We start from the raw sequence: 115,343 nt of genomic DNA on the forward strand, positions 1-115,343 counted from the left end.
TTGACTGAATCCGTATGGAAGCAGTGCGCGAGCTGTTTACAGGATGAGCTGCCATCTCAGCAGTTTAATACCTGGATCAGACCGTTGCGCGTCAATCCCGTCAGTGCTGAGGGCGAGTTGCGCCTGATCGCACCGAACCGCTTTGTGCTGGACTGGGTTGGCAATAAATTCCTGAACCGCATTCGCGAGTTGGTGCAGCAGTTTGCACCGGGGCGTCCTCTGCAAGTGGCGCTCGAGATCACCGCTCGCCGGCCGGCTCGCTTCCAGCGCGGCCATGTAGCAAGTAATGCCCCTCCGACACCGCTACCGACACCCTCGCCATCGGCGCCAACTCCGCCACAACCGCCGGTACAAACGGCAGTGGCACCGCCACCGGTATCTGTGCCACCAGTAGCTACAACACCAGCTCCTGTGAATACATCGCTGGGCTCTGGGTTTGGTGCCAGCAGGCCGGTGCCGCATCCTGCTATGGCTGAGGAAGTAACTGTCGAACAAATGACAACAGGGGAACTGGCCCTGACAGATCTGCGGCCTCCTGCTTTGAATGGTATGGCTCGTTCTATACCGGAACAGCCGGCCAGGCAGGTTGAGGTGGAAGGGGCGATCAAGCACGGCAGCTCACTCAATCGCAACTTTACTTTCAAATCCTTTGTTGAGGGTAAGTCCAATCAGCTGGGCCTCGCTGCAGCACAACAGATTTCTGACAATCCGGGCGGCGCCTACAATCCCCTCTTTATATATGGGGGCGTGGGTCTCGGGAAAACCCACTTGATGCACGCGGTTGGCAACGCACTGCTGGAGCGCAACCCCAATGCTAAGGTGGTGTATTTGCACTCCGAGCGCTTTGTTGCAGATATGGTGAAAGCGCTACAGCTGAATGCCATCAGCGACTTTAAGCGCTATTACCGGTCTGTTGACGCCCTGTTGATTGATGATATCCAGTTCTTTGCCGGTAAGGAGCGCTCTCAGGAAGAGTTTTTCCATACCTTTAATGCCCTGCTGGAAGGTGGTCAGCAGATTATCCTAACCTGTGACCGCTATCCCAAAGAGATCGACGGCTTGGAAGAGCGTTTGAAATCCCGCTTTGGCTGGGGATTAACGGTGGCTGTAGAGCCTCCGGAGCTCGAGACCCGAGTCGCTATTTTGATGAAGAAGGCCGAGCAGGTGGGTGTGGATTTACCTCACGACTCCGCTTTCTTTATTGCGCAGCGCATTCGCTCCAATGTGCGAGAGCTTGAAGGTGCACTGCGCCGCGTAATTGCCAATTCGCAATTTACCGGTCGCGCTATTGACGATGTCCTTGTGCGCGAAGCACTAAAAGACCTGTTGGCCCTACAGGATCGATTGGTCAGTGTGGATAATATCCAGCGGGTTGTCGCTGAATACTACAAAATTAAGGTGGCGGATTTGCTCTCCAAGCGGCGCAGTCGCTCGGTGGCCCGTCCCCGCCAAGTCGCTATGTCCCTGGCCAAGGAGCTGACCAATCACAGCTTGCCGGAGATCGGCGATGCCTTCGGTGGTCGCGACCACACAACAGTACTGCATGCCTGCCGCAAAATACGTGAGTTGCAGGAGTCCGACGCGGATATTCGCGAGGATGTTAAGTTGCTGACACGGTCGCTGACCACTTAATCGAATAACTGACAAAACAAGGCGAAACTACCGATGAAATTCAATGTGAGCCGGGACGCCCTTCTGAAGCCGTTACAACTGGTGGCCGGTGTTGTTGAGAAACGCCAAACACTGCCAGTCCTGGCCAATGTGTTGATGCAGTTACAGGGCCAGGAACTCTCCCTGACCGGTACTGATCTGGAAGTGGAAATTGTCGGCCGTCTCGGTGTAGACGGTGTAGAAATGGAGGGCGAGGTGACTGTTCCCGCACGCAAGCTGCTGGATATTTGTCGCTCTCTGCCCGATGGTGCTGAACTGAAGTTTGAGCGCGATGGCGAGCGCCTGATACTGCGCAGTGGCCGCAGCCGTTTTCAGCTGTCGACTCTGCCCGCAGCGGACTTCCCGAACCAGGAAGAGGCCAGTGCACAGACCCGTTTCGATATCTCCCAGCGCGAGATCCGCCGCCTGATAGAAGCCACCAGTTTTGCTATGGCTCAGCAGGATGTGCGCTATTACCTGAATGGTTTACTGCTAGAGTGTCGCCCGCAGCAGCTGCGCGCGGTTGCTACTGATGGCCACCGCTTGGCGCTTTGCGATCGCGATGCCCCCGGCCTGGATGTCGCCACGCCTATCCAGGCTATTGTGCCGCGCAAAGGCGTACTTGAGCTGGGTCGTTTGCTTGAAGACAGCGATGCACAGGCACAGGTAGTGCTGGGTAACAACCATATTCGTGTGGTTAGTGGTCAGTTTACTTTCACTTCCAAGCTGGTGGACGGGAAGTTCCCTGACTACGAGCGCGTGTTGCCGCGAGGGGCGGGCAATGTGGTCTATGCCGATCGCCAGGGTTTGCGCCAGGCCTTCTCCCGCGCAGCGATTCTCTCCAACGAGAAATACCGTGGGGTGCGTCTTCAGGTTTCTGAGGGGTTATTGCAGATTGTTGCCAACAACCCGGAGCAGGAAGAGGCGGAAGAGCAGATGATGGTGGATTACGTAGGTGAGCCAATGGAGATTGGCTTTAACGTTTCCTATCTGCTGGACGTCACTGGTGCTATTCACAGTGACCAGATCCGTATCAGTTTGGCGGATGCCAATAGCAGTGCTCTGCTGCAGCAACCTGAAGAAGGTGATGCGCTGTACGTGATTATGCCTATGCGCCTGTAAGGCAGCCCACCCATTGCTCTTTTCTGAATGGATTGAGGCTACCCCCCCGCTCGGTGGGGTAGCCGATAAACAAAGCGATGCTTGTGCATCGCGCTCTTCACTCTGGGGGAGGTGTCTGTGGCGCTGACCCGTCTTCTCTTATCTAATTTTCGAAATATCTGCTCTGCCGATCTCAAACTGGGTCCTGGCGTTAACGTGTTTTGCGGTGCGAATGGCAGTGGCAAGACTTCACTGCTAGAGGCGGTACATATGCTGGCAACCGGTCGTTCCTTTCGCTCTCGCCAGCATAAGTCGGTTATTCAGCATGATACTGGTGGGCTTACGGTTTTTGCCCAGCTCGATACAGGTTTTAACTTGGGGGTAGAGCGCCTCGCAGATGGCTCGGGCCGAATCAGGGTTAACCAGGCTCCAGCGGAATCCAGCTCACAGCTTGCTAGTTGCCTGCCCCTTCAATTGATAAACAGTGAAAGTTTTTCCGCACTTGATGGTGGCCCCGGCATTCGGCGCCGATTATTGGATTGGACAGTGTTCCACGTGGAACATTTATTTGCCCAGGAGTGGAAAAATTATCAAATCGCACTGCGGCAGCGAAATGCTCTCCTGCGTCGTGGTAAAATCGATGAGGCTAGCATCGGCGTATGGGAAGAGCAGTTGGCCCTTAGTGGCGAGCGTGTAAACGATCTGCGATTAGCTCAGTTTTCTCAATTGCAGTCTGCCGTTTCGCAACTTCTCGGTGAGTTACCACAGAGCCTGTTGAGCCGTGTCGATATGAGTTACCGTCGTGGCTGGCGTAAAGAAGTTGACCTGCGTGGCGCTCTATCTGAATCACGGGAATCAGATGTTTCACAGGGGCATACGCGTATTGGTCCCCATAGGGCGGATATTCGTTTTACCGTAGCCGGTGAGTCGGCCCACAATATTCTATCTCGAGGCCAACAGAAGATGTTGGTGTGTGCGGTGCGCACGGCCATGGCGGAGGTAGTCTGTAGGCAGGGGGATATGCCAGTATTCCTGGTAGATGACTTGCCGGCAGAGCTGGATGACAGTAACCAACAGATTTTTGCGCATTGGGTTGGGCGTTGTGCCAGCCAGGTGCTTGTAACCGGAATTGAGGAGGGCACTACAAGCCGCCCTTGGCGGCAACTAGATGCCCCTTGGAATTGCCCGAAAGTGTTCCACGTGGAACATGGGAAGATCAGTGCCGAAGCTTCGGCCGCACAATAAGTTTAATGGAGCGAATAAATGTCAGAGCAGCAAAGCTATGACTCAAGCAGTATCAAGGTATTAAAAGGCCTGGATGCGGTGCGCAAGCGCCCCGGAATGTATATTGGTGATACCGACGATGGCACCGGTCTGCACCACATGGTATTCGAGGTGGTCGACAACTCCATCGATGAAGCGCTGGCCGGCCACTGTGATGAGATCCGTGTAACCATCCACCCGGATGAGTCCATTTCCGTATCGGACAATGGCCGTGGTATCCCGACAGAGATTCACCCGGAAGAGGGGGTTTCTGCAGCAGAAGTGATTATGACCGTCCTTCACGCAGGCGGTAAATTTGATGACAACACCTACAAGGTCTCCGGCGGTTTGCACGGGGTAGGGGTATCGGTGGTAAACGCTTTGTCCAAAGAGCTGAAGCTGACTATCCGTCGCGGTGGCAAGATCCACGAGCAGACCTACCACCACGGAGTGCCCCAGGCACCCCTGGAAGTTGTGGGTGACAGCGATACCACCGGCACTACGGTGCACTTCAAACCGTCTGAGGATACCTTCAGTAATATCGAGTTCCATTTCGATGTGCTGGCCAAGCGCCTGCGCGAGCTGTCCTTCCTGAACTCCGGTGTGCGTATTGTCCTGAAGGATGAGCGCAGTGGTAAGGAAGAGGTCTATGAATACGAGGGTGGTCTGAGTGCCTTTGTGGAGTTCCTCAACCAGAACAAAACTCCGATTAACAAGGTTCTGCACTTCCAGAGCCAGCGCGAAGACGGCATTGCAGTAGAGGTGGCATTACAGTGGAACGATAGCTTCCAGGAAAGCATCTTCTGCTACACCAACAATATTCCCCAGCGCGACGGTGGTACCCACCTGGCGGGCTTCCGTGCAGCCCTGACCCGCGGTCTGAACAGCTATATCGAGCGGGAAGGCCTGGGTAAGAAAGACAAGGTGAACACCACTGGCGATGACGCCAGGGAAGGTCTCACCGCGATTATCTCTGTGAAGGTTCCGGACCCGAAATTCTCCTCCCAGACTAAGGACAAGCTGGTTTCATCCGAAGTGAAACCCGCTGTAGAACAGGAGATGGGTCACCACTTCACAGACTACCTGATGGAGAACCCACAGGAAGCCAAATCTGTCGTCACCAAGATGATCGACGCGGCCAAAGCCCGTGAGGCGGCCCGCAAGGCCCGTGAAATGACTCGCCGCAAGGGAGCGTTGGATATTGCCGGCCTGCCCGGAAAACTGGCAGATTGCCAGCAAAAAGATCCGGCACTATCTGAGATTTACTTAGTGGAGGGTGACTCCGCCGGTGGTTCTGCCAAGCAGGGCCGCGATCGCCGCACCCAGGCGATCCTGCCGCTGAAGGGTAAGATCCTCAATGTGGAAAAAGCGCGCTTTGATAAGATGCTCTCAAGTGCCGAAGTGGGTACCCTGATTACCGCACTGGGCTGTGGTATCGGCAAGAGTGAGTTCAACCCGGATAAGTTGCGTTACCACAGCATCATCATCATGACCGATGCTGACGTGGATGGAGCCCATATCCGTACCCTGTTGCTCACCTTCTTCTTCCGTCAGATGCCGGAGCTGATCGAGCGGGGTCACATCTACATCGCCCAGCCGCCGCTGTATAAGATCTCCAAGGGCAAACAGGAACAGTACCTGAAGGATGAGGGCGCTCTGACCCAGTTCCTCACCAACGCCGCCCTGGAAGGCGCCACGCTGTTTGTGAACCCGGATGCCCCAGGGCTTTCTGGCGCCTCCCTGGAGAGCCTGGTAGGCGAATACCGCAGCGTATTGGCGACAATCGACCGTCTGTCGCGTCTGTACCCTGAGGAAGTGCTGCGCAGCATGATCTACCTGCCCAGCTTGTCTCAGGAAGACTTGCAGTCCCAGGAGAAAGTTGTGGCTTGGAGTGAGAAGCTGCAGGAGAAACTCGGTGACGAAGAGAGTGGTGGAACCCGTCGTCACGAAGTGACGGTTCAGGAGAACACCGAGCGCGGCCTGTTCCTGCCCCATATCCATATCGTGGCCCACGGTGTCGGCAGTGACTACCTGATTAACCACGAGTTCTTCGATTCCGCTGAGTACGCGTCTATATGCGCTCTGGGTGAGAAGATGGTGGGTCTGTTGGAAGAGGGTGCCTTTATCCAGCGCGGCGAGAAGCAGCACGCTGTCAGCAGCTTCCCTGAAGTGATGGACTGGCTGATGGGCGAGAGCCGTAGAGGCTACGGTATCCAGCGCTATAAGGGGCTAGGTGAGATGAACCCGGAGCAGCTTTGGGAAACCACCATGGACCCGGAGAGCCGTCGTATGCTGCAGGTAACCGTTGAAGATGCCATTGCCGCGGACCAGATCTTTACAACTCTGATGGGTGATCAGGTAGAGCCGCGCCGTGACTTTATCGAGACCAACGCTTTGGCGGTGGAGAATCTCGACGTTTAATTGCCATAAGGCTATTTTCTGAAAGTCGCACAGTAATTTCCCTCGGAAGCAAAATGGGGAGTTACTGTGTGTTATTTTTCTCACATAAAATGACTTGCAATAAATTCGATATTTTTATTTTCGCTCTATCGGAAAGTGTTGCACAGATCCGATACCTGCCCTTCCAATAAAGCCTGAAATTACTGACAAGAAATTAAAATAAACAATAAAAACTTTTAGTAAAGCTTAGCCAAGCAATACTTTTGCTGTATTTTTAAAAAGCTCAAAAACTATAGAAATCCTTCTAACTTACCTATTTTTACAAACAAACAAATAAAATTAAACGGACCACAAGACTTATGGGGAACCTCATTTCTTCTATTCTCGGCGATGCTCGCCGTTTTATAGTTGTCGGTGGTGTGATTGCACTAGCTTTATATGGTTGCACTAGCACGCAGAAATTAGTCAACTCTGAATGGTACGAAATCGAAACCGAGCACTTTCGTATCGTTACCAATGATAATCCCAAGCAAGTTGAAAAACTGGCAATAGACTTGGAACGATTTCGGATTTTTGCAAAACGATATATTAAGTATTCAGCAGATCAACAAAAGTTGACCATTTACGCCCTGGATGATCGGCTCAGCTTCAAAGGAGTCAGTGGTAGCGAGTCGTCTAGAACTATCATTGGACAATTCCATAATACTGCTTATGGGAGCTTCGCATTATTAAATCTAAACGGAAATCGTGCCCTTCCAGATAATCCCGCTCGTCAGACATTGTTTCATGAATATACGCATTTCTTAACCTACAGCGGAAGCCAGCACCTCTACCCCTACTGGTTTAGTGAAGGTATTGCTGAAGTATTTTCCACGGTAGATTTTGGTGAAAATAAAAAGTACAGCTTTGGAAAAATACCGGTTGATCGGGCGATTAGTCTTAATCGAGCGAGAGAGTTGCCACTGGATAAGCTCCTTTCAGCCACTCCTGGCTCGCTGAATTCAAGAGATACCGGAGCACTTTATGCCAGTGGATGGATGTTAGCTCACTGGATGATTTTCGATGCGGATAGAAATAAAGCCTTAAATGAATATTTGGAGGCTTATAATGCCGGCGAAGATCCAATTGCGAGCTTACCTGAAGCTCTGGGAATGACTTTTGAAGAGCTCAATGAGCAGTATAAGAACTTGCCGAAAGGTCATTTCATTTATTACGAGGGGGAGTTTTCCAATAATGGTGTAATTAAATCCCCCTCCGTTAACTTGATGGACAGTAGTGCCGCAGTCGCAGAACTGGCCTACTTTATGGCAATTTCGGAGCAGGGATCCGAAGCATTAGAAGAATATATTGTCTATGCAGATAAAAAGCAGGCCTCTAGCCCATCGTTAAATTCCGCACTGGCCATTGCTTTGACTGGTGAAGGAAATTATTCCCGCGCTGAGGAAGTATTGAATTCTATTCCGGCGAAATACCACGGAGAAACCTGGTATCTCGAAGCCCAGGCAAAAAATGATTTATCCGCAGCCTTGGCGGAGGAGGGATACCTCAGTCCCAGAAAGATGAAACGTATTCGGGATAAATATGTTCAATTAGTAAATGCCCAAGGGGAAGTACCAGCCTACTGGTATGAACTGGCGATCACAATGCAAGTTTTGGGGTATCCCCGCCAGAAGTATATGGAAATGCTAGAGCAGGCGTATTTGCGTGCTCCGAGGGAAACGGGAATTGCCTGGTGGTATGTACTGGAGCTTTACCTGGATCGAGATAGAGATCTCTTCTCAAAAGTCTCTCAACCGCTATTAATGCAAATTGCGGAAGAGGATTCGCGGGCACAGTTGCAGTCGATGCTGGATGAGTTGGAGGAGGAAGCGGGTTTGGAGTTCGAGCTTGAGATCAGTGGTTTGGGCCAATTAATGTCAACTTACAGGAAGTACTCTGGCAACAAAGCCCTGGCAATGGCTGTGGACTACCGTGGTGCATTTGTGGCGGGTTTTAGCGAAGACGGCGGCAACCAAGTAGAGGCGAATCGAAGTGCTCTTCGGGCCTGTGAAGAGCAGCGAGAGCAGTACCAGATAAGAGACCGCTGTGAACTCTATGCTGAAGGGGAAATGTTGGTTAACTCGACTAACCGTATGTAATGCTTTCCTGGGTTCAAACTAAGGTGCAAAGTCGGCATTAATAGTGCCCGCTTTGCACCTGCAAAACCCTTTATTACTGATTGTTATTGGGCTACTTTTCTAATAAAAGCCCACATTCCCGATGCTCCTCCCCCTTGGTGGGATCGAAATACACATCGTTATCGGGAAGGTCATTCTCATAAACATACTCTTCCACATCGATTTCCTTCAGGTGGAACATCGGTGCCACTCGAATAGTACCGTGGTTGCCCTGGGTGAAAATATCCAGGTTTTTACGGTGTGCATTCTGGTCGTGACGAATACCGTTTAGCCACACGTCCGGCTGCAACTCCTGCATAGCACGGTTAAATGGCTCCAATTTAACGGTCCTGGAGAAGAAGTCATGCTCAGGCGTATCCAGCTGCGGGATTCCCCCGTACACAGCGTTGTAGTGGGCTGCGGACATCTTCGGTGAGTAGGTGCGCAGGTTCAAATCGAGAGATTTGACCACGTTTTCGATATGGCGATAGGTTTCTGGGGTGTTATATCCGTGATCCACCCAGATTACCGGGATATCCGGTTTGGCGCGGGTAACCAAGTGAAGAAAGGCTATCGCCAATGGGCGGAAATTAGTAAAAACTACCGGGTTCTGAGCGTGCTCCATAGTGAACTGCATAATTTCGCTGGGCTTGGCGCCGGCGAAACGCAGGTTCATGGACCCCAGGTCCGCATCGTGATGAAAGGTGCGTTCTGGAATAGGCTGTAAAGTTTGGCTGGAAGCGTTGCGTCCCATAAAAATTCAGCGCTCAGGAAATTATGATGGGAGGCATGCTACCCGGTTCAAGAGTCGCGTAGAAACAATAAAAAGAAGTGAATCAAGAAGTTAAAGTTATAAGTAGAGTCTTTGTTGCTGTCGATGTGCTTAGTGAAGGCTTAGTCATGTGACATCACGATCATATGTTGACCATATTCGGCCTTATAGTGGCGATCTCTTTCGACAAACCCATGCTTTTGGAGAAAGTAACGTGTGCGCAGGTTTTCCCTGAGGAGTTCAGCTTGGAGGCTAGGAAGCCCCCGGCTCACCTTTGAAATCAACTGGGCACCTATGCCACGGTTTGAGAATAGCGGGCTGACGCAGAGGTAAGCCAATCGACCATCCTTTGTGATGGTAATAAATGCTTCAGCCACTGCTGCGTGACGATCAGTAAACACGATACAGCTTTTGGAGCCCAGGTGGTCCAAGCGGAATTGGTGCCTGCGGTCCAGCCAGAATCGACGGGAAAGGGAGGGGTGGGAATGAGCCGCAGCATGCAACCAGAGCTGCTCAAGTCGATCCAGGTCTGTATCTTTTACGGCTCGAAGCATAACAAGCACCATCCTGAACAATTGGGCAAATCCTAGTCAAGAAGGGCGCCATATCCCAAAAAACCGACTTTTAGGAGTGAGTACTCACATTAGGCTAGAGAAAGTGCGGACCTAGCTGTGGGGCTTCAGTCCGCAGGGGATGGTATGAATTGAAGGTGGGATTAGCCCAGATGGACGAAATGCGCCTTTAAGTAATTGGTCTCTGGGATAGCCGGGTGTACAGGGTGGTCTGCCCCCTGGCCACCGCTGGCCAGAATTGATGCCGGACGCCCCAATCGGTGCGCCGCACCGCGCACGCAGTCGATAAGCTCATCGGATTGTAGATGCATAGAGCAGGAAGCACTTACTAACAGCCCACCCCTCGCCAACAAACGCATTGCGAGTTCATTGATATGGCGATAGGCCGCCAAGCCAGCTTTGTGATCTTTCCTTCGCTTAATAAAAGCGGGAGGGTCTAGCACGATCGCATCAAACTTTTCCCCCTCTGCAACCATGCTCTTAAGGACATCCAGTGCTTTACCCTGGAAGGTTTTGAGCTTGTTGGCGAAATCATTGTGATCCGCATTGAGGGAACACCAATCCAAGGCCTGTTGGGAGGCATCTACGCACACTACTTCGGTGGCTCCACTGGCAAGTGCTTGTATGCCCCAACCACCTGCGTAAGAAAACAGATCTAACACCCTTTTGCCGTTGACCCAGCGATTTAAGAGCCTGCGGTTTTCCCGGTGATCGTAAAACCACCCGGTTTTTTGTCCCTGGTGTACTGGGGCCAAAAGTGGAACGCCGTTCTCTTCGAACGGGACCATCTCGGGTACATCTCCAAAGGCCACGGTGTGTACCAGCGGCATATCTTCAATTGCGCGCCCCTGATGATCATTGCGCAGCAGGATGCCTTTGGGGTTAACCATCTCCACCAACTTATCCACAATCGTTTGTTGGTAGCGCTCCATTCCCCAATTACTGACCTGGACTACTAAATAATCCCCAAACCTATCCACTACCAAGCCCGGAAGCCAGTCAGAGTCACCGTATACCATCCGGTAGCTGGGGTGAGAAAAGTACCGTTGGCGTTGCTCAAAAGCAGTTTGTATGCGCTCACAAACAGTATCTGTGGAAAAGCCAGAATTGCGACTGACTATTCGTCCACAAATAAGTTGGCTCGGATTTACAAAGGCTGTGCCGAGCAGTTTGCCCTGGCTATCGTGAACTTGGCACTGACTACCCGCATCAATTCCTTTTAATGGAGAGCGCTTAGTGTCCACCTCATTGCTGTAAATCCATAGGTGGCCACGCTTGAGTCGGCGCTCTGCGCCTCGATTCAATATTAACTCCACCAAAAGGGGATCTCCGTTGATGTGTACAAATTAGGGGGCAATTGTGCGGACAGCTAAGTGAAGGTCAAGCCTGCAAGCTGATGTATGGCTCGTTCGGAGCTTTAAGAACCAATAGTCACCCAAGGGTACTCATATCCGCCAAAGTTTATACGTCAGTACCGGAGAAAATGACTATCAATTTGGGGTAACAGGGTGTCTAAGCTGGCTATAACTGGCAGAATCTGGCGCCTGGAAGTCATCCTTATCCCCAGCCGTTGTGGAAAACTGCCGAGATGAATGAGCACCAACAAACACAAAATGGAGCTAGGAAAGTCGCCATGGTGGTCTGCCCGGGTGCAACTAGCCTGGATATCACAGGTCCCCTAGAGGTTTTTGCCTTGGCAAATGACCAGTTGCGCAAACAAGGGCGTTCCAACCAGGATTTCTATGATATTCAGTTGGTGGGACTTGAGTCTGGTCCGGTTACGACTTCGACAGGGGTTAAGGTTTTTATAGACCTCCCGTTTCATGAAGTTGAGGGGATTCATACCCTGTTAGTGAGCGGCATGCCACCGGACTCCTGTCAGCGCGCTTGTGCCAATAGTTCTGTTCTGGAGTGGCTGGCTGAGCAGCAGAAAAAAGTTGTTCGTATTGGTTCAATCTGTAGTGGGGCCTTGATGCTCGCCAACGCAGGCATTCTCAATGGACGTCGTGCTACGACGCATTGGGCCGATGTTCCTGAGTTGCAGGGATTCCCCCAGATAGAAGTGGATCCGGATGCCATTTTTGTCCGCGACGGTAATGTTTATACGTCGGCCGGAATTACTGCTGGAATTGATTTGGCACTATCGATGATCGAGGAGGATCATGGGAGAGGCTTGGCACTCAACCTGGCTCGAATTCTTGTTCTCTACTTAAAGAGAGATGGAGGACAGCAGCAATTTAGTGTGCGCCTGGAAAATCAGATAAACAGCGATCGTTTTGCAACTTTGATTGAATGGATGTACCAAAACATTAAGCAACCCATAACAGTGGAGAGGCTGGCTCAGGAGGCGGCGATGAGTCCACGTAATTTTGCTCGAAATTTTGTGCGAGAACTCGGTGTAACGCCGGCTCGTTTTCTTGAGCAAATAAGGGTAGAAAGAGCCTGCCAATTATTTTCAGAACAAAATCAATCACAGGATAAGGTGGCAAAACTCTGTGGGTTTCAATCCCAAGAGCAATTGAGAAGAGCCTTTAAAAAGCACAAGGGCATTTTGCCGAGTGAATACCGAAAGCGTTTCCACTAATAGCCAGTTTAAAAATATGTAGTTCTTTATTACTTGAAGCCAATTATTAATATTTAATTTAGAAAATTTATACTTATCTCAGTGAAAATTAAATGATGCTTAAATCTCACCGCAATAGCATTTACTAATAATTCTTTACCGAAGATTAATTTTCAACTTTAGAGTATATTTTCAAAGGTATTGGTAAGCCTATGAATACCGTAATGACGGTAGAGTTCATATGCATTGCTAATGAGATACTTCTTGATTGGAAAAAAATTAAAAATAAATTTCGATATAGTTCTCTGCTGTGAAAACAATAGAACAGCACAAAATTTTAAACCCACAGCCGACCTTAAATTATGTCGGAAATGGTCGTAAATATGTCTCTAGCGACACAGTCAGTTGTGCCAAGCTTACTTTTACATCGGGCAAAAGACCTAAGAATTTATGAGGAATTGACATGAGACGTAAGATTGTATTAATGGGTGTCTTTACGTTTCTGTGTAGTTTTGCCTATTTGTTGTGGCCAGTTTATCAATTCTATGCCTGGTCGCTAAATGCAGTGCCGTTGAGTCCATTGGGATGGCAGGCTCTACCCACAAAGGCGCCGTCTACGCAAGAACTCTACGATAGCGGATTGCAGCTTGCCGCAGGGCAATCGCTTAAAGCAATTGAAAACCATCGCGAGAAAATCGGTGCCCCGGCAATTTCTGCAGCGGTATCTGCTTGTGGTGCGGTAGTTTGGGCCGGGGCCGCCGGCTGGGCTGATTTAGAGAAACAAGTACCTGTTTCTACAGAGACGCGCTTCCGTATTGGTAGCACATCTAAGGCTTTAACAGGAACTGCACTGGCGCATTTGGTACAGAGGGGCGTTATTGAACTGGATAAACCTATCTCAAATTATCTGGAACCACTACCAAACCCCGATTGGGAGCCAATGACCCCGCGCCAACTGGCTTCCCATATGTCGGGTTTGCCGCATTATAAAAAGAACTCCGATTGGCTGGGGTTGTATCAAACTCTGGCACTGGATGTTCACTACGAGGATATGTATCAGGCTCTGGCAATTTTTGATGCTAGTGAATTACTTTTCGAACCGGGTACCGATTTTTATTACAGCACTTTGGGCACGGTTCTTCTGGGGGCCGTTTTGGCTGGTGCTGAAGGCAAACCTTACCTGGAAGTAATGCAGGATGAGGTATTTACGCCTAGCGGAATGAACAGCACAGAGGTATCGCCGTTAAATGGTGGTATAGAACGCAATATTGCCCGCTTCTATAAAAGCAATGGTTTGTCTGGCAGTGCCCTTCGCCTGCGTGAATGGCGTCCAGTAGATTTAAGTCATCGCCTACCAGGGGGAGGCTTTATTTCTACACCCAGTGACTTGGTAAGACTGGGTGCCCAGTTCCTGAACACTGATTATTTGTCCCCAGAAGTCCGTGAGATTTTTTGGACGCCACAAAAATTGGCCAGTGGTGAAGTGAATGAACAAAACTATGCCTTGGGTTGGCGGGTGACTGAAGTAGAAATCCCTGAGGCGGGATTAACGAGAGTGGCTAACCATGGCGGAGTTAGTCGCGGCAGTCAGAGTTGGTTAATGATAATACCGGAGTATCAGCTTTCTGTTGCTGTGAATATCAATCGAAAAACAACAACGTTTTGGGACTTTGGCCGAGTATCTCTGGAGATAGCGAGCGCCTTTATTCATCAGCAGGATAAACTCAATTGCGAATAAAAAAACCGGCCAAAATCTGGCCGGTTTTAACTCGTTCTTCTTACCACAAATGATCAGAGAGTGAGGCCTATTGAGTATTTACTACTATTTGGGTCTGCGAAAATACTTTTTCACCGTCTCCGTGATTCAAAATACCCAAGTGACGAGTATTGGGAGCAAGATTTATCCACTCTAGGGAAATCACCTCATCTTCGCCAATTTGCGCTTGAGTTGGTGCATTCACCATAGTATTCCCACTGTCCCCATTCAAATTAAAGTTGAATAGACTAAAGTCGGTAGGGCCTGCGGCAGTCGCGTAATCGACAACAACCGCGGCATACTGACCGGGAGAGGGGTTAGCCAGGGAAACTGACTCAGCGGAAGTCGCGCTACCGCTGGTGCCGACTTCAGGGTAGTCTGGAGCAGGGCCGTAAACTTCCAGATCCAGGTCATCACTTCCGCTACCGTCACCTACATCCGCATCAAACATAGCTATATGTGCGAGCTCCGTTCCTTCAGGGACATCAAAGAAAATAACCTGAACATCACCATCATCGATAGTGGTTGAGGTGACTTCACCCTCGGCCAGGCCAGTGACGTCTACCTGGAAATTACCGTTGTAGCCAAAGCCCACAGTGAGATCGAGGCTTCCATCGGTGCCGCTTGCAGTCAGTTGCTGTGGTGCAGCCATTGGAACAGGGCGTATGGCTATGGGACTGCGTACACTAATTTGAGAACCCACTGAACGCCAGGTAAGGTCGCCAAATACCCAGGCGTTCATTTCGGCGGATTCTGTCGCGGTGAAGGTCACCTCAAATTCAGCACTTTCCCCCTCCCTCAGGCGAAGTATCTTCGGATTGATATCTACCTGTATACCGGGCGGTGCGCTAATAGATGCCCAATACCAACGCTGGCCGGGAGCGACACTGGTGACTCGGCGCTTGATGGTCTGGCTGCCGATTAAGTCAGCAACTCCCATAGAAGCGAGGTTCAAGTCGCTGGAATCGATGGAATAACCCAGGGATGTCAAAGCATCGCAGGTTGCACTATCGACCAGCTCGGGCTGGAGTTCAGCGCCGCAAAGAAAAGCCAGGTAATCATTAAAGCCCGCATCATAGACCAGACCTGGCCTAAAGGCGCTGCGAGGTACTATGGCACCAGCACCGATATCAAACGGTGTCGCATCTGCTAATCCGTAAGATTTACGCAGATCGTTGCGGGCAGTGGTCATCAACGCAGACTTGGCCATTGCCGGGCTCCAGTGGGGGTTGGCCTGTTTCAGCAGGGCCATTACACCGGCGACATGGGGGCTGGCCATAGAGGTTCCACTCAGGGCTCCAAATAGTTCTCCTCCGCTTAGTACCGGAGATATTCCCGCGATAATTCCAACCCCAGGTGCACTGATATCCGGCTTGATAATATCCGGAGCTCCGCCATTCTGGCCGCGAGAGGAAAAGTTAGCTACACGGTCTTCTCTGGCGATCAATTGGGAGGGGTCGATAACACCGGAAACCCCGCCACTGGCCGCGAGAGTTTCGCCCTCGTAGTAAGAGATCATCATGCCGGGGATACGGGTATCCGGGGCTGACATGGTGATCGGGTTTATTCGATCGTCTGCAGTACCGTCGTTGTAGACCACTATGGCCACCGCACCGGCATCAGCGGCATTATTATATTTGTCGGTAAAAGAGCAGCTCCCACGCCTTACCAGGGCAATAGCTCCCTCCAAAGCTTCTGCGTTGGTGATCTCGGTGCAGGCTTCCAGTGGTTCACTGAGAACAACACCGGAGGATACTGCTCCGACCTCCTCAAGGCTTACTGTACCGTTGCCTTCACGGCCTTCATAAATGCCGGAAACTGATTCTGGTGAGGAAACCTGCAGGGCTAAACCGAAACTCTGGTCATCTTCTGAAGCGCCCACTGCGGTTATCCAGGGTACTCCCGAAGGCGTTCCCATGGTCTCGGGTCCAGGTCCGTTGTTACCGGCAGATGTGGCGACAAAAACTCCGGCATCGGCGGCAAATAAAAATGCGATGTCATCGGCACCGCTAAAGGTGGTGCTGGCGCCACCTATCGAGAAATTAATGACATCCACACCATCGGCCACGGCTTCATCAATGGCCGCCATGGAGTCAGCCGATGAGCAGCCGCTATCGTCGGGATCTGGAGCATCCCAGCAAACCTTATACACTGCAATACGGGCTCGTGGTGCCATGCCGGTGAGGGTTTTTCCATCAGGAGTAATTACGCCATAGTTACCGGCGGCTGTGGTAGCAGTGTGTGTGCCGTGCCCGTCGGCGTCCCTGGCTGACAGGAATTCGTAATCTGCCAATTCATTGTTGGCCAGGAAGGCATCGGAAAATGACTTGGCTTTAATCAGCTTATTGTTACAGGTAAATGCGGCATCGCTGGGGTTGTGGTCGCTGTTGCCGAATTCGCAGCCCTCGCCTGTAAAGGACTCGGGAATAGAACCGTAGGGAACATGGGGCCCGAGGTTACCCTGCAACGGTGTAGCAATGTCGGCGACACTCTGGTGTTCAGGGTGGATTCCCGAGTCGATAATGCCCACCACTATATCCTCACCAGTAATACCCCAGAGCCAGGGGCTGGGCATATCTGTGATGCCGAGGAAGTCCGCAGTGGAATCGGTATGGGGCTTTAGTAATTCATCTTCCCAAACACCTTTAACATCGGCACGACCGCGCAGAGCAGCCGCCTCTTTTTCGCTCATTACGGCCGCGAAGCCATTAAAAGCGGTGTCATATTCATGAACTGTGCGTGCGCTGGGAACAGTGGATAGAACTTGTTCACGACGCGACCTAAGGAAATCGGAGTAGTGACGATAGCTGCTGCTTTGGGGGTCGAGTTTGCCACGGCTGGTCGGTTTGGTGGCTGACAAGCCGGGGATGGTACCGCTGTAGGAGGACAGAGGTTCAGCTTCCAGCTGAACGATATAGACTTTTTTTGGTTTTTCCTGACTGGGGGCAAACTTCTCCCCAACTGACTCGGCAAAACTGCTGCCGGATAGCAGCATGCCCGCCGCCAGGGCAGAAAGAATTTTTCTTTTCATTGGAATATCCCTTTTGTTGTTTTGTGCAGGCGGCAACAAAAGGCTTAAAAGAGCTCGTTACTGGGGGCAAACCTCCATTTCCCCCGGCAGAACTACTCAGAGCGCCACTCAAACCCCGCCCATCCATGGCCTGGCACGAATCGCCGATACAACAATGGGCTTGCTCACCCGCCAGTTGCTTTTATAGGAATGTGTCGTGCAACTCAATAACTTGGCGTACCGCTAAACGTGTTATGTCGAATATAGTGCGTCAAGTTTGAAATATGGCGCAAAAATTATTTTTTAAAGAATATTAAAGGGGATCTAATGTGAGAGAAGAAATTTTGAAAAATGCGCCAAGTTATCAAATACTGAGGTGGCGGCCAGGCGGGGCTCGGGCTGATCAATAAGGTGTTGTAATGTCTGCTCACCTGCACCAGTTTTTACCAGAACAGGTTTACAACCCTTTTCCAGGGCCAGGTAAAGGTCTGCGAGTTTGTCCCCGACCAGGTAGCAGTCGTGCAGGCTGGTATCGAATTCCGCTTCGATAGCATCCAGCAGGCCCGCCAGGGGTTTGCGGCAACGGCAGTTATCTTCAGGGCCGTGGGGACAGTAGAAAATCGCGGCGATTTCACCGCCGATATCCTCCACCAGAGTGCGCATTTTGGAATGCATTTCCTCCAGGTCATCCAGATCAAATTGCCCCAGCGCCAGTCCACTCTGGTTAGTGGCAATTACCAGTTGATGGCCGGCCTGGCTGAGCGCTGCCAGCGCTTCAATACTGCCGGGCAGAGGATGCCATTCGTCGGCGGATTTGACGAATTTATCCGGGTTTTCGTTGATCACCCCATCGCGGCCGAGAATGATAATTGCCATATATTTGTATCTCCCTGTTCTGCGAGGCGGGTGGTAATGCCCCGCCTCAGCAAGTCATTACTTGGCAGGAACCAGCAGGGAAATATCGGCAACTTCGAGGAACAGTGCGCGCAGCTGAGCCAATAGGGCCAGACGATTGTTGCGCAGTTGCTCGTCGTCGCTCATCACCATTACATGGTCGAAGAAGTTGTCTACGGTTTCGCGCAGGCCTGCCAGGCCCGCGAGGCCTTCGGCGAAGAGCGCGTCGCTATAGAGCGGCTCAACTTCTGTGCGGGCAACCTGTACGGCGGCGAATAGTGCCTTCTCCGCTTCCTCCTGCAATAGAGCTTCATCGACGTTGCTCGGCACAGCACCGTCTAACTTGGCGAGGATATTGGAAACACGCTTGTTGGCGGCGGCCAAAGCACCGGACTCCGGCAGCTGGCTAAACGCGTTGACCGCGTGCACACGGTTGTCGATATCCAGCGGGCGCGACAGCTTGCGTGCGGCAACGGACATAAATACTTCGGTGGCGATACCCTGGTCTTCGTAGCGGGCACGGAAGCGCTCCAGTACATATTGCAGAGTCTGTTCCACCACCTTGTCATATTTACCCAGGGCGGTGCGCGGATAGTTGTCGCGGGCCAGTTCCAGCAATTCGCGCAGGTCCAGGTCGAGACGCTTCTCTACGAGGATACGGATGATCCCCAGACTGGCGCGGCGCAGAGCGAAGGGGTCGCGAGAGCCGCTGGGGGGTTGGCCTATGCCGAAGATACCGACCAAAGTATCCAGGCGATCTGCCAGGGCGATTACAGTGCCGGTGTCGCTGGCGGGCAGCTCGTCACCGGCAAACTTGGGCATATACTGCTCGTACATGGCCTTGGCCACATCCAACGGCTCGCCGTCATTTTCGGCGTAATAGTAGCCGGCGATGCCCTGCATATCGGCAAACTCGAACACCATCTCGGTAACCAGGTCCGATTTACACAGGCGGCCGGCGCGCTCGGCCCAATCGCCGTCGCTTCCGGTTTTCTCAGCGATGGTGCGCGCCAGGGCAGCTACTCGTTCAGTCTTGTCGTAGACGCTACCCAGGTGCTGCTGGAACACGATTTGGCGCAGTTTCTCGCGGCGCGATTCCAGGCTGGTCTTCTTGTCGGTCTCAAAGAAGAAGGCGGCATCCGCTAGGCGCGGACGAATTACGCGCTCATTGCCGTGGATAACCTGGGCGGCATCCTGACTCTCGATATTGGACACGGTGATAAAGAAAGGCAGCAATTGGCCATCTTCATCTACCACATGGAAATACTTCTGGTGCTCCTTCATGGAGGAGATCAGGGCTTCAGCGGGTACTTCCAGGAAGCGCTCTTCGAAGCGGCCGGTGAGGGCGACAGGCCATTCCACCAATGCAGTCACTTCATCGAGCAGGTCGTCGTCGATGACTGCTTCACCATTAACGTTATTGGCTTCGGCGATCACCTGGGCGCGAATGGCTTCGCGGCGCTCGGCGAAATCTGCCATTACATAGCCGGGTTCGCGCAGAACTTGTGCATAGTCGTGGGCGGAGTGGATCTCCAGCTCGCGATTGCAGTGGAAGCGATGACCACGGCTGGTTTTGCCGGCTTTTAAGCCGAGTACCTCACCATCTACTACCTGGTTGCCAAACAGCATGACGAGCCAGTGCACCGGGCGCACGAACTCCTCGCGGCGCGCACCCCAGCGCATACGCTTGGGAATTGGCAGTTGAGCCAAGGCTTTCTCGACAATGCCCGCTAACAGGGATTCGGTTTCAGCGCCTTTCTGTTCACTGATAAAGGCCAGGCGCTCGCCTTTGTCGGTCTCTTTGCGTCCCAGCTCTTCAACGGTTACGCCGTTGCTGCGGGCGAAACCCTCTGCGGCCTTGCTGGGCTTACCCTCTTTATCGAAAGCGGCTTTGACAGCCGGGCCCAGCTTTTCAATTTGTTTGTCCTGCTGTTTGTCTGCCAAGCCGAATACCGCTACGGCCAGGCGGCGGGGAGCTGCGTAGGCTTTAACTTCGCCAAAAGACAACTCGGCGCCTTTGAGGCCCTGGGTAATACCATCGGCGAAAGCGCTCATCAATTTGTGTAACGCCTTGGGTGGCAGCTCTTCGGTGCCCAGCTCTACCAGAAAATCCTGAGCCATTACTGCTTCTCCTCTTGCTCGATGTCTTCCGCCAAAATATCTGCCCGCAGTGCTTCATCTGCCATGGGGAAGCCTAAGGCGCGGCGCGCATCGTAGTAAGCCTGTGCCACGGCGCGGGCCAGAGTTCGCACGCGCAGGATATAGCGCTGGCGCTCAGTCACTGAGATAGCGTGGCGCGCATCCAGAAGGTTGAAGGCGTGGGAGGCCTTCATAACTTGCTCGTAAGCGGGGAGCGGCAGGCCCAGCTCAATCAGGCGCGTGCTCTCGCGCTCGCAGTGATCGAAGGTCGAGAACAGGAACTCCACATCGGCATGTTCAAAGTTGTAGTGGGACATTTCCACTTCATTCTGATGGAAAACGTCGCCGTAGGTGACGGGGCTGCCATCCGGGTTGCGGGTCCACACTAAATCGTAGATAGACTCGACACCTTGCAGGTACATGGCGATACGCTCAAGACCATAGGTGATCTCGCCGGTAACTGGGTAGCACTCGAGGCCGCCAACCTGCTGGAAGTAGGTGAACTGGGTAACTTCCATACCATTCAGCCAAACTTCCCAGCCGAGGCCCCAGGCGCCCAGGGTTGGGGATTCCCAGTTGTCCTCAACAAAGCGAATATCGTGGACAGAGGGATCTACGCCCATGGCGCGAAGGCTATCGAGGTACAATTCCTGGATATTGTCCGGGGATGGTTTCATTACTACCTGGTATTGGTAGTAGTGCTGAAGGCGGTTGGGGTTCTCGCCGTAGCGGCCATCGGTGGGGCGGCGGCAGGGCTGTACATAGGCCGCATTCCAGTTTTCCGGGCCTATGGCGCGGAGGAAGGTCGCTGGATGAAAGGTGCCGGCGCCCACTTCCATATCCAGAGGCTGTAGAATGACGCACCCTTGGCGCGCCCAATAATCCTGCAGGGCAAAAATGAGTCCCTGAAAGGTACTGAGATCGTATTGCTTGGACACCGCTATCTCCGGATCAGTATCTGCTGTGGGCAAAGGGACGCAATTATAGCGGCAGCGGCTCCTGTGCTTAAAGCGCTATAGCCGCTTCGGAGGTGTCAATGTTCATTCTCGAACTAGATAGCCGTCTCAAAATGGCTTTTGTGGATAGGAAGTAATTCAGTGGATATTAAAGGGCGCCTTGCAGTAGGGGCACTGAAAATCATTGGCAAACTGCCGTTGTCTTGGTCGCGACGCCTCGGTTTACTCGTTGGCAAAATTGCAGTGTGGACGCGCTCCGAGGGGCTGCGTCTGAGCCGTATAAACCTGGAGTTGTGCTATCCGGCCATGGACCCAAAGCAGCGCGAACGGCTCGCCAGAGAGAGCGTGATCAGTACTGCAATGACCGGCTTTGAGATGGCGGCCCTATGGAACACCCCCTGGGCCAAAAGTAAGAATGCGATTGTGGGAGTGCGCAACCAGCACTTGCTCGACGGGAGTGAAGAAGGCAGGACCGGTACAATTGTACTGATGCCGCATACGGGCAATTGGGAAATTTTTGGCTTGCATGTAGGTACCCTGGCTCCCTGCACAGTGCTATACCAGCCTCCCAAAATTGAAGCTTTGGACCCGGTTATTCGCAATGGGCGGGAAGTGACCGGTGGCAAGATGGTTCCCACCAACGTACACGGGGTTCGCTCGCTACTTAAGGCTCTCAAAGCCGGTAATTTTGCCCTGATACTTCCCGATCAGGAGCCGGATATGGGCGGTGATTTTGCTCCTTTCTTTGGGCGCCCCGCATTAACGATGACCTTGGTTCACAATTTGATACAGCGCACTAATTGCCATGTGGTGTTTGGTTTCGGCAAGCGTGTTGAAGGTGGTTTTGAGCTGGTATTTGTCCCTGCGGAAAAGGCTATTTATAGCGATGAGCAGAAAGTTTCCCTGGCGGCGATGAATCGGGGGGTGGAGGCCTGTATTGCCCAGGCACCAGAGCAGTATCAGTGGGAATACAAGCGCTTCAGGAAACAGCCGGAAGGCAAGAGTAAAATTTACCGCAAGAAAAAGTAGGGGCTCTTCATAGAAGCCCCCACATAAAATTATTTAAGTCGCGTGCCGGAAAGCGACCACAACCGGCATGCGTGCCGCGCGCCAGGCTGGGAAGAAGCCGCTGATAAAACCGATCACCAGCGCCAATACGGCGCCCTGCACAAACAGGTCTGGGGACATCTCAAAACTGAACACCACCTGGGTAAAACTGCCTCCAAGAGTTGAGGTGTTGAGACCGTCGAAAAACAGGTAAGCAGCCAGGGAACCCAAAAGCCCCCCGGCAACGGCTAAAACCATAGCCTCAGCAATAGTGCCGCAGAATGCGGAGAAGTTGCTGAATCCCAACGCGCGCAAAGTAGCGATTTCACGAGCCCGGTCCGCTACCGAGGTATACATGGTGTTGAGAGCTCCGGCCAGTGCGCCTAGCGCCATCACAGAGCTGATAATCCAGCCAAAAGTAGCGATATATTGCAGTTGTTTACCCTGGCTGGCGAAGTACTCTTGTTCGGTTTGCGCTTCCAGGTTCAGGCGGGGCTCGCGCTTAATGGTTTCCTGAATGGGCTTGAGATCGCCGTTATTCTCCAATTGCAAACGGATTGACTGGTAGCTGTTACCCCGGTTGTAGTGACTTTGGATAATTTTGATATCTGCCCACAGCTCGCTCTCAAATATATTACCCCCTGTGGAAAAGACCCCAACAACTGTCCACAGGTTTTTGCCAAAGCGCACTTCTTTACCGATTTCGAAACCATTAAATTCACGCAATACCCCTTCACCAACAATCATTTCGTTAGTGCCGGGAGTAAACATACGCCCCTCCACCATACGCATATTATTGCGCATGGCCATGCCGGTTTCATTGAGACCGCGCAGGGGGATATTGGCTTCGGTGCCGGTGGATTTCTTCAGGCCATCGACAATAACGTAGAGCTCCGGTGATACCAGCGGGCCGTTCGTATCCCTGGCAACACCGGCCGATTCCGCAATCAGGTTGACCTGGTCCTGCAGGATTACAGAGTTGATTTCACTGGCAGACCCCTCTCGCATCAGGATAGCGATCTGGCTGGAGCCGGCCCCACTCATGGTCGCCTCAAATCCCTTGGCCATAGCGAGAAACGCCAGCAGGATTGCGACGACAACTGCCGAGGCAAATACCATGGCCAGTGACATCCACAGGCGCCGACGCAGGCTGCCCAGATTCATCAGGGTTACCGAAACAATTTGTGCAACAAGAGAACCCATAATTTCTTCTCCTTTAAGGCTTCCCCAGTGAAAACCATTGTGTAGTTTCAGTGGGGCACCAGTTTATTGTTGTCGGTTAAATGCAGTTACTATGTTAAGTCGCAGAGCCTGAAAGGCTGGCATCAGCCCGGTAATCAGGCCCAACAACAACATAAATAGAATGGCTTGCAGGGCGATATCCCCATCCAAAATCAAGTTGGGCAAAAAGCGGGCAAGGAAGGTTTTTACCCCTTCGACCAGCAGCCAGGCTGCGGCCAGGCCGGAAAGGCCACCGACAAAGGCAATTAACAGGGACTCCGACAGCACCATTCGGAAAATACGAGTGCTGGAAAAACCCAGGGTTTTTAATACGGCGATTTCCCCGGTACGCTCGCGAATAGCCAGCGCCATAGTGTTGCCAACCACTACCAATATGGTGAAAAAGGCAGTAAACACCACAGAAAAAATAATTAAGCCAATATTTCCGATTTGTTCAATAAAGGCTTTATTAAAGGCTTTCTCGGTACTGGTATCGGTTTCACTCTGCGAGTTGGCAAAATTATCATCGATAGTTTTTGCGACGTTTTCATTGATGGCGGGATCATCGGTTGTTAGTGCCATCCAGCCAATCCAGTCGCCACCGAAAGTCTGTGTCTCCATGAAATATTTATAATGAAACAATAATTGGCGTGTATCGTACTGTTCCGTATCTCCTTTAAAAATCCCGGAAATTACAAATTCCCAGGTATAGCCACCATCTTTGTGTGAAAAAATATTGGAGGATAAAGGAATCCTATCGCCCACTTTCCAGCCGTAAATCTGCGCGAGTTTTTCCCCAACCAAAGCCCCTTGCCGATTGTTAAACCAGGCCTGCTTTTGTTCCTCGGGAATAACTATTTCTTCATAAACTTTTAAATAGGATTCTGGATCTACAGCCATTGAAACGACCTGTCGGCTGGGTTCCTGAAAATAACCGCCAAACCAGTTGAGATGAGTAACATGTTTCACTCCCTCGACGGTAGCAACCTTTTGCACATAGGCAATGGGTAGTGACTGGGTAAAGTTGATTCTATTGAATACCACCAGGCGATTATCAGCGGATAATTCCACGCTGGAATTTAATGCGGACTTGAGGCTGGTAACCGCACCGAAAATCAAGAAGGCTATAAAAATAGCAAAGCAGGTAAGGAATAGCCGCAAGGGCTTCCTTGTCATATTTTTAAAAACCAAATAGAAATCACTCATGCCACTATTTCCCTCTGCACAAATTGTCCTTTATCCAGGTGCAGGGTGCGCTTGGCGTATCTTGCAGCCGCGGGATCATGGGTAACCATCACGATGGTTTTGCCGTGATCGCGGTTTAACAATTGCAGCATTTCCAGAATTTCATCTGCTGTGGCACGATCCAGGTCACCGGTGGGCTCATCACACAAAATCAATTTTGGATCGGAAACGATGGCGCGGGCGATGGCGACACGCTGTTGTTGCCCGCCGGACATTTCACTGGGCATATGTTTTGCCCGATCACTTAATCCCACCAGGGCCAGTGCGGTTTCCACGCTGTGGCGGCGTTGAGATTTGGAGAGATTTGTCAGCAGTAGCGGCAGCTCTACATTGCGCTGCGCATTGAGCATCGGCATTAAATTGTAAAATTGGAAAATAAAACCAATATTCCTTGCTCGCCAGCGGGTTAGGGCGCCTTCATTGAGGGAGTCAATGCGCTCGCTGTCAAACCATATCTCTCCACCGCTGGGTTGATCGACGCCGCCCAACATATTTAACAGCGTTGTTTTACCGGAGCCCGAAGGCCCCATAATGGCAACAAAATCACCGCGATCAATTTCCATATTCAGGGATTCAAAAATGGAAATGGTCTCTTTGCCCTTGGTAAAACTTTTGCTGATATCCTTCAGCTGAAACAACACTTCCTCTGACATCTCAAATTCCCTCTTATAAATACTGTTGTGTTTTTATTGGTGTTTGCTAGGGAGCTGCGGCCTCGCCTGCGAGGAAGCCCACCTTAACGCCCATATCCGGCAGGATTCGAGCATCTTTGTCGTCGATAGCGATTCGTACCCGGACAGTCGCCTTGGCTCGATCGGCCGTTGGAATGATGGCGATAACGGTAGCTGGAATGTCCCAGTTCGGGTAGGCATCCAGGTTGGCGTTAACTTTCTGTCCCTTGGCGACCCGGCCGATAAAGGCCTCGTTCACATCCACTTCGATTTCGAGTGAATTCATATCCACGATGGTACAGATTCCAGTACGGGTAAAACCTCCGCCGGCAGAGCTGGGGGCAACTATCTCGCCAGGTTGTGCATTTTTTGTCGTGACTACGCCGGCAAAAGGCGCGCGGATAATATGATCTGCCAGGCGTTCTCGCTGCCTCTCAGCTTCAAGAATGGCGACTTGAATATTGGCGCGGGCACTTTTTAAGTCTGCCCGTAACCCCTCTACCGAGGATTCACTTTGGGTGAGCTGCGCTTTGCTGGAATAATTTTTGTCTCGAAGTCCGGCAAAACGCCGATATTGGCGTTCAGCCTCTTTTAACTTCGCGTGAATACTCGCTTCCTTGGCTTGAAGCACTTGAATTTGTGCCTGGGCAAAATCCAGCGCGACCCGCGCTTTGGCATCATCCAAGCGGGCCAGAACCTGCCCCTCCTCGACCTGCATTCCCTCTTCGACATCCACACTACTGATCAGGCCCATTACTTCAGCAGAGACCGTAGCCATGCGCCTCGGTGTGATATAGCCGGAAGCATTAAGAATGGTCTCGTGAAATTTTTCCTCCCTGGGAATCAAGCTGAGAGTCTTGGCTTGAGGTTCGCTACTTTGGGGGAGCACTGGTGTACTGTCTTCTGCAAATAGAGAAGCGCCGGCAAGGCCTATAACTATGCCAGTAACTAGGCCGACAGATGCCGCCAATATAACTTTGCGCGATGGGGAACTGGGTTCGGGCGCTGTTTCCCGATCAATTTTGAGTTGACCGAGCAGCGCGCTGGTATCTCTGCTCATACAGCCTTTTTTATTAGTTACTTCCTGTAAACAGCAACTGTGGCAGAAACTAAAAAATATTGCCACGCGTTAGCGCGGCTATGACATGCTGTGTCGTTAATGGCGCCAAAAAGCTGGGGTAAGTAGTACTAACAGAGTAAAAATTTCCAGGCGTCCCATCAGCATCGCGAGAATCAGGAACCATTTGGCGACTTCATTAACCGCGCCATAGTGGGCAGAGGCTTCGCCCAGGGCGGGACCGATATTACTCAGGCAGGAGGCGACGGTGGTAACGGAAGTGACAAAGTCCTCGCCAGTGGCAATCACGATAATGGCGAGGATAAAGAAGGACGATACATAGACCGCAAAAAAACCCCAAACTGCATCGGTAACCCGGTCGGGAACGATTTTTCGATTGATCTTGATAGGAATTACCGCATTGGGGTGAACCAGGCGATTCAGCTCGCGCATACCGGATTTCATAATCAGCATACCGCGCACCGCTTTAATTCCTCCAGAGGTGGAGCCGGCGCAGGCGCCGAGAATCCCCAGCAGTAAAAGAACGTAGGGCAGGAATACTGGCCAGGCTGAGAAATTTTCCGAGGCGAAACCGGCGGTGGTACTGATCGAGACTACCTGGAAAAACCCATGCAGTAAGCTGTTACCGGGGGAAAAAATATTCAAGATCCACAGGTAACAGCTGACTAACAGGCCGGCACCAAGAATCAACATAACGTAAAAGCGAAATTCTGAATCGCGCCAATAGTGGCTGAGGGTCCTGTTGCGAAATGCAAAGAAGTGCAGGCCGAAGTTGATGGCAGCGGTAAACATAAACACGATACAAATAATCATGATCGCGCGATTGTGGGCATAAAACCCCATGCTGTCATCGTGGGTAGAAAATCCCCCGTTGGCTACGGTGGAAAATGCATGGCCGACGGCATCGAATACCGTCATGCCTGCCCACCAGTAGCCGATACCGCAGAGAATCGTGAGGATCACATAAATAACAATCAGAGCCCGGGCTGTCTCGGCGATACGCGGGGTTAATTTGGTATCTTTTACCGGGCCGGGAATTTCCGCCTTGTACAGCTGCATACCCCCGATGCCCAGCATGGGCAGGATTGCCAATGCGATAACAATTACGCCGATACCGCCGAACCACTGCAGTTGCTGGCGGTAGTAGAGAATGGCTGGTGGTAGCGAGTCCAACCCGGTAATTACCGTAGCGCCAGTGGTGGTAAGCCCGGAGATCGATTCAAAAATAGAGTCGGTAATACTCAAGTCCGGTTGCGGACTGATGATAAAGGGCAGTGCACCGAAGCTGCCCAGTACCAGCCAGAACAGTGATGTCACCACGAAGCCGTCGCGGGTGCGCAGGTCCTCGCGCAGATCGTGCACCGGCAACCACATAAAAAGGCCGGTGATAAGGGTAATTACAAAGGCTGCAACAAATGCGCTGTGGGTGCCATCTTCATACCATAGGGATACGCCGATCGGCGGCAGCAGGGTCAGGCTGAACACCGTCAAGAGAATTCCAAAAACTCGCGCAATTACCGCAATTCGCATTGGCGCCTATCAGCCTATCGTTATTTGTTGCAATGTTATCTGGACGGCGCAGACCGTTGTCGCCGGAAAATGAAATAATTAGTTGATCAGAAAAAGCCAAAACCAACTTGGAACAGCTGTTCAACATGCCGGGTTTGGCGACGGTCTACCAGGAAGACAATCACGTGGTCATCGCTCTGCACGATGACATCATCGTGAGCCATCAATACTTCGCTGCCGTTTTCCGTTTCCCGCACTATGGCGCCTATTGAGGCACCTTCGGGTAAATCGATATCTTCGATCTTGCGGCCCACAACTTTCGACGTGCGTTCATCGCCATGGGCGATAACTTCAATGGCCTCTGCGGCTCCGCGACGCAGGGAGTGGACGTTGACCATATCTCCCCGGCGCACGTGGGTCAGCAGGCTGCCGATCGTATTTTGTTGAGGGGAAATCGCAATATCGATTTCTCCACCCTGCACCAGGTCTACATAGGCACGGTTGTTAATCAGGGTCATTACTTTACGTGCGCCCAAGCGCTTGGCCAACAGGGACGACATGATATTAGCCTCGTCATCATTGGTAAGCGCGAGAAAAACATCGGTATCTTCAATGCTCTCTTCCAGCAGTAGCTCCTGATCTGAAGCGCTGCCGTGCAGGATAATGGTGTGGGACAACTCTTCGGATAAAAATACACAGCGCTCGTGGCTCTGCTCAATAATTTTTACCGAATAGCGATTCTCCAGCCTGGTCGCCAGGCGCAAGCCAATATTGCCGCCTCCGGCGATCACCACCCGTTTATAACCGTGTTCCAGCCGCCGCAGCTCGCTCATCACTGCGCGAATATCCGCTCGCGCGGCGATAAAGAATACCTCATCACCGGCCTCGATCACCGTATCGCCCTGGGGAATAATCGGCCGGTTACGGCGGTAAATCGCAGCTACGCGGGTGTCCACCTTGGGCATATGCTCGCGCAAATAGCGCAGCTGGTGCCCAACAAGAGGCCCGCCCTGAACCGCCAAAACTGTTACCAGCTGTACGCGGCCGCCGGCAAAGTCCAACACCTGCAAGGCACCGGGATGTTCCATCAGGCGGGAGATATACTCTGAAACCAGTTGCTCTGGGCTGATCAGTACATCGATGGGGATAGCCTGGGTATCGAATAATTCCGGGTATTGCAGATAAGAGGAGGCACGTACACGGGCGATTTTGGTGGGCACGCGAAACAGCGAGTGCGCAATCTGGCAGGCCGCCATATTGGTCTCATCGTTGTTAGTCACTGCGACCAGGATATCCGCATCCTCAATTCCGGCCTCCATCAGAATATCCGGGTGAGAGGCGTGGCCCAGTACCACGCCGATATCGATGCGGTCGCGCAGTTCACGCAGGGTTTTCTCGTCGCTGTCCACCAGGACAATATCATTGCGCTCGGAAGCCAATGCCTCCGCCAGAGAGCCGCCCACCTGGCCGGCGCCTAGAATGACAATTTTCATATCGGATGAGACTCGCGGTCTGCGCCGCTGTTATTCGGCTTTGCTCAGCAGAGCGTAGTAGAAACCGTCACCGCCGCCGGTTTGGGGCAGAAGCTGCATACCGGTAACTTGTTTCTCGCCCCAGGGCTTATCGTTTAGCAGTTCGGGAGTATTGTCGCTCGCATCCTCAGTCTCCGCAATGAACGCTGCGACGACTTCACTGTTTTCCGCCGGTAGGCTGGAACAGGTGGCGTAAAGCAACTGCCCGCCCGGTTTAACCAGGGGCCACAGGGCGCGCAGGACCTTGCCCTGCAAAGCGACTAACTCGGCGATGTCTTCTTCCCGGCGCAATAGTTTGATATCCGGGTTGCGGCGAATTACTCCGGTTGCCGAGCAGGGTGCGTCCAGAAGTATCTGGTCGTATTGCTGCCCGTCCCACCACTCATCCGGGGCTGTGGCATCGGCACAGATAAGCTTGGCACTCTGCCCGTTGCGCTCGAGGTTTTCCTCGACCCGCACCAGGCGGTCTTCCTCAATATCCAACGCGCTCAACTGAATGCTGGATTCCTGCTCCAATAAATGGCAACTCTTGCCACCGGGTGCAGCACATGCGTCCAACACCCGGGCATTTTCCTGCGGGTGTAACAGCAGGGCCGCCAATTGCGCGGACTCATCCTGCACACTGACCAAGCCCTCGGCAAAGCCTGGTAGCGCTGTGACTGAAACCGGCTCAACCAGGGTGATACCGACCGGGGAAATAGTACAGGGCTCGGCGGATAGGCCGGTTTCATCGAGCTGTTGTAAATAGTCCGCGCGAGAGATCTTGGCGGTGTTTACCCGCAAGGTCATGGGTGGGTTGGCATTGTTGGCGCGGAAGATATCTGACGCCTTTTCAGGCCAGGCGGCTTTAATCCGCTGCTGTAACCAGGCCGGGTGCATGGAGCTGAACTGTGGATTGCCGGATAGCTTGCGCTGGAGTTGTTCACTGTTGCGCAGGGCATTGCGCAGCACCCCGTTGATCAGCCCGGTTGCTCTGTCCAGACCGAGGCTGCGCGCGGCATTGACGGTTGCAGATATGGCGGCGTGATCGGGGATGCGGGTGTACTCCAGCTGGTAGATGCCCAACAGGATCAGCGCATTGATCTCAATATCTGAGACCTTTTTTCGCAGTAACTTTGAGGCGATTAATTTCAGGCGCGGTGCTGTGCGGGCACAGCCGTAGCAAAGCTCCCGCAACAGAGGGCGGTCGCGCTCCTCCACTTTGTTCTCGGCGGCTGGCAGTAGCCTTGCCAGTGAGCCGCGTTCTTCAAGCAGTGAGGCGATAACTCGGGCGGCCTCGGCGCGTACATCTCTGCTCATAATTATCCCAGTTTGGTGCCCGGGGTAAATTGGTCCCGGTAGCCTTTCAAAATTTCCGCTGCGGGCAGCGCTTTCTTGCCCGGCAGCTGCAGTAATTGCAGGCGCAGGGCCTCGCGGCCGCAGGCCACTAAAATACCTTCGTCGTCACTGGAGAGAATGGTACCGGGCTGATCACTGTGGCAGCCCTGTTCGATGGCGGCGCTATAGATACGCAGGCGCTGCTCACTTTTCCTGTCCTGGTAAGTGGTCCAACATACCGGGAAGGGATTAAAAGCGCGTATCAATCGATGCAGTTCAGCAGCGGGGCGCTGCCAGTCGATCTGCGCTTCTTCCTTGGTGATTTTGTTGGCGTAATTCGCTTGCGCATGGTTCTGTACCTGGGGGTTGGCACTGTCGCTTTCCAGTAGAGTCAGGGCCTGGAGAAGGGAGGGACCGCCGAGTTCCGCCAGTTTGTCGTGTAAGCTGCCACCGGTATCGGACCCGGTAATTGTGCAGCGGCTTTCCACCAAAACCGGGCCGGTATCCAGGCCCGCTTCCATTTGCATAATGGCGACACCGCTTTCATTGTCACCAGCTTCCACCGCACGTTGGATCGGCGCTGCGCCACGCCAGCGCGGCAACAGTGAGGCATGCACATTGATACAACCTAAGCGAGGGGTATCCAGCACCACTTGCGGCAATATCAGGCCATAGGCCACCACTACCATAATGTCCGCCTCAAGAGCTGCAAGCTCAGCCTGGGCAGCTTCATCGCGCAGACTAAAGGGCTGGTACACCGGGATATCGTGGGATATTGCCAGTTGTTTCACCGGGCTGGCGAGCAATTTCTTACCGCGTCCCGCAGGCCTGTCCGGCTGGGTGTAAACGGCAATCACATTGTGCTCGCTGTTGAGCAGGGCTTGCAGGTGCACAGCGGCAAAGTCCGGGGTGCCGGCAAAAATAATATTCACTGACTTGCTCTCAGGTAAGGGGTGGGAGAGCTGCCGTAAGCCGGCAGCTCCAGGCTCCTGCGACTGGCGTAGATCAGGCGCGGCGGCGCTGGGATTTTTCCAGCTTGGAGCGGATGCGGTTGCGCTTGAGCGGAGAGATATAATCTACGAACAGCTTGCCATCCAAATGATCGACTTCATGTTGGATGCAGACTGCCAATAGTCCCTCGGCCTCCAGGGCAAAAGGTTCTCCATTGCGGTCCAGGGCCTTGATACGCACCTTGCGCGGGCGCTCCACGGTTTCGTAGAAACCGGGGACTGATAGGCAGCCCTCGTCGTACTGGTGGATCTCAGGGTCCAGTATTTCGATTTCGGGATTGATGAATCCGTAGGGTTCATTGCCGTCTTCAGAAATATCCACCACCACGATGCGCTCCTGCACATTGACCTGGGTGGCAGCGAGACCGATGCCAGGCGCGGCGTACATGGTTTCAAACATGTCGTCGAGCAGTTGGCGGTGGGCGTCGGTCACCTCAGCGACGGGTTTAGCGACCTCGCGCAGGCGCGGATCGGGAAATTCCAGTATCTCGAGTTTAGCCATAACACCTGTGACAAACTTCTAGTATTCGTTGAACGTGCGCTGATAACATTATGATCGCGCTCAAAATTTACCGAGTGGACCCCTGTTTTTGCTGGCGCTGTGCGCCCGGGTCCGGTCTCGCTCCCGCGATGGGAGTGGCCCGGCGCTGAGAATTATAGCGATAAAGAGCATAGGAATGCTTCCATGAAAAAAATTATCCTGGCCGCAATCTCGATGTTAGCGGTTGCCCTTGGTGTCGAAGCACAGGATCAGGTTCGCCTGAACCCCAGTCACCCCGACGCTTATGTGGTGCAAAAGGGCGATACGCTCTGGGATATTTCCAGTCAGTTTTTGGTGCAGCCCTGGTACTGGCCAGAGATCTGGCAGGTAAATCCCCAGGTGGAAAATCCCCACCTGATTTATCCGGGAGATAGCCTGCGCCTTGTTTATATCGATGGCCAGCCACAGTTACAGCTGCAGCGCGGCCCCCGAGCCTATCAACTGTCGCCGGGCATTGATGGGAATCGACTGTCGCCATCGATCCGCCGCCAGGCGGTAGAGGATGCGATCCCGGCGATTCCGCTGGATGCGATTAACGCCTTTTTATCGCGCACCCGTATTGTCGAGCCCGGCGCTTTTGAGGGTACGCCCTACATATTGTCCGGCTCCGATGATCATATTCTGATGGGGGCGGGAGATACCATCTACGCTCGCGGTGACTTTGGAACACCACTGCCGTCTTATGGCATTTATCGCCCTGGTCCAGTCTATACCGATCCGGTATCCGGTGAGGTTCTTGGACGTCAGGCCCTTGGAGTTGGCTCTGTTGACCTCCTGCAACTTGATCCAGATAACAACCCTGATTTTTCCGTAGCGACCCTGGGCGTGCGCAGTACTGCCCGTGAGGTTCGTCTTGATGACCGGTTGATGCCGGTAGAAGAACGGTCAATTGAGGCTTTGTTTCATCCCAGTGCGCCCACAATCACTATCGATAGCCTGATTGTAGGAGTTGATGAAGGCGTTACCCAGATTGGTAAATTTGATGTCGTGATTCTCAATGTGGGTGAACGCGAAGGTCTACAGCCGGGTAATGTGTTGGCGATTTATAAAGCCGGTTCAACGGTTCGTGATCGTATCGCTGGTGAGGTGGTGAGGCTTCCCGATACCCGTGCCGGAGAATTGATGGTATTCCGAACATTTGAAAAAATGAGCCTCGCCCTGGTGCTGGATGCGCAACGCCCGCTGGCCGTGATGGATATGGTGCGCAACCCCTAGTAGAGCTTGATTAACTCGCGGCAGGTGTTGCTGTTTGCCCCGCTGCATAGCCTTCAAAACAGAAAATGGTAAGTCGCATGGATGCGTTGACCGCCAGTATGGCGTTGTTGCGTCTTGAGGGGATTGGTCCGGCTCGCTACTGGCAGCTACTGGAGCACTTTGCCACTGCCGAAGAGGCGCTCGACCAGTTTCCCCAACCTCTTCTAGAGAGGTTATCTCCCCGGGCCCAATCCCAATGGCGGGAGCTCTCCCACCGAAGTGGTGCCAGTGAACTCATCCTTTGGGTTGAGCAAGAGCGGGCGCGCTGTGCGGACCTGGGTGTGCAGCTGGTTTGTCACAGCGATCCTGATTACCCCTCTCTGCTATCGGAAATCTCCCGGCCTCCGCCGGTGCTTTATATCCGCGGAGAAAGTCGTGCGCTGAACCTCCCTCAGGTGGCAATGGTGGGCGCGCGCCGAGCTACAGTGGCGGGGCTCGATAATGCCCGGGCGTTCGCGGCAGAATTGGCAAGTTCAGGCTTCGCTATCACTTCGGGATTGGCACTGGGTGTCGATGCCGCTGCACACAGGGGGGCGCTGCAGGGATCTGGCACTACGATCGCGGTACTGGGAAGTGGCGTTGACCGTATTTACCCCAAACACAATCGCCCCCTGGCAGCGGATATTCTCGCAGCGGGTGGTGCGCTGGTTAGTGAGCTTCCCATCGGCAGCAGCGCGGAAGCGAAGAACTTTCCCCGGCGAAACCGAATTATCAGCGGCCTTTCAATGGGGGTGTTGCTGGTGGAGGCAGCGATGCGCTCCGGCTCTTTGATTACCGCTCGCCTGGCGCTTGAGCAGAATCGCGAGGTCTTTGCTATTCCCGGTTCTATCCACAATCCCATGGCCAGGGGGTGCCACCACCTGATCAGGGAGGGCGCGACACTGGTCGAAACCAGTGCTGATGTAGCCGGCCAGCTCGGCGGATTACTGGCGGAGCCTACACGCACTGATGTACCGAAGTGCGATCCTGTGCCTGCATCCTACCGGCAACTGATAAAAGCGCTTACAGGTGGGCCTCGCAGTATCGAGCAGCTGGCTCAGGATACGGCTTCCGAGCCAGGTGAGTTAATGGCTGTATTAATGGAGATGGAGCTGGAAGGCCTGGTAGAACAGCTTACCGGCGCTTACCAGTTAACATTGGCAGGCAGCCGTTATACAGAGGAGAAATTACCGACAAAAGCCAAGGAAGAGTTGGGCACCCTATGAAAGCCCCGTAGGGCGGGTCTGAGATATTGTTGCTTTGTTGCAACACATGTTAGGAGCCTTGCGGTTTGTGGCGAGTTGCCCTCAAGTCCCGCAGAAAAATTATGGAATTATTCAGAGCTACCCCAGGTTGATGGTGTAGCCGCCGATCGATTCGCACACCCCCGTGACAGCGTTAATACTCAGTGGATTCCTATAGTGGAGGCTGATCATGGCGGATAAACCCAAACTCACCACTGATGCCGGTGCTCCTGTTCCGGATAATCAAAACAGTCTGACAGCGGGCCCCAATGGTCCATTACTGATCCAGGATTATCAGCTAATTGAAAAGCTGGCCCACCAAAATCGCGAGCGTATACCCGAGCGGGCTGTGCACGCCAAGGGTTGGGGTGCCTACGGGGTTTTGAGAGTAACTGGTGATGTTTCTGCTTATACCTGTGCACGGGTACTGCAGCCAGGTACAGAAACCCCGCTTTTGGCCCGCTTCTCAACTGTGGCTGGTGAACTGGGCGCTGCCGATGCAGAGAGGGATGTGCGTGGTTTTGCTCTGAAGTTTTATACAGAGGAGGGCAACTGGGATTTGGTCGGTAACAATACACCGGTCTTTTTTGTAAGAGATCCCTACAAGTTTCCCGATTTTATCCACACTCAAAAGCGGCATCCGCGCACCCACCTGCGTTCCCCTACGGCAATGTGGGATTTCTGGTCTCTGTGCCCGGAGAGCCTTCACCAGGTGACCATACTTTTTTCCGATCGTGGCTTGCCTATATCTCCACTGCATATGAACGGTTATGGTTCCCATACTTTCTCACTATGGAATCATAACGGAGAGCGTTTCTGGGTCAAATTCCATTTTAAGACCCAGCAGGGGCACAATTACTTTACCAATGCGGAAGCCGAAGAAGTGATTGGGCGCACCCGTGAGAGTTATCAGGAAGCTATGTATGCGGCAATCGAAAATGGGGAGTGTCCCAAATGGACATTCCAGATTCAGGTCATGCCGGAAGCGGAAGCCGGGAAAACAAGCTATAACCCCTTTGACCTAACTAAGGTATGGCCCCATGGAGATTATCCACCAATTGAAGTGGGTACCATGGAGTTGAATCGCAATCCGCAAGACTATTTTGCGGAAATGGAGCAGGCGGCATTCTCACCATCCAATATCGTCCCAGGTATCAGTTTCTCACCAGACAAAATGCTTCAGGCACGTATTTTTTCCTATGCCGATGCACACCGTCACCGTTTGGGAACTCATTACGAAAGTCTCCCAGTGAATGCACCACGTTGCCCGGTGCATAATTATTATCGGGATGGTGAAATGAATAGTACGGGTATTCGCAGCGGTAACCCGGATGCTTTTTATGAACCCAATAGTTTTTCTGGGCCGGAGGAGGATTTAAAAGCCAAAGAGCCACCGCTACCATTATCTGGAGCGGCTGACAGGTATGATCACCGCAAAGGTAATGACGATTACACCCAGGTGCGAGCGTTGTTTGATTTATTTGATGATGAACAAAAGCAGCGTTTATACAGCAATATTGCAGAAGCAATGGCAGGTGTACCGGATGACATAGTTCAGCGACAATTGGCACAGTTTGCCAAGGTACACACAGACTATGAAGAGGGTGTCAAGTTAATGATGGCTAAAAGCTGAATTGGATTTTCGAATAAATAATTTATTTCCGTGTGCTTTATGCTAAAAACCTATCCTATTGGATAGGTTTTTTTATTTTGAAATAAAGGCATATTTATGGAAAAGCGAATAAAAATAATAATAACTTTATTTCTGTCTTTTTTAGTATTAGAAGGCTGCTCAACACAAGTTAAAAAAATAGATTTAGCTATTTCAAGTGATTTTTCAGAAAAGCAGTTGCTTAGTGGTACGTATATATTGAGTTTCCCCGTAAGTAATGCTGATTTACCTGAGATTGATATCTTGGAATTGAATGATGAGATGAAGCTTTTTTTGACATCGGTTAATGCGAAAAGGGAGGGGGACAAGCTAGATGCTCTGGTTCATAAGTTACAAAGCCAAAACTTTTCAATTTTCTACGATGCTGATGCCACTCTCAACGCTGCACAAGTATTTGATCAGCAGCGAGGGAACTGTATGGCCTTTAGTACTTTTGTAATTGCAATGAGTCGTGAAATTGGGGTCGATACTAAATTTAATGAAGTTTTTATTCCTGAACTTAGATATTTAGATAACCAGCAGACCTTCATTTATCAGCACATAAATGTCCTTGCTACTATTGATAACAGGCCACAAATATTAGATTTTAATTTTACCGACTACAATCCTGAATATCGACAACAAATACTCGGAGATAATGAGGCCTTTGCCAAATTTTATAGTAACTTGGCAATGGAATTTCTTGCAGATCGAGACTTCAAAAAGGCATTTCTTTATATTCTAAAATCGCTGTCGTTGGCGCCGGACGAAGCAGACCTTTGGAACAATATGGGGGCAATTTATCGCTCTGCTGGGTTTGAGAAACAGGCTATTAGTGCTTATGCCATTGCATTGAGATTTGATAGAAAAAATTTAGTTACATTGAGCAATCTGGAAAAAGTCCTCCGAGCGCAAGGAGACTTCCAGATGGCGGATACCCTGTCAGAGAAACTGTACGACTATAGAAAGAAAGACCCCTATTACTGGTACGGGCAGGCTCTTAAGGCCTATAGAGATGAGCTGTATGAGCTGGCGGCCAATAGAGTTAAAGATGCGATCTCTATAAAGAAAGAAGACCACCGCTTTCACTTTCTACTGGGGATGGCGCGTCTAAAGTCTGGAACTAAGGGCTACAAGCGTAGCTTTCAGAAGGCATTGGCGTTATCTGTGGGGGGGAAAGACCAAGCCCAATATAGGAAGAAGCTAAAATCGTTAGGTATTCCCGAACTGGAGAGGGCAAGATCCCGCGATCACTGGCGTTTGACTGTGATAGATGGTTGGTGGTGGTTGAATTGAATAATAAGCGCCACCACTTCATTTAAAGCGCTGAAATGCTTAAACTTGGAAGTGAGTTGGTTGTTTTAGAGCAGCTTGTACGGGGTGTAAGGTAATGCCTTGTGTCCAGCAATGCAATCCGCTAGATTGCCGCGCCTTCCCCCGCTTTGAAAGCAAAGAGAGTTGAAATGAGTAAGCCTTTTGTAGCGATCTCAACGGGTTTCGACCCCGATCTGCCAGTAATGGAAGCTGCTTTTGGTGTATTGGAGAAGTTCGACATTCCTTGTCAACAAGATTTGCAACTGCGCAAAGCGAAATAAGGCCAGCGTAGCGATGAAGTACTCTCCTCTGGCCGTAAAACAGGCTGCCCGCGCACTGGCGGCGGGTGGTGTTATAGCCCACCCAACAGAATCTGTGTGGGGCTTGGCCTGTGATCCCAGCAATCTACAGGCTGTCAGGCGTCTGCTACAGCTCAAGCACCGTCCTCTGGAGAAGGGACTGATCCTTGTCTCCGGTGACAGAACTCACTTTGACCCTCTCCTCAGTAACCTCAGTGAAGGGCAAAAGGAACAGCTGGATAGCAGCTGGCCTGGCCCGGTTACCTGGCTTGTACCCCACCGGGGCTTAATTCCCTCCTGGGTCCGTGGAGTGCATAAATCTGTGGCCCTGCGCTGTACCGACCACCCCTTTACTGCTGCGTTAACACGCGCCTTCGGCGGTGCTATCGTATCCACCTCAGCAAACCCGGCCGGGTCCCAGCCCGCTCGCAATAAATACCAGGTACTGCGCTACTTCGGCCGCGATCTCGACTTTGTCGGTGGTGGCTCGACCGGAGGTCGCAGCGCCCCCAGTGAAATTCGAGATCTGCAGAGCGGCCGTGTGCTGAGGGCGGGTGCCTAATCTTAAAACAGTGACGTAGTTTTCGCCTATGAGTGATATCGATACCAAGGAAGTAAAGGCCTATCTACTCGGCCTGCAAGACCGTATTTGCAATGCACTGAGCAAAGAAGACGGCCAGCCGTTTCGTGAAGACAACTGGGACAGGCCCGGTGGTGGCGGAGGCCGAACCCGGGTGCTTGAAGAGGGCAACCTGATCGAAAAGGGCGGCGTCAACTTCTCCCATGTCTATGGGGATGGACTTCCGCCATCGGCTACCGCCAATCGCCCTGAACTGGCCGGCTGTTCCTTTGAGGCGATGGGGGTCTCCCTGGTAATTCACCCGCGCAATCCATACGTGCCTACCAGCCATGCAAATGTACGCTTGTTTGTTGCTAAAAAGCCTGGAGCTGAACCTATCTGGTGGTTTGGTGGTGGCTATGACCTGACCCCCTATTACGGCTTTCATGAAGATGTCGTACATTGGCACCAAACTGCCAAGCAGGCCTGTGAGCCGTTTGGCAGTGAGATTTACCCCCACTTCAAACAGTGGTGTGACAAGTATTTTTACCTGAAGCATCGGGATGAAGCCCGTGGAGTTGGCGGACTCTTTTTTGATGATTTTAATGAAGGTGGCTACGACAACGCTTTTGCCCTTATGCGTGCCGTTGGCGATAGTTACTTGGAGGCCTATCTGCCTATCGTGCAGAAGCGTAAAGAGATCGCTTACAGTGAGCGCGAGCGTGAATTCCAGCTCTATCGTCGCGGTCGCTATGTGGAATTCAATCTGGTTTTTGATCGTGGCACCCTTTTTGGATTGCAGAGTGGCGGGCGCACGGAGTCCATCCTGATGTCCCTGCCCTCGCTGGTGAGCTGGAAGTACGACTGGCAACCTGAACCGGGCTCCGCGGAAGAGAAGCTCTATACCGATTTTCTACCGCACAGAGACTGGGTATAACCAGGTAATTTGTCACAATGGAGGTTTGCTGTGCACCCATCGCGCTTGGAAGGAATCAATTCCCTGTTTCTGGATTACAGACGGCATTTTGAAACGGGAGATATTGAACAGATTGCTGATTTTTATCGTTTCCCTTTGCATTATTATCGCGAGGATGGCGTAAAGCTTGCCGTAGCGCGCGATGAGTTTATCCAGCAGGTGGTTAAATTACTCAATGCCTATCGGCGCCTGGGTGTGTGTCAAATTCTCGGCACTGTCACCGAGGTAATAGAGCTGAATGATTACAGTACCCTGGCGAGTTTGCGCTGGACCCTGTTGCATTCACAGGGTGAGGATAAGGCAGTTGAGTTGTACAGCTCTCACACTCGTTATTTAGTGACCGAAGCCGACGATGGCCTCAAAATAGATGGCCTCATAATCGTCGATGAAAGCGCCAAAATTCGCGAGGCAGTAAGAGCAGGGAAGAGGGCGCAACCATGAGCGACCGCTACGCGGTAGTGGGTAACCCAGTAGAGCACTCTCTCTCACCCCTGATCCAGCGCGCCTTTGCCGCACAAACCTGCGAGGATATTGAATACACTAAGCAACTCGCTCCCTTGGATGGCTTTGTCGATTACGCGCGAGTTTTTTTTGCTGAGGGTGGCTGCGGCCTCAATGTGACTGTGCCTTTCAAGCTACAGGCATTTGAGATGGCGGATACCCTGACCGAACGGGCAGCTTCCGTCGGGGCGGTGAATACCTTGATGAGGGCTGAGGGTGGAAAGATTCTTGGCGATAACACCGACGGGGCCGGTCTGGTATTCGATATTTGTACCAACCTGGCTTGGGAGATCAAGGGCAGGAAAGTCTTGCTGTTGGGGGCCGGAGGGGCTGCCCGAGGCGCATTGCTTCCAATCCTTGCAAAACAACCTGCACATCTACATATTGCCAACCGCACTGCAGAAAAAGCGGCACAGCTTGCGGCAGAATTTTCCCAGTTGGGTGAATTGAGTGGAGGTGGCCTGGAGGAGTTGAGAGGCTGCTACGACCTGATTATCAATGCGAGTTCCGCAAGCCTCGGCGGTGTGCTGCCGCCGTTGCCTGAAGGCTGTGTCGCAGGCCATGGCAAAGCGTACGATATGATGTATGCAGCTGAGCCAACGCCCTTTTTACAATGGGCTCGTGGACAGGGTGCTGAGAGCGCTGATGGTCTTGGGATGTTGGTAGAGCAGGCCGCTGAATCATTTTTGCTGTGGCGTGGTGTGCGCCCTGAAACAGCTCCGGTAATGGCCGAGTTGCGCCGGGACCTGAATAAAACAACCGATAATTAAAAGAGAGAAAGCGTTGTGCGTGACATTGTACGAAACCTATCGATTTGTTTTGCTGTGGGGTGCTTCGGTGGGCTTTGCTATGCCCTGGGGCTCTGGGCTATGGGGCGGTATGGTTTCACCCAGTTCCTGGGGGTGGATTTGGCGCCATCCCTGAGTAATGCCTACCTGTATCAGCGCGTAGTTTGGGGGGGAGTTTTCGGCCTGCTTTTTTTACTGCCTTTGCGCAACGCCTGGTTAATACGGGGCTTCCTATTATCTCTAGTACCGGCCGGTTTGATGCTATTGTACCTTCTGCCGCAGAGAGGCTACGACTACGGTGCACTGGTACTGGGGCAAATGACGCCCCTGGTTATTGTTCTCGCCTGCGCCATTGGCGGCATAGGCGCATCTGCACTGTTGCGCCTGCAGGGTAAATAGCAGCGAGGCCTTGATCGCCAAGGCCCGTAAAATCATTTTTTAAATTCGATCTCTACCAGGCTGCAACGCTGGGTATATCCCATTGCCCTTTTGATAGTGGGGAATACTGAAGCGGTAGCCACGCTGACCCCGAGTTCGATCCTTTGTCTTTTATCCAGTTGCACATCTATACGCTCGTTGAGAACAGGGTCGATAGTTTTGTAGCTGGCTACTGCCGTGGAAAAATCGAAAATATCCTGCAAATGCTCAGGCAGGCTGCTGCCTCCCTGAATGCAAGCTTTGATCAGCTGGGGCTCAATGCCAGCTTCCAGTGCCATGCGCACGTTTAGCTGCAGGCACATACCGCAGTCAGCCACCTGCATCGCTGCAATTTTGCTGACCCAAAATACATCAATGGGCAAAAACTCCCGATGCATTGACAGGGGTTGGAAATTGCTGAACTTTTCAAAGCCTTCGGGGGAACTCTCGAGAAACTCACGCAGATAGTCCATGTCGTAGCGATATTTTTGCGAGAAGTCCTCCATTTCCTGGAGATGTTGCTGTTTGGACATAGTTTGGCTCCTGGTCAAATCGGATTGAGTCACAGACCACCGGGCTGCAATGCCAAGTCTTATGCAAAAGGCTGATAGGTAAAAATTAGTTTCTATCGGAAATATCGATAGGTGGGCTATAAAAGTTACCGTAAAGGCGCCGGGCCTCCCGAGCAAACCATTGGGCGGCCGACCCCTGTGGTGTCTGCTTGGACCAGAGCAGGTCTACACCGAGGCTCCAGGTATTGAGCGAACCGGTTAAATTGATTTCAACCAGCCGGCCGCTTTTTAGAAAGGGCCTGGCTAGCTCGTAGGGCGCATTGACCCATCCAACCCCTTTGCAGGCGAGATCCAGAGCTTGCAGTAGAGAATCACTTCGCCAGGTTTGTGTAGAGAGCTGCCAGCGGTATCTATGGGGCTCTGAAACTGTGGTGATTTGCCGGTACTGGGCCGCCTCATTAAGAGTGGATTGTTTTCTCAGGGCCAGGGGATGTTCAGGACAAGCCAGGCTTAAAACCTGCTGCTGCCCCAGATTGTTCGTATCTAGTGAGCTGGGATAGGAGTCTCTCGAGGTGACAAAGGCAAAATCCGCTTTGCCCTGCGCTACTCTCTGGACCGCTTCCTCCCCTGTTGTGCTGCCGAGCTGGAGTTCCGTGTGGGGGAAGCGCTCGCCAAAGGTAGCCAGCATATCGTTGAGTCGATCGGGCATAACGAGTTCTTCAAACAGAATATTGAGCAGGGGCTCCTCCCCCCTTTGGTAAGAGTTTGCAGCCTGCTGAAACCGATGCAGCTGTCCAAGCGACTGCTGCGCCAGTGGTAGTAATGCCAAAGCGGCAGCTGTAGGGCGGGGATGCTTCCCCTCCCGGTTAAATAGAGTCAGCCCCAGGTCGAGTTCGAGGTTCTGAACCTGGCTGCTCACCGATGACTGAGCCCGACCCACTTCTCGCGCTACCGCTGAAAAAGAACCGACTTCACAGGCTCGCACAAAAATATGCAGTTGATCCATATTCAGGTTGAGCATATCGGACAGCCAGCCTTAGCTATGGTTGTTGTTTGAGGAGGTACTGATTCTTCAGTTTCACATAGTTTTCTGCGGAGTATTTGAAGAAAGCCTTTTCTTTATCTGACAAGGGGCGGGCTTTTTTACAAGGGGCTCCCACATAAAGAAAACCACTCTCAAGGGTTCTACCAGGTGGAACCAGTGCGCCGGCTGCCAGTACTACGTCGTCTTCGATTGTGGCTCCATCGAGCACTATAGAGCCGATCCCGATAAGAACCCGGTTGCCAATGGTACAACCGTGCAAGCAGGCTTTGTGGCCGATAGTGACGTCTTCGCCAATGGAAAGTGGCCAGCCATCGGCATTAAACGGGCCCGCATGAGTGATATGGAGAACAGCTCCGTCCTGAACACTGGTCCTCGCGCCGATGCGGATTTTATGCATATCCCCACGCACAACGGCCATGGGCCATATAGAACAGTCATCCCCAAGGGTAACGTCGCCGATCACTGCGGATTGAGGGTCGATATATACGCTGTTGCCAAGTTCTGGAAACTTCTCGCCATAGGAATCATCGTGGCTGCGCAGTGGGGACATAAATAAGCTCCTGTACAATGAATCCTCTATCATAGCTTTATCCTAATTCGAGCACAGAGTCTTATATGTCCAATCCACTGTTGAATATCCCGCTGCTGCCGCCTTTCGATAATCTTGAGCCCGAGCAGGTGGAATCCGCCATTGCCGAGCTGATTAAAACGTGTGAGCAAACCCTTAAGCAGGGATTGGAAGCACCGAGTTGGGACAATACACTGGTGCCCCTTGAACAAGCTGAAGATCAGTTAAATCGAGCTTTCTCCCCAGTTAGCCACTTGAACAGCGTCATCAGCGGACCGTGGCGGGCGCCCTATGAAGCCGCCTTGGCTCAAGTGACAGCCTATTGGACAAAGCAGGCGCAGAACCGTGAACTTTACGACCTCTATATCCAATTAATGCAAGCCCCAGAGTTTGAGAACTGGTCGCAGGCGAGAAAGAAATCCTTGGAGCTTGGGGTACGGGATTTTGAACTTGGTGGTGTTGCTCTAGAAGGGGACGCTCGAGAAAGATTTGCTGCAAATAGCCAGCGTCTGGCAGAGCTTTCCAGTCAATTTGCCAACAATGTTCTCGATGCAACTAATGCCTGGACATGGCACACAGAAGATAAAACACAGCTTCAAGGGCTTCCGCAAACCGCACTCGCCGCTGCGCGGGCCGCTGCTGAAGCAAAGGGGATAGATGGGTGGCTGATTACTCTGGAAGGCCCTAGTTTCCTGGCAGTAATGACCCACGCAGAGAGCAGGTCGTTGCGCCGGGATGTCCATTTGGCTTTTGTCAGTCGAGCTTCCGAGACAGGTCCCCAAGGTGGCGAATACGATAACTCCGAAGTGATGGAGGCGATTCTCGCCTTGCGGGCAGAGCAGGCCAGTTTACTGGGAATGAACAACTACGCGGAGTTGTCCCTGGCCAGCAAAATGGCTTCGGATACCGAGCGGGTCCTGGAGTTTCTGCGTGATCTTGCTGAGCGAGCCAGGCCCGCGGCCCAGCGGGAAATGCTTGAACTGAAAGAGTTTGCTGCAGATCAACTCGGTATTGATGAGTTACAGCCCTGGGATGTTGCCTGGGTGTCTGAAAAGCTAAAACAGCAGAGATACGCCATTAGCCAAGAGGAGTTGCGGCCCTATTTTCCTTACGGCAAAGTCGTTGAAGGTCTCTTTACCGTGGTGGAGCAACTATTCGGTATCAAGGTGGAAGAGGATACCAGCGTTGCCACTTGGCATACCGATGTTCAGTTTTTCTGGCTGCTAAGAGATGGTGAAAAGATTGCTGGATTCTATTTGGATGCCTTTGCCCGTGAGAAAAAGCGTGGCGGAGCCTGGATGGACACGGTGAGTAGCCGACGTAACACTCCAGACGGGCTGCAATTACCCATAGCTTACCTGGTGTGTAATTTCAGCCCTGCTGCAGGAGACATGCCCTCACTTCTGACTCACACAGAAGTGACTACTTTGTTCCATGAATTCGGACACGGCCTCCATCATATGCTGACACAGATTGATGTGGCTGCGGTTTCAGGCATTAACGGTGTTGCCTGGGATGCGGTAGAAATGCCCAGCCAATTTCTGGAAAATTGGTGTTGGCAACCACAGGCGATTTCCATGATTTCTGCACATTTCGAAACTGGAGAAGCCCTTCCAGAGACATTACTGGATAAGATGCTTGCGGCAAGAAATTTCCAATCTGCAATGTTCACAGTACGTCAATTGGAGTTTGCACTCTTTGATTTTCGCCTCCACGCCAGTGAAGAACCATTGACCGCTGATAAAGTTCAGGTTTTACTGGATAAGGTACGAGCAGAGGTTGCAGTTGCACCTATCGCTGCAGAGAACCGCTTCCAGAATGCTTTCAGCCATATATTTGCCGGTGGTTATGCCGCGGGCTATTACAGCTATAAATGGGCAGAGGTACTATCTGCAGATGCTTTTTCTCTGTTTGAGGATGACGGTATATTTAACAGAGAAACCGGAGAAAAATTTCTCCACAGTATACTGGAACAAGGTGGGAGTCGGGATGCGCTGGAGTTGTTTATTCAGTTCAGGGGACGAGAACCGCAGATAGATGCTCTGCTTCGTCATTCAGGCATCGAGCAGCAAGAGCTGAATATCAGTCCAGTGTAACTGATACGTCAATCATGAAATATTGAGTAGTAGTCATGATGAAAAAAGAAAGTTCAGCTCAATCGGGTGAGATTGTTAAGAAGCGCTTTATTGCAGGGGCCGTGTGTCCCCGCTGTAGCGAGATGGATAGAATCATTAACTATCACAAGGATGGAAAGAATTATAGGGAATGTGTTGCCTGTGGGTTTAAAGATGAAATTCGATTGCAATCAGCACCAACAGAACTGTCTACTCGTGTTAACAAAGATACAGAAGATGAAGTTCACGAGGAACCAGTAAAATTTATCCAACCCACAAGTAGTCGTAAAAAGTGAAAAAAATATTTTTTATACTAGTGGTTTTTGTTGCGGTGGCGATCATAGGTCTTTATGGCCTTGACCGCTATCAAAAAAATGCGGAACGGCAAAGGGAGCAGGTAGCCTATTTACTTGCGAGCTGTGTTAACCAGGGAATACTTACTTTATTTCGTTTGCAGGCTAATGACTGGAAAGCCCGCCCAGATTACTACATTGAAGAAGAAAATAGGCTGGGGGCAGCGGTAAAAGTATTGCCAGATGAAATTTTGGAAGGGGAGCCATTTGAGACATGGAAACACGCAATAAAAATTTGTGATAAGTTAACTAGAAATAGCAATTTGCAGCATGTCACAATTTTCCGTCCTTTGGGTGATTTCTCTGCAGAGGAAATATCCAATATATATACCTTGAAGGATCGTGGTGCGTTGCGGAAACGGGAAAAAACCATTCATGCCCTACATGAGTCGGCAGAAGCTGCAGATCGTTATATGAGTGACTTGCGGCGTGATATTAACACACAGCTTAGGGCCTTCCGCTTTTCAGATAAAGAGCGTGAGTCAGTTCTTCAGGCAATTAGCTCTCAAGTGTTAGATAATTATCAGCAAGGTAATTTTTCCAAAAAGCAAGCGGACACTTACCTGGAAAGGGTATCGCTTTTTTATAGAACAATGGTAGAAAATCCAAAGTCCTATAGCATCCGCAGCGGAAGTTTATTTTTTTATAGTTCGGAATTAAAACAGAAAGTTGAAGGCTTATACGGTGCTGTTATTCAAGGTGAGGGACCGTTTTATGCCAACTTTAAGCAAATCTTAGTGCAAAAGCAGATACAGTCTTCAAATTATTAAAAATGGTGAGCGGGCTTTATTATTTATTATTCTGCCCGCTCAGTATTTACCATCCTGAGATTATAGTTTTAACTGTATTAAAAACCCACAAATAACTTTCGGCCTAAACTGGACTACAATCCTGATACCTGCAAATTCACTTCTCAAACTTTAAAGTTGCTACATGCTACTATCTATTTATCGAAAAAAACCTGAATAGCTCCCGGCCTTTTACTTTAATTTACGCACCCAAGAATTGGTTACAGTGTAGTATTGATAATAGATAATGAGGCCCAAAGATCGTGCACCAATCCACAAAAATAGGCTGAACCATATGCCTGTATTGCCCCATTCTCTGGTTGACCACCAAGCGGGAAAGAAAACCAAAACGGAGGCAATAAACATGGTATTACGCATATCACGGCTCTTCCCTGCACCGATAAAAACGCCATCTAATTGATAGCTCCAAACCGCCAATAGTGGCAGCGCACATAGCCACCAATATACCTGCTCTGCTTGTCTGATTACTGGTTTAATGTCTGTAAAAAGTGACAGAATCAAAGGTTTGCCAGTGATCAGTATCAGTGTAATAAGGATGGCACTTCCCAGTGCCCACAAACCGGCACTGCGAACTGTGGCGCTGAATAATGCTTTCGATCTTTTTGCCATAGATTCCCCCACCAAGGCCTCGGTAGCGTGGGCAAATCCATCCAGAGCATAGGACGTCATCATTAGTAGCTGTATTAGAATGGCGTTTGCAGCAAGTACATTGTCACCTTGTGCTGCGCCTTGAGCAGTAAAAAAAGTGAGTGTTAATAGGAGCAGACAGGTCCTTATAAATAGGTCTGTATTGATTTTTAAAAGATTTAGCCAAGGAGATGAATCGACCCAAGGCAAGAGTCCCTTCTTTGTAACTTCATCGCGAATATAGGACCAGATATTGACATGTACCCTGGTAAGTAAATATAGCCCCAGGAGGAATGCAAAGATATCAGCAAGTACAGTTGCCGCAGCTGCCCCTTTGGCCCCTAGGCCTAACCCAAGAATAAATAGGAAGTCGAGGGCAATATTTAGTAGGTTGGCAGTGAAAAGAATATAGAGAGGTGCGCGGCTATCTTGTCGACCGATAAAAAACCCCAGAATGGCAAAATTTGCCAGAGCCACGGGCGCAGAAAGTAATCGTATTTGCAGATAGGCCAGCGCGTGGGGTTGCGCTTCCGGACTGGCATTCATCCACTTGACGATATAGTTGATGGAAGGAAAAGCAATGATTAATAGAGCAACTCCCAACCCTAAGGCTAATACCAGTGCACGTACTAGCCACTGAACTCCAAGATCATGACTTCGAGCCACCAATCCGGTAGTGCCCATGCGCAAAAATCCAAATGCCCATAAAAGCATCGACATTATGCTAGCCCCTATAGCCACACCGGAAAGGTACTCAGAAGAGGGCAGGTGGCCGAGTATTGCGGTGTCTACTACTCCTAGTAAGGGAACTGAAATATTGCTCAGTATCATTGGCCAAGCTAAGCCCCAGACTCGAGACATAGGCTGGGATTCAAATTTTATAGAAGAGGACATAGGTCAAGGTCACTAATGGACGGGTCGAATTTTTGAAAAAATGGATCAACGCAGACTTGAATAGCGGAACTCTACCAAAGGTATGAGAATGATAATTTCTGCAATTTGGCTGAGTGGGAACCCCAATACCTGTTACGTTTAACAACTGTTCGCTAAATAACAACAGTGAAACTAGAGCAATACATTTGGCACTATATTCATTATTCAATGTATGCGGATGGTACAGTATTCCACACTCATTCGTGTAATTTGTTTCGCTGCTTTTGGGCCTGAAAAAAGTCTATCCCACTCTGGAGAGGCAGTCGGAGTTTGGTACCAGGGCCCTAATAGTTACCACAATCTACATATATGCAATCAGGCTTTGGCAAAAGCTGTGTTTAGGTCAGTTTTTGAGGATGTTACAGCTTCTCGATTAATTGTCATATTTAGCCAAACAAATCGTTTTATCCCCCATTTGGAACGCCTGTCATTCTATTTATGGAAAAATATCCTAACAAAATGATTGAATTTATTTGTTGATCTTTATATTTGCCAGCAAAATGATAATTATTTTCAAAAACGCCCCCGATTGACTTTTTTCTGTCGATGTGTTCCTTTTGTACCTGCAGTAGTTGCGACAAATAAAGAAAAACTGGTTGTTGGTTGTACCTTTCCGGACGACGACATCTGGAGTAAAAAATCTTTTACTAAGAATAACAAGTTGCACTGACGGCAGTAACGCGAGGAAGTCTCCTCGACCAGTGTATGTAGTCTTGTGTTACTACAGTATGTCCACAATTTTTGTGTGGAATTAATCCTGTTAGGCAGTTGATACAGGTAAAATTCGCTTATCCGTGAAGGCCAGTGGCCAAAATAAAAATTACGGGTTTCCCTGGGGAGGCCCGCAACCACGGAGATCTATAGGCGATGTTGAGAGGCTTCGATCGGCTGTTCGCCTTGCTGGCTACTTCGCTATCTGTACAAACTGTTTTAGCAGATGAACAGGATGTTGAGCGCTGGGGGGTAAATATGCCCCAAGGGGTGACAGAAGTCGCCCAGACTACTTATGAGCTGCATATGCTGATCTTTTGGATCTGTGTAGCCATCGGTGCGCTAGTGTTCAGTATCATGTTCTATAGCATGTGGCGCCACCGCAAGAGTAAGGGATACAAAGCGGCCCAATTTCATGAAAGTACGGCAGTGGAACTGGTTTGGACCATAATACCCACTGTCATCCTGATTTTGATGGCAATTCCAGCCACCAAAACACTCTATGACATTTATGATACCGAGGAGGCAGACCTTGATATCATGATCACTGGGTACCAGTGGAAGTGGAAGTATGAATATCGGGATTCCGATGTTGCTTTTTTTTCCAGCCTGTCTACACCTAAAGCGCAAATTGATAACCTCCAGCCAAAAGGCTCCAACTATCTCCTTGAGGTTGATGAACCTCTGGTTGTACCTATCAAGAAAAAAATCCGTTTCCTAATTACCGCCAATGATGTGATACATGCTTGGTGGGTTCCAGACCTCGCTGTTAAAAAAGATGCTATTCCAGGCTTTATAAACGACGCCTGGACTCGTATTGAGGAACCGGGGATATACCGGGGTCAGTGCGCAGAACTATGCGGAAAAGACCACGGCTTTATGCCTATAGTTGTAAAGGCGGTGCCCCAGGAGGAGTACGATGCTTGGTTGAGCTCGCGAGCTGCAGAGGCGGTCAAAATGCGTGAGCTTACCGGGAAAACTTTTACATTCGAAGAGCTCTTCGCTCAGGGTGAAAAAGTCTATAACCGCACTTGTGCAGCCTGCCATCAACCTAATGGACAAGGGGTACCCGGAGTTTTCCCCCCTATTGCAGGTTCAAAGATTGCCACCGGCCCGCTAAATGGCCACTTAGATATCGTTATCGATGGATCAGCAGCAAACCCAGCAATGCAGGCTTTTGGCGAACAATTGTCGGAAGTTGATTTGGCTGCAGTAATTACCTATCAACGCAATGCATTCGGTAACGAGATGGGTGATACGGTTCAGCCCGTTGACATACTCAATTTCAAGAATAAGCAGTAAGCGCCCGGAGGAAATTCAGAATGGCACATGGTCCTCAGCCTGGTTTAAAGCGTTGGCTCTATACGACCAACCACAAAGATATAGGGTCTATGTATTTGTGGTTTAGCTTTGCAATGTTTCTGCTCGGTGGATGTATGGCTTTAGTTATTCGGGCCGAGCTATTCGAGCCTGGTTTGCAAATAGTGCAACCGGAATTCTTTAATCAAATGACTACCATGCACGGACTTATCATGGTGTTTGGTGCAGTTATGCCTGCCTTTGTCGGCTTGGCAAACTGGATGATACCAATGATGATAGGTGCGCCAGACATGGCATTGCCAAGGATGAATAACTGGAGTTTTTGGATTCTTCCCTTTGCTTTTGCAATGCTGGCTTCAACCCTGTTTATGGAAGGTGGAGCACCAAATTTTGGATGGACTTTCTACGCACCATTATCAACAGAGTATGCACCTCCCAGCGTGACTTTCTTTATCTTTGCCATTCATATTATGGGTGCGTCATCCATTATGGGGGCAATTAATATTATCGCTACCATCTTGAATATGCGTGCTCCGGGTATGACTTTGATGAAAATGCCCCTGTTCGTATGGACATGGTTAATTACCGCCTATCTCTTGATTGCTGTAATGCCGGTGTTAGCTGGTGTGGTAACCATGATGTTGATGGATATACATTTTGGTACGAGTTTCTTCAGCGCAGCTGGTGGTGGCGATCCAGTGTTGTTCCAGCATGTATTCTGGTTCTTTGGTCACCCTGAAGTTTACATCATGATTTTGCCCGCATTCGGCATCATCTCAGCAATTATTCCCACCTTCACGCGCAAGCCCCTATTTGGGTATAGCTCCATGGTTTACGCCACAGCGGCGATTGCGTTTTTGAGCTTTATCGTGTGGGCTCACCACATGTTCACGGTGGGCATGCCGATTGCCGGTGAATTATTTTTTATGTACGCCACTATGCTGATTGCTGTACCAACAGGTGTAAAAATCTTCAATTGGGTTTCCACCATGTTCCGGGGATCCATGACGTTTGAAACTCCAATGTTATTTGCTATTGCGTTCATCATTCTTTTCGCAATAGGTGGATTCTCGGGATTGATGCTGGCGATTGCACCGGCAGACTTCCAATATCATGACACTTATTTTGTCGTAGCACATTTCCATTATGTACTGGTTCCTGGAGCTATCTTCTCCATTACAGCTGGAGTTTACTATTGGCTACCTAAGTGGACTGGTCATATGTATAGCGAAACCATGGGTAAGGTCCATTTCTGGCTTGCATTTATTGGCTTGAATGTAACCTTCTTCCCAATGCATTTTGTTGGTCTCGCTGGCATGCCACGTCGAATACCAGATTATGCGCTTCAATTTGCCGACTTTAACCAGATATCCAGTATAGGCGCATTTCTCTTTGGAGCGGCACAGATCGTATTTCTTTTTAATGTTGTGCGAACGGTGATGGGGGGTAAAAAAGCATCCGATCAGGTCTGGGACAATCCAGAAGGCCTGGAGTGGACCGTGCCATCTCCTGCTCCTTACCATACTTTCAGCACACCGCCGGTAGTGCGTTAACTTATGAAAATTGGAGCAAATGCCAGGGTATCTATCAAGCTGCTGGCTGTTGCAGTCAGCATGCTGGTATTTGCAATATTTATTATGCCCCCTATCTATGATGCCTTCTGTGAGATTACTGGATTAAATGGAAAGACTGGTGGGCGTTATGAGGCGGTACCTGCAGTAGTTGACAAGAGTCGAATAGTCACAGTTCAGTTTATAGCGAGCAATAATGAGAATATGCCCTGGAGATTTAGGCCCAGTGTAATATCTATGAAAGTTCATCCGGGAGAAATCAAGGATACCGTATTTCTTGCCGAAAATAATACTTCAAAAGATATGGTGGGTCAGGCAATTCCCAGCATGGTTCCATTTAAAGCCGCCGAGTATTTTCATAAAACTGAATGCTTTTGTTTTAACCAACAGGAATTAAAAGCGGGAGAAAGTGCGGAATTACCACTACGTTTTATTGTGGATCCAGATCTTCCCGCAAATGTAAACACTGTAACCCTTTCCTATACTTTGTTCGATGTGACGGAAAGATTTGCCAATAAAACTGATAAAAATCAGATCGACCCCGAGCGAGAGGGATAAAAATATGGCTAGTGAAAGCAGTTATTACGTGCCTGAGCAATCAAGGCTGCCAATATTTGCAACGATTGGATTGTTTTTAATAGCTTTTGGAGCTGCCAATTGGATTAATGGAGGAAGTCCATACATTTTCTTTACCGGCGCCTTTGCCATGGCCGCAGTATTGTGGTTCTGGTTTGCTGCAGTAATTAAAGAAAATATGGCTGGTCTGAATAGTGATCAATTGAAACGATCATATGTCTGGGGAATGGGATGGTTTATATTCTCTGAGGTGATGTTTTTTGCTGCTTTCTTTGGGGCCCTCTATTACATAAGAAATTTTTCGGTACCCTGGTTGGGGGGGGAAGGGGATAGAGGAATTTCCAATATGCTTTGGGAAGGGTTTGAAAGTAGTTGGCCTCTGTATGTAACTCCCGATGCTGCTGCACATGGTGATACTGCAAAATTTATGGGTCCGAAGGATGTGATTGACCCGTGGCACTTACCGTTGTGGAATACGATTATTCTTCTGACTTCTAGTGTCACAATCCATTTTGCACACGTATTTCTGAAAAAGAACCAAAGAAATAATTTTAATATTTTATTAACGATTACTGTGTTTCTAGGCGTAATGTTTATATTTCTTCAGGCGAAAGAGTATTACGAAGCCTATCAACATCTCGGCCTGACACTTGAATCTGGAATCTATGGAACAACATTCTTTATGTTGACGGGATTTCATGGAGCTCATGTAACGCTCGGCACAATAATGTTAATAATCATGTTACTCAGGTCGGTAATAGCGAATCATTTCAGACCCGATGACCACTTTGGCTTCGAAGCTGCGAGTTGGTATTGGCACTTCGTTGATGTAGTTTGGGTTGGACTATTTATTTTTGTTTATGTGCTTGGTGCCTGATACAGATAGGGCTTTCTGGTGAGGCTAGAATCATCAGAAAGCTTCTACTTCATTAATATTTATCGGCCCAAGGTGCGGTTTTTGACAAAATGCCACTTTCAAAGCCGTACCAGATAGCAAGGAGTAAGAGTGTTGCAAGCAATATCCTTATGCCCAAAGCGTAAAGCGTTCGCTTGGATTGAGGTGTACCCATATCTCTCAATAGAAAAAAAAGCGCACTTGAAAGACTGGCAAGTACGGATAGGAATAAGACAAGAATAACAATCTTCAGCCACATTTTATTATTTTCCATTATTTATGTAGTTGCGCATGATAGTAGAAACTCCATCAGCCTCTGCGAAAGGTATCAGTTTACCACTGATTCGCAATTGGCCCATCACGATATTTTCCGTGGGTATATCTATCCTTTTTATCTTTTTGGGTGTGTGGCAGCTGGATAGGGCTAAACAAAAAGTACTGCTTAAGACAAGAGTAGAAAACAGGCTTTCTACACAACCGCAGAAAATATCAAATCTCTCTTCTTATCAAGAATATACATCCGTAACCTTAGAAGGAATTTACCAGGAAAAGTTATATTTTTTAGATAATAGGACTAGAAATGGTTTGGTTGGTTACGAAGTGTTACAAGTGTTTTCAACGGAAAGTTCTGACTGGCTTATCAACCGAGGCTGGATTCCTGGCGGTGGGAACAGAAAAATATTGCCTGCAATAGAACCTTATCGTGGTATAAGGTCACTACAAGGATACTTATACCCCATTAATGATGAGCCGGTGGATAACTCTACTTTAGACCCTCTGTTTAAAAATAGAATTCAGCGAGTAGATGTGAACTTCACTGAATCTATAGGAGTAATAAATAAGAGCTGGTTAATTCGATTATTTGCTGATTCAGATACTGCTTTAGTTACTGACTGGATTTTTTTTAATAGCAATCCTGAGAAACACCGTGCTTATGCATTTCAATGGTTCTCTATGTCAATTGCTGTATGCCTTTTGTGGATCTATTCAGCAACTAACATTGTTGTCTGGTTGCGCTGTAGAGTATGTAGCAGTAAAGAAAAGGAGTTTCAAAATGAAATTAAATAGCCAATCTATTTTGGCCGCGAAAAACCTGAAAAAAATAAAATCAGGAAATCGATTTGTACAAGGTCTCTCCATATTAGCATCAGTTGTACTTCCTATCACAGCAGCATATGTCGTTTACTATACGGGTTTAGGTGTTCCCAAAAACACAATTAACCAAGGAGAGTTGCTACAACCGCCTTTTGACATAGCTGAAATAAAAATTACTCAGCAAGGACAACAATTTTCGCTTGTATCTGAGGCCGAGTCCAAATGGCGTTACCTTATTATAAGTGATAGTGATTGCGGCAAAGATTGTGAAGATCTGCTTTATATAAGCAGACAAGTTCATATTCGTCTGGGTGAAAAGGCCCATCGGGTTGAACGTCTTTTGGTAGTCAGTGATAGCTTGGATGAAAAGCGTCAAGAACAAATACAAATTCAGCACCCAAAATTGAAAATAGTGAATTTGGATGGTGAGAACTTCAAACAACTGATAGAGAAAACTGATCACGATAGCGTGACTTCAACAAAAGCTTTGCTCGTGGATCAGGAGGGCTTCGCTATGATGGCCTATGATCGGCAGCATAGCGGCAACCAATTGCTTAAAGATATAAAAAGATTATTGAAGTACTCCTACGAGCAATAACATTAGCATGCGGAAATTTTCAGTAATGTCTAATCAAGAAAATATTAAAAACTGGCGACAAATCATTGCCTGGACTGCCTGCATCTTAGCTGTTGTAGTTGTTGTATTAGGTGCTTTTACCAGACTGGTGGATGCTGGTTTAGGTTGTCCAGACTGGCCTGGGTGCTATGGCCATCTCACTTGGCCAAACGATGCAAAGGAGATTAATAGAGCTAACATGATATTCCCCGATTCACCGGTAGATGTTAGTAAAACCTGGCCAGAAATGGTCCATCGCTATTTTGCGGGAACTTTACTTTTATTCGTTGTATTACTCACTTGTCTTGCCTGGAGGGAGCGGCAATCCCCAACCTTTAAACAAACGCATATTCTTTTGGTAATTATTATATTACAAGCCGCATTTGGTATGTGGACCGTAACTTTAAAGTTATGGCCGCAGGTTGTTACCGCTCACCTGATTGGTGGAATGGCAACCTTGTCTATGATATGGATTCTCTGTGAAAGGTTAGGCCAAAAAACTATACGGTTACGTGAAAAATATTTACCTACTGTAAGGCGCTTGAGACCGTTTACTTTAGTTGCAGTTGCAATAGTGATAATACAAATTGGCCTCGGCGGCTGGACAAGCTCCAATTATGCGGCTTTAGCCTGCCCAGACTTTCCAACCTGTCATAACGAGTGGTGGCCGGAAGCAAACTTTAGTGAAGGTTTTAATATCGCTCAAAAAATTGGACCAAATTATTTGGGTGGTGTGCTTGAGAGCGATGCCCGCACAGCTATACATCTCGCCCATCGAGTGGGTGCACTGATAGCATCAATAATGGTAATTATACTTGCGGTTTTTACCTGGCGAGTGGGATTGAGAGGTTGGTCATTATGGCTTTCAGGTGCTCTTATACTCCAAGTCACTTTAGGAATTGCTAATGTAGTTATGCATTTGCCGTTAGGAATAGCCGTCGCACATAATGCTGGTGCAGCCTTTCTGCTTCTTAGCTTAATAACTTTTAGTTATCGAATATATACATTAAAAATGGTAAATGTAAGTCAACAGGATGTAAAACTTGGTGTAGTGGGGCAGGATGGTAGCTTATCTACCGTTTCAAATGTCAATTAAGTCGTAAGCTTATAAAAGAAAAATAGGTGTGACTATGGCCATAAATTCTGTGGAAATGCGTCAAATTCAATTGCGGGACTACTATGAGTTAACTAAGCCGCGAGTAGTTATGCTAATGCTGCTAACCTCCGTTATAGGTATGTTTTTATCTGTTCCTGGAATGGTTCCGCTAGATATTTTGCTATTTGGCAATTTAGGTATTGCCTTTTGTGCCGGGAGTGCAGCCGCAGTAAATCATCTAGTTGATCGTCATATTGATACGAAAATGGCCCGCACTAGTAATCGCCCTATTGCAAAAGGCAGAGTGGAACCTGCGAAAGCAGTGGTTTTTGCTTTGATGCTGGGTGTGACAGGGATGTTAATTTTATTGCTTTTTGTCAATGCCTTGACTGCCTGGCTGACATTAATATCTCTTCTTGGCTATGCTGTGATTTATACCATGTTTCTCAAGCGGGCTACACCACAGAACATTGTTATTGGTGGGCTTGCAGGTGCCGCTCCACCATTGTTGGGTTGGACGGCAGTCACTGGTGAGGTTGACGGGCATGCCTTGCTGTTGGTGCTGATTATTTTTGCCTGGACGCCTCCGCATTTTTGGGCCCTTGCGGTACATAGAAAAGAAGAGTATGCGCGAGCAGATGTACCTATGTTGCCTGTAACTCATGGGATTCCCTATACCAACCTCAATATAGTTTTATATACCTTTATTTTACTGGCAGTCAGTTTATTGCCTTTTGCTACGGCAATGTTCGGATGGTTATATCTGCTGGGCGCTGTAGTGCTTGGAATTGGGTTTGTTTATTGGAGCTTTGTCATGCTTCTTGGGAAAAATCCTAATGCGGGAATGGAGACCTTCAAATATTCGATCATCTATTTAATGGCTTTATTCTGTATCATGCTGTTAGATCACTACTTAATTTCTGTGTGAGGACGAAGTGGAAAATCAATCTGTAGAAATAGATAGCCATTCCACGATCAATAGACAAAAGCGTGGAATAAAAGTAACTGTTTTTTTTCTTCTTTTATTAATTCTTGCTGTGCTTGCAGGATTTATTCATAAGCTTGGGCAGCCTCGTATTATTACTGATGCGGAATTGAGAATTAATGGTACCGTGAAACTTCAGAGGCCAAGGATTATTGAGGATATACAATTATTGTCTGATGATAGTAGAGACTTCTATACCAAAGATTTTAGAGGAAGGTGGACTTTAGTATTTTTTGGGTTTACTCACTGTCCGGATATTTGTCCGACAACCCTGTCTACACTTAACAGTTTCTATAAAACATTGGATATCAATACCAGAGAAAATACAGATATTGTACTGGTATCGGTTGATCCAGGCAGAGACAAACCGGAGCAGCTGGGACAATATGTTCGTTATTTTAATCCCGATTTCCGCGGTATCACCGGTGATTTTTTTGAGCTGAAAAAATTTGCTACTCAGCTTAATGTGCCTTTCAATAAGGTAATGCTTGCTGAGGGTGGTTACACAATCGACCATGGTTCACAAGTTGTATTGATCAATCCGAGAGGGCATTATCATGCTTTCTTTAAAGCTCCTCTTGACCCCGCAAAAATGAAGCTAACTTACCGTTCTATAAGAGCAACATTCAATGGTTAGTGACGGAGTTGGGTGAACTTAGTTATCTAATATATATCTATTCTGGAACAGCTTATGCAAAATGAAGTTGCCGAGTTAGAGAAAAATGGAGATCAGGCAACTTCTAGTAGAGTCAGCCCTTGGGCTGCACCTCTCTTGCTATCTCTCTGTGTCATTCCATTTGGCTGGAGTGGCCTGATAGCGCCATTAATCTGGATTTTTCTGCGCTTGATAGAGTCCACTGGTGGTTGGTTAAGAGCACTATCCTTTTTGTCTGTAACTCTATTGATGTTGGTGTCGGGACTCAACATGCTCCCTGGTAGCGAGCGTATACAGGTGCTTCCTGCATACTCTGATTCAAGTGGTAACTTGATCTATGCCAGTATAAACAGCGGTAAAGCAGTTATTGCAATTGCTTTGTTAGCTTTTATGCTGCGTATGAAACAAACCTTCCGTTTAACAGATCTGCCTTTTCTTTTGCTGGCAATATTAACGCCGGTTGTATTCGGATTATTTTTGTATACACCTTCACTAAAACTTTCTGGCACCATTGCCATTGCTGCAATAATTAATTTATTAATTGTTTGCATTTCTGAAGAAGGGTTTTTTCGATGGATATTACAGCGAGGCACTGAACAGCTTTTAGGACAATGGCGATGGCTGTCTATACCTATTGTGGCTACAGTTTTTGTGCTTGTGCATGGAGGATGGTCTACAGATTTATCCGCAGTTATTTTATTAGTTGTGGCCTCCATTTGTTATGCGTTGCTTTGGTCATTGCGGCAGAATTTTTGGATTTGTGTTATGGCCCATTGGGGAGTAAACCTTTTGCATATGCTATTACTTCCTTATCCATTGCCCGGATAAATCGTGTACAAACAGGTAAGGTTATTTTGTGGTTAATGATCTATTAATACCCTTAAGATTCAGCCACTCTATAGTGACAAGAGAGACAATAATAAGATCTTTGTAGCTTCAAAAGTAAAAGTAATGTATTTAATGATTTCAGCTCTTACTAAATATTAAAATACAGCTTACTAAGCGTTTATTGATAAAAACAGGGAGATGGTTAGTTGAAAGGATATTTATTGATTGGGGCTTTATATATATTATCTTGCAGCTCTGTGTTTGCGAGTGAACAAAAAGATTTGGCACAGAAACTTGTTCAGGAGTATTTAATCGTTGATGGACATGTGGATCTTCCATATCGTCTCACACAAAGAGAGGAAGACGTTGGAATCAGGACAGAGAAAGGAGATTTCGATTTTCCCAGAGCTAGAGAGGGAGGGTTAAATGCACCTTTTATGTCTATTTATGTCCCAGCTGAGAAGGAGGCTAAAGGTGTTGCCAAGTCTTATGCCGATTCATTGATTGATAAAGTAGAGGCAATGGTCAAAAGGCATCCAGATAAATTTGCAATCCCCAAGTCATTAGATGACCTGCTACAGCAAGTTGATACTGGACTAATCTCCTTACCTTTGGGCATAGAAAATGGAGCTCCTATCGAGGGGGACTTAGCCAACTTAAAGCATTTTTCCGAAAGAGGGGTAAAGTACATTACATTAACTCATTCTAAGAGTAATCATATATCCGATTCTTCATATGATGAAAATAGGCCTTGGGAAGGATTGAGTGCTTTCGGCAAGCGATTAGTACGAGAGATGAACCGAATGGGCATCATGATTGATATCTCCCACGTATCAGATGCGGCTTTTTGGCAAGTCGTTGATTTGTCTGCATTGCCGGTTATTGCTTCACACTCTTCTGTGAGACATTTTACGCCGGGCTTTGAGCGAAATATGAATGATGAAATGATAAAAGCACTGGCTGATAATGGCGGTATTATTATGGTGAATTTTGGTTCTACTTTTATCAGTGGAGAGTCGCTGAATTCCTATCGTGAAATAAGTGAACTGGTCGATAAATTCGCACAGGAAAAGGGTTTTTCAAAGGAGAGCAAAGAAGTAGAAGACTATACCGATAAACTAGCCAGGGAAAAGTTTATCTATGCGGATTTAGAAGATGTTCTCAATCATTTTGATCATATTCGCGATTTAGTGGGCGTTGACCATATTGGTGTCGGATCTGATTTTGATGGTGTTGGCGACAGCCTGCCAACTGGTTTAAAAGATGTCTCTGACTACCCTAACTTAGTTAAAGGGTTACTGGAACGTGGCTATAGCAAAGAGGATATTAAAAAAATCCTGGGCGGAAATTTAGTCAGAGTTTGGCAAGCTAACGAGGATTACGCCAAGCGTAATAAAGGATAGAGCCCCATTCTTCTAACTAGCTGAGCCTGCACTATCCTGTCAATAACATTCGAGCAGACAAAGTTCGTTTGTTTTGAACGATTAATGCAGAAAGTTATTTTGGCCAGTTATTTTCGATCTAAGAAAGTGCGATTGATAGTGGGTTGGACTGGATTGTCAATTACCGGTGTGTTCTTTATGTGGGGAATATTGGGTTTTATTACTTTTATCCCCTCGATGTTGGATGTTTTTGGTGTATTGGGATTGCGGATTCCCGCAGCCTTCACTGTGCTTGGGTTACTGATGGCTGCTATAGGATTCTGGGAGTTCGACGAAGATTAGAGGATATGCTAGGTGTTGAAGGCGTCAGATTTCTTTATCTTACTGGCAGTTTTAGTCTCATTGGTATTGTCTGCCGGTTTGTGGTTCAGCGGTTACAAAGAGCAGGGCATCTTTACCGCTCTCTGGGTTCCTACCGTGCTAACTCTGGGTATCTATTTTAAAGTGACTGCATTGTTAGCCCGAAGGAACTAGCCGTGCCAGAGGTTTATCTATTATTTATTGGTGTGGCGGTTTCGCTGTTTGAATTGCTCGGTATCCTATTGGGAATCCGTGAGTTTCGAAAGGCGGGACAGGAAATGACTAAACAGCGTATTTCCCTGGAGGCAGCAGCTAAGAGGGCCGGGCAGAACATAGAGGATTAATGGCTAGAGGCTGAAACAAATAGGGTGATGGGAAATAATAAAGGGAAAGCATAAAGCTTCCCCTTTTTTGGTGCGGAGATTTCTTTACAGTAATTAGAAACTGTAAGTCATCTTTCCGTAGATAAAGCGACCTCGGGGATCATGCTGTGATTGTACATAACCGTAGAGGTCTGAATTGCCATCGCCGATAGCGAATGGCGGTTCCTCGTCGAAGACATTATCTGCCCCAAGACTCAAAATCATATTTTCAAAGCCGGTATAGCGGGCCTGCATATTCATGGTCAGGAAAGAGTCCACAGTGCGGGAGCTATTGGTGTCATAATCGAGAGTCCCATCGAAATCGATGTCCGGAGTATCTTCGAATTCGCCAATGTAGCTGAGACCGGCACTAAACCCAAAGGTATTAAGCGTCCAGTCGGCGGTGGCGTTCCAGCGATGCTGCGGATACTCGTATTCTCCGGCCAGGTCACGGGTGATAAATGCGTCACCGGTGGAGTTCAGTTCAACTCGCTCAAACTCTGCCAGGTAGGAGTAATCTAAGCGCACGCCAAACTCACCACCCATTAACTCAAAGCCGCTGTAGACAATACTCAGGTCAACGCCTGATACATCTTGTTCACCGATATTGGTGAAGCTGCTATCGATAGACTGCAGAGCGCCAAGAGTCTCGCCGTCGAGGGGGGTGTCGCGGCGGCACACGGTGCTGTCCTGGTCCCAGCAATAGAGGCTGTAGATATAACCAAAAGGAACCTCGTCTATCTTGCCTTCCTGGGTGATATTCCAGTAGTCGATGGACAGTTGCAGATCCTCTATGGGTTCGTAGACAGCACCGATGTTGAAGGATTCTGACTCTTCCGCATCGAGATCCGGGTTACCGGAGAAGATAATGGTGTAATCGGTGCTGGCACAGTATGCGTCGTTTACCTCACAGCCATAGGTATCCACGAAGAACAGGGACTCCTGCGATGGGCCGAGGCCGATCTGTGCCAGAGAAGGTGCGCGGAAGCCAGTGCCCCAGGAGGCGCGTAAGGACAGTTGATCGGTAGCAGTCCACAACAGGTTCGCCATTGGATTGGTGGTGCTGCCAAAGTCGCTGTAGTCGTCATAGCGGGCGGCCACAGTCAGGTCGAATCTTGCGGGGAGAGGAATGGCAAACTCCACATAAGCAGAAGAGATATCCCTGCTGGCACTGGCAGATACTGACTCTGTACCGAAAATCAAACCGCGCTGGAACTGGTCGTCAGGGATATCGGAAGCCTTCTCCTCGCGATACTCCAAGCCGGCAGCCATGGCAACGGTGCCACTGGAAGTGTCAAATAAATCGCCATTGATTGAGAAGTCGTAGCTGGTCAGTTCAGACTTACCCTGGCGGACCAGGCTGGTGGTAATGGCATCGATCACGGAATCCGGATTTTGTACCCCACCAAAGGGATTGTAATTACCGGCGTTAATCTGCTCTTGTAACAGGTCCGTGCGTACCCAACCCTGGGAGCGATCACCGGTTTGCTTGGATTCGCTGCGGGAGCGCTGTACAGATGCCTCCCAATCCCAATCGGCGATAGAGCCGCGCAGGCCGAAGACGCCGCGCAGGTTATCGGTTTCTATATCCCACTGACGTGCACCGGCATCGACCGTGCGATAGCGGTAAATGTCTACATCTTCACCGAATGGGTTATTAGGGTGATCCGCCAGCACATAGAGGCCCGCGTCTCCATCAAGAGGTGTGGGTGCACCTTGAGCTACTGAGGTATTGTGCTGAACAGCAATCTCGCTGAAGAATTCCACACTGTCCGACAACTGGGTATGGCCTAGCATCAATAGGCCGGTACGCTCAGACTCCGGCGTGAGCAGAGTCCAGGGACCGTAATCATAGACACAGACTTCACCGGTATCGCGCTCTTCTGGACAGTTTGGATCGGGAACAATGGTACCATTGACTCTAATAAAGCTTCCGGGGTAGCCTCGGGAGGAGCGGAAGTCCATGCCACCGCGGCCGGATTGATTGGCGGTATCCAAACCACTGCGTTCTGTACTGGATAGGCTGCTGTTCTTATGATGATCGAAGATAATGGTCAGGTTTGAGTCATCCCCATTGATACCCCAGACAGCAGACGTGGACTGCTCGTCATAGCCATCAGCACCACCGTAATCTACGGATACTTCAGCGCCTTCAAAGTCCTTACGCAGTACCAGATTAACCACGCCGGCGACAGCGTCAGAACCGTAAATCGCGGAAGCGCCGTCCTTCAAGACCTCCACCCGTTCAATCGCCGCCAAGGGCACGCTGTTGATGTCCACAAAGCTGGTGGTAATGCTCTCGGCAAATGCGCTGATTGCGACACGTCTGCCATTCACCAGTACTAAAGTGGCATCGGCGCCCATACCGCGCAGACTTACAGCGGCTGCCCCGTTAGCGGTAGAGTCCTGGTTGTTGCCGCGGGTTGAGAAAGTGCCGTTACCGGCGGCAGGGTTTTTCTCAAAAAGTTGTTGCAGGTTGGTGTAGCCGGATTTTTCGATGGCATCACGATCCATCACCTGGATCGGTGTAGCCGTTTCAAATTCAGCGTTGCGACTAATGCGGGAGCCTACAACCGCAACTTCTTCTATTGCCTGTTCCTCGGCGGCAAAAAGTGTTTGCGGGCTGGTGGCTACGGTTGCAGCCAGTATGGCAGTAGTTAATGCCTTGCGACGGAGAGAGAATTTTTCCATATCGTGTGCGTCCATTTTATTGTCATTATCCGTGACTGGCCTAATGTGGCTGGTCGTCGGGCAACACTAGCAACGACGGAAAATTGACACAATTGGCTAACGGCTAAGCATTAGCTTATTGCGATAAACGGTGACAAATCTCTCACAAACTGGTTGATTAATGCGACATATTGCGACAAATAGCATTATCAAATAAGAAATTAGGATGAGTTTATCTCATAGGAGTTTCAGCTGGTACGTACTTGTGAGGTGAGAAAGAACAGCGCTGCTGCCAGAACGATGGATGGTCCCGCCGGCGTATTCCACAAAATAGAGGCGAGAAGGCCGAGCACTACCGCCAAGCATCCCAGCAGGGAGGCCAGTACAGCCATGCGCTCTGGTGTGCGGGACAGTTTTCGTGCGGTGGCTGCGGGGATAATCAACAGGGCGGTAATCAACAGAACCCCTACGACTTTCATTGCGATGGCGATCAGTATTGCCAGCATTAACATCAGTGCAATTCGCAACCGCTCTACAGGGATACCCTCCACTGAAGCTAATTCTTCGTGCAGGGTGAAAGCCAGTAACTGCTCCCACAGGAAGTAAAGCAGCGCGAGGATTGTGGCAGCAGCGATGGCCATCAATACCAGGTCCTGGCCACTGACGGCAAGCAGGTCCCCCAGCAACAGTGACAGGAGATCCACCTTAATCTTGAACAAGCTGACGGTGACAATTCCAAGCGCTAACATCGAGTGAGACAATATCCCCAGCAAAGTATCCACGGCGAGTTTTTGCCGTTGCTGTAAATACATCAGCAGGAGTGCCAGCAAACAACAGGTAATACCGACAGCCACCGTCGGCATAATTTGCAGTACAAAACCCAGGGTTACTCCGAGCAGGGCTGAGTGAGCCAGTGTATCGCCAAAATAGGCCATACGGCGCCACACAGCGAAGCACCCCAAAGGGCCACTGACGACGGCGACCGTAAGGCCGGCGGCGAGGGCGTACCAGAGAAATTGGCTGTGCAGTAATTCGCCGAAATCGACCACTTATTTTTGCTCTTTGTTTTTTGTATTTGAGAGAGAGGATTGATGATTACAGCTGTTCGGAGGTGCAATATCACCACTCAATTTATGTTGGTGGTTGTGTTGATGGGTATAGGGGGCAACCTTGTCGCCAAATAATTCCAGGTAGGCGGGGTGACGGCTCACTTGTTCAGGGTGTCCGTGACAGCAAATGTGTTGGTTCAGGCACAGGACCCGATCGGTGGCGGCCATTACCAAGTGAAGATCGTGTGAAACAAGCAACACGCCGCAGCCAAGTTCGTCGCGCAGAGTGGCTATCAACTGATACAACTCACTTTGACCTCCGATATCCACCCCTTGAGTTGGCTCGTCCAGGACCAGGAGCTTAGGTTTGCGCGATGCCGCACGGGCGAGTAGTACCCGCTGCATCTCTCCCCCGGAGAGATTTGCCAGGGAGGCACCAATAAGTTGCTCTGCACCCACCCTCTCCAGCGCTGAACACGCTTGATCTCGCTTCATAGTCGAGTGGCCGAGCTGCAAGAAACGCTCAACTGACATCGGCATTGAGCTGTCGATATGAAGTCGCTGGGGCATATAACCAATGCGCAAACCAGCCTGTCGCCACACATGGCCCTGGCTCGGTTGACTGAGTCCCAACAGAAGGCGAAGTAGGGTGGTTTTACCGGCCCCATTGGGGCCGATTAAGGTGACTATCTCCCCCTGGGACAATTCGACTGTAATATCTTTAAGTAACTGCCTGCCGCCCACCTGAAGGGCGATATTGTCAGCTGTAATAAGCGGCTGGGGTGGATTCAGAATTCAATCTCCGCAGGGAAGTCTTTAAAGTGTATGGTTTCATACGTTATGTGCCGGATATGGGCAGCCAGGCTGGCAGCTTGGCGCTGGTTGTGATTATATCGCAATTTTTCGCCGCCTAATGTTTCCGATGTATCCCTTCAAACGTCTTTTTATAATCCCTGCCGTGCTTCTTTCCGGGCTCTGGCTCGCTGCGTGTAGCAAGCCGGAATCTGGCAGCGGGGGTGAGCTGGTGGTCAGCGTACGCCCATTGGCCCTGATCGCCCGAGAAATTACTAGTGAGGATATACCGGTACGTGTACTAATTGAGGGCGCCGATCCCCACCACTACGCCCCTACCGTTTCTGATCGAGCCGCACTTGAACGGTCCCTGCTGTTGGTGTGGCTGGGACCACAAATGGAGGGTGTACTGGCAAAACAAGCGGCCCTGTTGCCCGCTGACCAGCAACTGCAGTTACTAGATATTGAAGCACTTGAATTTGAGGGGGCCAGTGTTACCGACCCCCATCTTTGGTTACGTCCCCGCAACGCGGCAATAGCGGCAGCTCAAATCGCAGAGCGCCTGGCGCGATTGCGGCCACAGCAGGCAGAGTTTTATAAGACTCGTGCCAGAGAGTTTTCCAGTTCAATGGCTAGCCTACAGAAAGTACTTGATCGGGCCTTATATGGATATCGTCAGGTCCCGATCGTTGTTACACACGATGCCTATGGCCACTTTTTCGGCTCGGCGGGGGTGAAGACCCATGCCCTGGGCGATGGTAGTGGCGGGGGCCATGGTGCCAAGGCGATGTTGGAGCTGTCAGGGATTGGGGATGGCTGTCTGTTTGGCGACATGCCGGCCAATGACCGCGACCAGCAATTGGCTGAGAATTTAGGGCTGCGCTACGCCGCATTGGACCTGCTCGGTGATCAGCTTGGCGAAGATGCCAATTACAGGGACTTGATTGAATCCCTGTTAACCCAGGCCCGTACCTGTTTGAGCCAGGTGCCCGACCGCAATAAGGAATAATAGGAAGTGATCCCGCCAACCTGAACAGGGGGCGGGATCTGGTAGGGGGTTAAGACCGATTAGTTATCTGCTGCAGTTTCTCTACCAGTGCAGCATCTCTCTCCGCCTGTTGTTGCAGTTTTTCCAGCTGCTGTCTCTGTCTCTCCAGCAAGTCGTTTTCTCTTTCACGTATCGCTTGCCTGAGTATCAGTTCGCGGTCCTCTACCTCTGCCTGCTGTGATTGCCTTTTCTCAGCAGTATTGGCTTCAACCGTGTGCTCTGCACTGCAATCCGAGCCGGCACTTGCTGAGATAGTAAATAAACTTGCGGCAAACAACAGGGTGGCACGCATCACTCCTCTCATCTTTAGAATCCTTCCTTCAACATCGGGTGGTACAGTTTTGCGGAAATAAAAGACCCCTAACTGCCGATGGGCAGCCTATGGTGATTTGATTTCCGGGGAATAGCGAACGCATAAGGTCGCTACCGGCAAGACTAGACAAGTCTGGGGATTTGGTGAGATCGATGCGCCGATAGTTTTTGTTAGAGGGGTAAGCGGAGTGGGCTTTTGTGCAGAGGTTGCTTAGGCTGCCTCAAGGGAAAATGTCTGTGAGCAGAAAAACAACGCGAAGGGCGTTATCCTATCGGCCTGCCGCGCGTCCCGAACGCCAAACCAAGCAAGCAAGAATTCATCATCTATGAGTAAACAAAACACCTCAGCCGTCCCTTTGATTTTGGTGGATGGTTCCTCCTATCTCTATCGCGCCTTTCACGCTCTGCCGCCATTGACCACCAGCCAGGGCAAGCCCACGGGCGCGGTGCGCGGAGTGATCAGTATGCTGCGCCGACACCTTAAGGAGCACCCGGGCAGCTCAGTAGTTGTTGTTTTTGATGCCAAAGGTAAGACTTTTCGCGATGAAATGTTTGCCGAGTACAAATCCCATCGCCCCCCTATGCCTGATGACCTGCGCGAGCAGATCCAGCCTATCCACGACATTATCGATGCTATGGGATTGCCGCGTTTGGTGGTCGAGGGAGTTGAAGCTGATGATGTGATTGGCACACTGGCACTGGAAGCCCAAAGCCAGGGTCAGCAAGTCATTATCTCTACTGGCGATAAGGATATGGCGCAGTTGGTGCGCCCCGGTATTAATTTGGTTAACACCATGTCCAATACCGAAATGGATAGCGAAGGAGTGGTTAAAAAGTTTGGTGTCGGCCCGGAGCTGATTATCGATTTTCTCGCCCTGATGGGCGATAAATCTGACAATATCCCTGGAGTTCCGGGGGTGGGCGAGAAAACTGCGCTGGCATTACTGCAGAACCTGGGAGGACTGGAGACCATTTATGAGGATCTGGATGCTATTGCACCATTGGGATTCCGCGGCTCAAAAACCCTTGGTAAAAAAATGGCAGAGCACCGCGAGGCTGCAGAACTTTCCTATAAGCTCGCTACGATCAAAACCGATGTGGAGATGCCTTATCACCCGCAGGACCTGCACAATTCAGAGCCCAATACCGAGGCCCTGATTGATCTGTTTACTCAGAATGAATTTCGCGGTTGGCTGGAAGAGTTGAGCAGCGAAGAGGCCGAAGAGGCTATGTCGGAAGCCGTTGAGCGCGACTACGTCATAGTGAGGGAAATGGCAGAGTTCGATGCCTGGCTGGAGCAACTCAAAGGCGCAGATATTTTCGCTTTCGACACTGAGACCACCAGCCTCAACTACATGCAGGCAAAATTGGTGGGGGTGTCTTTCGCGGTGGAGCCCTATCGCGCTGCCTATATCCCTCTGGCCCATGACTATATGGGAGCGCCTGAACAACTGCCTTTTGACGAAGTACTGGCCAAACTCAAGCCGCTGCTGGAAGACGCGCAGCAGAAGAAGGTCGGCCAGAACCTGAAGTACGACAGTCACATCCTCGCCAACTATGGTATTGAGTTGCGCGGTATTGCACGGGATACCATGCTGGAGTCCTATGTCCTGGACAGCACCGGCAGCCGCCACGATATGGACAGTCTCGCACTCAAGTACCTCGGGGAGCACACGGTTCACTTCGAGGATATCGCCGGTAAAGGCGCCAAGCAGCTGACTTTTAACCAGATCGAATTGGATAAAGCGGGGCCCTATGCCGCTGAAGACGCAGATATCACCCTGCGCTTGCACAATGAGCTGAGCACGCGCTTGGAGCGAGAGCCGACATTGGTAAAGGTTCTCGATGAGATTGAGATGCCCCTGCTACCGGTGCTCGCACGTATGGAGCGCAATGGAGCCTATATTGACGCCAAGATGCTGGCAGAACAGAGTGCGGAACTTGAAAAGCGGATGCGAGAACTGGAGCAACAGGCTTATGAGGTTGCCGGTGAAGAGTTCAACCTGGGTTCTACTAAGCAGCTGGGAGCGATTCTGTTTGAAAAGCTACAAATCCCGGTGATCAAGAAAACACCCAAGGGTGCCCCCTCCACAGCTGAAGCTGTGTTGCAGGAATTGGCCCACAACCACGAGCTGCCGGCGCTGATCATGCAGTATCGCGGACTTGCCAAGCTGAAAAATACCTATACCGATAAACTGCCAAAGATGATCGATCCGGGCAGTGGTCGTGTACATACTTCCTATCACCAGGCAGTGGCGGCTACCGGGCGTCTGTCTTCCAGTGATCCTAACTTGCAGAATATTCCCATTCGTACCGAGGAGGGGCGCCGTATTCGCCGGGCTTTCACTGTCGACCCCAGAATCAATGGTGGCAGTGAGATTATTGCTGCGGACTACTCGCAAATTGAGCTGCGAATTATGGCACACCTCTCTGGCGATAAAGGGCTGGTCAACGCTTTCGCCCAGGGTGCCGATATTCATCGGGCAACAGCGGCAGAAGTTTTTGAGGTAGCCCAAGACGAGGTGACTGATGAACAGCGTCGACGGGCCAAGGCGATTAATTTTGGTCTGATTTACGGTATGTCGGCTTTTGGCCTGGCCAAGCAGTTGGATATTCCCCGCGCTGACGCTCAAACTTATATCGATCGTTACTTTGAGCGCTACCCGGGTGTGCTGCGCTACATGGAGGACACCCGCGCCCAGGCGGCGGAGAAAGGGTATGTGGAAACCCTGTTTGGGCGCCGTCTCTATCTACCGGAAATCAATTCGCGCAATGGTATGCAGCGTCAGGCAGCGGAGCGGACTGCAATTAACGCACCAATGCAGGGCACTGCTGCCGATATTATCAAGCGCGCCATGATCGCTGTGGATAACTGGCTCAGGGATAAGAATCTGGCTACCCGGATGATTATGCAGGTCCACGATGAATTGGTTCTGGAAGTGCCTAAAGATGAAGTCGAAACTGTGGCCAATGGGATTGTCGAGCTGATGCAGGGCGCGGCAGAACTGCATGTTCCCCTGATTGTGGATCTGGGCCAGGGCCGAGACTGGGATCAGGCACACTAATTTGACGGAAAAATTCACCTTGGAGAATGGGCATGGTGCCTTCTATGGAATAAGTTGGCGCGCCCTTGCTGGTATTGATGAATAAAGTGCCAAACTTTGTGTTTTTTTAGGCGTTTTTACATTCTTTTTGAAAATCCGTGGAACTGTTCCGGCGACAGCCCCTCTAAAAAGGCAAGATTGTTGGAATGCGTCATCATCCCCCAAGGAAGTCAGATGTTTGCCCCGGTACTCCCCCAAGTCCGGGGCATTTTTTTGCCCGTAGCTTTAGTTAGTTGCGGGCACTGAATACTCTTGTTTCTCCTCTATCGATAAATCACTGCCTCTGTGGTTTTCCAGTTCCCAATTTCCACCGTCCATACTTCTATTAAAACGTGCAAAGCCATTGAGCGAATGAGAATCGCCAAGCAGGGAGCGCTAACCCGAATGGAAGTGACTCACACAATTAGTATCCAGCCGTCATCTCAGCTGCCGGAGGGTAAGCAACCGGCTGACTTTATTCAGATACTGTGGCGCGCTTATGGGCCGTATTAAATTATTCAGTCTTGATGTAGGTGCCGATTTCGCTGGGCGTGTCGCCGCAAGTCTCGGTGAACCGGTATCCCGCCACGAAGAGCGGCAATTTGATGACGGCGAGTGCAAAATCCGGCCATTGGACGATGTAGAGGGCGCGGATGTTTTTCTTGTTCAGTCCCTTTACACCGACGCCAGTAGCTGTGTTGACCAGAAGCTGATGCGGTGCCTGTTTTTTATTGGAGCGCTTCGCGATGCCGGTGCCGCGAGAGTGACCGCGGTCATTCCCTATCTCTGTTACGCGCGAAAAGAGCGGCGCACTAGGCTGCGCGACCCCCTGCCGAGCCGCTACCTGGCCAGCTTCCTGGAAGTTGCCGGAGTTGATGTAGTGGTGACAATGGATGTCCACTCTCTCCCGGCCTTTGAGAATGCATTCCGCTGCCGCACTGTTCATCTGGTTTCCTACCCCCTGATGATCGAGGTGGCGCGAATGCGCCTGTCCGCGGACCCCGGCCCCCTGGTTGTTCTGTCTCCAGATGAGGGGGGCATCAAACGTGCGGAAAAATTTCGCTTGGCCCTCGGGGATCAGCTGGGTGTACCGGTGTCTAGTGCTTTTGTGGAGAAATATCGCAGCGGTGCCCTTTTGAGTGGGGGAACCTTGATTGGGGAAGTTAAAGATGCCACGGTCATTATCGTCGATGACTTACTTGCTACTGGCAATACAGTTGCAAGGGCGGTGGAGGCGGTGACAAAAGGGGGAGCGCGACGGATTTTAGTGCTTTGTGCTCACGGGCAATTCAATCGCGATGCCCATACGACGATGGCGAGACTGCCGGTGGAATCTATCGTGGTGACGAATTCCCTGCCTCAGTCACAGCTGCAGGGGAATTGTGAATGGGTGGATTGTGCGCCGCTGATAGCCGAATGTATCCGCCGCCTGCACAGCAATGGCCCAGTGACAGAGTTAACAATTTGATAAAAACTAACCGCCTTTATTAATAAGAACGTATGAGGCGCCAAAACACGTATTTTGTTTACACTTATTTACTAAAGGCCTGGGAACCATCGGGGATAGGGATGTATCCAAGATTACAGTTCATTGTTGCTCCCTAACCCCAAAGCGTTTAGCTTTTTCCACCCCGGTTGGTCCCCAACTCCGGGGTTTTTTTTATGCTTCTACCAATTCGCCTTCGCACCACTTATCAGAAAATATTTGATCTTTTGTTCGTAATAAAAAGCCTTTATTGCATTGGTTGGAATCTACTTCCGGAATAAACACTTTCCGGGGTTTAAGATAAGCCTATCCCGAGTTGGCAAACATGAGTTTGGGAAGCTCGGGGAACCAGCCTAATATCGAATTGGGTAAAGAAATTGTGGGTTGTAACGAACCCTCAGATGCACCCGTCCCCCTGGGTGCATCTGGCAAGTGCCCCACCCCAAGGGCACTGTCCCCTAGCCGGCAGGCCCCATCTGCCGGCTTTTTTTATCTCCGCAATTAACCCTCCGAGTCACTTACAGCGAAAAAACCGTCCCTGGTTATGAATGCTCTTGCAAATGATAATGGTTCGCATTATCTTTAACGCAAGTCAAATTTGGGGGGGTTACCGGTGAATTTACGTTATTTGTGTGCCAACCATCGCCAATGGTTGACCGCTGACACGGATCGTGCCGAGAAGGCGTGGCTCGATTGGATGGAGCGCGGCAAGCTTCTGCTTGAAGAGTGCAACTACGCCGAGGCAATTCCCTATTTGGGGTGTGCCTTTGATCTGGCCAGCTTCCTGCTGGAGAAACAGTGGCCGACTTATGCCATTTCGGCAACGCGCTTTAGTGAGAGCGCCATCTGGTTAATGGCTGCCTACCGGGAGCTGGGCGATGAAAAACTTCGAAACTACATACTGGCCGGTGCCAGCTCAGTTCTCGCCCGCGAGTTGGGCGATAGCCACAAGCAAAGGGTTGCAGCGGATTGCATCAGCTCCCTTTATCCCGGAGATACGCAGAAGCAGGTTCGCGACTTCTCCACAGCCAGATTGTCCGCCTGTATCAACGGCGGAAACAGCTTGCACTGAGGGGGCTGAAAAGATGAGTGCCAATGGCAATTCCCGTCTGTTGACGATTGCCATACATGAAGAAACCCTTGCCGCTCTTCTCGCGCAGAGATACTTACATGCAGAGGAATTGCATTGTTTAACTCCGGGGGCACGCCGGAGGCTGCACCGGGTACTGCTCCGCTCCTTGATCCCCGAACAGAAGCGTAAAGCAGTGGCAACTGGTGTGCCCGGAGTTCACTTTTAGGAATTTTCTAATGGCTTGGAAAAATGAAACACTGGTGATTGCTCGGGGGGCGCTGCCCCCGGCTGCCAGCTGGCTCAATCCTCGGTGGAGTTGGCTTCTCCTGAGATAGCCAGCCACCCGTTGAGCTTGCGTTCCAATTTATCCAGGCCAGTTTTCTTAGTCGATGAGAAAATCTGCAAAGTGACCCCGCGATTCAGGTTTCGCTCCTTGAGGGCCTTTTCCACCGCGAAGCGGGTGTTATTGGCTGGGCCGTTCTTCAATTTGTCGGCCTTGGTCAGCAGTATATGCACTGGGAGTTCAGCTTCGACCGCCCAGGTGAGCATATGCAGATCGAACTCTTTAAGGGGTTGGCGGATGTCCATCAGTAGTACCAGCCCCCGCAAGCATCGGCGCTTCTCAAGGTATGTAGCCAGGTGGCGCTGCCACTCGTCTTTCATACTGCGGGCGACCTTGGCGAAACCATAGCCGGGTAGGTCGACCAGACGCTGTTGGTCGGAGATACGGAAGAAGTTGATCAACTGGGTGCGTCCCGGCGTTTTGGACGTACGCGCCAGCTTGTTGTTTTCCGTGAGCGCATTGATGGCACTGGACTTGCCCGCATTGGAGCGGCCGGCAAAGGCCACTTCGGCACCAAGGTCCTCCGGACACTCAGTCAGAGTGGGGGCGCTGGTGAGGAATTGTATGGAACGGTAGTTCAGTTTTGGTGTTTGAGGTTTAAATTCGGTATCTGACATCGTATAAGTCTGTTTATTCGGTACACTCGCTTGGCGCGCAAGTATATAATGCCGCCGTTTTCGCGTCGCAGGACTATCGGGGGCGGTGCGAAACGCCATCTCACAGCGCGCAACGGGACGACGTATGAACAGCATTATCAAGAACACTGCTCTGGCACTCGGTTTAGTTTTCGGCTTGGGCGCCGTGCCCTTGGCGATGGCTGCGGGTGACGCTGCTGCGGGCAAGGCCAAGGCCGCTCAATGTGCAGCCTGTCACGGCACCGACGGTAACAGTATTGCACCGGCTTTTCCAAAGATTGCTGGGCTCGGCGAAAAATACCTGTTTAAGCAACTTCAGGATATCAAAAGTAAAACCCGCGACGTGCCGCAGATGATAGGTCAGTTGGATAACTTCAACGAACAGGACCTGCAGGATCTTGCGGCTTACTTTGCTTCTCAGCCTATGCAGCTGTCAGGCTCTGAAGCTATTTCTGTTATGTTGAATAGCGGTGAAAACGTGGACGGCCTAATGCTTGGACGTAAAGTCTATCGTGCAGGCAATATGGAGACTGGTGTTCCAGCCTGCATGGGATGTCACTCTCCCACAGGATTGGGCAATGCACCGGCTGGTTATCCGCGTCTGGGCGGTCAGTACCCAGAGTACATTGAGGCCCAGCTGAAAGCGTTCCGCGCAGGCACCCGCAACAATGACGGTGAAGTCCGCACTATGCGTACTGTGGCCAAGCAACTCTCCGATGCGGAGATCAAGGCCCTGGCCAACTACATCGCCGGCCTGACCGAATAAGCGTCACAGGGCTTGAATAGACTGAGGCCGGTCCTAGACCGGCCTTTTTTGTGTCTGTCACCAAATTCCAAGACCGTATACCGGGGCAATCTGATGAGATTTTGCAGTGTTTCCTTGCACGAGGGTCTGGGAACTTAAATAATCTGCGTTGTCTATTGTGTCCTCAGTGGCTCGACAGCCCGCCGGCTACGGCGTTCGCACCACTAAATAAAAGTTGGAGATGACTTATGAGAGCAGTTCTCGCCCCGATCACGATGGTTTTGGCTGTAATGTTCAGCCTCGTTGCATGCGCCCAGGAAAGTGGCGAGTTTAAAGCGGGCCAGCACTACGAAGTCCTACCGCAGGCGGTACCGCAGAAGAGCAACGACAAGATCGAAGTGACCGAGATGTTTTGGTATGGCTGTGCCCACTGTTTCACCTTTGAGCCAACCCTTGAGCGCTGGAAAGAAAAGATGCCCAGCGATGTGGCACTGCTGAAGCTGCCAGCTATCTGGCAACCGGTGATGGATGTTCACGCTCGTCTGTACTACGTAGCAGATGCTATGGGTGTCCTGGAGAAGATGCATACCCCTATCTTCAATACCATCTACAGCCAGCGCCAGATGCTGGCTATCCGCGAGGGTCGCAACTGGAAGCCCGATCTGAAGGCTATCGAAGCTCTGTTTAACAAGCACGGCGAAGATGGCGCCAAAGCTGCCAAGCTGATGAATTCCTTCGCTATCAATAGCAAAGTGAAGCAGGGTATGGCCAACCAGCGCGCTTACAAAATGACCGGTACACCAGAGGTCGTTGTTGCGGGCAAATACCGTATCAGTTCTTCCTTCCCAGGCTATAAAGGCAAGAGCAATGGTCAGGAGCTGATGCTGCAGGTAGCGGACTACCTGATTGCCAAAGAGCGTGCAGAACGCGGCTAAGCTGCCCGATTGAACAAACCCCGCCTTGAGCGGGGTTTTTTATTTCTACCCTAGAAGTGGTGCCCTAAAACTCGAAGAGCGGTTCCCTCTCTATCAATTCCTGTTCGACTCGGAAGCTGCTAATGGGACTCAAATGGATTTTATTACTTTTACTTTCAATTGTTTCGAATGCGCCGGTTTGTGCGCAGGACAATCCCAGCAGTGACACATTGGCGGCCCGCGCGAGCAATCTTCTCTCCTATATAGCTGTTGACTATGGAGATGCTGTAGAGGGAGGCCAGCGACTGGATACGCCTCTATATGAGTTGCAAAAGCAACAGGTGGAAGAAGTCCTTCACCTGGTCACACAGCTCCCCGATCGGCCCGGTCGGAAGGGGCTACAGAACAGTCTCTTAGCACTGAGCAAGTTAATCGACGATAAAGCGTCCGCCACAGAGGTGCGCCGTCGGGCTAATGCGATCGCCGATCGCCTCGCCGTACTGTATCAATTACAGCGTTCACCGGGTTATTCGCTGCCCTCGCCGGGGTTTATGATGCCTGTTTATCAACAGCGATGTGCTGGTTGTCACGGTGGCGCTGGTGAGGGTGGCACCGCGGGTCCGGACCTCAATAATCCAGAGCGAATGGCGGGCTTCAGTCTTTACGATCTCTATAACACCCTGGACCCGGTGACGGACTCTATCCATAGCGCTGACATTGATGGAGACCTGACGGGCCTGCAGCGCTGGGCGTTGGCGGTAACGGTAGCGTCTTTCCCGGTTGCGAATCAGTTGCCACCTTCTTCAGATTTAGCTTCCAAATATCCCGGTTTGCTGGGGTTACCCGGCATGGCGACCACGAAACCGTCGGAACTTGAGGCGCCATTGCAACAGGCACTGATGTGGTGGCGGGGAAATCCACATCTTGTGCGCACGTTGGTACCGCCCCTGGTCAGAGCTGTCGGTTTGCTGCAGCTGGCGGAAACCGATTATCGAGGGGGGGACACTACCGGGGCATACAGCAAGTTGATGCTGGCCTATAGAGAGGGATATAGACCGCTGCGACAGCAGTTACTGATACGGGACAGGGAATTGGTGGAACAGCTTCAGATCCAGTGGCAGCAGTTGCGTGGCGATTTGATTGGTGGTGCCAGCTCTACCGAAGTGATCGCCGGGTTACAAAACCTGCGAGAGAACTTGAATTTAGCTCACTCGAAGTTGGAGCCGCCTGTGGTGAGGGAGCGGCGCTATGTGTGGGCGGCGGTTCTGTTCGCACTGGCGATAGGGTTAGGGGCATTACTCTGGTGGGGACTGCGCAGACGAAAGCGAACTAAACTTTAAAAAGTTTTGTCCGCCAATTCTTGGCTCAGACGTGAGGCCATGCCATGTCAAAAGTACTTGCCACTGTTTTTCTGTTGTTAATGGTTGTGGATACCCATGGCTCCGAGGCACTGGATGCATTTCCGGGGGAGGTTGACGGAAAATTGCGCCATGTTATCAATTTGCCCAAAGTTGTCGATGAAAGTCGCTTTAGGGTCGAATTGATACCGGGTAAGAGCCAAATTGCCGCTTGTAACCTGCAAAGCTTCAGTGCTCCCCTGCGAAAAGAAATTCTTCCTGGATGGGGCTACCCCTTTTATGTCTTGTCTGACCTCACCCCAACTACTGATACCCAAAAGGTGTGTGCGCAAGCTAGTGAGACCCGGCGATTTATCACCGTGCGTGGCGATGGATTGATGCTGCCCTATAACAGCAGGTTACCACTGGTCATTTACCTTCCCCAGGGCGTGCAGCTGAAATACCGCGTGTGGAGAGCTGATAAGAATTTCTCCGAAGCAAAATCCAAATAATTGGGCTACCAGTAATACTGACCACCTATTCTCATTGTGAATTTGTCGTAAATTTGAATATTTTTAACGTTTATCCTGCCATCGTTGTAAATTGCGTCTAGCCTTACTTTTCGAGGGATGTGAAAAATAGCGCCGAAGCGCTTTTTCACGCCGATAAGTGAGGCTTTAGCTCCGTAATCGGAAAGGAAAATTGGCGACTTCTCCAGTCGTCTTTTGAATAACCCACCCCCTGTATTGCACTGGGGCCGATACCGTAGGGCAGCGCATGAAGTTTTTGCGTCATTTACCGAAGCGGCATTTTATCAAGCCGGTTGTTTCGTTCGTCACAGCAATATTCCTGAGTATGCCAATGTGGGCCTCGGCAGAGTCCGCCCAGCAAAAGTGGGCGGGAAATTGGCTGGTTGTGAGTGAAGGCGATGATCAATTAGTGTGGCAACTGCATGCTGATGGCTCCGGATATGCCTATGGATTTAATGCCAAAGGCCTATTGACCCATGGTTTTGCCATTAACTGGCAGTTGGATGGTGACCGGGTGCGAGTTAAAACGGGAACTTCGGTGCGCTGTAAGGGCGGGGTCGTATCTGTCGCATTTCGGGATTGGAGCCGTGCCACCCTTCTATTTGCAGTGATTGATGGCCGTCATTGGCTACAGGCGGGCGGTGGGCTTCTGAGCTTCCAGCGTCGGTTGGCTGACTGGCGAACCCCCAAGGCCGGTGCAAGTTGTCCGGATATTGTCAGTCGCTAGCAGTTTACTCCGTGCGAACGCTGCTTAATTCGCGTGTGGAAAAGATGAGTAGTAGGCGGGAATGGATGAAATTCTATCTCTTCCTGCCGCTGCTGTTTTTTGCCTTAACTGCAAATGCCAGCGAAGAGAAAAGAAAAACACTTAATGATGGCTGGCATGCAAAATCACGCTACGATGCCAGTCAATGGGTTGGGGCCTGGCTGATTTCCCGCGATGGTGAAGCGCGGCATGTCTGGAGTCTTAAGCCCGATGGCACTGGGAGATCCTACGCTTTTCTAAGGCAAAATGGAGAGATGCAATTCGTATTTGGGTACGATATTAATTGGTATTTTGACCCTTTTACACAAATGGCCAATATAAAGACCGGGCGCAGAATTATTTGCCGGCGAGGGAAAATTTATCCCTATTTTCTTACCTTAAAATCCTATGAAAGCGACTATGCGGTAAGGGGAAAATTTGCCTGGCAAACAACATGGACAGAAGTGAGTATTGGACGAAATCGCCTGCATAAATCCCTGGTGGTTTTTGTTGCTCCCCTGTCTGCATGGCATGATCCAGATAGAGATTCACCATGTCCCCAATTCCCCCGTGTGCGCCTGGAAAAGGATATTGATGCGGTGCTGAAGAGCTGGGAGGCCGAACAGGAATCATCGGAAATTGATACGACACCCGCACCCAATGAGCCAGAATTTGATGGTGAAGAGCTGAGAAGTCCGTAACTGCCCGCAGTCACCAGGTCAATCTCTCTCAATAAAAATTAGTCCTCTCCAATATATTTCTCACTTTTCATGCTTTCAAAAGCCCTCTCCTGAAAGCCCAAGGATAATTACCAAAACTATTTAGTTATTAAATATCCGTCTCTATTAGGAAAATGATTCTAAAAAAATGCGCGATCTTACCTTGCCCAAATTAAAATATGCTGCCAGGTAATAGAGAATCTATGAAAAATGTAGTTTTATACTTGGGTCATTTTTACCTGAAACACAGGTATTAATCAGCAAGACTGTGCTGAAAACGGTACGACTAAAGAGAAAGCTGTCGTATCAACCAGGCTGGAGAATCTTTTCAGGCGGCAATGAAAGCATGAAAGCTGACCTACCCATAGTGAGAGCATTGAGAACTTTGTATCCCAAGCTACACGATGAAATCTATGTATTTTGTCAGGTTTCTGATAATCGGTTTACAGATATTTTGCCAGAGAGTTTATGTTTTTTTCGAGAAGGTGAGGGAATGAGTGTGATACTGCCTCAAAGTTCGGCCCAGCAATTAGATATTGCGGCGAGTGCCCCCTTTCGCCAGATCACCCTACAGATCCTGGCTGGCCTTGATGCAGTCAGGGTTATTCCCGTGGTCGCCCAGGAACTGATGGAGGCTGGAATCAATACCAGTGTGGTATCCACTCTACATTGCGACCATATTTTTGTCCCCGAAGATCGTGCGGAGTTTGCGGTAAAAATTCTTCGCGGTATCCGCAATCGAGTTCAATACAGCTGATATGTAACCTGCCTGTGCGTATCAATTATCCCTCCACAGAACCCCACGGTGAGATCCGACAGCTACTTCCCAATTTCTTTTATGTGCCCGGTACTATCAAGTTGGCACCCGGGGTCATCATCAATCGAAATATGGGGGTCGCCCGCTGGCAGAACCAGCTTACCTTGATTAATCCCATTAGACTGCGTCCACAACTTGAGGAAAAGTTACAGGATCTGGGCCGTGTAAGCCACGCGATCCGACTGGGGTACCACCATGGATGTGATGATCTCTACTACCGAGACCACTTTAATCTTACTTTTTGGCGGCAGCGGGGTTCGGACTTTTACCCCCCGAAAGCAGATAGGGTGTTGCGTGAGGATGAGGGCTGCCCAATCCCCGGGGGACGCTTCATTATCTTTTCCCAAAGCCAGTTTCCAGAGTCTGTATTGTGGCTTCCATTTAGTGGTGGACTACTTATCAGTTGTGACGCCTTGCAGTATTGGCATTCCTGGCATGGCTGTTCCTGGTTTGGCAGAAATCTGTTGAGGTTCTCCGGTATACGCCGAGGCATGCAGATTGCTCCTGCCTGGAGGGCAAGGATGACACCAAATGGTAAAGACCCGCGGTTATGGTTGAAACATGACTTCGAGCAAATCCTGAGACAGCCCTTCTTGCATTTTCTTGCCGCCCATGGAGATTTTTGTGCAGATAATGCGTATGAAAAGGTGGCATATGCGGTGGAGCGGGCCTTCCCAGGTATAGGGCGAGCCGCATAGTCAGGATTTAAGATTGCTATTCGAGCAAACTTTAGTGGGCCCGGACTGGGGTCTGCCTGAATCATGTTAAGATAGATAATTGCTCGACGGTCCAATAGCACCTCTATTTTGGTGCAATTCCATACGACCTGTCCGTACTAACAATCACGCTTTGTTTTCCTGAGAAGTAGCACTCCCCATGAGAGTTAAGAGTCTATTGGGTGCCTTGTCTATGGCACTTCTGGTGGCTTGTACCACCTCCAGCTTTAACGCGGCTGGCCCTGTCGCAGATAGTGATTATATCCGGCGGGATATCAATTACCTCGCATCTGCTGAACTCGAGGGGCGAGATACCGGCAGCGAGGGCTACCTAAAAGCGGCTCAGTATGTGGCTGGGCAGTTTGCAAAGATCGGACTGATTCCGGCGGGCAACCAGGGTTATTTTCAGGAAGTGCCTTTTCGCAGCGCCAGCTGGAATGGAGACGAGCCCACATTAGTCCTGCAGGGGCGGGGCGATAAAATTGACATGCGGTTTGGTGAAGACTTTCTCGCATCCCCCTCTGCATTGAGTGAGCATTCACAGATCAAGGCGCAGTTAGTATTTGTCGGTTACGGTATCGAAGCTCCAGGCTACGGTATTGATGACTATGCGAGCCTCGATGTTAAGGGAAAGATAGTGGTTATGCTGGCTGGGCGCCCGAAAAGCTTGCCCAGTGAAGTGGGGGCTCACTACTCTTCTCCAAGCACCAAGCGCCAAGTTGCGGCAAAACATGGGGCTGTAGGGAGTATTCGGTTATATACGCCCGAGCGGGAGAAGCGCCGCCCATTTGACTACTATGCGGAGCATCGTTTTGACGATACTTTCGACTGGGTGAAAAATAACGATATGCCCGGTAGGGCAATCCCGGGAATGTATCCGGGGGTTATGTTGAGCATTGCTGCGGGCAGCAAACTGTTTAATGGAGCAGAGCGCAGTCTTGAAAATATTTTTGCGGACATCGAGCAAGGAAAGACTCCGAAAGGCTTCCCCCTTGACTATCGCGCAAGATTAACCAGCAGTTCCAAGCACAAGCGTGTAGTCAGCCCCAATGTGGTGGCAGTTCTGCCGGGGAGTGATCCACTCCTGAAAGATGAATATGTTGTGTTCTCTGCGCACCTGGATCACATTGGAAAGAAAGAAAGCGGCGAAGTTTTTTACGGAGCCCAGGATAATGCGGCCGGCATTGCAGTTATGTTGGAGACTGCTCGTCTATTTGTGGAGTCTGGGCAAAATCCCCGAAGATCGCTGCTTTTCGTTGCTGTCACAGCCGAAGAAAAAGGTTTATTGGGATCGGACTATTTTGCTGAATACCCCACGGTGCCACTGCAATCTATTGTGGCCAATATCAATCTTGATATGCCCATGCTGCTTTATCCATTCCGCGATATTATCGCTTTTGGTGCCGAGCATTCATCCCTGGGGCAGGTTGTGGAGCAGGCTGCACACCGCTCAGGACTAAAACTAAGTCCTGATCCCATGCCAGAGGAAGTTATTTTCGTGCGCAGTGATCACTACAATTTTGTGCGCCGAGGAGTGCCCTCTATTTACCTTATTACCGGCCGCGAGGCTAAAGACCCGAAAGTCGATGGTACCGCCGCGCAGATGTCTTTTTTTCGTGAGCGCTATCACAAGTCAGGAGATGTCGCCGATAAGCAAATTAACTATGAGGCGGCCAAACAGTTTACCGAGGTAAATTACCTGGTTGCCAGGCAAGTGGCTGATGCAGATAGTCAGCCCTATTGGTACGAAGGCGATTTTTTTGGAGATTTATTTTCTCGGCGTTAAGCGGGGTTAATAGGCTTGAGGACAGTTTCTAATCAGGAGTACTAAATCTTTTGAGGAAGATACTCTCCCCTGCTTTTTCATTGTGGCTCGCTTTATAGGTTCCCATGGGATATGCGACAGAGCTGGCCTGACTGTGTTTAACAGCAAGGCTGAGACAGGTGCCGGGCTTTGGTTGCCCTGACCAGAATAGGTAGCTGCTGTGCGGCTGATCCAGTTGTTGATCCCATTGGAGAATAGGGACTGAAGCGAGCAGTTTCCCCAGGTCGATCCCTGAGCACTTCGCTAGTGCTTCTTTACTTGTCCATTGGGTAAGGAACCGAATGGCCGCTTGTCGTTTTGGGAGTGAATTTAGTTCGATAAACTCAGCCTTATGGAAGTATTGATTAGCTATGGCCAACCAATTCCTTTGGCGATTCTCATGTTCGCAGTCAATACCCACGGGATTTTTAGCTGCTGCCACGGCTATAAAGCTTGCTGAATGACTTATGGATACATGGCATAAGGGCTTTCCCTGAGTGCTGGCAACTCTTGGTGCTTCAGCCTCGAGTGCTATTTTGCTGAGTGGGCATCCGTACTGTTCTGCTACCAAAGTGCGCAATAGCAAGCGCCCGGCTAGAAATTGAGCTCTGCGCTTTGAGTTGTTTATTTTTCCAAGCCGCGAGATTTCGGAGCTACCCAGCAATTGTATGGATTCTTCCTGCCAATATCCGGGCCAGTTCTCGAAAGAAGAGCAGGTAAAATAAAACATTCAATATCTCTAAGAAAATGTTCTTTTTAAAACTGATGAAATCCGGTTGACTCGAAAAACTCACACTTTAGCGGTTGGGTGTGCCTAAGTGGTTTAGGTTTCGAATGGCAAATATGTACCATAGTACGAGAGAATATGCTGTGGGAAAAGCCCATGTATATCGCTGTAATTTGAGGCTGCAGCCCGGCCTATAATTCAGCGCTTTTACTGGCGGCTATTGGTCATTTTGTGTACCATTCCCGCCCTGTCTCTGGTCGCGCAATACCTATTAGCTAATTAAAAATAATGGTGGGAAAGGCCAGCTTCAGCTTTTTGATTTTGGGGGATGGAGCTCTGCTCCAGAATTAATGTTTGGTTATGGAATTTGTTGTCAGTAATTGGCGAGCTTGGTGCTCGGGAATATCAGATCAATCGGATTGGCAAGATTGGCGTAGAGGAGAAAAGCAGCTTGGTGGAAATAGCCAGGCGGATGTGTCTTTTCTTCCTGCAATGCAGCGCCGTCGTTTGAGTCCGCTGGCCAAAGCCGTTTTTCATACCGCTTTTCCGCTATTACAGCAAGAAGATATTCCTTTACTGCTTTGCTCAGTGCATGGCGAAGCAATGAGGACTTATTCATTATTGCAAGGCGTTGCAGCGAGAGAAGACCTATCGCCAACTGCGTTTGGACTTTCTGTACACAACGCAATAGCCGGACAGTTCTCTATTGCCTGTAAAACCAGGTCTCCAGCACTTGCGTTAGCTGGAGGAGATTTTCCTATGCAGTCAGGTCTTATAGAGGCTGCTGGTCTACTCCAGGAGGGCGAGGAGGAATTGCTTTTAGTGTTCTGTGAAGAAACACTACCCGAGATGTACTATCCCAGCGCTGAGAGTTCAACATATATTTGTGCAACGGCCCTGCGCTTGTCGAAGCATAAATCTAGTGATACAGATATAAAACTATCGTTAACTGCCAGTGAATGTGCGGGAGCTGAGTCAGTATTTACAGAGCCTGATTACCAGCTTCTGTTGATTAGATCTTTGATTGATCGCGAGGGGCGTATACCTGTTTCAGAGAGATGGGAGCTACAGATCAATGCCAGTTAACTTATTGCCGTCAAAGAAAAAAGACAAGTATTGGCTAAGGTTGGTCGCTACGGCGATAGCATTTAGCCTGTTCGGTATCGGTGGATTGATACTGCGGTTTGTTCTGTTCCCACCATTAAAGGTGATCTATCGGGACACAGAAGTTCGAAAATGCAAGGCTCGTTTGTGTATCCACAACGCTTTTCGATTGTTTATTGGCTTTATGCATATCACGGGTATTTATACTTATCAATTTCGTGATGAACAAAAATTAGCTAAACCAGGCCAATTGATATTGGCAAATCATCCATCGCTTATTGATGTGGTATTTCTAATATCCCGAATACCGAATGCCAACTGTATTGTAAAAGCCAGTTTATTTAGAAACCCGTTTATGCGCGGCGCGGTAATGACTGCAGGCTATATACCCAATGATGACCCGGAACAGATTATCGAACTGGCTTCGAAATCACTACAAAAAGGGGAATCAGTAGTTCTCTTTCCAGAGGGAACTCGCTCTGTACCAGGACAACCGTTTAGGTTTCAGCGTGGGGCTGCCTACATGGCGTTACGCTCCGGGGTGACCCCAACTCTGGTAACAATACGGTGTAATCCACCGATGCTGATGAAAAATATTCCTTGGTACAGTATTCCTCTGAGTCGACCACATTTTAAATTTGATGTGAATGAATCAGAGAGTTTTATTCAAGTAAAAGAAAAAGATGAAACACCACAAGTAGCCCGAGAGGTTACTCAAGAATTAAAAGCATTTTTTACCGAGGAGTGTGCTGCGTGAAAGAGTTAGTTGAAGAGCTCAAAGTTCTGATTATTGATGTATTAAATCTGGAAGATATTACTCCTGAAGAAATTGTAGCAGATGAGCCCCTTTTTGGAGAGGGACTGGGGCTGGATTCTATTGATGCACTAGAGTTAGGTCTTGCTCTGCAAAAAAAATACAACATATCGATAGATGCAGAAAGTGAAGATACAAAATCACATTTTGCTAATGTGAATAGCCTGGCAAATTTTGTAAGCAGCAGCCGCGCTTAATAGAGGTATTTATGTTGAATAGCAGAGAAGAAATTTTACCAAAACTGACCGAAATTCTGGTTGAAATGTTTGAGGTTGATGAGGCGGATATAACAGAAGAAGCCCACCTCTCTGATGATCTTGATATAGATAGTATTGATGCTGTGGACCTAATTGTTCGTTTGAAAGAAGTAACGGGAAAGAAAATTGCACCTGAAGAGTTCAAAAGTGTAAGAACTGTTGGAGATGTAGTTGGTGCAATTGAAAAGGTAATGGCAGAGAAGTGAGTCGATTCGCGCAGCTAATATTGGTCATTATTCTGACACTGTACCCTATGGCAATTTACTTTGGCATAGAATACTTGTCTTTAAGTAGTATTCTGTTACTGCTGTTGATGGTTGCGGTTTTAAGGGTATTGTTTGGCGGCGCGAATAAGGCGATTGGCACCAAGTTAATGGCCGTGGCCTTGGCTTTTGTTGTTGGGGTTTCCTGGTTAAGGGGCGATTCAAACGGACTTCTTTGGTATCCAGTACTTTGTAACCTGATTCTATTTTCACTGTTTTTATACAGTTTGAGTCAACCGCAAACATTAGTAGAACGGCTTGCTCGCCTTACGACTCCAGATTTACCACCTGAAGGTGTCCTATATACACGAAAGGTTACCAAGGCATGGTGTCTTTTCTTTTTAATTAATGGAAGCCTCGCACTGGCAACTGTTTTAAACGGCGATATGAAAGTCTGGACTCTTTACAATGGCCTTGTTTCATATGTGCTAATGGGAATTATGATGGGTGGTGAATGGCTACTGCGTCGTCGCGTCCAAAATAAGGTGTGAGTTAAGGCCGTGGACAAAGTACAGTTTGAACAGGTGTTTGGTTACTCGAATGACCAAGCAGTAGTTAGCTATTCAAGTCGTGGGGAAATTTCATTCGCACAATTTAAACGTGAATTGGCATTTGTTGAGCGAAAGCTAAAAAAATCCCTAAACGAAGCCGGGATCAAAAGAGCTGCCATTTTCTGTGAAGATAGTTACGAGTTTAGTTTACTCTTTTTTGCCGCTATGTCTTGTTGTGAAGTGGTTGTTATTCCGGCAAATAACAAGCGATTTACTCAGCAGACACTTGGTGAGCAAACCCTATTACTGGGCAGCTGGGAAGATAGCTCGGCATTTAGTATAAATATTCCGGATCAATATAGCGAAGAGCTTTCTGTTCCCAGTTATTTTGATGCTGGTATTCAATTATTCACATCAGGAACCAGTGGTGAACCACAAACCGTTGATAAAACCTTATATCAATTGCTCAGTGAGGTTAAGGCCCATAATCTGAAGTGGTCATCCCGGGTGGTTAATACAACTACTTTGGCAACAGTAAGCCACCAGCATATATATGGCTTACTGTTTAAATTACTGTGGCCACTAGCCAGCGGGCGTCGATTTGTTAGTAAGACTTATGTGGATATTGTGGGATTACTCCAAGACGCCCGGAAATGGGGGCCTGCCGTGTGGGTTGCAAGCCCTGCACAGTTAAGCCGCCGTATTTCTTCCTGGCCATGGGAGTTAGGAAAGTCCTTAGTGGATATCTTTTCTTCTGGGGGGCCTTTACTGGAAGGAGATGCAAAGGCGATTGATCAGTTGTGTGGAATCCAGCCCATAGAGGTCTATGGAAGCACTGAAACCGGGGGGATTGCCTGGCGTAATCAATTGCGTCAGAAAAGTTGGAGTCCACTAAAAGGAGTGAACATTGCAAAAAATAGCGATGGGTTACTCAAAGTCTCTTCTCCGTGGTTGCCCAAGGAGTTTATTTGTCAGGACAAAGTACAAATAAGTACAGACGGTATGTTCGAACTTAAGGGGCGGGCTGATCGCATTGTTAAGATTGAAGAGAAAAGAATTTCTCTTACACAAGTTGAGTCCCTACTAGTTGATAGCTCATATATTGTAAAAGCCAATGCACTTGTCCTGGAGCGTAAAAGAAAAATAGTTGCCGCTGTTGCCACACTAACGGAATCCGGGAAAGAACTATTGCAAAAGAAAGGAAAGGCTTCTCTTGCTCGTAAACTTAGAGAAACCCTGGCCAAGGATCTAGATGGCGTGGCTGTGCCACGTTCTTGGCGTTTTGTTGATGAAATCCCCACTAACTTACAGGGAAAAATAACGAGAGACCTGCTAATGCAACTTTTTGATGAAATTCCGGCAGCAATGGTGCCACAGATTATTAGCAGCGAAATATTAGATAATACTTGTCAAGTTAATTTTACGGTTAATGACGAATTGCCTTGCTTGGATGGTCATTTTGAAGGCTCACCGGTAGTGCCGGGGGTGGTACAGCTGGATTGGGCTATGCATTTTGGCCGTCCACTTGTAAAAGCCGGCAGTACGTTTACCCAAATGGAAGTGATTAAATTTAAGCAGTTAATGATGCCCGGTGATGCTGTCACTTTATCTTTGGAGTTCAGCCAGGAAAAGAACAAATTAAATTATTCTTTTCGGAACACTCAAGATGGCAATATAGAATATAGCAGTGGTAGGTTGTGCTTCAGCCATGTCTAACTTTTGTTTTGTAATACCCGTTTATAATCATGAGGGGGCGATCGCAGAGACGCTGGCATCTCTGGATGACTTAAACCTGCCTTACATTCTGATAGATGATGGCTGTGATGAGCCCTGTAGAATTGAACTACAACGCTTAGAGCAGAGCTACGGTCCGCGGGTTCACTTGGTTGTTCGCCAGGCTAATGGTGGAAAAGGTGCCGCGGTAAAAAGTGGTCTGCGAGCTGCGAAAGAGCTTGGATATAGTCATGGAATTCAAGTCGATGCCGATGGTCAACACAGCCCAGCTGATATACCTCAATTCCTAGAGAAAAGCAGAAAGTGCCCTGATTCACTGATTTGTGGCTATCCGCAATACGATAAATCAGTACCTAAAGTTCGTTTGTGGGGACGCTATCTAACTCATGTATGGATCTGGATTAATACTCTTTCTCTGGAGATTAAGGATTCCATGTGTGGGCTGCGTTGTTATCCCTTATCTCGAACTGTAGATTTGTTAGATAACGAGTATACCGGTGATCGAATGGATTTTGATCCAGAGATCTTGGTACGGTGGTATTGGAGCAAAGGCGGTCTCTGCCAGGTACCTGTTAATGTGAGCTACCCAATAGATGGCGTTTCCCATTTCCGGGGATTTGAGGATAACTTCCTTATATCGGCAATGCACACCCGTCTATTTTTTGGCATGTTGGCCAGAACTCTGCGTATTTCGACAGTAGGGCGAAAAGCGTGAGTAATTTACACTGGTCAAAATACCGGGAACAAGGCTTTTTCCTGGGTATCAAGTTCTTATTCTGGTTGCATCACTGGTTGGGTCCGATTGCCTTTAAAGTTGCGGTATACCCGGTAGTTTTATGCTATTACCTAAAAAACCAGAGTGGCCGCAATTCGATTCGTGAGTACTTGGAATTATTCGCCAAACGCTACCCATCTAGCGGTATAGAACCGAATTGGAAAACCGGATTTAGAATTTTTCTTAATTTTGCTAACAGCGCTAGAGAAAAGCTTGAAGCCTGGTTTGTGGGTATCCCGGATAGTCAGGTAAATTTCCCGAAAAGAGCGGGTCTTCACCAGTTGGCAGCTAGTGGCCAGGGTGGATTAATAATTGGCTCTCATCTCGGGAACCTGGAGGTGTGCAGAGCGCTTGGCAGCCTGACAAAGGTACGGGTAAATGTGTTGGTGCATACAAAGCATGCGGTGAAATTTAATCGCATGATGAAGATGCTCAATCCCCTGAGTCAAGTACGGCTTATTCAGGTGACAGAAGTAACTCCCGCTTTAGCGATGCGACTCTCCGAGGCTGTTGAGGCTGGGGAGCTGGTTGTTATTGTCGGTGATAGAACACCTATTAACTCTATGGGGCGCACCTGCGAGGCAGAATTCCTAGGGCGAAAAGCGCCTTTTCCCCAGGGGCCCTATATTCTTGCTGCGCTGCTCAAATGCCCGGTGTACACACTTTTCTGTCTGCGCAGTACTTCCGGATACGATATTTATATGGAAAAACTCTGCGATCGTGTTGTGATGAAACGCGGTGACAGAGAGGGGCATATTCGCTCTCTTGTCGAGGAGTTTGCGCGACGGTTGGAACGCTATTGTCATATAGCACCTTTGCAATGGTATAACTTTTACCCGTTCTGGGATCAGCAAAAATGAATTCAGCAGTACTACAACGAACCCAAATAGTCTTTGATGGCACAGATCTATCTATTGATCAGGTAAACACCATTGCAGCTGGCCGTGGCGATATCTCTCTATCTGATGAAGAGGGCTTTGTCGCAAGGATAAATCGCGGTGCAGAGTTCCTGGATAGCCTTTGGCAGAAGGAAGGTGTGATCTACGGAGTAACCACTGGATATGGTGATTCCTGTACCGAAAGTATTCCTGCAAACCTGGTGGAAGAGTTACCTCATCGATTATTTACCTTCCATGGTTGTGGAATGGGGGAAATCTTTACTCTTGAGCAGAGTAGAGCGATTGTTGCTGCCCGGATTGCCAGCCTTGCAAAGGGCAGTTCAGGGGTCCGATATCGGCTGTTGCAGCAATTGGTTTTGTTACTTCAGAAAGACATTATTCCGGTAATTCCCCAAGAGGGTTCTGTGGGAGCCAGTGGTGACTTGACCCCACTGTCTTATGTTGCTGCGGTTTTGTGCGGGGAGCGCAAAGTTTGGTACCGAGGCCATCAGAGAAAGACTGCTGAGGTATTCGATGAATTACAGATTGAGCCATTGAAGCTATACCCAAAAGAGGGTTTAGCGATAATGAATGGCACCGCCGCAATGACTGGCTTGGCGTGCTTAGCCTACAAACGGGCAGAGTATCTAGCACAGCTGAGTGCTCGTATTACCTCCATGATGAGCGTTGCGTTGGATGGCAATGCCTATCATTTCGATAGCGCGCTTTTTGCAGTGAAGCCTCACCCCGGTCAAAACCAGATTGCAAAGTGGATTCATGACGATCTCAATGTTGGTGCTGCTCCAAGACAAAATAGCCGATTGCAGGATCGCTATTCACTTCGGTGCGCTCCCCATGTAGTTGGTGTATTACAGGACTCTCTGCCCTGGCTCCAGCAGTTTATTCATAACGAACTAAACAGTGCCAATGATAACCCGATCATCGATGGTGAAAACGAGAGGGTGCTTCATGGTGGGCACTTCTATGGTGGGCATATAGCCTTCGCCATGGATAGCCTGAAGAATGCGGTAGCAAACCTCTCTGATTTACTGGATCGACAAATAGCCCAACTGGTAGATGTTAAGTTCAATAATGGGCTCCCGGCAAACCTATCAGGTTTAACCGGGCCTCGAAGATCGATTAACCATGGCTTTAAGGCTGTTCAAATTGGTGCGAGTGCCTGGACTGCTGAAGCACTAAAGCAGACCATGCCCGCCAGTGTTTTTTCCAGATCAACGGAGTGTCATAACCAGGATAAGGTCAGTATGGGCACCATTGCTGCCAGGGACTGTATCAGGGTATTACAGTTAACGGAGCAAACAACCGCAGCGGCACTGATGGTTGCTTGGCAGGGCATTCAGCTTCGAGTTCGTAGTGGAGGAGTGGATTTGGAAAAATTATCTACCGCTCTTAATACCACAATCAGGCAGATAGGAGATGAATTTTCTTTTCTGGAGGAAGATAGAGAGCTTGAACAGCCATTGAGAAAATTCGTTTCGTTAATTCAGCAAAGACATTGGCGCTTATATGAAAACTAATAAACCTATGCGCCCTGAAAAATGGACGGCACAAGTTGAACTACAAATTCCTTTCCACGATGTGGATATGATGGAGATAGCTTGGCATGGGCATTATGCAAAGTACTTTGAAATAGCCCGATGTGCATTGTTTGATCAGTTGGAATATAACTACCAACAGATGAAGGAATCAGGTTTTGCCTGGCCGGTCATAGATTTGCGCGTACGATATGCAAAACCTTTGCGATTTCAGCAATGGATTGTTATTCACGCTGAGGTTTCTGAATATGAAAATCGATTTAAGATCAATTATACGATAACAGATAGAGATACCGGTGTACGCTTAACAAAAGGACATACCGTACAGGTAGCTGTCGAAATAAGTAGTGCCGAAATGCTGTTTGCATCGCCTCCAATTTTGCTGGAAAAATTAGGGGTAAATTAGTGATGACTGCCAAGCGTTTGGTTTTATTTTTTATTTGTTTTCTATTTTCCACAGTAACTTCTGCTTTGACTTCGGAGCAGCAGGCGGTTTTGCGGGAGATAGAGAAAAACATTGTGTCATCTCCACAGATGCTTGGCACTTTTTCCCAGACAAAGAGCCTGCCCCAGTTGCCCAGGCCTCTGGTTTCTTCAGGCGTCCTGGCTATTTCTGAAGAGTTAGGATTAAGCTGGCGAATAGAGAATCCAATAGAATCCCATCGAATATTTAAACTAGATGCTGATTCTGGAAATCGGGTCAATAGCAATATTGTAGGAAATCATGTAGCTGATCCTCTATTAAAGATTATCAGTGGTGATTTTAGTGAGCTGGATCAGACTTTTACGGTGGGACCAGAGATCGCAGAAGAGCAATGGCGAATTAACTTAATTCCCAAGCAAGAGGCTTTTAGAAAGGTTATTGAATCGATAGAAGTCGTGGGAGACAAAAAGATTCGGAAAATAGTACTAGCTGAAGCCAACATGGCAATTACTGAAATAGATATTATGCATTTACATTCAGTTGAAGCTAATAATAGTCAACTACTGAGTGAATTCTCAGAAGATAACCAGAAATAATCTCATGTCACGTCGAGTTGTTATTTGGCTTTCCTTAGTTAGTGTAATTATTGGGATAACTGTATTACGCTATCAATCTAGCTGGCTACAAACAGATATTTTGTTATTAGCTGATAATAACTCCGACTCGGTAAGTAGTGCTGGCATCCAGAAAAAAGTTAGTCAGCAATTACAGGGAAGTCTAATTTGGGTTTTAGTTTCTGAAGGAAAAGAAGCACAACGTCTGGCCAGGCATACCCAAGAGTTGGCGCAGAAACTAAAGGCCACTAAATCTTTAGAGTCTGTTGAATATCGTTGGGCCGATTCTGAAAGCTATAAAGAGGAGTGGGAGCTGCTCTTCCCTCTGCGCCAACAGCTACTCAGCCCTGAAGATAGGGCGTTATTAGACGCTACGCCAGAGGAACTTATACAGCGTCAATTGAGTAAGTTATACGGACCTGACGGCGCTGGAATCGATTTGGAGAAAGATACTTTCTCAACTTTTCGCAATTACTTTACCGCTGATATTGGAATTACTCCACAAGTCTTTGATGGAATCCCGGTACATACAGAGGGACATAAAGTCTTTACCCTGCTTTATACGCTGGCCGCACCGGTGGATTTGACTGGAGAGAGCGATATATCACTTCTTTCTTTACAGTCAGAATTAAAGCAATGGGCCCAAAAAAATGGTTATTCGCTGCTGGTAGCTGGAGCCCCCCTGCATACAGAGTATGCTGCTGCTATGGCACAGGATGAAATACGCCTGATTGGCTCCCTTTCGATCCTTGCTATTTGCTGTCTATGTATTGTTGTCTTTCGCTCATTAAAACCTCTACTAGCCTGTACATTCGCAATTCTAAGTGGTGTGGCCAGTGGTATATCTGGTGTTATTATTATTTTGGGCCAAATTCATATACTGGCTTTTGTATTTGGTACAACGGTTTCTGGATTGGCGATTGACTACGCATTTCACTTTATTTGTAATAGATTGAGGCTGGGCAAGCCAAAAGATAAGGATATATTACCTGGGCTATTGCTGGGCTTGATATCAAGCTGCTTGGCATTTTTCTCTCTTGCATTAACACCTTTTCCGCTTTTACAACAAATAGGGGTTTTTGTCGGCTGTGGTTTAATAGGGGCTTGGTTGACTGTAATCCTGCTATTCCCAGGCTGGATTAATATTAAGCATAGGCCTTTATCGTTTTCCAGTCAGTTTCCTAAACTCAATATTAGGTACTACCTGTTTCCATTGGTTGGGCTGTTGATTTTTGGAGCTGTGGCACTTCAGAAAATTCAATTTAATGATGACCTAAAACTGTTTTACCAGCCCCCAGAATTTCTTAAACAAGATGAAATAAATCTAAATTCTCTGATTAGATCCCGGCCAGACTCCCGTTACTTTCTGGTTTTTGGTGAAGATGAGCAACAAGTATTAACACGGGAATGGGAACTTAGAAATCAACTGGACTATTTAGTAGAAAAGGAAATTATTAGTGGTTTTCAGGGGGTAACCAACCGAATACCTCCAAAAGAGGTTCAAGAAGCGGACTGGAAGTTATTGTCGAAGTTTTACAGTGGGGATGCTGTCAGGTCTTTTTATCAGCAATTGGGTTATTCTGAACAAGATATTAACCAGCAGTTAAGTTCTAAAATACAGCCATTCAAGACTTTTAATTTCTCTGAATGGTTGCCAGTTGCAGGTCGGCAATATAAAGGATTATGGCTGGGTTGTGAAAATAATCACTGTTATTCTGTGGTACGTATTTATGGCTTAAAAGAAGATTTGTCATCTTTAGAGTTACTGCCTGGAGTAACCTATGTTGATACTACCAGAAGTATCTCTAATGTTATGTCACAACAGCGTGATCTGTTGCTGCAATTACTGCCATTAATATTCATTGTTGTACTTCTGGTAACTGCAACTAAAACAGGAATAAAGCAAGCCTTAAGTATAGTTGCACTTCCATCCAGTGCAGTACTAGGCACCCTGGCGATAGTGATTTTACAGGGATCAGCAATTAATTTATTTCATGTTGCGGCTTTATTACTTGTCTTTGGTATTGGTATAGATTACGCAATATTTAGCCATACAAGCAGAAAGACAGAGCAGCATTATACCCTGCTGGCGATAGCCATGGCTGGGTTAACAACTTTTTTAGGGTTTGGTTTGTTGGCATTGTCTGACACACCGGCGATAGCAAATTTTGGGTTAGTCCTGGCTGTGGGCACAGTATTAACTTTGTTGTTGGCATTTTTATTTTTTTGTACACGGGGTAAGGGATATTAGCCAATGAAAGAAATTAAGTCTGACGTTGTTATTATTGGTGCCGGTCCTGCCGGAGCTATCGCAGGTGCGTTATTGGCTAAAAAAGGTTGGCAAGTTTCGATAGTTGAGCGGGAAGAATTTCCTCGCTTTTCTATTGGCGAAAGCCTACTGGCTCAATGTATTGAGTATTTAGAAAAAGCAGATATGTTAGAAGCTGTGAAATCAGCGGGCTTTCAATATAAAAATGGTGCTGCTTTTGAGTGGGATGGTGCTCGTACGTCATTTGATTTCCGGGAGAAGTTCTCCCCGGGGCATGGCACCACCTTCCAGGTACAGCGGGCTAAGTTTGATAAAATCCTGGCTGATGAAGCCGAGCGCCAAGGTGTTAAGGTCTATTATCGCCATTCTGTAGTGTCAGTTGATATTGCTGAGAATAACGCAAAATTAATCGCCGAGAATGATGGAGAAAACCTGGCTTTCCAGGCGCGCTTTGTATTGGACGCCAGTGGCTTTGGCAGAGTTTTACCGCGATTACTTGATCTCGATCGTCCGTCAGAATTTCCTGTTCGAGAATCCGTGTTTACACATGTTGAAGACAATATTGATGATAGCCATTTTGACCGGGATAAAATCTTAATCACTGTGCATCCCAGTGAGCGGGATATTTGGTATTGGTTGATTCCCTTTGCAGATGGAAGAGCTTCTATTGGGGTTGTAGGTGAGAAAGAAAAGATTTCGACCTGGGGGCAGGATCCGGAACAGATATTGAAAGGGGCTATTGCCTCCGCCCCCGAGTTGGCAAAAACTCTGCGCAATGCCAAATTCGATACGGAAATACAACGTATTTGCGGATATTCCAGTGATGTGACCAAACTGGCCGGCCCTGGTTTTGCGCTTTTGGGGAATGCCGGAGAGTTTCTAGACCCGGTATTTTCATCCGGTGTTACCATTGCAATGAAATCCTCAGAGTTAGCAGTTGAGTGCCTGCATCGCCAGCTCTCAGAGGAAGCGGTTGATTGGGATGAAGAGTTTGTTGAACCCCTGAAGCACGGTGTGGAAGTTTTTAAAACCTATGTCAAAGCTTGGTATGACGGTCGTTTTCAGGATGTAATTTTTTATCAAACCGATCAAAAAGAAATAAAAGGCATGATTTCCTCAATCTTGGCTGGTTATGCATGGGATAAAAAAAATCCGTTTGTTGCCGCTGCTGAGCGTCGATTGAATACACTGGTAGAAATATGTTCCGCCAAGTAATACTGTTTTTGAGTTTTCTTACCCTGGTGGGATGTATGTCCACAGGGGGGAGGAAAGAAGAGCTGCAAAGTTGGCCATTGGCCCCTCTATTGAGCGAGGGACCGCGCCAGCTCAATCAACATTTACGCATTGTCTATCAAGGCGATGAGTATGAATTGATGGCGGCTACTTTCCACACTTTTGAGAGTTTAAAGATATCTCTTCTCAGCCCTGAAGGGATAAGCCTGCTGGATGTTACATACGATGGTAATGAGGTAAGCACCCATTACCACATGAGTAGAGCAGAGAGAGTGCCACCAGAGAAATTGCTGGCAGATATCCAGTTTGTATACTGGCCAATTGCCCAGCTTCGTGAAGTATTGCCCGTAGGCTGGAATTTGGACGAGGCTATTGTCGAGGGAATTTACACGCGAAAACTCTCACGCAATGGTGAAGTGAATTCAGTGGCTCGCTATAGCAGTAAAGATATTTGGAAGGCCCAAATTGAGCTGGAGCACAAACTACTGGGTTATAGGTTAAGCATTAGGAATTTCTAAGTATGAAAAATTTCTATCTTAATCATATGGGGATCATCTGCACCCTGGGAAATACTGCTGAGGCAGTAGCTAATTCCTTGTTCGGTGATGAGAGTTCTCATATGCAGATCGATGAAACCTATTTGCCACAATACAGAGGGAATCTGGGTATTGTGCAAGGGAAGCTGCCTGATTTACCGAGTTCGTTGCAAGATTACCACTGCCGCAATAACCAGCTGGCTCTGGCTGTGCTGGCTCAAATTGAAAGTGCAGTCGCTGAACTAATAGAAAAACATGGTGCGGGCCGAATTGGCGTTGTGATGGGAACCTCAACCTCGGGAATAGACTCAGGTGAGGCCTACTTAAGTGGTGAGAAAGAGACAGGATATAATTATCGGCTTCAACAGCAAATGGCTGGTTTGAGTACCTTTGTTGCGAAGTACCTGGGAATCCAAGGCGTTCAGCTCACCGTCTCCACAGCTTGCTCGTCCAGTGCCAATGCTTTTGCCAGTGCCCGGCGCCTTATCTCAACCGGTACTTGTGATGCCGTTGTTGTTGGCGGTGTGGACTCCCTCTGTGGCATGACAGTCCGGGGGTTTCATAGCCTGGGGGCACTTAGTGCCGGCCAGACCAATCCTTTCAGCGTTAATCGGGATGGTATTAACCTCGGGGAAGCTGGAGCAATGTTTGTGCTGAGCAAAGAGCCTGGTCCTGTGGTTCTATCTGGTGTTGCTGCCACGTCTGATGCCCACCATATGTCGGCCCCAGACCCAGAAGGACGTGGTGCGGAAGCCTGTATGCGCGGGGCTCTGGAGAATGCTGGCTTGGATACTGCCGACATTGATTACCTAAATCTTCATGGTACGGGAACGCCACATAACGACTTTATGGAGGCTCTAGCCGTTGAAAGAGTGTTTGGAAGCCAGCTACCGTGTTCTTCCACAAAACCTTACACCGGGCACACACTCGGTGCTGCCGGCGCTCTTGAAGCGGCTTTTTGTTGGCTTGCCTTACAATATGATCAGCTTCCCCACCATCAGTATGATGGCCATTATGATCCGGAGATAGTGCGACTGAACCTGTATCAAGGCCACGAGGCTCCTGGAAAATTGCGCTATGTAATGAGTAACTCTTTTGCCTTTGGTGGGAGTAATTGCTCGGTAATCTTGGGCAGTCAGAGGTAAAATAGATGCACAAATATACTGCTGAAGAACTGGTTCCACACAGTGGAAATATGTCACTCCTCGATGAAGTGATCTCTGTAGGCGAGGAGCAGCTACAGGCAAAGTTGCGAGTTCGTGATGATGGAATATTTTCCCGCAACGGTCGTGTTCCCGCTTACGTGGGCATTGAATATATGGCCCAATCCATCGCAGCTTTCTCTGGATATCATGCAAAAGAGCAGGGTAAAGACGTTCGCCTGGGTTTTTTACTGGGTACCCGCAAGTTCCTGTCAAATATCGAGAGTTATCGCTGTGGCGAAGAATTAACAATTGATGTAGAGCGCATTCTGCAGGCTGAAAATGGCATGGCGACATTTGAGTGTGTGATAACCGGCTCATCTATCGAGCAGAGTGCGCGACTTAATGTTTTTCAGCCGGATAACGTAGAACAGTATTTGAAGGAAAGAAACTAAATGTCAGAGTGGGTTTTAGTTACCGGTTCCAGTCGTGGTATTGGCCGGGCGATTGCACTGCAGTTAGCTGAAGATGGCTACGATATTGTTTTACATTGCCGCAGCCGCCGTGATCAAGCAGAGGAAACTGCAGAAGAGATCGCTAAGTTAGGTCAAAAAAGCAGAATTTTGCAGTTTGATATTGCCGACCGGGAGCAGGCACGGGATGTCTTATTGGAAGATGTCGAGAGTAATGGCTGTTACTACGGCATTGTGTGCAATGCTGGTGTTACTGCCGACAATGCTTTTCCTGCGATGCCTGCTGAAGATTGGGATTTTGTTGTGCATACCAATCTGGATGGTTTCTACAATGTTTTACACCCCTTAACCATGCCAATGGTCAGGCGCCGAGCGCCCGGCCGTATTGTCGTGATGACTTCTGTATCCGGCATTGCTGGAAATCGCGGCCAGGTAAATTACTCCGCATCCAAAGCGGGTTTGATCGGTGCGAGTAAGGCATTGGCGTTGGAGTTAGCCAAGCGAAAGATTACCGTGAATTGTGTTGCTCCGGGCCTCATTGACACTGATATGTTGGATGAAGACTTGCCCGTTGAAGAAATTTTAAAAATGGTGCCTGCCCGCAGAATGGGTAAACCAGAAGAAGTGGCGGCAACTGTAGCGTTCCTGATGCACGAACGTGCTGCTTACATCACCCGTCAAGTTATCTCAGTAAATGGTGGTCTCTGCTAATGAAGCGCGTGGTTGTTACAGGAATGGCCGGAATATCCCCTATCGGCCAGGGTTGGGGCTCGGTTAGTCAGGCTTTACAGAGCGGTCTGTCAGGCATTTCCTACATGGAAGACTGGGATAAGTATGAGGGGCTTGAAACCCGACTGGGCGCGCCGGTAAAGGACTTCGAAAAACCGGCTCACTACAACCGCAAACGTGTGCGCAGCATGGGCCGCGTCTCATTAATGGCGGTTCGCGCCAGCGAGATTGCGCTTGAGGATGCGGGATTATTGGATGACCCCATTCTCAAAAGTGGTGCTGTTGGTGTCGCTTATGGATCATCTGCGGGAACTCCAGCTGCAATAGCCGACTTTGGCAATATGCTTCTAAATCACCGCACCGATGGCCTAAATGCGACCAGTTATATAAAAATGATGTCCCACACGGCGGCGGTCAATATTGGGGTATTTTTCGGATTGTGTGGACGGGTTTATACCACCAGCTCCGCTTGTACCTCTGGAAGCCAGGGGATTGGGTATGCCTATGAGGCGATTCGCAATGGTAGCCAAACCATTATGGTGGCCGGTGGTGCAGAGGAGTTGTGTGCAACCGAGGCCGCGGTCTTTGACACCTTATATGCGACTTCAACAAAGAACGACACCCCTGAATTGTCTCCACGTCCTTTCGACCGCAACCGGGATGGATTGGTTATCGGCGAAGGCGCTGGCACGCTTATTTTGGAAGAGTATGAACACGCGATTGCCCGTGGAGCCAGGATTTATGCAGAGGTCGTAGGATTTGGAACCAACTCTGATGGCAGCCACGTTACCCAACCTCAATCGGCAACTATGCAGGTGGCATTGCAGCAGGCAATAGCACAGGCTGGAGTAGAGACCAGTGAAATAGGTTATGTCAGTGCGCATGGCACAGCTACGGATCGAGGTGATATTGCGGAAAGCCACGCAACCCGTAATGCATTTGGGCGTGCAGTACCCATAAGCTCACTTAAGAGCTATACCGGTCATACGCTGGGTGCCTGTGGCGCATTGGAGGCTTGGGCAAGCATTCAGATGATGCGTAACGGTTGGTTCCATCCCACGGTTAATTTGGCAGAGGTTGATTCTGACTGTGCGGAATTAGACTATATCCAGGGCAGTGGAAAGCATATCGATACTGAGTATGTGATGAGTAATAATTTTGCCTTTGGCGGGATCAATACTTCTTTAATCTTTAAAAGACGAATTTAATTTTCCGATCAGAGAGCTTTAATCCAGGGATAGCATATGAAGTGGGCACTGGCTGTAGTTTCGACAATTCTTTTGGCTCAGCCAGTTACTGCTGATGAACTTCTAGTGAGTTTTGGCGGTGGCCCGCAGCCTGATTCAAGCCAGAACAATAAAACCTACGGGATAGATTACTCCTTTAAAACATTTGAAAAGAGTTACCGTCAGCATATTGATATAGGTGTTAGCTATACTGAGCTAACTACTGATGCCGATGAAAATAAACGCATAAGAGCGTTTTCCATCTATCCTCAATTAAATCTATATCCCAGGCAAAGAAGTTGGGGGCAACCTTATTTCTTTGTTAGAGCGTTGGGTCCCAGCTATATTTCCAGCAATCAATTGGGAAACCGTCGTCAGGATAATAATTTTTCTTTCCAGGCACAGGTTGGATATGCTGCGCGAATCAACTGGAGAGGGAAAGAAGATCTGGTGCTAATGGTTTCCTGGAAACACTTCTCCAACGCCAATCTGTTCAGTGACAATGATGGAATAGATGTTCCGTTTGTTATTAATTTGGGTATAAAAATCTGACTTTCAGTTAAGATAACTCCCCAGTAGTCACAGCTACCGGGGATATAAAAACTATCAAATGGAAAGTTCTTTTATAATCGCGTCATTCAAATTTCTAACCCAGTGATTGTAGTTTCTGTGAATGGTGTAATATCTTTCGCTATAGTCAAGCATATCGCTGTCTTTATAGGTGATACTATAACTATTAAGGTTATATATAATATCTGCTTCAGCATGATGCTTACGAACGTTAATAGTGGCTAATATTTTTCCAGGAGCAACTTGTTGGCAAGTCCAGTTTCTCGCGATACACCCTGCAATAATTGATGTTTTAATTGAATCTTGAGTTTGAGCAGACCCATCGAGACGATCGGGAATTAGTCTACTTTCAATATTCATGATTGGATTACTTGTGCAGCCAGATATAATTAATGCAAAGGCCGCAATAGATATAGACCTAATAATATAATTCATGAAATTTCCTTATTGGGGTGAGGCTAAATTTTATGGTTTCTAGAGATCCACTTGGCTACGTCGTTGCCAAGGGTATTAACACAACGTTCAAGAACACTGCAGGAGCTTTTGAATTTATAAAATAAGCCTCCGTTTGAGTTTCTGGTGGTCTTGAAGTTATCTATCAATTCACCGTTTTTGTAAAGTTCAGCCCCAATTGAGACTGATTTTTGATGGCCACCTGAAAAATATCTTCCGCTATATGCATTGAGAATTGTCAATTTAAGACTGTATCCATCTGATTGAATATTCAGCTCTGGATCTAGTGAGCTGGCAAATCCATGCTTGCCAAGAAATTTCTTGGTTGAGCTAGAAAATTGATAACCAAGGTTATTACACTCTTTAACTATATTGGATGCAATTAATTCTTCATCGTGATATTCGGCTTTTTTATTGATGGAAATCAGGCCATCTCCATAAGCAGATAGCGAGAGACTGAAAATAGTACCAAACAATAAAATTCCTTTGATTTTCATATAACCTCTTTTAAGTACGGAATAGATCACTTAAATAAAAATAGATAAAACAATAAGTTGAGGAGGTCGTCTTAGGTTGCGTAATTTACCAAAATAAATAGATGGGTAGTAGATCTTGGATTGATGATAGCGGAGGATAAGAATTCATCATATGCAAAAATCAGGGTTAGTCCATACGGCTCATAGAGCGAATGGTGTAAATTTACTGATTACAAGTAAGCTAGCTAACTCCATGATCTAATTGCAAATTTTCTCAAAGAACTAATCTTTTTTTATCCTGCTGAGTCACATAATTCCATCCATCGCTTGATTCCCGCGCTTCTATATTTTTGCCGATGAAGCACAAAATAGAATTCTCGATGAAAGTCTCTATGTGGTACGGGTAGCTCAATGAGTGAGCCTCGCTTTAAGGCATCAGTTAATGAAACACGGGAAAGGCAACTAATTCCCAATCCTGCCTCCACGGCTCGCTTGATCGCTTCTGTATGTTGTAATTCCAGTAGGATATGTAGTTGCGGCAATAGCCCTGCCATGGCTCTCTCAAAAGTCTGTCGCGTTCCTGAGCCTGACTCCCGGGTAATCCAGGTCGCACCGATCAGGTCTTTATCACCGAGGCGTTTGCGGTTTGCGAGGGGGTGGCTCGGTGCACAGAAAACAACCAGCTCATCATGGCGCCAGGGGATTATTTCCAGATCTGGGTGATTGATCTCCCCTTCAATCAGGCCCAAGTCCAACTCAAAATTGAGTACCCTCTCGGCAATCGCTGCGGTATTGGCAACTTCCAGCTGTACCTGTGTTCCGGGCTGCTCTTCCATATAGCGGGCCATCACGCTGGCAGTCAGGTAGTTGCCAATAGTTAGGGTGGCTCCGATCTTAAGGCTTCCCAGCTCCCGGTGAGTGGCCAGTGTCTGCTCAAGTTCCTGGGCTCGCTCCAGGAGTTCTTCCGCCCTTGGCCACAACTGCCGTCCCAGTTCATTGAGGCGCAGCCGTTTACCGGTGCGCTCGAACAGGCGCAACTCAAACTGCTGTTCAAACTCTTTCAGCGCTGTGGAGGCGGCGGACTGGGACATACTCAGGCTCTCCGCAGCGCGACTGACATTCTCGTGATGGGCACAGGCGAGGAACACCTCCAGCTGGCGCAGGGTATAGCGCAAAGGGAAATCTCCACTTGATCGTTAAAATAGATAAGGAATATCGAAATATCCCACTTTGCCAATAGATCTTCTAGGGCTAAAATTCAACTATCAAGAGACTCGTGGAATAACCGGTTTTAAGTTTATGTCCAAATTGAATATAGAGAAGGTGTTGGATGTCCACCACTGGAACGACACACTGTTTAGCTTTAAGACCACCCGGGATTCGGGCTTTCGCTTTGAGAACGGACATTTTACGATGATCGGTCTGCAGCAGGACAATGGTCGTCCGCTGCTGCGTGCCTATTCCATTGCCAGTGCCAACTATGAAGATGAGTTGGAGTTCTTCAGTATCAAGGTACCCGATGGCCCCTTGACCTCCCGCTTGCAGAAGATCAAGCCGGGCGATGAGATTTACGTGAGCCAAAAGCCAACGGGTACCCTGGTGGCCGATCACCTGTTGCCAGGTAAGCGCCTCTGGTTGCTCTCTACAGGCACTGGCTTGGCACCTTTCATGAGCATCATCAAAGATCCCACGGTCTACGAGCGTTTTGACCAGGTAATTCTCACCCATGGTGTTCGCTACGTGTCTGAGCTGGCCTACCAGGAGCACATTGAGAATGAGCTTCCTGAGCACGAGTACTTTGGCGAGATGGTGCGCGAGCAGCTGCTTTACTACCCAACCGTGACCCGAGAGCCCTACCGCAATACCGGTCGCCTGACTGATCTCATGCTGTCCGGAAAGCTGTTTACTGACCTGGGTGTGCCCAAGCCGAGTGTTGAGGAAGATCGCTTTATGCTGTGCGGCAGCCCGGCAATGCTGAAGGATCTCACCAATATCCTCGATGACTGGGGATTCAAGGAGACCCGCGCAGGTGTGCCTCACGAGTATGTAATTGAACGCGCATTCGTGGAAAAATAAGTTGGTCAGCTCAGCGATAATAAAAACCACCCTCGCGGTGGTTTTTTTATGAGTGAAATACAGGTACCCGAAACTATCCTGATCTTGTGAAACCCCTGCCTTCTATTCTGACTTGAGGGGGAGCTTGCTGGGAGTGGCTAGATGAAGCTGTTTTCACTGGGTGTATTACTGTTTTCCTTTCTCTGGTTGGGTGCCTGTACGCGGGTACCGGAGGGAGTTGAGCCTGTCCAGAACTTTCAGTTACAGCGATATTTAGGCCACTGGTATGAAATTGCTCGACTGGATCACTCTTTCGAGCGCGGCCTGAGTCAAGTCAGTGCTGACTACAGCCTCAATCACGATGGCTCTGTCGCGGTGATCAATACAGGCTATTCAAAAGCGCGCGATGCCTGGCAAAAGGCGGAGGGGAGGGCCGAGTTTGTCGGCCCGAAAAATGTGGGCCATTTGAAAGTCTCTTTTCTTGGCCCCTTCTACTCATCCTATATCGTGATTGCTTTATCGGATGACTACCAATACGCGATGGTATCTGGCTACGATAAATCCTATCTGTGGATATTGTCCCGCACCCCAACCATACCCAAGGATGTGTTGGAGCAGTTTTTACAGAAGGCCAAAGCTTTGGGGTATCCCGTCGACCAGCTGATATTCCCCAAGCAAGAGGCTAAGCCGGGAAATAAACCCACGGCGCAGCCCTCAAATTCGTGATCTGTTCAAAAGCCGGCGTTCCCGCCACCAGCTTATACACACTAGTAACAGCAATATAAGGGCCGGCCACTGGCGCCCCAGCAATACTCTGCTTGCGTGGTTATTTGCTTCTGGCCCCAAACGTGCGGCAGCCATTAGTTGGGTCTCCCTGGCATTCAGGGACTGCTGCCATAGGGGCCAGTCCTCTTTGGCAAAGATATAGAAGTCTAGTACCGACTTCCCTCCCAATTCAGTCCAAAGCTGGTGCCAACCTGAATTTTGGGGCCAGAAGCTGTAGCACTGACCCTGGGAACTATTGCTTGCGGCGATTCCTCTGGTAGAGCGGGAGCTATTTTGAAATTCTGATAAGAATGGACTCTGATCAGAAAAAAGTGGGCTGCATAGGGTAATGCGTTCCTGTGTACGCGGTAACTCATTGGAGAGCGTTACTGGCGGCTGACGTCCCAAATGCTTGAGTTGGTGATCAATAATCGACTTCCACAGGTTGGCAAATTCTGTAGCAAAGCCACTGGTTAGCCATCGGTGGCTGTCGCTAAATAGGATAAATCCCAGGTGTTGGTTCTCGGTTGAGCGTCCCCAGAAAAGTGGGGACTCTCCATTGCCCAGTAAAAAGTCGTAGGAGCCGGGCTGTGTGACTTTGAAGCCAAGATTACGCAGTGGGGGAATTTTCGCATTGTCCGCTTTTTGGTAGCCAAAGCCGGAGCGTAAATGGGTAGCTTGCCCCTTTTGCAGAGGCATGGAATGGCCAGCAGCGTATTGGAGAAACTCTTCAGAGCTATCGTCACTGACTAACCATAACAGTGACTTTGTAGTGGCCAGCTCGTTGAGCTGACGCTTTTGCAGAGCGGAAAGTTGTGGCCACAAACTGCTGTCGAGTACCACTAAATCGAAGGGACTTTCATTCGTGAATAAATCCGCAGACTCGTTAAGTGGAAGGCCGTTGAGAGTTTCTTTTCTACTAATTTCAGGTGCCAACTGGGTCATCACTTGTGCTGTTACACCGGATTGGCGCAGCCAGCGAGAGAGGGCGGCCGTCTCAAAAGAGGGGCGTGCCAGCCACAGTAATAACTTGGGCTGGAGCGGTTCTCGCACCAGAATAGGTAAGGGATCTGTATGGGTTTCCCCGGCTTTGCTGTCAATCCGCACCCGGTATAGCTGGGGGCCTGCGAGTTTTGGAGTGGCAGTGAGTTGTGTCTGAATTGCTTCTCCCACTTTCAGCTCAAGACTGTCTTCAATATGGCCGTAGGGATTGAGCAGACTAATTTTTACGTTTTCAGTCAGTGGCTGGTTGTTGTGAACCTTTAACTTTAAAGAATCACCCAAGGTAATTTTCCGCTGCCAGTCCAATTCCCAGCGGCCATCAGATTCCTGGATCTTCGATAACTCCAGACGCACCGGTGCCAGGTCCCGAAGTTTGTCGCGGCCGAGTGGCTCCCCATTGAGAGAGATATTTTCCACACCATTGAGATTTATTGGATGTGAGCTCGCCAGTTGTTTGCTATCGATAGAGATATTGCGCTCGGCGGGAATGATTGCCGGCGGCTGCCAGAGCATCCAGGCACTCAACCAAATCGCCAGTTGCAGGCCATAGTCGAACGGCTTGGCACCTCGGCGGCGCAATAGTACGAGTGATGCTAAGCAGGCCAACAGGCACAGGCCGGGTATCAAGAAATCAATCACAATGATTTCTCCCCTTGCTGGTGCAGCCAACGGCTGAAATGGCCGTCGGCCTCAGTTAGCAAAGGCAATGAAGGCGCAGATTCCGGTGCTGACAGTAGCTGATAGAGCAGCTGATTCAGGGAGTTTGTGCAATCAATGCAATTCGGTTGCTGGAGGCGCTGCTGGTATAAACGCAGCTGTTTGGACAGTTCCAGGCCGAGATCTATTGATTGCTCTGCAGCTAGCTCATTTATCTGCACCAGCAGATCGGTATCGAGTTCGGCGCCAGAGTCTACTTGGGCCATTAGGGCGAGCACCTGTGCTCTTTGTTTTTGTTCAAAGGCACTGTCGACAGTTTCTGGCGTTACGTCTTCCCGTTCACCGCTAAGCCGGCGGCTTTCGTCTATGGGGGGCGCCTCGAACCCGACTCTTTGTAAGTAAATACGCGAAGCCTGCTGTACTTCCTTGATAAAGCGCAGAGCCCGGTGCTGGTGGGGCAGGGAGGCTTGGGGCTCTATAACCGACAGGTCGCGCCAGGAACTCCACATGGCATTCAGCGCGTTGCGCAGTAGCTCCTTGGTTTGGGGGTCGAACAGGGTGGCATGCTCTGAGCTGTCATGCCGGTGTCCGGCAGAAGCAGCTATGCGCTCTGCCTGTTGGAAATGGGAGTCTCGCTGTGCAAAGGGAGTGGCATTTTCTTCGCCATGTGCCTGGTGCTCACCTTGTTCTGTATGATCGTGGCCATGGCCGTGTTCGGATTCTTCTTTATCATCGTGCTTCTCGCTTTCTGCTCCAGAATGCTCCGCTTCCGAATCCTCCTCGCCGAGAAAGCGGCCGTAGCGCATGCGCAGCAAATTCTGTTCATAGGCTAAACCCTCGGAGCGCTTGCGAAACTCCTGTGGATGCAGCTGCTCTCGCTCGGCTAGTAAGGCCTCGGTGTCAATAATCAGCTGGCGTTGGCTGCGGAAATACTCCGGCAATATTTTAATTGCCATACCCTCGCTGTCGCTCAGTCCGAAAATCTCCTCTTGTGGCCAGCGCAAGATAAAGTGTTGGCTCTTGGCAACGTTGGCACTGGGCTCGTGGTTATCCCTGGCCTCCAAATACCAGTAGAGTTCATCTCCCGCTTCCATGGAAAACTGGTGGATGGGCAGGGTGAAATCGTAGCGAGCTGCTTTCTTATCTTCCGAGGTGTTTGTTGATAAAGCAGTGGATTGCAAACTGGTGAGTGCAATACGCTCTTCGCGAAAACGTAAATTTTCCCCGGTGCCGCTGGCGAGGGTGACCAATAAATCCACTGAACTCACCTGGTAATCATCATTAATGATTACTTTCACGGGAATACTTTGAGCGCTGCCTTGAATGGTATCGACGCGCAAGCTGGGTGCCTCAAAGGTAAACTCCGGAGCATTGTCTTTTTGCACCCGAATATTATGAATTTCCGGCAATAGCATTTGGCTCTCCGCGAGTTGCACTGAGAGCTGGTAAAAGTCTGCCTTAGCGATAGTGCGTTGTAATTGCCATTTTTTACTGGGTAGATCACCTAGTGGAGAAAAGGCGAAGCGTTCAGCTTCGGCCAGCATTTCCAGCCCTTGCACCGGCTGATTCAATTCAAGTTGCCATTCGACCGCAGACTGCTCCGGCACATCGACTTGTAGGGATTGGCTGTCGGCTGCGAGCCCAGTGTAGGCGGGCGGCTGGATATGGGTTGCCGCGTGTGTTATGGCGAGCTTTTCGGCAACGGGAATAGCTGTATTTTGTTGCGTGGTCTCGGTTTTATCCCCAGTGAAGTGAGAATTGCTCAGCACAAATAACAACAGTCCCAGGCAGGCACCGAAGGCATTTGTCAGGGTACTGCAGAGTTTTTTTGGACCGAAAGACGACCGGTCGCCACTTTCCAGCAGTTGTTGCAGCTCTGTTTCGATACGCGTGCGCTGTAATTGCTGCAATGGACTTAGGTTGGTTTTCTGTTGGCTAAGCAACTGGCTGCTGTCTTGCAGCTGTGGATATTGTCCATCCAACTGTCGACATAGGCTTTCAGGGCTTGAGCGCCAGCTGCGATCCAATAGAATTGCTACAACAATAATTCCGAGCCAGGCGAGCAATAGCCACTGTGGCCAGCCGAATACAAAAATGCCCAAGCCAGCCAGAAGGCTGAGGCCAGTGGCAAGCCAGAGATAGGGCCGCAGGGCTGTCAGTTGCCAGCGCCTGCGCACAGCGTTAAGGGTGGACTGGTGCTTATGCATGGTCGGCCTCCCTATTACTATCGATTGCCATGATGGCTGGGGGGTGAGATAGGGCAATTAGGCGTTCAAAGGCCAGAAGTAACAGTAGGGCGATAATTAACCAGGGTTGCAGTTGTTCAATACGGCGGTTTTCTACCTCGCTGTCTTCTACAGGAAGGCCTGCCACTACTTTATTGGCAGACCAGTGGCCACGATTTTGGTGTTGCAGAGCCCAGTCTTGCCCAGACCAGTGCAGCCATAAGCGTTCAGGTAAATCTGCGCGGCGATAAAAGGCCTCGCTGTACCAGTCACTTTCGTAGCGCAGCCAACTTCCCCGTCCCATTGAGGCCGCTTGAGCTGACTGGCTGTTATCCACAGCAACGAAGTTGAGATTATCGGTAGGGGGGATACTGTTGTCGGTGATTAACAGGCCGCCATCTGAAACAAATTCCAGCACGGCGTGTGGCAGGGGAGCGGGGCCCGTGTAGATCAACCAATCTGCCTTTTCGGCGCTAGGCGTCTCTTCTCGCTTCAGAGTTTGCACCGATAGTCCCGGCATATTGTTGTGCCAGTCTTCCAGCACAGGCGCCCACCAACTGGGCGCCTTGCCCATTAAAGCGATACTCGGTAATACCGGGCTCGGAGCTGTGGATGTTTTGTCGAGGCCGTGCCACTGCCAATGGGGACTGACTCTTAGTGCCTGGTGGGATGCTGGAACCCCGTTGTTTATCAACAGGATATGAGCCCTGCGCAAATCCGCCCGGCGTGATAGTGCTGATAGAGTTTTCCACAGGTCCACATTTTGTGGTGGGGGTGAGGTTACGGAAGGTGTTTCTGGGGATAACCACAGCACTTTATAACCTTCCCCCACAAGCTGCGGCAGTGAATTGTGGATAAATTTATTCGCTTCGCCCGCCCCAATTCTGGGGTCTACCAGTATCACGCCCTCTTGGGGATAAATTTCCCGTTTAATCAGCGGCTGAGCCAATAAACTTGCCAGCAGGGCGACGATTAGCAGGCGCAATAGCAGCAACCACTTGTTATCCACAATAGGGCGGCGCGCGCGACTCTGTGAATATCTTTGTACCCATTGCAGCGCAGCAAAGGAGATCTGCTGTGGATTACTTCGGCGCAGCAAATGAATGGCGATAGGGATAATCAGGGCTGTGAATAGCCATAGCCACTGTGGGGATTGAAATAAGTTATTTATCCACAACATCTCAGCACAACCTGCCGTGCAGTTGAATAAATTGCCGCAGTGACTTTTCCACAGGCTGCTCGATAAGGTCGGTCTGCAGTGAACACTCCTGTGTGGCAAAGCGTGCTTTTAACTCGCTCTGCGCTTGAGCAAAAGCATCCAGGTAAGACTGGCGTTGCCGCTCGGCGTCCACTTCTAAAGTAGCGGGAGTACTGGCGCTTACTTCTGGATTGAGCAGCTTTAGCTCTCCGCCAAAAGGAAAAGTCTGTTCTGCCTCAATTAACAATTGCAGCGGTAGGCAGGGGCGGCCGGCGGCGTGTAGGCGTGCGGCAAAATCGCCGATCTCATTGCCCTGTTGAAAAAAATCACTCAGTAACACCACCTGACAGGGGCGTTCAAAGTATTGCCACAGCGGCGCCAGTTGAGCGCGATCTGGCCAGTGGCCGCTGGCGTCGACGTGTTGTAGCTGAAGGGCGATTTGACGCTGGTGGCTCTCGCCCTGGCCTTCGGGTACATAAACCGTCCGGCTGCTGTTAAATGCCAATAGGGAAAAGCTGTCTCCCTGGGCGTTGAGCAGCCAGCATAGGCTGGCAATCCAGCACTTGGCGTAATGCAGTTTATTCAGACTGGGCTCGACAAAGCTCGCCTGGCCCAGGGAGGCGCTGCTATCGAGTACAAAGCACACGTGCATACGGCTCTCCTGCTCGGTCTCGCGCACATAGTAGCGATCGCTGCGGGCGAACAGTTTCCAGTCGATATGGCGGATGGAATCACCCGCTTGATAACCTCGGTATTGGTGAAATTCCAGGCCGGTGCCACGGCGCTGGCTGTGTTGCACACCGAGCATCACGCCCTCGGCAATATGCCGCGACAGCCACACCAGATCGCGACAGCTGGCCAGGGTTTTGGGGGACAGGTATTCCACGCTGATTAGCCCTGGCCCGGTTCAGGCACCGCTGCCAGTAATTCTTCAATCAGCTGTGGCATCTGCACGCCATCGGCCTGGGCCTGGAAGCTGAGCAGCACCCGGTGGCGCAGTACCGGCAGTAACAGGCTGCGGATATCCTCGCGGGTGACGGCGAGGCGTCGCTGCAACAGGGCCCGCGCCTTGGCAGCGAGAATCAGAGCCTGCCCCGCGCGGGGGCCGGCGCCCCATTTGATCCACTGTTGCAGGGTATCGCTGCCGCTGGTTTCCATACGGGTGGCGCGCACTAGTGCCGCCACGTAGCGGTATAAATCGTCGCTTACATGAATTTCCCGCACCAGTTGCTGCATTTCGCGCAATTGCTCCGCATCCAGGCTGGGGCTGGGTTTGACCCTGCTGGCACCGGTGGTGGAGCGCAGGATTTCAACTTCGTCCCGCTCATCGGGATAGTCGATATGAATATTTAACAGGAAGCGGTCCAGCTGAGCCTCCGGCAGCGGATAGGTGCCGGCCTGCTCGATGGGATTTTGTGTGGCCAGTACGAAATAAGGATCGGGCAATTTCAGTGTTTTACCGCCCACGGTTACCGAGCCTTCCTGCATGGATTCCAATAGGGCTGCCTGGGTTTTCGGCGGTGTGCGGTTAATTTCATCGGCGAGCAGGATATTGGTGAAAACCGGGCCCTGCTGGAATTTAAAAAAGCGCTTGCCGGTGCTGTGATCCTCTTCGAGGATCTCACTGCCGAGAATATCTCCGGGCATTAAATCCGGGGTGAACTGTACCCGCTTAAAATCCAGCGCACTGGCATCGGCGAGGGTTTTTACCAGCAGGGTTTTACCCAACCCCGGCACCCCTTCGAGTAGGGCGTGGCCGCCGGCCAACAGGCAGATCAGCATCTGCTCCACCACAGGTTTCTGGCCGACAATCACCCGCGCAATTTCCTGTTGAAGATTGTCGAGGCTGTGCAGTTGTTCTTCGATACTATTTTCCAGGGTGGTCAGCATAATCAGCTCGTCAGTGCGTAAATAACAATGTTCACCGCAAATTTTGTGTTATCGATGGCGAGCCAGCGTTTGTTGCGGTAGTCGTAGTCCCATTCGCAGCCGAAATCTTTGTTGCTGTAGAGCACGGCGATACGGCCGTTTACAACAATGGCTTTCAGGTAGTCGTGTACCAGATCATCACCCCAGCCATTTAATTCAAAGCTGGTTACTGGCAATTCGTCGAATTGAAAGAAACAGCGGTAGAGGTCGTGATCGTCCGGGAGCTTTTGCAGGCAGCCTTCGCCAAACAGCTCGACCATTTGTGCTTCGAAGGATTTGGCAAAGAGACCGTCGATATCGTGGTTGCAGTCGTCGACAAATACAAAGCCACCGCGATTGACGTAATCGCGAAAATTCTTTGCCTCTTCCGTGGTGAATTGCACCAGCTTGTGTCCGGCCAGGTAGCAGAAAGGCGCCAGCAGCATTTTCTTATCGGCCAGCGGCACTATGTGCTCTTTGGGATCAACCCTGAGATTGGTGTATTCCACCAGTGAATTGAGCAGGTTGGAAGGCATGCGCTGATCCACATCCCAGTCACCGGACTCGTACATCAAGCGGGTGAAATAGAAATCGTAGTGCTCCTGTGCACTACCCGGTGCGGTATTTTGTGCGCGTGTGCCCAGAGGCAGCGCTGCGGCGCAACTACCCAGGATCAGGCGCTGAAGAAAAGCCTTGCGGGTGAGGGACACGGGATAACTCTGTTACTGCGTTGGTTTTTATTGTTGAGAGCAAAGGAAAGAAGGTGCTCCGTTCGAGACACGCTGTAAATACATCCCTGTACGCTCGTAATCGGCATCCATGCCTCATACGGTCTCGAACGGAGCACCTTCTTTCCTTCTACCCATTTATTTTCAATGCTGGGAGCTGACTGGTTTGCTGGCCAGCTCCCGCCTGGATCAATGGCTAGCCCAGCTTGCGCTTGGTGTTAATCACATTGATACCGTCGAAGCGTGCAGTGGAACTACCGTGGGATACCGCACTGGTTTGCATCGGCTGTCCCTTACCGTCAAAGAAGGAACCACCCAGGCGGTAATCATCTTTGTCGCAGACCTGCGAACAGGCATTCCAGAATTCCTGGGTGTTGGACTGGTAGGCGACGTCCTCCACCATGCCGGTAATCTTGCCGTCTTCAATCTCGTAGAACAGCTGTCCACCAAACTGGAAGTTGTAGCGCTGCTGATCGATGGAGAAGGAACCGGCACCCACAATATAAATGCCTTTCTCCACATCCTTGATCATATCGTCAACACTCAGCTCCTCCTTGCCGGGTAACAGCGAAACGTTGGACATGCGCTGGAATTGCACGCTGGACCAACTATCTGCGTAGCAGCAGCCGTGGGATTTCTTTTGCCCTAGCATATGTACCTGGTCGCGGGTGGCCTGGTAGTTCACCAGCACACCGTCTTTTACCAGATCCCAGTTACGGGTCTTAACGCCTTCATCGTCGTAGCCGACGGCACCGAGAGAGCCGGGCTGTACCTTATCGGCAAACAGATTGACCTTGTCGCTGCCGTATTGGAATTTGCCGCTGCGCCATTTATCGATAGTGGCAAAAGAGGTGCCGGCAAAATTGGCCTCGTAGCCGAGTACGCGGTCCAGCTCCAGCGGGTGGCCGACGGATTCATGGATGGTGAGCCAAAGGTGGCTGGGGTCCAGCACCAGGTCGTACTTGCCTGGTTTGACCGATTTAGCAGTGAGCTTTTCCTTGGCTTGTTGCGCCGCCAGGCGTGCGTCTTCGGCCATATCGTAGGAATCGCGGTAGAGCACTGTCTGCGCTTGGATCTTGTCTTCGGCGCGGCCATCCAGGTATTCAAAGCCGCGTCCTACCGGCTGGCTGAGGCCCTGGCGGGTACGGAAGCCGCCAGTTTTCTTGTCCACTGCGGTGACCGAGAAGGGCGCCCACAAACGGTGAACATCCTGGTCGATATAGGAGCCGTCGGTAGAGGCAAAATACTTTTGTTCATTCACCAGGTACAGCATGGAGTTGATATAGCTGGCGCCGGCATCCATAGCGGACTTGTTCACGTCCATTAACAGGTCCACCTTGTCGGCCAGTGGGATCTGCATAGCGTTTTTCTGGATGGGTGTCTGCCAGCTCACCTCGCCGTGGCCTTTTACCGGAGCCAGCTGTACGGGCTCCTGCTGGTACTTGGAGTTGGCCTTGGCGGTAGCTACTGCCTGGCGGGTGGCGCGAGCGACGCCATCGGCTGTCAGGTCATTGGTGGCAGCAAAGCCCCAGGTGCCGTTGGCAATAACCCGAATCCCCATGCCGATAGATTCGGTGTTCACCACGTCCTGCACTTTCATCTCGCGGGTGATTACGTATTGGTTCAGGTAGCGACCAATACGCACATCGGCATAAGTGGCGCCGAGTTTAGTGGCGGTATTCAGGGCGACATCGGCAAATTCTTTTTTTACAGAGAGATCAATACCGCTTTGTGTCAGTTTGCTCTCGGCGACCAGATTGCCGGACAGCGGCAACATGGAAACACCCAGGCCGGCACCGCTGAGCTGGAGAAATTTTCTTCTTTCCATTTCGTTATCCTCGATGGGTGCTGGCTGTTATACGGCGTCGGAAAGGCTGCTGAAGGTGAAGTCGCGCACTTTCAACGCGGGAATCATGGCGGACATGCCCCACATACCCACTCGCTGGGGTACGCCCATATCTTCGATATTGTTGAGCATGATTACCGGGCTCTCGTTGAAGCGGAAGTTCTTCACCGGGTATTTGATCTTGCCGTTTTCGATATAGAAGGTGCCGTCACGGGTGAGGCCGGTCAGGAGCATGGACTGCGGATCGACCATACGGATATACCAGGTGCGGGATACCAAAATGCCTCGGCGGGTATTTTTGATCAGTTCTTCGGTGGATTTATCACCGCCGACCATAATCAGGTTGTTGGGCTCAGGGACCACTTCGCCTTTGCTTTGCTCGGCCCAGTAGCGACTGCGCGCCAGGTTTTTCACTACCCCATCTTTCACCCATTCGGTGCGCCCCAGATGCATAAAATCACCGTCGGTCCAGGGTTGAGCCGGCACTTCGAGGCTGGTGGGGTCGGAGTAGAAATTTACTCGCTTGTCGAACATCTTCTCACCGGTACGGTTGCCGCCACCCTTTTTGCTCATAAAGCTGCGGCCTTCGTCGGCACTGCGCGCATCGAAGCCGCTCATCATGTAACCCACCAGGCCGGACACCGCATTGGGCTCCAGGATCACGGTGTACTTGCCCGGTTCCAGGGCGCGGGCTTCCTGGGACAGGACCGCCTTGTCGATGGCGACAGAGGAAGTGCTGCCGGTATTCATCGCGCCGAAATCGGTAACGTCACTTTCAGCCCAACCGGAACCCAGGCCATTCTCGGTGCGCATGGTTACGGTGAAGTTGGCAGAGGTAGAAGCGTGGTAACCGAACAGGCCTTTGCTGGTGGCGACTGCCGCAAAAGAGCGCTGGTCTTCCAGGTAACCCGCAGCAACCACTTTCTTTTCCTTGGCTGCAATAATGGAATCTGCCGCAGCCTTGGCGCGCTGGTCTGGAGTGATATCTGCAGTGGACTTGGCGAAGCCGTCTACGCTGACATATTTCTGCGGTCCCAGCATCGGCATGGCTTCCGGGTTTTCCGGAGATAGCTTGGCCAACTCTTCGGCGCGACGCATCACTTTTTCCAGGGAGGCATCACTGAATTCATTGATAGTGGCCACACCGGATTTCTTGCCGAAACGGGCCTCTACGGCCAGCTCGATATCGTTGACGATACCACTGGTGGAAACGCTGTTGCGCGCGTAGCGAATATTGCCGGTTTCGCTGCCGGCCAGCTGCGCGCTGGCTTCATCGGCGCGGCTGTATTTTAAAACCTTGTCGAGAATACGCTTCGCTTCACTTCTACTCAGAATGGCCATTGCCTTTTCTCCAATTACTTATTCTTGTGCGCCGCTCAGGAAATCTTGCGCTTGGTATTGATTACATTAATTTGGTCAAAACGGGTGGTGGAACAGCCGTGGGAGACTGCGCTCACCTGGCTGGGTTGGCCCTTGCCATCGAAGAAGGTTCCGCCCAAGCGGTAATCACTGCTGTCGCAAATCGCCGAGCAGGAATTCCAGAACTCCTGGGTGTTGGACTGGTAGGCGACGTCTTCAACCTGGCCGACGATCTCGCCGTTTTTTATCTCATAGAACAGCTGCCCGCCGAATTGGAAGTTGTAACGCTGCTGGTCGATGGAATAAGAACCGCGTCCGACAATGTAAATGCCTTTTTCCACATCGCGGATCATGGATTTTGCCGAGTATTCTTTTTCGCTTGGCGCCAAAGAGACATTGGGCATGCGCTGGAATTGCACGCTGGACCAGCTATCGCCATAGCTGCAGCCGTGGGATTCCTTTTGGTCGATCATATGCACCTGATCGCGGGTAGCCTGGTAGTTCACCAGGATGCCGTCTTTCACCAAGTCCCAGCGCTTGGTTTTAACCCCTTCGTCGTCATAGGCGACAGCACCGAGGGAGCCCGGCTGCACCTTGTCGGCAAACAGGGTGACCTTATCGCTGCCGTACTGGAATTTACCGCTGCGCCACTTATCCAGGGTGGCGAAGGAAGTTCCCGCATAGTTGGCCTCGTAACCCAGCACGCGGTCCAGCTCAAGAGGATGGCCCACAGATTCGTGGATGGTCAGGCACAGATGCGAGGGTTCCAGTACCAAATCGTACTTGCCCGGATCGATGGACTTGGCTGATAGCTTGGCCTGGGCTTGCTCGGCTGCAAGCACTGCATCCTCGGCCATATCATAGGAAGCTTTGTAGAGCGTGGTCTGTCCGGGAATCTTGTCTTTGTCGTGACCGGCCAGGTATTCATAGCCTCTCCCCACTGGGTCACTGAGACCGTTGCGAGTCTTAAAAGCACCGCTCTGCTTATCAACAGCGGTCACCTGCATAGGTGCCCAGAGGCGATGGACATCCTGGTCAATATAGGAGCCGTCGCTAGAAGCAAAGTACTTCTGCTCATTGACCAGATACAGGGAAGAACGGATATAGCTGGCCCCAGCTTTGAGTGCCCCATTGTTAACATCCATCAGGAAATCGACTTTTTCACTGATGGGGACCTGGAGGGCATTTTGTTCGATAGGTGTCTGCCAGGAAACCTCGCCCACCCCTTTTACCGGTGCCAA

At 49.8% G+C, this 115,343-nt stretch carries 109 protein-coding genes (1 of these 109 running past the window's edge); 70 read left to right on the forward strand and 39 right to left on the reverse strand.

All coding sequences use genetic code 11. The features are described 5' to 3' along the window. From dnaA to BTJ40_RS00025, 5 genes are all read left to right on the forward strand, one after another. Window positions 1–1,632, forward strand: coding sequence for a chromosomal replication initiator protein DnaA (gene dnaA / locus BTJ40_RS00005; protein WP_108731193.1), 1,632 nt, complete (start codon window positions 1–3; stop codon window positions 1,630–1,632). A 33-nt stretch (window positions 1,633–1,665) separates the two neighbouring features. After that, the gene (gene dnaN, locus BTJ40_RS00010; protein ID WP_108731194.1) at window positions 1,666–2,772 is read left to right on the forward strand and encodes a DNA polymerase III subunit beta; all 1,107 of its coding nucleotides are present in this window, start codon (window positions 1,666–1,668) and stop codon (window positions 2,770–2,772) included. A 117-nt stretch (window positions 2,773–2,889) separates the two neighbouring features. Then, a complete protein-coding gene (recF, locus tag BTJ40_RS00015) occupies window positions 2,890–3,996 on the forward strand; it encodes a DNA replication/repair protein RecF (protein WP_108731195.1) in 1,107 nt (368 codons plus the stop codon). Between the two features lie 18 nt (window positions 3,997–4,014). After that, window positions 4,015–6,435, forward strand: a complete 2,421-nt coding sequence (gene gyrB / locus BTJ40_RS00020) for a DNA topoisomerase (ATP-hydrolyzing) subunit B (protein WP_108731196.1) — start codon at window positions 4,015–4,017, stop codon at window positions 6,433–6,435. 338 nt (window positions 6,436–6,773) lie between these two features. Then, window positions 6,774–8,552, forward strand: coding sequence for a hypothetical protein (locus BTJ40_RS00025; RefSeq protein WP_108731197.1), 1,779 nt, complete (start codon window positions 6,774–6,776; stop codon window positions 8,550–8,552). 91 nt (window positions 8,553–8,643) lie between these two features. Here the strand turns inward: BTJ40_RS00025 and BTJ40_RS00030 are convergent, their stop codons facing one another. From BTJ40_RS00030 to BTJ40_RS00040, 3 genes are all read right to left on the reverse strand, one after another. Further along, the gene (locus BTJ40_RS00030; RefSeq protein ID WP_108731198.1) at window positions 8,644–9,324 is read right to left on the reverse strand and encodes a phosphoadenosine phosphosulfate reductase family protein; all 681 of its coding nucleotides are present in this window, start codon (window positions 9,322–9,324) and stop codon (window positions 8,644–8,646) included. Between the two features lie 140 nt (window positions 9,325–9,464). Further along, window positions 9,465–9,896: a GNAT family N-acetyltransferase gene (locus tag BTJ40_RS00035; RefSeq protein ID WP_157953834.1), complete on the reverse strand. Its 432-nt coding sequence runs from the start codon at window positions 9,894–9,896 to the stop codon at window positions 9,465–9,467. A 161-nt stretch (window positions 9,897–10,057) separates the two neighbouring features. Next, entirely contained in the window at window positions 10,058–11,218 is a 1,161-nt protein-coding gene (locus BTJ40_RS00040; protein ID WP_238152092.1) for a class I SAM-dependent rRNA methyltransferase, read from the reverse strand. A gap of 284 nt (window positions 11,219–11,502) precedes the next feature. Here BTJ40_RS00040 and BTJ40_RS00045 point away from each other — a divergent pair, with 284 nt between their 5' ends. Continuing rightward, the gene (locus BTJ40_RS00045) at window positions 11,503–12,498 is read left to right on the forward strand and encodes a GlxA family transcriptional regulator (protein ID WP_108731201.1); all 996 of its coding nucleotides are present in this window, start codon (window positions 11,503–11,505) and stop codon (window positions 12,496–12,498) included. A gap of 442 nt (window positions 12,499–12,940) precedes the next feature. Beyond that, window positions 12,941–14,215 carry a serine hydrolase gene (locus BTJ40_RS00050; RefSeq protein ID WP_108731202.1) on the forward strand — a complete coding sequence of 425 codons (1,275 nt, stop codon included), beginning with the start codon at window positions 12,941–12,943 and terminating at the stop codon, window positions 14,213–14,215. A 67-nt stretch (window positions 14,216–14,282) separates the two neighbouring features. Here the strand turns inward: BTJ40_RS00050 and BTJ40_RS00055 are convergent, their stop codons facing one another. The 4 genes from BTJ40_RS00055 to glyQ form a co-directional block, all read right to left on the reverse strand. Then, window positions 14,283–17,264, reverse strand: a complete 2,982-nt coding sequence (locus tag BTJ40_RS00055) for a S8 family serine peptidase (protein WP_108731203.1) — start codon at window positions 17,262–17,264, stop codon at window positions 14,283–14,285. A 303-nt stretch (window positions 17,265–17,567) separates the two neighbouring features. Continuing rightward, a complete protein-coding gene (gmhB, locus tag BTJ40_RS00060) occupies window positions 17,568–18,119 on the reverse strand; it encodes a D-glycero-beta-D-manno-heptose 1,7-bisphosphate 7-phosphatase (RefSeq protein ID WP_108731204.1) in 552 nt (183 codons plus the stop codon). A 57-nt stretch (window positions 18,120–18,176) separates the two neighbouring features. Beyond that, entirely contained in the window at window positions 18,177–20,258 is a 2,082-nt protein-coding gene (gene glyS, locus BTJ40_RS00065) for a glycine--tRNA ligase subunit beta (protein WP_108731205.1), read from the reverse strand. Beyond that, window positions 20,258–21,214 (reverse strand): glycine--tRNA ligase subunit alpha, encoded by a 957-nt coding sequence (gene glyQ, locus BTJ40_RS00070; RefSeq protein WP_108735102.1) that lies wholly within the window; start codon window positions 21,212–21,214, stop codon window positions 20,258–20,260. The genes glyS and glyQ overlap by 1 nt, the downstream gene beginning before the upstream one ends. Before the next feature lie 159 nt (window positions 21,215–21,373). Between glyQ and BTJ40_RS00075 the strand changes: the two genes are divergently transcribed. Beyond that, the gene (locus BTJ40_RS00075) at window positions 21,374–22,261 is read left to right on the forward strand and encodes a lysophospholipid acyltransferase family protein (RefSeq protein ID WP_108731206.1); all 888 of its coding nucleotides are present in this window, start codon (window positions 21,374–21,376) and stop codon (window positions 22,259–22,261) included. A gap of 33 nt (window positions 22,262–22,294) precedes the next feature. Here the strand turns inward: BTJ40_RS00075 and BTJ40_RS00080 are convergent, their stop codons facing one another. The 9 genes from BTJ40_RS00080 to def form a co-directional block, all read right to left on the reverse strand. After that, window positions 22,295–23,482, reverse strand: coding sequence for an FtsX-like permease family protein (locus tag BTJ40_RS00080; RefSeq protein ID WP_108731207.1), 1,188 nt, complete (start codon window positions 23,480–23,482; stop codon window positions 22,295–22,297). Window positions 23,483–23,545: 63 nt separating this feature from the next. Then, window positions 23,546–24,706 (reverse strand): ABC transporter permease, encoded by a 1,161-nt coding sequence (locus tag BTJ40_RS00085; RefSeq protein WP_108731208.1) that lies wholly within the window; start codon window positions 24,704–24,706, stop codon window positions 23,546–23,548. After that, a complete protein-coding gene (locus BTJ40_RS00090) occupies window positions 24,703–25,398 on the reverse strand; it encodes an ABC transporter ATP-binding protein (protein ID WP_108731209.1) in 696 nt (231 codons plus the stop codon). The genes BTJ40_RS00085 and BTJ40_RS00090 overlap by 4 nt, the downstream gene beginning before the upstream one ends. A gap of 46 nt (window positions 25,399–25,444) precedes the next feature. Next, a complete protein-coding gene (locus BTJ40_RS00095) occupies window positions 25,445–26,476 on the reverse strand; it encodes an efflux RND transporter periplasmic adaptor subunit (protein ID WP_108731210.1) in 1,032 nt (343 codons plus the stop codon). Window positions 26,477–26,572: 96 nt separating this feature from the next. Then, window positions 26,573–28,024, reverse strand: a complete 1,452-nt coding sequence (locus BTJ40_RS00100; RefSeq protein WP_108731211.1) for a TrkH family potassium uptake protein — start codon at window positions 28,022–28,024, stop codon at window positions 26,573–26,575. 86 nt (window positions 28,025–28,110) lie between these two features. Next, the gene (gene trkA / locus BTJ40_RS00105) at window positions 28,111–29,496 is read right to left on the reverse strand and encodes a Trk system potassium transporter TrkA (protein ID WP_108731212.1); all 1,386 of its coding nucleotides are present in this window, start codon (window positions 29,494–29,496) and stop codon (window positions 28,111–28,113) included. 30 nt (window positions 29,497–29,526) lie between these two features. Beyond that, entirely contained in the window at window positions 29,527–30,834 is a 1,308-nt protein-coding gene (gene rsmB, locus BTJ40_RS00110; RefSeq protein WP_108731213.1) for a 16S rRNA (cytosine(967)-C(5))-methyltransferase RsmB, read from the reverse strand. A 2-nt stretch (window positions 30,835–30,836) separates the two neighbouring features. After that, window positions 30,837–31,784, reverse strand: coding sequence for a methionyl-tRNA formyltransferase (fmt, locus tag BTJ40_RS00115; RefSeq protein WP_108731214.1), 948 nt, complete (start codon window positions 31,782–31,784; stop codon window positions 30,837–30,839). A 73-nt stretch (window positions 31,785–31,857) separates the two neighbouring features. After that, complete coding sequence (gene def, locus BTJ40_RS00120) at window positions 31,858–32,364, reverse strand: peptide deformylase (protein WP_108731215.1); 507 nt, start codon at window positions 32,362–32,364, stop codon at window positions 31,858–31,860. A 183-nt stretch (window positions 32,365–32,547) separates the two neighbouring features. Between def and BTJ40_RS00125 the strand changes: the two genes are divergently transcribed. From BTJ40_RS00125 to BTJ40_RS00170, 10 genes are all read left to right on the forward strand, one after another. Further along, window positions 32,548–33,618, forward strand: coding sequence for a LysM peptidoglycan-binding domain-containing protein (locus tag BTJ40_RS00125; protein WP_108731216.1), 1,071 nt, complete (start codon window positions 32,548–32,550; stop codon window positions 33,616–33,618). A gap of 77 nt (window positions 33,619–33,695) precedes the next feature. Beyond that, window positions 33,696–34,862: a DNA-processing protein DprA gene (gene dprA / locus BTJ40_RS00130; protein WP_108731217.1), complete on the forward strand. Its 1,167-nt coding sequence runs from the start codon at window positions 33,696–33,698 to the stop codon at window positions 34,860–34,862. Window positions 34,863–35,070: 208 nt separating this feature from the next. Further along, entirely contained in the window at window positions 35,071–36,513 is a 1,443-nt protein-coding gene (locus BTJ40_RS00135) for a catalase (RefSeq protein WP_108731218.1), read from the forward strand. A gap of 96 nt (window positions 36,514–36,609) precedes the next feature. After that, the gene (locus tag BTJ40_RS00140; RefSeq protein ID WP_108731219.1) at window positions 36,610–37,827 is read left to right on the forward strand and encodes a transglutaminase domain-containing protein; all 1,218 of its coding nucleotides are present in this window, start codon (window positions 36,610–36,612) and stop codon (window positions 37,825–37,827) included. 167 nt (window positions 37,828–37,994) lie between these two features. Further along, the gene (locus BTJ40_RS22880; protein WP_255422795.1) at window positions 37,995–38,126 is read left to right on the forward strand and encodes a hypothetical protein; all 132 of its coding nucleotides are present in this window, start codon (window positions 37,995–37,997) and stop codon (window positions 38,124–38,126) included. Between the two features lie 13 nt (window positions 38,127–38,139). Then, complete coding sequence (locus tag BTJ40_RS00150; protein WP_108731220.1) at window positions 38,140–38,706, forward strand: L-threonylcarbamoyladenylate synthase; 567 nt, start codon at window positions 38,140–38,142, stop codon at window positions 38,704–38,706. Window positions 38,707–38,734: 28 nt separating this feature from the next. After that, window positions 38,735–39,640 (forward strand): oxygen-dependent coproporphyrinogen oxidase, encoded by a 906-nt coding sequence (gene hemF, locus BTJ40_RS00155; RefSeq protein ID WP_108731221.1) that lies wholly within the window; start codon window positions 38,735–38,737, stop codon window positions 39,638–39,640. Window positions 39,641–39,670: 30 nt separating this feature from the next. Then, entirely contained in the window at window positions 39,671–40,120 is a 450-nt protein-coding gene (locus BTJ40_RS00160) for a hypothetical protein (protein WP_108731222.1), read from the forward strand. Continuing rightward, on the forward strand, window positions 40,117–40,950 hold the full coding sequence (gene aroE / locus BTJ40_RS00165) for a shikimate dehydrogenase (RefSeq protein WP_108731223.1): 834 nt from the start codon (window positions 40,117–40,119) through the stop codon (window positions 40,948–40,950). Before BTJ40_RS00160 ends, aroE begins: the two co-directional genes overlap by 4 nt. Window positions 40,951–40,965: 15 nt before the next feature. Next, a complete protein-coding gene (locus BTJ40_RS00170) occupies window positions 40,966–41,367 on the forward strand; it encodes a hypothetical protein (RefSeq protein WP_108731224.1) in 402 nt (133 codons plus the stop codon). A 32-nt stretch (window positions 41,368–41,399) separates the two neighbouring features. On the opposite strand, the gene BTJ40_RS00175 is transcribed toward BTJ40_RS00170, so the two are convergent. The 3 genes from BTJ40_RS00175 to BTJ40_RS00185 form a co-directional block, all read right to left on the reverse strand. Further along, window positions 41,400–41,918 carry a hypothetical protein gene (locus BTJ40_RS00175; RefSeq protein WP_108731225.1) on the reverse strand — a complete coding sequence of 173 codons (519 nt, stop codon included), beginning with the start codon at window positions 41,916–41,918 and terminating at the stop codon, window positions 41,400–41,402. An 85-nt stretch (window positions 41,919–42,003) separates the two neighbouring features. Further along, a complete protein-coding gene (locus BTJ40_RS00180) occupies window positions 42,004–42,918 on the reverse strand; it encodes a LysR family transcriptional regulator (protein ID WP_108731226.1) in 915 nt (304 codons plus the stop codon). Window positions 42,919–42,937: 19 nt separating this feature from the next. Further along, entirely contained in the window at window positions 42,938–43,492 is a 555-nt protein-coding gene (locus tag BTJ40_RS00185; protein ID WP_108731227.1) for a gamma carbonic anhydrase family protein, read from the reverse strand. 65 nt (window positions 43,493–43,557) lie between these two features. On the opposite strand from BTJ40_RS00185, the gene BTJ40_RS00190 reads away from it, so the two are divergent. From BTJ40_RS00190 to BTJ40_RS00200, 3 genes are read left to right on the forward strand one after another with little or no spacing between them, the layout of a single operon-like run. Beyond that, entirely contained in the window at window positions 43,558–45,606 is a 2,049-nt protein-coding gene (locus tag BTJ40_RS00190) for a M3 family metallopeptidase (RefSeq protein WP_108731228.1), read from the forward strand. 35 nt (window positions 45,607–45,641) lie between these two features. Further along, window positions 45,642–45,920 (forward strand): YheV family putative zinc ribbon protein, encoded by a 279-nt coding sequence (locus tag BTJ40_RS00195; RefSeq protein ID WP_238152093.1) that lies wholly within the window; start codon window positions 45,642–45,644, stop codon window positions 45,918–45,920. Next, window positions 45,917–46,747 carry a hypothetical protein gene (locus tag BTJ40_RS00200; RefSeq protein ID WP_108731229.1) on the forward strand — a complete coding sequence of 277 codons (831 nt, stop codon included), beginning with the start codon at window positions 45,917–45,919 and terminating at the stop codon, window positions 46,745–46,747. Before BTJ40_RS00195 ends, BTJ40_RS00200 begins: the two co-directional genes overlap by 4 nt. 210 nt (window positions 46,748–46,957) lie before the next feature. On the opposite strand, the gene BTJ40_RS00205 is transcribed toward BTJ40_RS00200, so the two are convergent. Continuing rightward, window positions 46,958–48,274, reverse strand: coding sequence for an MATE family efflux transporter (locus tag BTJ40_RS00205; RefSeq protein WP_369974265.1), 1,317 nt, complete (start codon window positions 48,272–48,274; stop codon window positions 46,958–46,960). 939 nt (window positions 48,275–49,213) lie between these two features. On the opposite strand from BTJ40_RS00205, the gene coxB reads away from it, so the two are divergent. The 4 genes from coxB to BTJ40_RS00225 are packed head-to-tail and all read left to right on the forward strand — an operon-like array spanning window position 49,214 to window position 53,401. Further along, entirely contained in the window at window positions 49,214–50,359 is a 1,146-nt protein-coding gene (coxB, locus tag BTJ40_RS00210) for a cytochrome c oxidase subunit II (RefSeq protein WP_108731230.1), read from the forward strand. A gap of 20 nt (window positions 50,360–50,379) precedes the next feature. Beyond that, entirely contained in the window at window positions 50,380–51,930 is a 1,551-nt protein-coding gene (gene ctaD / locus BTJ40_RS00215; protein WP_108731231.1) for a cytochrome c oxidase subunit I, read from the forward strand. 3 nt (window positions 51,931–51,933) lie between these two features. After that, the gene (locus BTJ40_RS00220; RefSeq protein ID WP_108731232.1) at window positions 51,934–52,506 is read left to right on the forward strand and encodes a cytochrome c oxidase assembly protein; all 573 of its coding nucleotides are present in this window, start codon (window positions 51,934–51,936) and stop codon (window positions 52,504–52,506) included. Between the two features lie 4 nt (window positions 52,507–52,510). Then, window positions 52,511–53,401: a cytochrome c oxidase subunit 3 gene (locus BTJ40_RS00225; RefSeq protein ID WP_108731233.1), complete on the forward strand. Its 891-nt coding sequence runs from the start codon at window positions 52,511–52,513 to the stop codon at window positions 53,399–53,401. Between the two features lie 52 nt (window positions 53,402–53,453). Here BTJ40_RS00225 and BTJ40_RS00230 read toward each other — a convergent pair whose 3' ends face one another. Beyond that, window positions 53,454–53,678, reverse strand: a complete 225-nt coding sequence (locus BTJ40_RS00230) for a DUF2909 domain-containing protein (protein WP_108735105.1) — start codon at window positions 53,676–53,678, stop codon at window positions 53,454–53,456. A gap of 32 nt (window positions 53,679–53,710) precedes the next feature. Here BTJ40_RS00230 and BTJ40_RS00235 point away from each other — a divergent pair, with 32 nt between their 5' ends. From BTJ40_RS00235 to BTJ40_RS22085, 10 genes are all read left to right on the forward strand, one after another. Then, complete coding sequence (locus BTJ40_RS00235; protein WP_108731234.1) at window positions 53,711–54,487, forward strand: SURF1 family protein; 777 nt, start codon at window positions 53,711–53,713, stop codon at window positions 54,485–54,487. Then, entirely contained in the window at window positions 54,474–55,112 is a 639-nt protein-coding gene (locus BTJ40_RS00240) for a hypothetical protein (protein ID WP_108731235.1), read from the forward strand. The genes BTJ40_RS00235 and BTJ40_RS00240 overlap by 14 nt, the downstream gene beginning before the upstream one ends. Window positions 55,113–55,137: 25 nt before the next feature. Then, window positions 55,138–56,226: a heme A synthase gene (locus BTJ40_RS00245; protein ID WP_238152094.1), complete on the forward strand. Its 1,089-nt coding sequence runs from the start codon at window positions 55,138–55,140 to the stop codon at window positions 56,224–56,226. Between the two features lie 34 nt (window positions 56,227–56,260). After that, on the forward strand, window positions 56,261–57,154 hold the full coding sequence (cyoE, locus tag BTJ40_RS00250; RefSeq protein ID WP_108731237.1) for a heme o synthase: 894 nt from the start codon (window positions 56,261–56,263) through the stop codon (window positions 57,152–57,154). A gap of 7 nt (window positions 57,155–57,161) precedes the next feature. Next, on the forward strand, window positions 57,162–57,848 hold the full coding sequence (locus BTJ40_RS00255; RefSeq protein WP_238152095.1) for an SCO family protein: 687 nt from the start codon (window positions 57,162–57,164) through the stop codon (window positions 57,846–57,848). 54 nt (window positions 57,849–57,902) lie between these two features. Continuing rightward, window positions 57,903–58,694: a CPBP family intramembrane glutamic endopeptidase gene (locus BTJ40_RS00260; protein ID WP_108731238.1), complete on the forward strand. Its 792-nt coding sequence runs from the start codon at window positions 57,903–57,905 to the stop codon at window positions 58,692–58,694. A gap of 206 nt (window positions 58,695–58,900) precedes the next feature. Beyond that, window positions 58,901–60,097 (forward strand): dipeptidase, encoded by a 1,197-nt coding sequence (locus BTJ40_RS00265; protein WP_108731239.1) that lies wholly within the window; start codon window positions 58,901–58,903, stop codon window positions 60,095–60,097. A gap of 84 nt (window positions 60,098–60,181) precedes the next feature. Next, on the forward strand, window positions 60,182–60,418 hold the full coding sequence (locus tag BTJ40_RS00270) for a hypothetical protein (RefSeq protein ID WP_108731240.1): 237 nt from the start codon (window positions 60,182–60,184) through the stop codon (window positions 60,416–60,418). Window positions 60,419–60,430: 12 nt separating this feature from the next. Continuing rightward, window positions 60,431–60,610 carry a hypothetical protein gene (locus tag BTJ40_RS00275; RefSeq protein WP_108731241.1) on the forward strand — a complete coding sequence of 60 codons (180 nt, stop codon included), beginning with the start codon at window positions 60,431–60,433 and terminating at the stop codon, window positions 60,608–60,610. 2 nt (window positions 60,611–60,612) lie between these two features. Next, window positions 60,613–60,780, forward strand: coding sequence for a hypothetical protein (locus tag BTJ40_RS22085; RefSeq protein ID WP_157953835.1), 168 nt, complete (start codon window positions 60,613–60,615; stop codon window positions 60,778–60,780). A 93-nt stretch (window positions 60,781–60,873) separates the two neighbouring features. Here the strand turns inward: BTJ40_RS22085 and BTJ40_RS00280 are convergent, their stop codons facing one another. The 3 genes from BTJ40_RS00280 to znuC all read right to left on the reverse strand — a co-directional run bounded on the left by BTJ40_RS00280 (window position 60,874) and on the right by znuC (window position 65,309). Next, window positions 60,874–63,489 carry a TonB-dependent receptor gene (locus BTJ40_RS00280; protein WP_108735107.1) on the reverse strand — a complete coding sequence of 872 codons (2,616 nt, stop codon included), beginning with the start codon at window positions 63,487–63,489 and terminating at the stop codon, window positions 60,874–60,876. 227 nt (window positions 63,490–63,716) lie between these two features. Further along, window positions 63,717–64,517, reverse strand: coding sequence for an iron chelate uptake ABC transporter family permease subunit (locus tag BTJ40_RS00285; RefSeq protein ID WP_108731242.1), 801 nt, complete (start codon window positions 64,515–64,517; stop codon window positions 63,717–63,719). After that, window positions 64,518–65,309 carry a zinc ABC transporter ATP-binding protein ZnuC gene (znuC, locus tag BTJ40_RS00290; protein ID WP_108731243.1) on the reverse strand — a complete coding sequence of 264 codons (792 nt, stop codon included), beginning with the start codon at window positions 65,307–65,309 and terminating at the stop codon, window positions 64,518–64,520. It abuts the gene before it with no gap. A gap of 232 nt (window positions 65,310–65,541) precedes the next feature. Here znuC and BTJ40_RS00295 point away from each other — a divergent pair, with 232 nt between their 5' ends. Then, window positions 65,542–66,318: a metal ABC transporter substrate-binding protein gene (locus BTJ40_RS00295; protein WP_238152096.1), complete on the forward strand. Its 777-nt coding sequence runs from the start codon at window positions 65,542–65,544 to the stop codon at window positions 66,316–66,318. A 49-nt stretch (window positions 66,319–66,367) separates the two neighbouring features. Here the strand turns inward: BTJ40_RS00295 and BTJ40_RS00300 are convergent, their stop codons facing one another. Continuing rightward, a complete protein-coding gene (locus BTJ40_RS00300; RefSeq protein WP_157953836.1) occupies window positions 66,368–66,661 on the reverse strand; it encodes a hypothetical protein in 294 nt (97 codons plus the stop codon). 334 nt (window positions 66,662–66,995) lie between these two features. Here BTJ40_RS00300 and polA point away from each other — a divergent pair, with 334 nt between their 5' ends. From polA to BTJ40_RS00320, 4 genes are all read left to right on the forward strand, one after another. Continuing rightward, complete coding sequence (gene polA, locus BTJ40_RS00305; protein ID WP_108731245.1) at window positions 66,996–69,734, forward strand: DNA polymerase I; 2,739 nt, start codon at window positions 66,996–66,998, stop codon at window positions 69,732–69,734. 517 nt (window positions 69,735–70,251) lie between these two features. Beyond that, complete coding sequence (locus tag BTJ40_RS00310) at window positions 70,252–71,220, forward strand: ribose-phosphate pyrophosphokinase (protein WP_108731246.1); 969 nt, start codon at window positions 70,252–70,254, stop codon at window positions 71,218–71,220. 631 nt (window positions 71,221–71,851) lie between these two features. Further along, window positions 71,852–72,310, forward strand: coding sequence for a hypothetical protein (locus tag BTJ40_RS00315; RefSeq protein ID WP_108731247.1), 459 nt, complete (start codon window positions 71,852–71,854; stop codon window positions 72,308–72,310). A gap of 13 nt (window positions 72,311–72,323) precedes the next feature. Continuing rightward, window positions 72,324–72,536 carry a hypothetical protein gene (locus BTJ40_RS00320; RefSeq protein WP_108731248.1) on the forward strand — a complete coding sequence of 71 codons (213 nt, stop codon included), beginning with the start codon at window positions 72,324–72,326 and terminating at the stop codon, window positions 72,534–72,536. Window positions 72,537–72,610: 74 nt separating this feature from the next. Here the strand turns inward: BTJ40_RS00320 and yihA are convergent, their stop codons facing one another. Further along, complete coding sequence (yihA, locus tag BTJ40_RS00325; protein ID WP_108731249.1) at window positions 72,611–73,270, reverse strand: ribosome biogenesis GTP-binding protein YihA/YsxC; 660 nt, start codon at window positions 73,268–73,270, stop codon at window positions 72,611–72,613. A gap of 124 nt (window positions 73,271–73,394) precedes the next feature. Here yihA and BTJ40_RS00330 point away from each other — a divergent pair, with 124 nt between their 5' ends. The 9 genes from BTJ40_RS00330 to BTJ40_RS00370 all read left to right on the forward strand — a co-directional run bounded on the left by BTJ40_RS00330 (window position 73,395) and on the right by BTJ40_RS00370 (window position 81,597). Further along, window positions 73,395–74,054: a c-type cytochrome gene (locus BTJ40_RS00330; RefSeq protein WP_108731250.1), complete on the forward strand. Its 660-nt coding sequence runs from the start codon at window positions 73,395–73,397 to the stop codon at window positions 74,052–74,054. A 227-nt stretch (window positions 74,055–74,281) separates the two neighbouring features. Further along, complete coding sequence (locus BTJ40_RS00335; protein ID WP_108731251.1) at window positions 74,282–74,968, forward strand: thiol:disulfide interchange protein DsbA/DsbL; 687 nt, start codon at window positions 74,282–74,284, stop codon at window positions 74,966–74,968. A gap of 122 nt (window positions 74,969–75,090) precedes the next feature. Continuing rightward, a complete protein-coding gene (locus BTJ40_RS00340; RefSeq protein ID WP_108731252.1) occupies window positions 75,091–76,287 on the forward strand; it encodes a hypothetical protein in 1,197 nt (398 codons plus the stop codon). A gap of 44 nt (window positions 76,288–76,331) precedes the next feature. Then, entirely contained in the window at window positions 76,332–76,796 is a 465-nt protein-coding gene (locus BTJ40_RS00345; protein WP_108731253.1) for an ecotin family protein, read from the forward strand. A gap of 265 nt (window positions 76,797–77,061) precedes the next feature. Beyond that, window positions 77,062–77,541 (forward strand): hypothetical protein, encoded by a 480-nt coding sequence (locus BTJ40_RS00350; protein WP_192879365.1) that lies wholly within the window; start codon window positions 77,062–77,064, stop codon window positions 77,539–77,541. Window positions 77,542–77,606: 65 nt separating this feature from the next. Next, window positions 77,607–78,260, forward strand: coding sequence for a hypothetical protein (locus BTJ40_RS00355; RefSeq protein WP_108731254.1), 654 nt, complete (start codon window positions 77,607–77,609; stop codon window positions 78,258–78,260). Window positions 78,261–78,624: 364 nt separating this feature from the next. Then, window positions 78,625–79,035 carry an ACT domain-containing protein gene (locus tag BTJ40_RS00360; RefSeq protein WP_108731255.1) on the forward strand — a complete coding sequence of 137 codons (411 nt, stop codon included), beginning with the start codon at window positions 78,625–78,627 and terminating at the stop codon, window positions 79,033–79,035. 14 nt (window positions 79,036–79,049) lie between these two features. Then, window positions 79,050–79,793, forward strand: coding sequence for a hypothetical protein (locus tag BTJ40_RS00365; RefSeq protein WP_108731256.1), 744 nt, complete (start codon window positions 79,050–79,052; stop codon window positions 79,791–79,793). Between the two features lie 178 nt (window positions 79,794–79,971). Next, entirely contained in the window at window positions 79,972–81,597 is a 1,626-nt protein-coding gene (locus tag BTJ40_RS00370) for a M28 family metallopeptidase (RefSeq protein WP_108731257.1), read from the forward strand. 28 nt (window positions 81,598–81,625) lie between these two features. Here BTJ40_RS00370 and BTJ40_RS00375 read toward each other — a convergent pair whose 3' ends face one another. Then, window positions 81,626–82,345 carry a 4'-phosphopantetheinyl transferase superfamily protein gene (locus tag BTJ40_RS00375; RefSeq protein ID WP_108731258.1) on the reverse strand — a complete coding sequence of 240 codons (720 nt, stop codon included), beginning with the start codon at window positions 82,343–82,345 and terminating at the stop codon, window positions 81,626–81,628. A gap of 357 nt (window positions 82,346–82,702) precedes the next feature. On the opposite strand from BTJ40_RS00375, the gene BTJ40_RS00380 reads away from it, so the two are divergent. Genes BTJ40_RS00380 through BTJ40_RS00470 form a run of 19 tightly spaced genes read left to right on the forward strand, consistent with a single transcriptional unit; the run spans window position 82,703 to window position 99,412 of the window. Further along, window positions 82,703–83,428 (forward strand): beta-ketoacyl synthase chain length factor, encoded by a 726-nt coding sequence (locus BTJ40_RS00380; RefSeq protein WP_108731259.1) that lies wholly within the window; start codon window positions 82,703–82,705, stop codon window positions 83,426–83,428. Further along, window positions 83,418–84,203: a 1-acyl-sn-glycerol-3-phosphate acyltransferase gene (locus tag BTJ40_RS00385; protein WP_108731260.1), complete on the forward strand. Its 786-nt coding sequence runs from the start codon at window positions 83,418–83,420 to the stop codon at window positions 84,201–84,203. The genes BTJ40_RS00380 and BTJ40_RS00385 overlap by 11 nt, the downstream gene beginning before the upstream one ends. After that, a complete protein-coding gene (locus tag BTJ40_RS00390; protein WP_108731261.1) occupies window positions 84,200–84,457 on the forward strand; it encodes a phosphopantetheine-binding protein in 258 nt (85 codons plus the stop codon). The genes BTJ40_RS00385 and BTJ40_RS00390 overlap by 4 nt, the downstream gene beginning before the upstream one ends. Before the next feature lie 11 nt (window positions 84,458–84,468). Continuing rightward, on the forward strand, window positions 84,469–84,723 hold the full coding sequence (locus tag BTJ40_RS00395) for an acyl carrier protein (RefSeq protein WP_202862844.1): 255 nt from the start codon (window positions 84,469–84,471) through the stop codon (window positions 84,721–84,723). Between the two features lie 47 nt (window positions 84,724–84,770). Further along, entirely contained in the window at window positions 84,771–85,271 is a 501-nt protein-coding gene (locus BTJ40_RS00400) for a hypothetical protein (RefSeq protein WP_157953837.1), read from the forward strand. Between the two features lie 9 nt (window positions 85,272–85,280). Then, entirely contained in the window at window positions 85,281–86,987 is a 1,707-nt protein-coding gene (locus tag BTJ40_RS00405; protein ID WP_108731263.1) for an AMP-binding protein, read from the forward strand. After that, complete coding sequence (locus BTJ40_RS00410; RefSeq protein ID WP_108731264.1) at window positions 86,980–87,720, forward strand: glycosyltransferase family 2 protein; 741 nt, start codon at window positions 86,980–86,982, stop codon at window positions 87,718–87,720. Before BTJ40_RS00405 ends, BTJ40_RS00410 begins: the two co-directional genes overlap by 8 nt. After that, a complete protein-coding gene (locus BTJ40_RS00415) occupies window positions 87,717–88,640 on the forward strand; it encodes a hypothetical protein (protein WP_157953838.1) in 924 nt (307 codons plus the stop codon). Before BTJ40_RS00410 ends, BTJ40_RS00415 begins: the two co-directional genes overlap by 4 nt. Continuing rightward, window positions 88,637–90,196: a histidine ammonia-lyase gene (gene hutH, locus BTJ40_RS00420; protein WP_108731266.1), complete on the forward strand. Its 1,560-nt coding sequence runs from the start codon at window positions 88,637–88,639 to the stop codon at window positions 90,194–90,196. Before BTJ40_RS00415 ends, hutH begins: the two co-directional genes overlap by 4 nt. Then, complete coding sequence (locus BTJ40_RS00425) at window positions 90,186–90,620, forward strand: thioesterase family protein (RefSeq protein ID WP_238152097.1); 435 nt, start codon at window positions 90,186–90,188, stop codon at window positions 90,618–90,620. Before hutH ends, BTJ40_RS00425 begins: the two co-directional genes overlap by 11 nt. Next, window positions 90,620–91,234, forward strand: a complete 615-nt coding sequence (locus tag BTJ40_RS00430) for an outer membrane lipoprotein carrier protein LolA (protein ID WP_157953839.1) — start codon at window positions 90,620–90,622, stop codon at window positions 91,232–91,234. The genes BTJ40_RS00425 and BTJ40_RS00430 overlap by 1 nt, the downstream gene beginning before the upstream one ends. Before the next feature lie 4 nt (window positions 91,235–91,238). Further along, the gene (locus tag BTJ40_RS00435; protein ID WP_108731268.1) at window positions 91,239–93,503 is read left to right on the forward strand and encodes an MMPL family transporter; all 2,265 of its coding nucleotides are present in this window, start codon (window positions 91,239–91,241) and stop codon (window positions 93,501–93,503) included. A 3-nt stretch (window positions 93,504–93,506) separates the two neighbouring features. Beyond that, a complete protein-coding gene (locus BTJ40_RS00440; RefSeq protein ID WP_108731269.1) occupies window positions 93,507–94,736 on the forward strand; it encodes an NAD(P)/FAD-dependent oxidoreductase in 1,230 nt (409 codons plus the stop codon). 35 nt (window positions 94,737–94,771) lie between these two features. Continuing rightward, the gene (locus BTJ40_RS00445; RefSeq protein WP_157953840.1) at window positions 94,772–95,272 is read left to right on the forward strand and encodes a DUF3261 domain-containing protein; all 501 of its coding nucleotides are present in this window, start codon (window positions 94,772–94,774) and stop codon (window positions 95,270–95,272) included. 2 nt (window positions 95,273–95,274) lie between these two features. Then, complete coding sequence (locus BTJ40_RS00450; RefSeq protein ID WP_108731271.1) at window positions 95,275–96,435, forward strand: beta-ketoacyl-ACP synthase; 1,161 nt, start codon at window positions 95,275–95,277, stop codon at window positions 96,433–96,435. A gap of 5 nt (window positions 96,436–96,440) precedes the next feature. Next, complete coding sequence (locus tag BTJ40_RS00455; RefSeq protein ID WP_108731272.1) at window positions 96,441–96,887, forward strand: hotdog family protein; 447 nt, start codon at window positions 96,441–96,443, stop codon at window positions 96,885–96,887. Continuing rightward, a complete protein-coding gene (fabG, locus tag BTJ40_RS00460; protein ID WP_108731273.1) occupies window positions 96,888–97,616 on the forward strand; it encodes a 3-oxoacyl-ACP reductase FabG in 729 nt (242 codons plus the stop codon). Further along, on the forward strand, window positions 97,616–98,842 hold the full coding sequence (locus BTJ40_RS00465; protein ID WP_108731274.1) for a beta-ketoacyl-ACP synthase: 1,227 nt from the start codon (window positions 97,616–97,618) through the stop codon (window positions 98,840–98,842). The genes fabG and BTJ40_RS00465 overlap by 1 nt, the downstream gene beginning before the upstream one ends. Window positions 98,843–98,878: 36 nt before the next feature. Then, complete coding sequence (locus BTJ40_RS00470) at window positions 98,879–99,412, forward strand: acyloxyacyl hydrolase (RefSeq protein ID WP_108731275.1); 534 nt, start codon at window positions 98,879–98,881, stop codon at window positions 99,410–99,412. Between the two features lie 54 nt (window positions 99,413–99,466). Here BTJ40_RS00470 and BTJ40_RS00475 read toward each other — a convergent pair whose 3' ends face one another. The 3 genes from BTJ40_RS00475 to BTJ40_RS00485 form a co-directional block, all read right to left on the reverse strand. Further along, the gene (locus BTJ40_RS00475) at window positions 99,467–99,865 is read right to left on the reverse strand and encodes a hypothetical protein (RefSeq protein WP_108731276.1); all 399 of its coding nucleotides are present in this window, start codon (window positions 99,863–99,865) and stop codon (window positions 99,467–99,469) included. Window positions 99,866–99,888: 23 nt separating this feature from the next. Next, a complete protein-coding gene (locus BTJ40_RS00480) occupies window positions 99,889–100,380 on the reverse strand; it encodes a hypothetical protein (RefSeq protein WP_108731277.1) in 492 nt (163 codons plus the stop codon). 272 nt (window positions 100,381–100,652) lie between these two features. After that, the gene (locus tag BTJ40_RS00485; protein ID WP_108731278.1) at window positions 100,653–101,534 is read right to left on the reverse strand and encodes a LysR family transcriptional regulator; all 882 of its coding nucleotides are present in this window, start codon (window positions 101,532–101,534) and stop codon (window positions 100,653–100,655) included. Between the two features lie 124 nt (window positions 101,535–101,658). Here BTJ40_RS00485 and BTJ40_RS00490 point away from each other — a divergent pair, with 124 nt between their 5' ends. Next, window positions 101,659–102,435, forward strand: coding sequence for a ferredoxin--NADP reductase (locus BTJ40_RS00490; RefSeq protein ID WP_108731279.1), 777 nt, complete (start codon window positions 101,659–101,661; stop codon window positions 102,433–102,435). 141 nt (window positions 102,436–102,576) lie between these two features. Continuing rightward, entirely contained in the window at window positions 102,577–103,140 is a 564-nt protein-coding gene (locus BTJ40_RS00495) for a lipocalin family protein (RefSeq protein ID WP_108731280.1), read from the forward strand. Here the strand turns inward: BTJ40_RS00495 and BTJ40_RS00500 are convergent. From BTJ40_RS00500 to BTJ40_RS00540, 9 genes are all read right to left on the reverse strand, one after another. Beyond that, complete coding sequence (locus BTJ40_RS00500; RefSeq protein ID WP_108731281.1) at window positions 103,129–104,820, reverse strand: hypothetical protein; 1,692 nt, start codon at window positions 104,818–104,820, stop codon at window positions 103,129–103,131. The genes BTJ40_RS00495 and BTJ40_RS00500 overlap by 12 nt on opposite strands. Then, window positions 104,817–107,045 (reverse strand): hypothetical protein, encoded by a 2,229-nt coding sequence (locus BTJ40_RS00505; protein ID WP_108731282.1) that lies wholly within the window; start codon window positions 107,043–107,045, stop codon window positions 104,817–104,819. Before BTJ40_RS00505 ends, BTJ40_RS00500 begins: the two co-directional genes overlap by 4 nt. After that, a complete protein-coding gene (locus BTJ40_RS00510; RefSeq protein ID WP_108731283.1) occupies window positions 107,038–108,243 on the reverse strand; it encodes a BatA domain-containing protein in 1,206 nt (401 codons plus the stop codon). Before BTJ40_RS00510 ends, BTJ40_RS00505 begins: the two co-directional genes overlap by 8 nt. 1 nt (window position 108,244) lies before the next feature. Then, on the reverse strand, window positions 108,245–109,147 hold the full coding sequence (locus BTJ40_RS00515; RefSeq protein WP_108731284.1) for a DUF58 domain-containing protein: 903 nt from the start codon (window positions 109,145–109,147) through the stop codon (window positions 108,245–108,247). Window positions 109,148–109,152: 5 nt separating this feature from the next. Next, window positions 109,153–110,151 carry a MoxR family ATPase gene (locus BTJ40_RS00520; protein WP_108731285.1) on the reverse strand — a complete coding sequence of 333 codons (999 nt, stop codon included), beginning with the start codon at window positions 110,149–110,151 and terminating at the stop codon, window positions 109,153–109,155. A 2-nt stretch (window positions 110,152–110,153) separates the two neighbouring features. After that, window positions 110,154–110,879, reverse strand: coding sequence for a DUF4159 domain-containing protein (locus BTJ40_RS00525; protein WP_108731286.1), 726 nt, complete (start codon window positions 110,877–110,879; stop codon window positions 110,154–110,156). Window positions 110,880–111,093: 214 nt separating this feature from the next. Next, window positions 111,094–112,725 carry a TldD/PmbA family protein gene (locus BTJ40_RS00530; protein ID WP_108731287.1) on the reverse strand — a complete coding sequence of 544 codons (1,632 nt, stop codon included), beginning with the start codon at window positions 112,723–112,725 and terminating at the stop codon, window positions 111,094–111,096. 27 nt (window positions 112,726–112,752) lie between these two features. Next, a complete protein-coding gene (locus BTJ40_RS00535) occupies window positions 112,753–114,084 on the reverse strand; it encodes a TldD/PmbA family protein (protein ID WP_108731288.1) in 1,332 nt (443 codons plus the stop codon). A 35-nt stretch (window positions 114,085–114,119) separates the two neighbouring features. Next, on the reverse strand, window positions 114,120–115,343 hold the 3' portion of the coding sequence (locus BTJ40_RS00540; RefSeq protein ID WP_108731289.1) for a TldD/PmbA family protein. The gene runs 408 nt beyond the window's last position; 1,224 of the gene's 1,632 nt are visible here — the last part of the coding sequence; its start codon lies off the right edge, out of view; the stop codon is at window positions 114,120–114,122.

The sequence above is a fragment of the Microbulbifer sp. A4B17 genome (genome assembly GCF_003076275.1).
Taxonomy (GTDB): domain Bacteria; phylum Pseudomonadota; class Gammaproteobacteria; order Pseudomonadales; family Cellvibrionaceae; genus Microbulbifer.

Coding starts and splice junctions, on each gene's coding strand:
- BTJ40_RS00140 (WP_108731219.1), top strand. CDS start 36,610: ATGGAAAAGCGAATAAAAATAATAATAACTTTATTTCTGTCTTTTTTA.
- BTJ40_RS00205 (WP_369974265.1), bottom strand. CDS start 48,274: ATGTCTCGAGTCTGGGGCTTAGCTTGGCCAATGATACTGAGCAATATT.
- hemF (WP_108731221.1), top strand. CDS start 38,735: ATGAGTGATATCGATACCAAGGAAGTAAAGGCCTATCTACTCGGCCTG.
- BTJ40_RS00195 (WP_238152093.1), top strand. CDS start 45,642: ATGATGAAAAAAGAAAGTTCAGCTCAATCGGGTGAGATTGTTAAGAAG.
- BTJ40_RS00080 (WP_108731207.1), bottom strand. CDS start 23,482: ATGGGTTCTCTTGTTGCACAAATTGTTTCGGTAACCCTGATGAATCTG.
- BTJ40_RS00410 (WP_108731264.1), top strand. CDS start 86,980: ATGTCTAACTTTTGTTTTGTAATACCCGTTTATAATCATGAGGGGGCG.
- BTJ40_RS00245 (WP_238152094.1), top strand. CDS start 55,138: ATGTCTAATCAAGAAAATATTAAAAACTGGCGACAAATCATTGCCTGG.
- BTJ40_RS00320 (WP_108731248.1), top strand. CDS start 72,324: ATGAGTGCCAATGGCAATTCCCGTCTGTTGACGATTGCCATACATGAA.
- BTJ40_RS00175 (WP_108731225.1), bottom strand. CDS start 41,918: ATGTCCAAACAGCAACATCTCCAGGAAATGGAGGACTTCTCGCAAAAA.
- BTJ40_RS00505 (WP_108731282.1), bottom strand. CDS start 107,045: ATGCATAAGCACCAGTCCACCCTTAACGCTGTGCGCAGGCGCTGGCAA.
- BTJ40_RS00425 (WP_238152097.1), top strand. CDS start 90,186: ATGAAAACTAATAAACCTATGCGCCCTGAAAAATGGACGGCACAAGTT.
- hutH (WP_108731266.1), top strand. CDS start 88,637: ATGAATTCAGCAGTACTACAACGAACCCAAATAGTCTTTGATGGCACA.
- BTJ40_RS00530 (WP_108731287.1), bottom strand. CDS start 112,725: ATGGAAAGAAGAAAATTTCTCCAGCTCAGCGGTGCCGGCCTGGGTGTT.
- dprA (WP_108731217.1), top strand. CDS start 33,696: ATGGATGCGTTGACCGCCAGTATGGCGTTGTTGCGTCTTGAGGGGATT.
- BTJ40_RS00190 (WP_108731228.1), top strand. CDS start 43,558: ATGTCCAATCCACTGTTGAATATCCCGCTGCTGCCGCCTTTCGATAAT.
- yihA (WP_108731249.1), bottom strand. CDS start 73,270: ATGTCAGATACCGAATTTAAACCTCAAACACCAAAACTGAACTACCGT.
- BTJ40_RS00180 (WP_108731226.1), bottom strand. CDS start 42,918: ATGCTCAACCTGAATATGGATCAACTGCATATTTTTGTGCGAGCCTGT.
- BTJ40_RS00135 (WP_108731218.1), top strand. CDS start 35,071: ATGGCGGATAAACCCAAACTCACCACTGATGCCGGTGCTCCTGTTCCG.
- BTJ40_RS00535 (WP_108731288.1), bottom strand. CDS start 114,084: ATGGCCATTCTGAGTAGAAGTGAAGCGAAGCGTATTCTCGACAAGGTT.
- fabG (WP_108731273.1), top strand. CDS start 96,888: ATGTCAGAGTGGGTTTTAGTTACCGGTTCCAGTCGTGGTATTGGCCGG.
- BTJ40_RS00185 (WP_108731227.1), bottom strand. CDS start 43,492: ATGTCCCCACTGCGCAGCCACGATGATTCCTATGGCGAGAAGTTTCCA.
- BTJ40_RS00465 (WP_108731274.1), top strand. CDS start 97,616: ATGAAGCGCGTGGTTGTTACAGGAATGGCCGGAATATCCCCTATCGGC.
- BTJ40_RS00450 (WP_108731271.1), top strand. CDS start 95,275: ATGAAAAATTTCTATCTTAATCATATGGGGATCATCTGCACCCTGGGA.
- BTJ40_RS00045 (WP_108731201.1), top strand. CDS start 11,503: ATGAATGAGCACCAACAAACACAAAATGGAGCTAGGAAAGTCGCCATG.
- BTJ40_RS00095 (WP_108731210.1), bottom strand. CDS start 26,476: ATGAGCAGAGATACCAGCGCGCTGCTCGGTCAACTCAAAATTGATCGG.
- BTJ40_RS00085 (WP_108731208.1), bottom strand. CDS start 24,706: ATGAGTGATTTCTATTTGGTTTTTAAAAATATGACAAGGAAGCCCTTG.
- BTJ40_RS00385 (WP_108731260.1), top strand. CDS start 83,418: ATGCCAGTTAACTTATTGCCGTCAAAGAAAAAAGACAAGTATTGGCTA.
- BTJ40_RS00380 (WP_108731259.1), top strand. CDS start 82,703: ATGGAATTTGTTGTCAGTAATTGGCGAGCTTGGTGCTCGGGAATATCA.
- BTJ40_RS00375 (WP_108731258.1), bottom strand. CDS start 82,345: ATGTTTTATTTTACCTGCTCTTCTTTCGAGAACTGGCCCGGATATTGG.
- BTJ40_RS00330 (WP_108731250.1), top strand. CDS start 73,395: ATGAACAGCATTATCAAGAACACTGCTCTGGCACTCGGTTTAGTTTTC.
- BTJ40_RS00030 (WP_108731198.1), bottom strand. CDS start 9,324: ATGGGACGCAACGCTTCCAGCCAAACTTTACAGCCTATTCCAGAACGC.
- BTJ40_RS00090 (WP_108731209.1), bottom strand. CDS start 25,398: ATGTCAGAGGAAGTGTTGTTTCAGCTGAAGGATATCAGCAAAAGTTTT.
- BTJ40_RS00100 (WP_108731211.1), bottom strand. CDS start 28,024: ATGCGAATTGCGGTAATTGCGCGAGTTTTTGGAATTCTCTTGACGGTG.
- BTJ40_RS00035 (WP_157953834.1), bottom strand. CDS start 9,896: ATGCTTCGAGCCGTAAAAGATACAGACCTGGATCGACTTGAGCAGCTC.
- BTJ40_RS00480 (WP_108731277.1), bottom strand. CDS start 100,380: ATGAAAATCAAAGGAATTTTATTGTTTGGTACTATTTTCAGTCTCTCG.
- BTJ40_RS00340 (WP_108731252.1), top strand. CDS start 75,091: ATGGGACTCAAATGGATTTTATTACTTTTACTTTCAATTGTTTCGAAT.
- BTJ40_RS00280 (WP_108735107.1), bottom strand. CDS start 63,489: ATGGAAAAATTCTCTCTCCGTCGCAAGGCATTAACTACTGCCATACTG.
- BTJ40_RS00355 (WP_108731254.1), top strand. CDS start 77,607: ATGAAATTCTATCTCTTCCTGCCGCTGCTGTTTTTTGCCTTAACTGCA.
- BTJ40_RS00495 (WP_108731280.1), top strand. CDS start 102,577: ATGAAGCTGTTTTCACTGGGTGTATTACTGTTTTCCTTTCTCTGGTTG.
- BTJ40_RS00510 (WP_108731283.1), bottom strand. CDS start 108,243: ATGTTGTGGATAAATAACTTATTTCAATCCCCACAGTGGCTATGGCTA.
- BTJ40_RS00345 (WP_108731253.1), top strand. CDS start 76,332: ATGTCAAAAGTACTTGCCACTGTTTTTCTGTTGTTAATGGTTGTGGAT.
- coxB (WP_108731230.1), top strand. CDS start 49,214: ATGTTGAGAGGCTTCGATCGGCTGTTCGCCTTGCTGGCTACTTCGCTA.
- BTJ40_RS00300 (WP_157953836.1), bottom strand. CDS start 66,661: ATGAGAGGAGTGATGCGTGCCACCCTGTTGTTTGCCGCAAGTTTATTT.
- BTJ40_RS00395 (WP_202862844.1), top strand. CDS start 84,469: ATGTTGAATAGCAGAGAAGAAATTTTACCAAAACTGACCGAAATTCTG.
- BTJ40_RS00335 (WP_108731251.1), top strand. CDS start 74,282: ATGAGAGCAGTTCTCGCCCCGATCACGATGGTTTTGGCTGTAATGTTC.
- BTJ40_RS00235 (WP_108731234.1), top strand. CDS start 53,711: ATGATAGTAGAAACTCCATCAGCCTCTGCGAAAGGTATCAGTTTACCA.
- def (WP_108731215.1), bottom strand. CDS start 32,364: ATGGCTAAACTCGAGATACTGGAATTTCCCGATCCGCGCCTGCGCGAG.
- BTJ40_RS00400 (WP_157953837.1), top strand. CDS start 84,771: ATGGCAATTTACTTTGGCATAGAATACTTGTCTTTAAGTAGTATTCTG.
- BTJ40_RS00470 (WP_108731275.1), top strand. CDS start 98,879: ATGAAGTGGGCACTGGCTGTAGTTTCGACAATTCTTTTGGCTCAGCCA.
- BTJ40_RS00125 (WP_108731216.1), top strand. CDS start 32,548: ATGAAAAAAATTATCCTGGCCGCAATCTCGATGTTAGCGGTTGCCCTT.
- BTJ40_RS00260 (WP_108731238.1), top strand. CDS start 57,903: ATGCAAAATGAAGTTGCCGAGTTAGAGAAAAATGGAGATCAGGCAACT.
- BTJ40_RS22880 (WP_255422795.1), top strand. CDS start 37,995: ATGAGTAAGCCTTTTGTAGCGATCTCAACGGGTTTCGACCCCGATCTG.
- BTJ40_RS00520 (WP_108731285.1), bottom strand. CDS start 110,151: ATGCTGACCACCCTGGAAAATAGTATCGAAGAACAACTGCACAGCCTC.
- BTJ40_RS00360 (WP_108731255.1), top strand. CDS start 78,625: ATGAAAGCTGACCTACCCATAGTGAGAGCATTGAGAACTTTGTATCCC.
- aroE (WP_108731223.1), top strand. CDS start 40,117: ATGAGCGACCGCTACGCGGTAGTGGGTAACCCAGTAGAGCACTCTCTC.
- BTJ40_RS00440 (WP_108731269.1), top strand. CDS start 93,507: ATGAAAGAAATTAAGTCTGACGTTGTTATTATTGGTGCCGGTCCTGCC.
- BTJ40_RS00050 (WP_108731202.1), top strand. CDS start 12,941: ATGAGACGTAAGATTGTATTAATGGGTGTCTTTACGTTTCTGTGTAGT.
- BTJ40_RS00455 (WP_108731272.1), top strand. CDS start 96,441: ATGCACAAATATACTGCTGAAGAACTGGTTCCACACAGTGGAAATATG.
- BTJ40_RS00220 (WP_108731232.1), top strand. CDS start 51,934: ATGAAAATTGGAGCAAATGCCAGGGTATCTATCAAGCTGCTGGCTGTT.
- cyoE (WP_108731237.1), top strand. CDS start 56,261: ATGGCCATAAATTCTGTGGAAATGCGTCAAATTCAATTGCGGGACTAC.
- BTJ40_RS00370 (WP_108731257.1), top strand. CDS start 79,972: ATGAGAGTTAAGAGTCTATTGGGTGCCTTGTCTATGGCACTTCTGGTG.
- BTJ40_RS00055 (WP_108731203.1), bottom strand. CDS start 17,264: ATGAAAAGAAAAATTCTTTCTGCCCTGGCGGCGGGCATGCTGCTATCC.
- BTJ40_RS00475 (WP_108731276.1), bottom strand. CDS start 99,865: ATGAATTATATTATTAGGTCTATATCTATTGCGGCCTTTGCATTAATT.
- BTJ40_RS00350 (WP_192879365.1), top strand. CDS start 77,062: ATGAAGTTTTTGCGTCATTTACCGAAGCGGCATTTTATCAAGCCGGTT.
- BTJ40_RS00270 (WP_108731240.1), top strand. CDS start 60,182: ATGCAGAAAGTTATTTTGGCCAGTTATTTTCGATCTAAGAAAGTGCGA.
- polA (WP_108731245.1), top strand. CDS start 66,996: ATGAGTAAACAAAACACCTCAGCCGTCCCTTTGATTTTGGTGGATGGT.
- rsmB (WP_108731213.1), bottom strand. CDS start 30,834: ATGAGCAGAGATGTACGCGCCGAGGCCGCCCGAGTTATCGCCTCACTG.
- trkA (WP_108731212.1), bottom strand. CDS start 29,496: ATGAAAATTGTCATTCTAGGCGCCGGCCAGGTGGGCGGCTCTCTGGCG.
- ctaD (WP_108731231.1), top strand. CDS start 50,380: ATGGCACATGGTCCTCAGCCTGGTTTAAAGCGTTGGCTCTATACGACC.
- gyrB (WP_108731196.1), top strand. CDS start 4,015: ATGTCAGAGCAGCAAAGCTATGACTCAAGCAGTATCAAGGTATTAAAA.
- BTJ40_RS00150 (WP_108731220.1), top strand. CDS start 38,140: ATGAAGTACTCTCCTCTGGCCGTAAAACAGGCTGCCCGCGCACTGGCG.
- BTJ40_RS00025 (WP_108731197.1), top strand. CDS start 6,774: ATGGGGAACCTCATTTCTTCTATTCTCGGCGATGCTCGCCGTTTTATA.
- BTJ40_RS00310 (WP_108731246.1), top strand. CDS start 70,252: ATGGGCCGTATTAAATTATTCAGTCTTGATGTAGGTGCCGATTTCGCT.
- BTJ40_RS00230 (WP_108735105.1), bottom strand. CDS start 53,678: ATGTGGCTGAAGATTGTTATTCTTGTCTTATTCCTATCCGTACTTGCC.
- BTJ40_RS00240 (WP_108731235.1), top strand. CDS start 54,474: ATGAAATTAAATAGCCAATCTATTTTGGCCGCGAAAAACCTGAAAAAA.
- gmhB (WP_108731204.1), bottom strand. CDS start 18,119: ATGGCAATTATCATTCTCGGCCGCGATGGGGTGATCAACGAAAACCCG.
- BTJ40_RS00490 (WP_108731279.1), top strand. CDS start 101,659: ATGTCCAAATTGAATATAGAGAAGGTGTTGGATGTCCACCACTGGAAC.
- BTJ40_RS00435 (WP_108731268.1), top strand. CDS start 91,239: ATGTCACGTCGAGTTGTTATTTGGCTTTCCTTAGTTAGTGTAATTATT.
- glyS (WP_108731205.1), bottom strand. CDS start 20,258: ATGGCTCAGGATTTTCTGGTAGAGCTGGGCACCGAAGAGCTGCCACCC.
- BTJ40_RS00445 (WP_157953840.1), top strand. CDS start 94,772: ATGTCCACAGGGGGGAGGAAAGAAGAGCTGCAAAGTTGGCCATTGGCC.
- BTJ40_RS00225 (WP_108731233.1), top strand. CDS start 52,511: ATGGCTAGTGAAAGCAGTTATTACGTGCCTGAGCAATCAAGGCTGCCA.
- dnaN (WP_108731194.1), top strand. CDS start 1,666: ATGAAATTCAATGTGAGCCGGGACGCCCTTCTGAAGCCGTTACAACTG.